Here is a 114,101-nt window from a genome sequence, read left to right as displayed (position 1 = left end):
TCCTGTTCCCGGAGCAGTTCTTTCGCCCTTTCCGGCGGATAGTTGTAGTCCACCCCCTCCGCTGTATTTGGTCCCTCCTGTGATTCCTCTACTTCCTGATCACCATTGCCATTCCACACAGCAATGAACACCACCGAAGCAGCAAAGACAGTAATAATGGCAACAATTACGATATTCGTTTTCTTCATGTCCATAACCCCTTCTGTCCAGACTTCGATATTATATGTAAAAGTCGTAGTGGGCCTAATAATAGGCAAGTACTCTAAATGCCTATTGATATACACGGCTATCCTTTATCGAAGACGCTTTAAACTTATTTGGTTGATATTTCACAATTAATTTTAAGGACTAAAATAACCTCTAACGGCGTAGACCGAAGAGGTTATTTTCCTTGCTGTATACTATTCCACCGTTACGGACTTCGCCAAATTGCGTGGCTTGTCGACATCGTTGCCGCGGTGCAGTGCAGCATAGTACGCGATGAACTGGTACACGACGACGGATACGAGTGGTGTGAGCATCTCGTGGACGCGCGGGATGACGTATGTGTCGCCTTCCTGGTCGAGCCCTTCCATGGACACCATGCATACTTTGGCGCCGCGTGCTTCGACTTCCTGGGCATTGCCGCGGATGTTCAGGTTCACCTTGTCCTGTGTAGCGAGTGTAAAGACCGGTGTATTCTCCTCGATCAGTGCAATCGTACCGTGCTTGAGCTCTCCGCCGGCGAATCCTTCTGCCTGGATATAGGAGATCTCCTTGAGCTTGAGCGCACCTTCAAGTCCGACGTAATAGTCCATCGTCCTTCCGATGAAGAAGGCGTTGCGTGTCGTCTCGAGGTACTCGTTGACAATCTGTTCGATCATTGGCGCGTCATCGATGATTGCCGTGATGGCTGTCGTGACTTTCGCAAGTTCCTGCATCAGATTGATCTCCGTACCTTTTCCAAGTTCCCTTGCCGCCACCTGGGCCAGGATGGAGAGGACGGCAATCTGTGCTGTATAGGCCTTGGTTGAAGCGACGGCAATCTCAGGCCCTGCATGCAGTGTGAGTGTCTGGTCGGCTTCCCTTGAAAGGGTTGACCCTGGCACGTTCGTTACTGTCAGTGACTTGTGTCCGAGCTTCTTGATTTCGACCAGTACGGCACGGCTGTCTGCAGTTTCGCCGGATTGTGAAATAAAGATGAAGAGCGGCTTCTCTGACAGCAGTGGCGTATTATAGACGAACTCTGAAGCGACATGGACTTCTGTAGGCACGCCCGCCCATTTCTCGAAGAACTCCTTGCCGATGAGGCCGGCATGGTAGCTCGTACCTGCAGCAATGACATAGAGGCGGTCTGAATCTTTCAGCTGATCGATGATTTCAGGATCGATCTTGAGATTCTCGTCCTCATCCTGATATTCCTGGATGATTTTCCTCATTGCAGCCGGCTGGTCGTTGATCTCCTTCAGCATGTAGTGATCGTATGTGCCTTTTTCAGTATCGCTTTCGTCAATTTCTGCGATATAGGAGTCCCTTTCGATTTCCTTGCCTGTCTTATCCTTGATGATGATTTCATCCTTTTTGAGCAGTACGACTTCGCCATCCATCAGTTCGACGAATTCATTTGTCTGCTGCAGCATTGCCATGGCGTCGGAAGTGATGACATTGAAGCCCTCGCCTTTACCGAGCAGCAGCGGGGATTTGTTCTTCGCTGCATAGATGACATCCGGATCTTCTTCATCCAATAGTCCGATCGCATATGAACCATGGAGGATCTCTAATGTCTTGGTGAAGGTCTCTTCAGTAGTCATGCCTTCATGTGCGAACTTGGAGATGAGCTCCACGATGATTTCAGTATCTGTGCTTGAAACGAGGTCGACATCAGGGATGTGTTCCTGCCTGACCTGTTCATAGTTTTCGATGACACCGTTATGGACCAGGGTGAAGCGCCCATCCGCACTCTGGTGCGGGTGCGCATTCTTGACGTTCGGCACACCGTGTGTCGCCCATCTTGTATGGCCGATGCCCACTGTCGCATCAAAGTCCATATCGACTTTCTCCCTCAGATCCTTGATTCTGCCTTTTTCCTTGAATACTTTCACTTCATTGTCATCTCTGACTCCTATGCCTGCAGAGTCGTAGCCACGGTACTCCATCTTCTCGAGTCCATACAGCAATATGTCTTTTACATCATTATTTCCAATATATCCTACTATTCCACACATTAAAAAACGCCCTTTCTCTCTCTGATTATCTTTTTTGGCCAGTGCTCTGTCCCATTGGTCGCCCAACAGTTTTAACAGCTGACCTCACGAATACTTCAGTATCCGGGACAGTATCCGCCGATGATCGATCACTGTCCTCCTCGTCAGCAAGCCGATGCTTGCCCAGGCGCTATTCCGATTTCTTCTTTATACCCTACCCTCCTTAATCCTCACCATCCATATTGTAATGGATATATGTCCATACTTCAACATAAGCATGCATTTCTCATGTAATTTGGAATAAAAAAACCTCCAAACCCGGGTTTGGAGGTGCCATGCTTTCATTAGTCGAGGCCCATCTCTTTTTGGACGACTTCTGCGATGTCATTACTGTATTGTCTTGCCAGTTCTTCCGTTTCCGCTTCCACCATGACACGGACGAGCGGTTCTGTGCCTGAAGCCCTTACGAGCACGCGCCCATTACCGTCCATCTCTTTTTCGACCGCTTCGATCTTTTCTGCAACAAGTTCATTGTTCACCACATTGTACTTATCAGAAACACGAATGTTCACAAGTTCCTGCGGGAATGTCTCCACCTGGTCTGCCAATTCACTCAGCGTCTTGCCTGAGGATTTGATGATTGATGCAAGGTGGACGCCAGTCAGGAGACCGTCACCTGTCGTATTATAGTCCATCATGATGATGTGTCCGGACTGTTCTCCTCCGAGGCTGTAGCCGCCTGACCTCATCTCTTCGACGACATAGCGGTCACCGACCTTCGTCTTGTCGCTCTTCAGTCCATGCGCCTCAAGTGCCTTGTAGAAGCCGAGGTTGCTCATGACAGTCGATACGACCATGTCATCCTTCAGCATGCCTTCAGACTTCATATGCTGGGCCAGTATGAACATGATCTTGTCGCCGTCCACTATGTTCCCTTTTTCATCCACTGCAATGATCCTGTCACCATCCCCATCAAAGGCAAATCCGAAATCACAGGATTCTTCCTTGACGAGTTCAACAATCTTGTCGGGGTTAGTGGAACCGACGCCTGCATTGATGTTTGTGCCATCCGGGTTGCAACCCACAGTGACGGTATCCGCTTCAAGATCCCCGAACAGGTATGGTGCGAGGGAATAGGTGGAGCCATGGGCACCATCGAGTGCAATCTTCATGCCTTCGAAATCTTCGTCGACTGTCGACTTGAGATAACTGACATATTTCTGGCCACCTTCATAGTAGTCCGATTTATTGCCCAGATCTGCACCTGTCGGTCTTGGGAGCGTATCTTCCTCCATATCCAGGAGCTTTTCAATTTCCGCCTCCTGATCATCTGTAAGCTTGAATCCGTCCGCACCGAAAAACTTGATGCCATTATCCCCTACCGGATTGTGGGAAGCAGAGATCATGACCCCGGCATCCGCTTCCATTTCCTTGGTCAGATATGCGACACCCGGAGTAGAAATGATACCGAGCCTCATGACTTCCGCTCCGATGGAAAGCAGTCCGGCTACGAGCGCAGACTCGAGCATCTCACCTGAAATGCGCGTATCGCGTCCAACAAGTACCGTCTTATTCTCGCTTTTTTGACCTGCCAGTACATAACCGCCGAATCTACCTAATTTGAATGCAAGTTCGGGAGTCAGTTCAGTGTTTGCTACACCTCTTACTCCATCAGTTCCAAAATATTTACCCATGACGTTCTCCTTTTTTATGCAATATATTATCCGTTATCCTGTTCAACTTCTATATCCGCCTGAAGGACCGCAGGTTCTGTCCTGTCAACATCTTCAGGCACATCAATCTCCACGTCCTGTGTAGTCGATTCCGTAAGACCCTCCACATCCACGTCGACGTTTATATCATCCAATTCCGCCAACACTTCTTCCGTACCATAAACTTCAATCGTGTCATAGTTGAGGGAAACATTTTCCAATGAATAGCCCTCTTCAACCTCGCCATTCACTTCAAAGTTTACCGACACTTCCTCGCTCCGTTCCTCGACGTTTATTTCCACCCGTACATGTGTCGGGTCGATACGGACGTCGAGCTTGTTGAACTGTGTATCAAACACACTGACTTCCGATTCTTCCACGCGATCTTCGGTGATTCTTGAATTATCGTTCAGCGTAGCCCGTACATACTGTATACGGTTCATTTCGCTTTCTCCACCCATCACCGTAACAGTTTCGGGTTCAATCTGTACAGATTCAAGATCATGATTTGGTCCGACACGGCTTTCACTGACTTCCGCCTGCACTTCAAATGTCCGTGTCACCAGTTCCTGGATATTCACATTGGCGGTTTCTGGTACAACTTCAGCGGTCACGTTCTCAGGCAAACCTTCAACTGTGAAATGTTCTTCATATTCACCGATACTCCGGTTTCTGAGATCGAGAAAGACATTGAAATCCCTTGTTGTCTGAAGCCGTCTCACATTCGATGTATTGCCATAGAGCTGTACATTGACCTGCTCGGGAGCACCGGAGATATAATGGTTCTCCTCATCATACAGGATTTCCACAGGCATGCCTTCAATCACTTCCGATTCCGGTGATTCCCCGTTGGAATACAAGAATTCATCGAAAACATCATTGACCGACAGGAACATGAACAGGGCGAGCAGCAGGGCAACAAATCTCAAACCCCATTTACTTTCTAGCAAACAGACCGCCTCCTTCCTTCAACGGTGGGAGAATGCTCCAGTGTGTCTTGAGCAGCTCATCAAGTTCTTCAAGAGAGATTTCCTTCGTCAGCTTGCTGGCATAGGTGACGGATATATTCCCTGTCTCCTCGGAGACAACGACCGTGAATGCATCCGTCACTTCGGACACACCAACAGCTGCGCGGTGCCGGGTGCCGAGGTTCTTGGCAATCTTGCTGCTGTCTGATAGAGGAAGATAGCTTGCAGCGGTGGCAATCTTATTTCCCTGTATGATCATCGCACCATCATGCAGCGGTGTATTCGGGATGAATATGTTGATCAGCAGCTCGGAAGTGATATTTCCATTGATCGGAATGCCAGTCTCTATATAGTCTTTCAGCCCTGTCTCCTTTTCAAACACGATAAGTGCCCCAATGCGGCGCTTGGCCATGTAACGTACCGACTTCACCATCGCCTCCCTCAGTTTGTCCTCCTCCGTTGTGGAACTTGTATTACCATTCGTACGGAACAGGCTTCCCCGTCCGAGCTGTTCGAGTGCGCGCCTCAGCTCCGGCTGGAAGATTACGATAATCGCAAGGAAACCCCATTCCAGGACAGTATCGAACATCTGTGTTGTTGTTGTCAAATCGAAAAAGTTACTGATTGACCGGCCGATGAGGATAAGGAATATCCCCTTTATCAGCTGGATGGCTTTTGTTCCCTTCATTACAGTAATCAAAAGATATATTACATACCATACAATCAGCAGATCGACAATGCTTGCAATTATGGTTGCCGTTGTGACATTTTCAAAAAAATTGTCTGTCTGCATAACGCGTCCCTCACTTAATCATTCATATAAATCCCAGTCTCTCTTCCAATTCTTCATGGATATTGGAAAGGACTTTATCCTGTCTGATCATCTCCGGATCGGAATCAAGATTTTTGAAACCCTCTTCTGCTGCTCTGATATTTCCGTTTCTGTATTTTGCATAGCTGTCCAGCAGCTGCATCAGTGGAAGTCTTGATTGTGACACCACCGATTCCAGCTCTTTGACCTTCCCGAGCATAGCGAGGTTCTTTCCTTCAAGTAGAGAAAGGTCGTCCCTTCTGTAGTCGATATTCAGCATTCTGGAATGCTTTTTGATGCGTGCAACGAAACGGGAAGATGTAAGATATTCCCCACATTCATGATAGCACTGTGCAATCTCAAACATGATTCTGATGACTCCAAGATCAAAATCGGAAAAACGGAGTATGGTGTACAGTGTATCTTCCATCAGGTCGAGTGATGCTTCATGCTCTTCCTCTTCGGCCAATAATCCGACTTTGAGAATGACCGCATCGATATACGCTTGGTTGATGGATACAGTCGCGAGCAATGCAAGCGCCCGATCAATATGTATCGTCAGCTTTCGCCTGTCCCCCGTATGCTTGAAATACTTGGCATAGAGAAGGTGGACACGCCCGCTGTCGGGTGCCGGGATCTGTTCTACCCCTTCGTACTCCTTCTCTATGAAATAATGGAGAGACGAGTAGTCCCCCTGTTCCATCTTCTGTTCATAATAGGCGATTTCCCTCAGGATCTCCACATCATTATACCGGAAATGGGATACTTCCTGCATAAAATCGTTGACCGAGCAGTTGAGCCTTTCGCTCAATTTTATCAATACATTGGTTGAAGGATGCACGCTTCCCTTTTCAATCAGGCTCAAATATGTCCTGGAAATGATGCCGTCTGCCAGTTCTTCCTGGGTCAGATTGTTATTATTGCGTATTTCCTTGATCCGCTGTCCAATCATAATGGTGCCCCTTTCACTGTCTTAGCAGTTCCATCATACCAAATTGGCAAATATGCAACAAATGTTACAAGTGTGACCAAGCAAACAAAATCAATGTTCATTTGATTGACATCGCTTTTATACTTAATCATACTATAAATATACATTATAAGGGGTGTTCTGCATGAAAAAATTACTGGTTATCGATAACCTGGCCCAACTGAAAAGCGTCAGTGACCCTTTTAGGATCCAGCTCCTGAACATGCTTGCCGAGAAACCGAAAACCGGCCAGATGCTTGCTGATGAGCTCGACATCCCCCGGGCCAAAATCCATTATCACCTGAACGAGCTTCTTAAGAATGGAATTATTCATGTAGTGAAGACCGAGGAGAAGAACAGCATCATCCAGAAGTTCTACGAACCTGTGGCCAAAAAGGTCGTTCCCAACATCGATCTCCTGAAATACAGCCCTGATGAAAAGAAGAAGGACAGCATGTCCTATAACTTGAGAATGAAGGAAGACGATCTCAAGCAGTTCAAAAAGGAACTGAAGAATTTTGTGAAGGACAACTCCGTGAAAAAAGGAACCAAAAATACAAAGGACTACAAGGTCCAGATCATGCCCATAGGAGAAGACTAGGCATTAAAGAACTGCATCCCATCAGAGATGCAGTTCTTTTTGTCTATAGCTGCTTTTTACCGAAGAGAAAGGCGGCAATTTCCACAGCTTTCTCAGCTGTTTTATTCCTATCATCCAGAAGAGGATTCACTTCGACCAGGTCCATTGACGTGATCTGGTTGGAATGGTTCAGTATGCTCATCGCCAGCTGGGTCTCGGACAGCGATAGACCGCCCTCGACCGGCGTTCCCGTTCCAGGGGTCTCCATCGGGTCCAGACCATCCACATCAAGTGAAAGGTGGATGCCATCACACTTTCCAGCAAGGTGGTCCAGTGCCTCCTTCATTACAGTGTCGATCCCCTTGGATCTGATATCCGTCATCGTGAAGGTCAGGATACCATTATCACGGATATATTCCTTTTCTCCCTCATCCAGGTCGCGCATGCCTACAAGTACAATATTTTCAGGCTTCACTTTCGGGCCTTCGTCATAGAGGTTGACCAGAGCAGCATCCCCGAGGCCGCATGATATGCCGAGCGGCATGCCATGAATGTTTCCGGATGGAGAGGTCCTGCTGTCATTCAAATCTCCATGGGCATCATACCAGATGACTCCCAAATTGTCGTAGTGCCTGCTGATGCCAGCAAGCGATCCGATGGACAGGGAATGGTCCCCGCCAAGTACCAGAGGGAAATGACCATTTGAAACGGAAGCATCCACTGATCCGGCAAGTACAGTATTGAAATCCTTTACTGCATCATAGTTCAACAGATTATCATCATTCTTGATGCTATGGCGGCCTGCTTCGACTTTGAAATTTCCTCTGATATTTCCCTTATCGGTCACAGAGAGGCCCAATTTCTTCAACGTCTGGATGAGTCCAGCATACCTCAGGGCATCCGGACCAAAATCCACTCCAAGTCTAGGCTGTCCAAAGGCAGTTGCAGCACCAATAATATGTACATTATGATTCATAAAGATCCCCATTTCCATTCAGTCTCATAAATACTATAGTATACAACCTTGGATTTTTATGCAAATATTTATGAATATACGAATAAAAGAGCTTTATGCATTAACAAAAAAAGCACCTTCCAAAAGGAAGATGCCTTATTAGTGAGCCATAGAGGATTCGAACCTCTGACCCTCTGATTAAAAGTCAGATGCTCTACCAACTGAGCTAATGGCTCATGGCTGGGCTAGCAGGATTCGAACCTGCGCATGACGGTACCAAAAACCGTTGCCTTACCGCTTGGCGATAGCCCAATACTTTTAAAAATGGAGGGGGGCAGATTCGAACTGCCGAACCCGAAGGAGCGGATTTACAGTCCGCCGCGTTTAGCCACTTCGCTACCCCTCCGTGGTGGAGAATGACGGGTTCGAACCGCCGACCCTCTGCTTGTAAGGCAGATGCTCTCCCAGCTGAGCTAATTCTCCAATAAATGACCCGTACGGGATTCGAACCCGTGTTACCGCCGTGAAAGGGCGGTGTCTTAACCACTTGACCAACGGGCCAGCATATATGTATTTAAACAAAAAAATGGCTCCACAGGTAGGATTCGAACCTACGACCGATCGGTTAACAGCCGATAGCTCTACCACTGAGCTACTGTGGAATAAAACAATGAATTGCCCGGCGGCGTCCTACTCTCACGGGACGTCAGTCCAACTACCATCGGCGCTGGAGAGCTTAACTGCTGTGTTCGGCATGGGAACAGGTGGGGCCTCTCCGCCAGTGCCACCGGACAATATTCAGGTTGAATGATATACATTCAAAACCGGATAGAAACAATGCGCTGCGCAGAAAACCAACACGGTTTTCATTAATTGAATAAGTCATCGATCGATTAGTATTCGTCCGCTGAATGTGTCGCCACACTTACACGCCGAACCTATCCACCTCATCATCTCTGAGGGATCTAATGGGGAAATCTCATCTCGAGGGGGGCTTCATGCTTAGATGCTTTCAGCACTTATCCCGGCCATACATAGCTACCCAGCGATGCCGTTGGCACGACAACTGGTCCACCAGTGGTATGTCCATCCCGGTCCTCTCGTACTAAGGACAGCGCCTCTCAAATTTCCTACGCCCACGACGGATAGGGACCGAACTGTCTCACGACGTTCTGAACCCAGCTCGCGTACCGCTTTAATGGGCGAACAGCCCAACCCTTGGGACCGACTACAGCCCCAGGATGCGATGAGCCGACATCGAGGTGCCAAACCTCCCCGTCGATGTGAACTCTTGGGGGAGATAAGCCTGTTATCCCCGGGGTAGCTTTTATCCGTTGAGCGATGGCCCTTCCATGCGGAACCACCGGATCACTAAGTCCGTCTTTCGACCCTGCTCGACCTGTATGTCTCGCAGTCAAGCTCCCTTATACCTTTACACTCTATGAATGATTTCCAACCATTCTGAGGGAACCTTTGAGCGCCTCCGTTACTCTTTGGGAGGCGACCGCCCCAGTCAAACTGTCCACCTGACACTGTCTCCCGCCCGGATCACGGGCGCGGGTTAGAATCTCAACATCACCAGGGTGGTATCCCACCAGTGCCTCCATGTAGACTGGCGTCCACACTTCATCGGCTCCCACCTATCCTGTACAGGTGAGGTCAAGATTCAATATCAGGCTACAGTAAAGCTCCACGGGGTCTTTCCGTCCTGTCGCGGGTAACCTGCATCTTCACAGGTACTATGATTTCACCGAGCCTCTCGTTGAGACAGTGCCCAAATCGTTACGCCTTTCGTGCGGGTCAGAACTTACCTGACAAGGAATTTCGCTACCTTAGGACCGTTATAGTTACGGCCGCCGTTTACTGGGGCTTCGATTCGCACCTTCGCTTACGCTGAGCGCTCCTCTTAACCTTCCAGCACCGGGCAGGCGTCAGCCCCTATACGTCACCTTTCGGTTTGGCAGAGACCTGTGTTTTTGATAAACAGTCGCTTGGGCCTATTCACTGCGGCTCATGTCTCCATGAGCACCCCTTCTCCCGAAGTTACGGGGTCATTTTGCCGAGTTCCTTAACGAGAGTTCGCTCGCTCACCTTAGAATTCTCTTCCCAACTACCTGTGTCGGTTTGCGGTACGGGCAGTGATATATTCGCCAGCAGCTTTTCTTGGCAGTGTGAATCCACAGCTTCGCCTACTAGATTTCGGCTCCCCGTCACACCTCGTCGTTGGCACAGGGCGGATTTGCCTACCCTGCCGACTCGATGCTTGGACGTGCTCTTCCTTCCGCACGCTCTGCTTCTCCTCCTGCGTCACCACTTCACTCAAACACATATCACCGGTACAGGAATTTCTGCCTGTTGTCCATCGCCTACGCGTTTCCGCCTCGGCTTAGGTCCCGACTAACCCAGAGCGGACGAGCCTTCCTCTGGAAACCTTAGTCATTCGGTGGACGGGATTCCCACCCGTCTTTCGCTACTCACACCGGCATTCTCACTTCCAATCGCTCCACATGTCCTCACGGTCATGCTTCCCTGCCATTGGAACGCTCTCCTACCATCAATATAATTGATCCACAGTTTCGGTAATATGTTTAGCCCCGGTACATTTTCGGCGCAGCGTCACTTGACTAGTGAGCTATTACGCACTCTTTAAATGATGGCTGCTTCTAAGCCAACATCCTAGTTGTCTGTGCAACGCCACATCCTTTTCCACTCAACATATATTTTGGGACCTTAACTGGTGGTCTGGGCTGTTTCCCTCTCGACAACGGACCTTATCACCCGCTGTCTGACTCCCGTGCATCACATCTGTGGCATTCGGAGTTTGTCTGAATTCGGTAACCCGGGATGGGCCCCTCGTCCAAACAGTGCTCTACCTCCACGATGCTAACACGAGGCTATACCTAAATATATTTCGGAGAGAACCAGCTATCTCCAGGTTCGATTGGAATTTCTCCGCTACCCACACCTCATCCGGTCACTTTTCAACGTAAGTCGGTTCGGCCCTCCATCCAGTGTTACCTGGACTTCAGCCTGGACATGGGTAGATCACCTGGTTTCGGGTCTGCAACCCCATACTAAACGCCCTGTTCAGACTCGCTTTCGCTGCGGCTCCGCATCCTCTGCTTAACCTTGCATGAAATCGCAACTCGCCGGTTCATTCTACAAAAGGCACGCCATCACCCATAAACGGGCTCTGACTACTTGTAAGCACACGGTTTCAGGTTCTATTTCACTCCCCTTCCGGGGTGCTTTTCACCTTTCCCTCACGGTACTGGTTCACTATCGGTCACCAAGGAGTATTTAGCCTTGGGAGATGGTCCTCCCGGATTCCGACGGAATTCCTCGTGTTCCGCCGTACTCAGGATCCACCGCAACCTTGCATCGCTACGCATACGGGACTGTTACCCCCTATGGCCGGCCTTTCCAGACCGTTCTGCTCGCGATGCGCAGTATCATCGGTGTCCTACAACCCCAGCCGAAGCTGGTTTGGGCTCTTCCCGTTTCGCTCGCCGCTACTCAGGGAATCGATTTTTCTTTCTCTTCCTCCGGGTACTAAGATGTTTCAGTTCCCCGGGTCTACCTCTGTCCGGCTATGTATTCACCGGACAGTCGCACTAATGTGCGGGGTTCCCCCATTCGGAAATCTCTGGTTCAACGCTTACTTACAGCTCCCCAGAGCATATCGGTGTTGGTTCCGTCCTTCATCGGCTCTTGGTGCCAAGGCATCCACCGTGCGCCCTTCATTACTTAATCGCAATGAAATTGTGAGTGTGCCAGCCGAAGCTGACACAACGCGTGTTTTTTTGAACTCTTTCGGTTCTCGGTTTTCTACGCTAGATTTTCGGTTAAAAATCATTTTTCGCATTGTTTCTATACGGTTTTCAATGTACATGGAGAATAGCCAAATAAGACCATTCAAAACTGAATACAATATGTCAACGGTTCCGCTACATCTGCCGGAGCAGATGTCTCCTGTAATATCCTTAGAAAGGAGGTGATCCAGCCGCACCTTCCGATACGGCTACCTTGTTACGACTTCACCCCAATCATCGGTCCCACCTTCGACGGCTGCCCCCCAAAGGGTTGGCCCACCGGCTTCAGGTGTTACCGACTTTCGTGGTGTGACGGGCGGTGTGTACAAGACCCGGGAACGTATTCACCGTGGCATTCTGATCCACGATTACTAGCGATTCCAGCTTCATGGAGTCGAGTTGCAGACTCCAATCCGAACTGAGAACAGTTTTATGGGATTCGCTCAACCTCGCGGTCTGGCTGCCCTTTGTAACCTGTCCATTGTAGCACGTGTGTAGCCCAAATCATAAGGGGCATGATGATTTGACGTCATCCCCACCTTCCTCCGGTTTGTCACCGGCAGTCTCACTAGAGTGCCCAACTGAATGCTGGCAACTAGTAATAAGGGTTGCGCTCGTTGCGGGACTTAACCCAACATCTCACGACACGAGCTGACGACAACCATGCACCACCTGTCACTCTGCCCCGAAGGGAAGCCCTGTCTCCAGGGTGGTCAGAGGATGTCAAGATTTGGTAAGGTTCTTCGCGTTGCTTCGAATTAAACCACATGCTCCACCGCTTGTGCGGGTCCCCGTCAATTCCTTTGAGTTTCAACCTTGCGGCCGTACTCCCCAGGCGGAGTGCTTAATGCGTTAGCTGCAGCACTAAGGGGCGGAAACCCCCTAACACTTAGCACTCATCGTTTACGGCGTGGACTACCAGGGTATCTAATCCTGTTTGATCCCCACGCTTTCGCACCTCAGCGTCAGTTGCAGACCAGAGAGCCGCCTTCGCCACTGGTGTTCCTCCATATCTCTGCGCATTTCACCGCTACACATGGAATTCCACTCTCCTCTTCTGCACTCAAGTCCGCCAGTTTCCAATGACCCTCCCCGGTTGAGCCGGGGGCTTTCACATCAGACTTAACGAACCGCCTACGCGCGCTTTACGCCCAATAATTCCGGATAACGCTTGCCACCTACGTATTACCGCGGCTGCTGGCACGTAGTTAGCCGTGGCTTTCTGGTCAGGTACCGTCACCCGACGGGCAGTTACTCCCGTCGGCGTTCTTCCCTGACAACAGAGTTTTACGAGCCGAAACCCTTCTTCACTCACGCGGCGTTGCTCCGTCAGACTTTCGTCCATTGCGGAAGATTCCCTACTGCTGCCTCCCGTAGGAGTCTGGGCCGTGTCTCAGTCCCAGTGTGGCCGATCACCCTCTCAGGTCGGCTACGCATCGTCGCCTTGGTGGGCCATTACCCCACCAACCAGCTAATGCGCCGCAGGCCCATCCACCAGTGACAGCCAAAAGACCGCCTTTCAACTTCCCCACCTGTGTGGAAAAGGATTATCCGGTATTAGCCACGGTTTCCCGTGGTTATCCCGGTCTGATGGGCAGGTTGCCTACGTGTTACTCACCCGTCCGCCACTCGCGTCACAGGAGCAAGCTCCTGATCCGCGCGTTCGACTTGCATGTATTAGGCACGCCGCCAGCGTTCATCCTGAGCCAGGATCAAACTCTCCATAATTGGAAGTTCTCTGACTCCGTTGCGGTTTTACTTGTCGCCCAAGTGAATGCCGGAGCATTCGTTTTTTTCGGAATTAACGTTGACATATTGTCATTCAGTTTTCAATGTTCTCTGTTTTGACTGCTTAATAATTGTAGCATTTGAGCAATTTGTTTGCAACCACTTTTTTCTTTCTTTTTGGTTGCCTCGTTCACTCTTTGTTGTTTCTTCGCCGTTTTCAGCGACTTCTCTATCATAACACGTTGACGTTTTGTTTGCAACCACTTTTTTAAATTCTTTTGAAGTGACTCGCTGTTCAACGCTCGTGTTTTGTCGTCTCTGTTTCAGCGACTTTCATATCATACCAAGTTTAACAGGCGAGTGTCAACGATTCCTCCGATTTTAAAATTGTAGTGTTACACCATAATAAAAAGGCAGTGCTTTGCACTGCCCTCAATCACTTGCCCTGACGGTCTTTTTGCCGTGTCTTGTTTTTATAATTCATTGTGTTTCTCTGCTTGCCCTGCGCCTTTTCCTTGTTCTTCTGTGCCGTTTGTTCCTGTTCCCTCTCGGTCCTCTTCTGTTCATTGATATCCGCTTTTGTCATTCTACCGCGTTCAACCTTCTCTTTTTCGGATGCTTCTATATATTTCGGAAGCATCAGCAGCTGGAATGCGTTGCAGACGATTAGGGTGAAGACCGATCTATAGATCCATGACGTGTCTTCTACAGTTATGAATGGAATGAGTGTAACGGATGTCATGAATATCATGTAGAAGAGAGCCGGGATGAAAAGCTGGGTCCCTGGCGACTCCCTGTCCTTCCATCTAGCCACGATGAATCCTGAAACGATGACAAGGATCGGTATCCATATATAGCTCCATACCTGCCCCGCTTCAGCACCTACCCTGTAGAACCTGACATAGAACAGGTCAAATGCAGCATACATGACAAGCAGCAACTGCACATAGGGCCACAGCTTCCTGAATATGCCCATGCCAAGGGGGTGGAGGAACAGATATATGAAGAAAGCGACCTGGCTGACCGTGGCAATCAGAAGGCCATAGCCCAGGAACCAGATCAATCCGGCAAAGAATTCACCAAACTGGCCCTCAAGCAAATAACGCGTTACATTCTGGTATTCTGTGACCAGACTGACGATGGCCGTGATCACCATGCCAAGGAGAAGCGTTCTAAAATAAAATCTGACTAGGTATTTCGATGTCATACTGTGATTCCTCCGCGCTATTCGCCCTCTTTGATTACATTGTCTGCGATGTTTCTGTATATTTCACCGATCTTATGCTCTTTTGTATATACGGAAGGCGCGAAATCTGTTTCATTCCATTCCGGCTGTCCGAGTGGCAGCTGTCCGAGCAGTGGGGCCTGCAGTTCCTGCGCGAGCTTCTCCCCGCCACCTTTACCGAAAACGTATTCCTTCTCCTGTGTCAGTTCACTCTCGAAGTAGCTCATGTTCTCGATTACCCCGATGATGTCGTGGTCCGTATGCTGTGCCATCGCACCTGCCCGTGCAGCTACAAATGCAGCTGTCGGATGTGGTGTCGTCACAATGATTTCCTTGCTGTGCGGCAGCAGCTGGTGGACATCCAATGCCACATCGCCTGTTCCTGGCGGGAGGTCAAGCAGCAGATAGTCCAGATCTCCCCATTCCACTTCATTGAAGAAGCTGCTGATCATCTTGCCGAGCATCGGGCCTCTCCAGATGACCGGCGTGTTCTCTTCGACGAAGAAAGCCATGGAAATGACTTTCACTCCGAAACGCTCTACCGGTATGATGGTCTGGTCTTCAATACCCGGCTTTTCAGTGATGCCCATCATGTCCGGGACACTGAAGCCATAGATATCCGCATCAATTATGCCGACCTTCTTACCTTTTTCAGCAAGTGCTACCGCCAGATTGACTGCGACAGTGGATTTTCCCACTCCGCCTTTGCCCGAAGCCACGGCGATAAATTGGGTATTGTTGTCCTTGAAACGATTTTCGACTTCACTGCCTGAAGTGCCACGATGCTTTTCTATCACTTCTTCATCCAGTTCATCAAACCTCAGCCCGACTGTTTCAGCACCCTCTTCTTTCAGCAGATTGACGACTTTCATCTGCAGGTCCAGCTGTTCCTGACCACCAAGTCGGCCGATTGCGACTTTGACACTCACATGGTTCTTTTCTTCCTTGATGCTGATTTCCCTAATGCCGCCTGTTTCCTTAATTGGCACATTAAGTATCGGATCATCTATATTACCAACTATTTCTTCCACTTGCTCTTTAGTGACCATTTAAATTCTCCTTTTATGCCTAGATTCAATATTATCATGATAACATATCCCGATATCTATAAAATAAAAAAGTTCCAAACACTTTGTGTATGCCCGACCGGATTTCAATTTAATTTTATTTGAGGAAAAAAACGGATGCTTTGTATGTTATAATTATTTATATTTTCAGACTAATACCATGAAGTTTTTTGGTTACATGTGTTCTAAAAGGGCTATATGTTGGGTACGAACTATAGAAAGGACTTTAATGATATGAATTTTACACTCATGCAATATTTCGAATGGCATCTGCCAGCCGATGGTGCCCACTGGGACCGTTTAAAAGAGAGGGCTCAGGAAGTGAAGGACATGGGAGTCGACGCAGTTTGGCTGCCACCGCCGACCAAGGCGGACCATCCCTCCAATCAAGGGTATGCCGTATATGATGTCTATGATCTGGGAGAATTCGACCAGAAGGGGGAAGTCCGGACGAAGTACGGTACACGCAAGCAGTTGGAGGCAGCCATCGCAGCGTGCAAGGAAGCAGACCTTCTCGTCTACATCGACCTCGTCATGAACCACAAAGCAGGAGGAGACGACACGGAAACATTCCAGGTGATAGAAGTGGATCCCAATGACCGGGAAAAGGAAATATCCGAACCCTTTGATATCGAAGGATACACGCAGTTCAAATTTCCCGGACGAAAAAAGAAATACAGCGATTTCGAATGGAACTTCACTCATTTCGTCGGTGTCGACTACGATGCAAAGGAAGACCGTACCGGCGTGTTCAAGATCGTAGGGGAAGATAAGGACTGGAGCGACAATGTAGATGATGAACACGGCAATTTCGACTATTTGATGTATTCGGATATAGATTATGACCATCCGGAAGTCAAAGAAGAAATGATCGAATGGGGCAAATGGATCACCGATACATTGGATGTGGATGGCTTCAGGCTTGATGCAGTGAAACATATCGACAGCAAGTTTGTCGCCGAGTTCATCGAAGCAGTAAAGGAACATGCTGAACGGGATATATATTTCTTCGGAGAATTCTGGAACCCGGAGATCGAAGCCAATGAAGGATTTCTGAAAGATGTGGAATTCGACATCGACCTTTTTGACGTCAAGCTGCACTATAATCTCTTCGAGGCGGCAAACGAGAAGGAAAACTATGATCTGACTCAGGTTTTCGAAGGAACACTTGTCGAAGAAAACCCTTGGAATACTGTGACGTTCGTCGATAACCATGACACCCAGCCTGGTGAGTCACTCGAATCTTTTGTGGCTGACTGGTTCAAACAATCGGCCTATGCGCTGATACTGCTCAGGCGGGACGGCTATCCATGTGTATTCTATGGAGACTACTACGGGATAGACGGAAATTATGACAAAGAAGGCATGGCCGCTGCGATAGACCCGCTGCTCCATGCGAGGCACAAGCGGGCTCTCGGGAAACAGGAGGATTATTTCGATCATCCCGATACCATCGGCTGGGTCCGCTTCGGCGAAGAGGCGGTCGAAGGTTCAGGTTGTGCTGTCATCATTTCCAACGGCTTGGAAGAAGGCTTCAAAAAGATGTATGTCGGCGAAGCACACAGTGGTGAAGAATGGGTGGACTTTACCGAAACCCGTTCGGATACGGTAACCATTGATGACGAAGGCTTTGGAGAATTCCATGTCGACAGCCAAAGTGTCAGTGTCTATGCGCTTCCTGATGAATAATTTTAAAATCCTGGTTTAGAGGAGAGATCATATGGAGACCATCACAGCAATATCTAGTTTTTTATGGGGCTATCCCATCATCATCCTGCTGTTCTTTACAAGTGTATATCTCACTTTCAGACTAAAGTTTTTCCAATTCGTCTATCCCCTGTACATCTTTAAGCAGACTATAGGAAGGGTGGGGAAAAAGACGAAGGGCAAGGGGACAATCACACCTTTCCAGACTTTGACCACCGCCCTGTCCTCCACAATCGGGGCGGCCAATATCGTCGGAGTGCCTGTAGCCATCATGCTCGGTGGCCCCGGCGCCGTCTTCTGGATGTGGGTCATCGCCGTATTCGGGATGGCTCTGAAATTCGGTGAAACTGCTCTGGGTGTACATTACAGGGAACAGAACGCGGCAGGAGATTATGTAGGAGGCCCTACATACTACATGAAGAACGGAATCAAATGGCCGATGGTTGGAAAAATCCTTGCCGCCTGGTACGCCACCTTCCTCCTTATAGAACTTGTTCCGAGCATCATGGTGCAAAGCAATTCAGTTGCCAGCACCATCCAGGAATCTTTTGATTTCAGTCCGCTGATCACCGGCATCATCATTGCAGTTGCCGTAGGCATCGTGGTATTCGGGGGAGTCAAGCGTATCGGGAAGGTTACATCCTTCCTTGTACCCTTTATGGCGGGCTTCTACATCATTGCAGGCCTGATCATCATCTTCATGAACATCACTGCAGTGCCTGATGCCTTTGCTCTCATCTTTACAGAGGCATTCAACCCGACTGCCGCACTTGGCGGCGGGGCCGGCGCGGTACTCGCAGAGACGATACGCTGGGGCTTCGCCCGCGGCATCTACAGCAATGAAGCCGGTCTGGGTACGTCTCCGATCGCCCATGCGGCAGCCAAGACCGACCACCCCATCCGCCAGGCTTTCTGGGCTGTCATCCAGATCATTGTAGATACCTTGATCATCTGTACGATTACAGCCCTCGTCGTCATCATGACAGGAGTTTGGCAGGATAGCGACGCGCATGAGGACAACGTCAGGGAAGCACTGACAGCCCGTGCATTCGGAGAAGCATTCGGCCCAATCGGCAACTCGGTCGTCTCCCTCGCACTTGTCATCTTCGTCTTCTCCACAATTACAGTGGTCGTCTTCTATGGTGCCAGACAGGCAGAGTATCTTTTCGGACTTTGGGCCGGCACGGTAATGAAGGCCGTCTATGTCGTATCCATCGTCATCGGTGCAATAGGTGGCGCCACAGTACTCTGGGCATTCCTGGACTTGACCCTGTTCTTTGTCATACTGCCAAATATAATAGCGGTCATACTGCTGTCGCCGAAAATCATTGAATTGAAACGCGAATTCTTCAAGTCCGATGATTATTATCAGAAAGATATAAGGGAAGAGAACTCCTGATGAAAAAACCTCTGACATCTGTCAGAGGTTTTTTGTTAATCCCGTGTGTGATTGTATCTCATGAGCTGGTTCAGCTGTTCTGCATCTGTTTTCTCTATGCCCAGCTTGCTCAGGGTGACGCCCTGCTTGAAATAATCCCGGTCAAGCAGCACACCTGTCAATGTGATTACAGCATCCATCACAGGCGTTTCCACTTCCACCATGTCCCCGATGCTGGCCCATAGAACCAGACCGTTGGAGACATCTTCAGTTACATAGCGGTTCTCCAGATTCGTCGGCCCGACGATATCCTGCAGCACTTTGGAGCTGTTGTACTGCTCCAGCAGGCTCATTCCGTCTTCGAAATAGCCGCTTCTTACACTTCTCTCGGATTTCGAAAGGGCTTCAAAGCCCAAGGCCCTGCATATCGCCTGCCGTTCCTCGTCGATGCGGTGGATGACATTCACTGTATGCTCCGTGATGCCTTCCTTATATAGATAGAATTCGTCTCCGGCATAGTCGATCCGGCCTGCGTTCAGTATGGAGGGACCTGGGTGGCTTTCCGGATTGCCGTTGTTGAGTGTTGTCTCAAGGATATTTTCAGCCGGTTTAAGGTGATCGTACATCCGGTTGAATACTTCGAGCATCTCTTCTGTATGGCGGGAAGGATATGCCGCAAACAGATTGTGCCTGTTGTAGGCGATGAGCTGTGCCTCATTCTTTTCAGGGAAATACCGCGAAGCATACGTAAGGGACATTGTTTCCCCTACTTTGACATCCACGTCCGCTTTCATATTGTGCAGTACACGCTTGAAACGGATGCTGCACATTGCACTTGCGCTGTTAATCATAATATACTGCCCGTCTTCGAGATATGGTGCAATATTTTCTGCAACGGGTTCGATGGCCGTGGATGGTATGGCAAGCATGAGTACATCCTGATCATGCACCGCTTCAGCGACTTCCCTCGTGAACTTGTGAATCCTTACTGGGGATCCATTGAAGTTGATTTCACCTGTTTCTTCAATCTTGCTCAAGTCCCTACTGGACTGCGGAGATTGGTACAGAGTGACCGTGTGCCCTCTTTCAGTCATATCTGCAGCGGCGGTGATGCCACCATGTCCTGCACCGAAAATGCTAATTTTCAAACCCATCAAACCCCTCCTTCTAATTATGTGAATCGTAGACGGTGGTGCCGTCGATGATTGTCTTTTCCACTTTTGCTTCGAGCAGTTCATCCGCTTCGACCGTCATGACATCCCTGTCAAAGATGGCGAAGTCAGCATAATATCCGGATGCAATGAGCCCTGCCCGGTCCTCCCTGTTGATGATTGCCGCAGCGTTATGTGTGTACATTCTGAATGCATCATGCCGGCTGATGCGTTCACCCTCATTATACACGCCCGTCTCCCCTTTGCGTGTGACCAGTGTATGGATGCCGAGCAGCGGATTGACCGCTTCTATCGGGGCATCCGATGATCCGCCGAGCAGGAGACCGTGCGCCTGCATCGTCCGGAAAGCATAGAGATATTCCATCCGTTCTGATCCAAGGTAGGATTCGACCCATGGCATGTCGGATGTCAGGAAGGTCGGCTGAACATCACAGATGACGGCCAGTCTCGACATCCTTTCGATCAGCGAGGCATCCAGCAGGCTGCAGTGGATCAGACGGTCATGCTTTCCTTCCGGGACCGGATACTTCTCGATCGCATCCACCACCAGTTCACATGCCCTGTCACCGATGACATGCACTGCAATAGCGTCTCCATTGGCCCTGGCTTTCCTGACCAGTGACTCGAGTGCTTCGACTGAATGGATCTGGATGCCATGGTCATCCGTCCCTTCATATGGTGCTTTGACCAGCGCCGTCTTGCCGCCGAAGGCACCATCCATGAACAGCTTCATCGCGTCTTTTTCGACCCATCCTTTGAGGAAGGAGGGGGCGTCCCGGACCATCTCATCATAGACGGCTTCATGCCTGAGCAGATTGACCCTGAATTTCTTCCTGTCCGGACCGAGCGTCTTCATATAGGCTTCAAGCGGCAGCTCGTAGGGCCCGTAATAGGACATGTCCTCCGTATGCACATTTGTGATGCCGTAAGTATACAGGTAATCCACTGCCACTTCGATATCCTCGCTCAGCGACTCTACATCATCATCGACCGTCGCCGCCCTGAGCGCTTCGAATGCCTTATCATAGGCCCAGCCCGTCAGATTTCCATCTTCATCACGTTCGTAATAGCCACCTTCAGGATCCTCTGTCGAACCATCCAGCCCCAGCAGTTCCAACCCCCGTGTATTGACCAGGCCGGCATGCTGGCACACCCGGGTGACCAGTGTCGGCCTGTCCGTCAGTGCATCCAGTTCATCATGGGACATCCGGTATTGATCCGGGAAGTTGTTTTCATCGTAGCCAAGTATCAGATTCCACTCGTGTGTCGATTCGAAATCATTGATCAGGTGCTTCATTTCATCTATATCCTGCACTTCATGAAGTGCGAGGGACTTCAGCTTCTTTCCCAGCATGATCAGATGCTGGTGGGTATCTGCGAGGCCGGGAAGCATCGTCTTCCCGCCGAGATCCACCAACTCATCAGCTATGCTGCCGAGTGCTGCTGTGCCTGTCCGAAGGATTATGCCGTCCTCCTCAAGTACCGCCTCCACAGTATCCCCAGGCGCTTTCATCGTATGGATTATGCCGTTATAATACAGTGTCTTCACTTTGCTCCTCCTCACAAAAAATGCTTCATATACAGTTTATATGAAGCATTCCCCATTCTACACATTTATGCTCTGATGCTATTCGTCATCCTGACTCAATTCTTCACTGCGGTTCGCTGCAGCATTCAATGTTGCAGTGAGTATCTCTTTGATGCCTTCTCCATCAAGGGCATTCAGTCCGGCTTCAGTTGTACCATGCTTTGAAGTGATGTTTTTTCTGAGCTGACTGAACGGCAATTCGGAGTCCTCCACCATTTTTCCAGCTCCAATCACAAGGTTGCGTGTCAGGAACAGCGCCTCTTCCTCATCAAACCCGAGCTCCATCAGACTTTCGGCATATTTTTCATATATATAGTACAGGAATGCCGAACCGGACCCGGTTGCTGCAGTAATATTGTGCATGACGTCCTCTTCCACCACTACGGTCGTCCCAAAACTTTCCATGAGTTCGACCAGTTCATCCTTGTCCGGGAAGTTTTCGGAGTAGCTGATTCCGCTGACCGAGTGCTGGACCATGGCGTTTGTGTTCGGCATGAGCCTCGCAATCGGATTTTCCGTTTTCAGCTCCCGCCGGATCGTCTTGATCTGTGTACCCGCCATGACAGATACGATTTTTGTCTTTTCCTCCAGATGCGGACGGATTCTTTTGGCAACATCCGGAAAGCTCTGCGGCTTGCTGGCCAGGATGACATAATCAGCACCATCCAGCAGTTCTGCATCGTCATATGAAACATTGACCCCAAGATTCTCCTTGAAGAACATGATCTTTTCCTGCTGGCTTCTGCTGGTCAGATAGATCTGATCCGGTTTCACGACGTTATTCTCTATCATGCCAATGAATATGGCACTCGCCATGTTACCCGCACCGTAAAAGACAATTTTCATCGAATCAACTCCAATTTTGATTTTAACAACAGTACCTATCATAACAAACTGAATAAAAAAATCAAAAGCGAATATCTATTCATCAGTGGATGTAGAATACTATGCCCACGTAGTGCAGGAAGCTCGCCACAATGATGAAGAAGTGCCATATCATATGAAAGTATTTCCGCATCTTCTGTGCATAGAACCATGCACCGACAGTGTAGCTCACTCCGCCAAGCACGAGCATGAGCAGGAACATCCAGTTGGTGTTATTGAAGATATGCGGGAAGAAGATGACCGCCATCCAGCCCATGACCAGGTAGAATCCAAGGCTCACCTTGCTGTTGACCTTCGGGCTGAGCACCTTGTACAGGATGCCGAAAACGGCCGCTGCCCATTGGATGATGAGCGTAACCATTCCCCAAGTGCCACCGATGACCGAGAGGGCGATGGGCGTATACGTCCCCGCAATTGCGACATAGATCAGGCTGTGATCCACGAGGCGCATGATGTACTTATGCTGGGTGTTATGTGCCATCGAATGGTAGAGCGTCGATGTCAGGAACATGAGCAGAATGCTGATGACGTAGATTGAACCGCCCACCGCATGCATGGTGCCTCCCTGCACATACATGTAGACCGAGGTGAATGGCAGCAGTCCTATGAATATGAGTGCTGCTACGCCATGGCTTACACTGTTTCCCACTTCTTCCCCAAAGGACAGGGGTACAATGTGTTTCAGGGAATCTCCGAGCTTCTCACCCATTCCCTGCTTCTTCCAGTATAGACTTTTGGGAGGTCCGTTCTGGCGGATGAACATCATATCAGTCCTTCATCCATAAGGTCCCTGTATGCAGTCTCGATACTGTCCTTGCCCACCTTGTTCTTAAGTGGGGAGAACTCTCCCTTGCGGTCCACCTGGAGTGTCATATGCGTCTTTGCATGTCTGAAGGCGTCAAAATAGAACTTCTCGAACTTGAGACCTTCCTCTTTGACGACCTGGAGGGTCCTGTTCATATGTTCCAGCTTCTTCAATGCCAGATGATAGGGCATCTTGACATCTGCCGCCTTCTCGAGGAAATCAGTGCTGAACACATGGATGCCGATATTTCCATTTTTGAAAGCATCCCCCTCGCCTTCAGGAAGTTCGGTATACTCCACCACGCTCTTCTCTCCGTTGACAAGACACAGCCGTCCCACACTCTCACCCGGTTTTGGTGCGATCGATTTCGAGGTCACTTCGTTGCCATTTTGAATATGAAGGCCCACAAGCAGCGGGTCTGCCACTTTCACTACGACATTATCGACATTGTTCATGAACACATGACTGATGCCTCTGGATTTCATATCTTCCAGCATGCCGCTATGCTTCAGTGCACCGAATATTCCGCCGTTGCCATTCGGCGTCAGCATGATGTTCTTGCTTTCGCTGATCAGCAGTTCCCCTTCTTTCGATAAGGCCGGGAAGTGCTCCTGCCTGAAGAAATGGATGTTTCCGGGCTCCAGTCCAAAGTGGCGGTGCTCCTCGAAAAATTCGAGTGTCTCCCCGTGGTTGACATCGCTCGTCATGATGTACCACTGCACCGGCGTCTTCGCCTTTTCTTCAAATGCCTTCAGCTGGGCAGCCTGGAGTTCGAAAAGAGAACGTCCTTCGAAGGAGAATGTCCCCTTCGGCCCCTGATGCTCGAGACGTGTGCCCTGGCCGCCTGCCATCAGAAGGACGGCTACCTGCCCTTCGGCCATGGCCTGGTATGCAACATCCTCCAGCATGTCACCCTCCAGTTCGTCAGGTGTCACGTAGGGCACCTCTTTGATGGACTCCATATCCACACTCTTCGGATTCAAGTATACATCTTCATAAACCGCTTTAATTTCATCGGTGTCAAGCGCCTGATATTGCGCGTCAAGCTTCTCCTGGTAGCTTTTCTCCATCAGTTCATATTGAGGTATCCAGTTTGTTATCATCTTTGGCCTCCACAAATCTTTTCCTCCATTATAATGCAAATCGGGAATACTGTAAAAATAAACGGAAGTGCATGGAAAAAGGCTCCCGAGGGAGCCTTTTCTATTCTGTAATGACCTGTTTGATCAATTCGATTTTATTTTCCTTGCTGCCGATCCTGTAGTTATCAAGGATTTTCAGTTCAACTTCCCCGATGTCTTCAGAGTTGCTGTGGATTACAGCAATCGTATCACCCTGCTCTACACGGTCGCCGACTTTCTTCTTCAGTACGATACCGACCGCAAGATCGATTTCATCTTCTTTCGTCTGACGTCCTGCGCCAAGCATGGCAGAAGCGATGCCAATTTCCTCGGCAGCAATCTCTTCCACGAAGCCACTGTCATCCGCCTTCACTTCGAACTGGTATTGGGCTTGCGGCAGTTTCGATACATCGTCGACGACAGAGGCGTCACCGCCCTGGTTTTTCAGGAATACTTTGAATTTCTCGAGTGCCTGGCCATTATCGATGACTGCACGCAGTTTGTCCTTTGCTTCATCGAGGGATTCTGCAGCGCCGCCGAGCACCGCCATCTGGGCCCCGAGTTCAAGGCAGAGCGCCGTGAGATCCTCCGGACCCTCCCCCTTGAGCGTGTCGATGGCCTCTTTTACTTCCAGAGCATTGCCAATGGCATAGCCAAGGGGCTCAGACATGCTTGAGATGATGGCCATTGTATTGCGTCCGACATTATTTCCAATGGAAACCATCGCACGTGCCAATTCGACTGCGTCCTCTTCATCCTTCATGAATGCACCATCACCCGTTTTGACATCGAGGACGATGGCGTCTGCACCTGCTGCAATCTTCTTGCTCATGATGGAACTCGCAATCAGCGGAATGGAGTTGACTGTCGCTGTAACATCCCTGAGTGCATAGAGTTTTTTGTCCGCCGGTGTCAGATTGCCGGATTGGCCGATGACCGCCACCTTGTCACGATTGACGATGTCTGTGAATTCCTGCTCGGTGATCTCGACATGGAAACCTTCGACCGCTTCCAGCTTGTCGATTGTTCCCCCCGTGTGGCCGAGCCCACGGCCGCTCATCTTCGCGACCGGTACATCGAGTGCCGCAACGAGTGGTGCGAGCACAAGCGTCGTCGTATCACCGACACCGCCCGTGGAGTGCTTGTCGACTTTCACACCTTCGATTGCTGAAAGATCGACCTCATCCCCCGACTTCACCATGGCCATCGTCAAGTTCGCACGCTCTTCCTGGGTCATATCATTGAAGAAGATCGACATGAGCAGACTGGATACTTGATAGTCTGGAATGTCTCCATCTGTATAGCCTTTAATGAAATGTTCGATTTCTTCCTTGGATAATTCTCCTCCGTCACGCTTTTTTGCGATAATATCTACCATGCGCATAACCATCTTCCTTTCCCTTACATATTTCTGCTACCGACAGAGTGTCTGTCCCTTGCTTCCATATAGAAGTCGATCAGGCGCTGGGATGTCTTATCCCATGCATAATCCAGTGCTTCGTTCCTGGCATTCCTTCTCATCGTCTCAAGCTTCTCTTCATCTTCAAGAACGGATACTGCTTCCATCATACTGTCCAGGTCTTCATTTTCATAAAGCATGCCGTTGACGCCATGATGTACCTGTTCATTCGTTGGTCCGCTCTTCGCACCGATCACCGGCAGGCCGGAAGCCATCGATTCGAGAATGACCAGTCCCAGCGTTTCCGAAACCGAAGGGAAGATGAAGGCATCTCCGGTGGCGAAGGCTTTGGATAACTCTTCACCGTGGACGAAGCCGGTAAACACTGTATTGGTTCCTTTGAACCGTTTCTCTATATCCGCCCGGGCAGGCCCATCACCGATGATCGCCAGGCTGATATCAGGACGCTTCTCCAATAGGGGCAGCAGCTTGTGGATTTCTTTTTCGACTGCTATCCTGCCGATGAACACAAGCAGTTTATTGGATGGGTTCCCCCCCGTCAGCCTTTCCCTCATCCCTTCATCCCTGTAGTCGGGGTGCCGATGGATGACGTCCACACCACGCGGAATGATGTCCAGCCGTTTGATGCCCTGTGCATCCAGTTCGTCGCGGATGGCTTTGGATGTCACCAGATTGAGGTCGGCATTCTTGTGATTGCGCTTGATGTACCACCAGAGGAGTGGTTTGGCCGGTTTGTAGATCTTGTAGTAGTCCAGATATTTCGGCAGATGCGTGTGATAGGAGGAGACCAGAGGCAGGTCCAATTTCTGAGCGGCTTTGACTGCGCTTGTTGCAAGGAGTATGGGATTTACTGCGTGCACAACGTCCGGCTGGAATTTCTTCAGTTCATGATACACTTTTCGGGAAGGGACTCCCCATTTACGATACCTGTAAAAAGGGAAAGTGATCGGCTTTACGCCGACCACTTTCGCACCCTTATAGTCATATACACCAAGATCTGGGGCAATGACCAGAACTTCGTGGCCCTCCCGTATAAAATAGTCTATCGCTTTTGTCAGTCTCGTCACGATGCCATCCGTCGATGGCAGGAATGTTTCTGTGACAATGGCTATCTTCATACGGCTCTACCTCTCCTTACTTCCAAGTCACTTTCGGAAGGACGTTGTCTACAATAATGCGGTCCTTGTGTTCGAGGGCTTCCTGGAGGATTTCCTTAAGTACGTCCTGCGTGAGCAGATATGGTTCAAGGCCCAGGTCGATCAGGTTTGTATTGACCGCATTATAGTAGTGGTCCTCGTTTTCAACACGCGGGTTTTCTATGTTCTTGATGGATGCTTCGATATCAAGATCTTTCGCAGCCTGCTGTGTCTTTTCGGCAAGCTCCTGTACGGAGAATGATTCCGTGAACTGGTTGAACACCCTGAACTCTCCCTGATCTGCAGGGTTTTCGGCAGCAATTTCAACACAGCGTACCGTGTCTCTGATGTTCAGGAATGCACGTGTCTGGCCGCCTGAGCCATACACTGTCATATCATGGCCGATTGCTGCCTGGATGAGGAAGCGGTTGAGCGCCGTTCCGAACACGCCATCATAGTCCAGACGGTTCGCAAGGATAGGATCCTTCTTCGTTTCCTCCGTATTCAGACCATAGACGACACCCTGGTTGAGGTCTGTTGCACGGATGCCCCAGATTTTGCATGCGAACATGATGTTATGTGTGTCATGCACTTTCGTAAGGTGATAGAAAGAACCCGGCTGTTTAGGGAATGGCAGGGTATCTTTCCTCCCTTTATGTTCGATTTCAATATAGCCTTCTTCAATATCGATGTTCGGCTGGCCATACTCTCCCATTGTACCGAGTTTGATCAGATGGCAGTCCGGTTCAAATTCCTTGATTGCATAAAGTACGTTGAGGTTGCCGAGCACGTTGTTCTGTTGCGTATATACCGCATGCTGGCGATCGATCATGGAGTATGGTGCTGAGCGCTGTTCAGCAAAATGAACAAATGCCTCTGGACGTTCATTTTTGAATACAAGGCTCAGGAAATCATAGTGATTAAGGTCACCTTCATAGACTTTGATCTCTTTGCCGGTGAGCTCTTTCCACTTATCCACACGCTCCTCGAGAGAGGCGATCGGTGTCACGGAATTGGAGTGCAATTCATTATCGATCTCACGTCTCACCAAGTTGTCCACGATGGTTACATCATGGCCCTTCTCGGAAAGATACAGGGCTGTCGGCCATCCACAGAAGCCGTCCCCTCCTGCTACTATAATTCTCATTTGAAAATCCTCCGCTTCAAGTGTTATTTTCAATATTCGCAGTATACCGCTAGTATACAATAACCATTATAAAGATATTTGCATCGGGGGACAAACTTTTATCATCAGATTGTGTAATTGCCCACAACAAAAAACAACCGGGGAATTCAGTTTTCCCGGTTGTTTCCATCAAGCCGCCTGTGCGGCACGCTTGTTTCTCCTTCTTTTATAGAGCTGGAAAAGGACCAGCAGTATGAACAGTCCAACGGCGATGCCGTCCGTAACGAAGTCGCTCTGGATGAACAGCAGGGCCGTGGCCGCCGCCGCCACCCTTTCGATGATGCTGTAACGGGTAAACATGTAATTCTGGATGAATGAAGCAAATGTCGCCATGCCGATTGCTGCAGTAATGACAGCCCATGCCATTTCAATGGCTGTGGCATCAGTGATCAGCAGTATGGTCGGGTTGATTGCGAACATGAAGGGTAGGAGCAGGGCAGCCGAGTCATATTTGAAGCCCTGGACCCCGGTCCGTATCGGGCCGGCATTTGCTATGCCCGCCGTGGCGTATGCCGGCAGATTGATCGGTGGCGTATCATCAGCCAGAACCCCGTAATAGAGTACGAACAGGTGGGCCACAATGACCGGCAGCCCAAGGTCGGTAAGGACCGGGGCGATGACTGCGGCCAGTACCACATAGGTCGCAGTCGTCGGTAGTCCCAGTCCGAGCAGCAGACATGCAAATACTGTAAGTACCAGTGCAATGTATACGTTGGTGTTGTCCGTAATCATGAAGTTCGGCAGCCAACCTTCGATCGTATCGGAAAATTCGATGACGATGCGCGTAAACTTCGTGGACAGGCCGCTGGTCGTTATGACACCGATCAGTATCCCTGCTGTCGCACAGGCGACGATGATGCTGAGAGCGTTCCGGGATGCAGTATCAAAACCTTCCAGCAACTCTTTGAAACCATACTCCGACTTCACTTTATCCTGTTTCATCGAACGCTGGAACAGACCGAATAGGAAGGCCACAAGAACACCGCCTAACACCATGGTGAAGATCGAATCCCTCCACCGGATTGTCTGGCTGTTGAAAACTCTTGTACCGAAAACATCATTCAATGCAACCAGACCCTGGTTGAGGTAACCAATCAGGTACTGCATGGCGAATGCCACGGCAAGCAGTATTGCCGCATAGAGTATCGTCCGTCCCAACCGCTCTTTGAAGCGGTATGTGAAAAGTGCAATGATGATCATCGCTATAATCGAATAGAAGGCAGACGCGTTGACTGATGCCCGTTCTATCACAAGGTAATAAAGCAGGATCAGTATCGGCACCAGCATATAGCCCTGGGTCATGATCAACTTCCGTGCAGAAGCCATTTCAGAGCGTTCCATACCGGCAATCCCATGCTTGCTCGCTTCGAAATGCACCATGAACAGTATGCCTACATATGCAAGAAGTGCAGGAATGAATGCACTTTTGATGATTTCATAGTAGGGAATGCCTGTAAATTCCACCATGATGAATGCCGCGGCACCCATGACCGGAGGCAGGAACTGTCCGCTGGAGGAGGCAGCAACTTCGATACCGCCGGCAACATGCGATGGAAAGCCCACCTTTTTCATCAGTGGGATTGTAAATGTTCCCGTCGTCACCGCATTTGCAGTTGAACTCCCGGAGATACTCCCCATCATGCCGCTGGCCACAACACTCGCTTTGGCAGGGCCACCTTTGAATTTGCCGAAGCCCCTGATGGCAAGATCGATGAACATCTTTCCGGCTCCGGTCGATTCAAGTATGGCTCCAAATAATATGAAAATGAAAACGAATTGGGCAGATGCATATATCGGCGTTCCGAATATCCCGTTGCTCCGATAGACGATTTCATAGACGAAGCGGGAAAAGTCGCCGCGGTTATGATAAAAATCTCCAGGCATGAATTCGCCGAGAAAGAAGTATCCCATGAATATTGCTGCAATGATGATCAACGGCAGGCCGACCACGCGCCGGGTGGCTTCGATGACGATCACGACGAACACTGCACCGATGATCAGGTCGACTGCAGTCGGTCTTGCGGACATAATTGCTTCTGCAGTCTGACGATTGATCAGATAGATTCCTATTGCCAAAGAAAGCACAGCAAGCAACAGGTCGTACCATGGAATCGTCTTCTGATTCATCCCCTTTTTGATCGGGTAGATGAGGAAAGCGAGTATGACCCCCAAAATGAGATGGACGACCAGGAAAGTCCGGGAACCGATGCCGGGCAGTCCGAATCCCGCCACATAAAGGTGGAAGAAGGCCAGACCGATGGCTACGATGCTGACCAGCATCCCCATCTTCTTTCCAAGATCCCTGTCGCTCCCCTCAAGCTCCCTGATCATTTTCTTCTGTTCATTTTCTTCCATTTGATTCACCTCTTAAAGAAGGTCCGGCTGATTTCGACCTCCAAGTTTCTACCCTTGTATGGGGGATCCGAAATGACGACATCGTCCTCTCCGATCATGATATGGTGCGGGAACACCGACGATGGACGGATCCTCAAAGCTCCTCCATGCACCGGCCTGTTGATGTCACTGATGATGAATTTTCCATTCTCCAGCTCCATTACTTCCCCTTCATATGGCATGCCTGCTCCAAATGACTCCGTATGGCTTTCCATAGTGAATATTTCAGTCCCACGCACCTCGAATACTTCCTTTACAGGTGAACGCTCGACTGAATGTATGTATGTAACAGAGAAGCGTTCGCCATCTTCAATCCGGGCTCCATATAACTCCTCATCAGTCTCCATATCGGAAATTGAAATGTAGAGCGGCCTTGTTACGTAAAGGAGGATTGCTGCAGCAACAATTGAAACTCCCATAAGGGATAAAAAGACATTGCGCCTTTGCAATGTCTTTTTACTATTATTCTTTCCCATTCAATTACTGCTCATCATAATATTGCTGAGCACCTGGGTGGAGATCGATTGACATGCCATCCTGTGCAGTGTCGAGTGTCACTTCTTCACCACGTACGTGTGCATTGCTCAGGTCGTCCAGGTTTTCGAACAGTGCCTTGGTCATTTCATACATCTGGTCATCCGGAATGTCATTGGATGCGATGACCATCGCCTGGACTGCTACGGTCGTGGCAGTGCTGTCGAAGTTCTCGTAGGCATCTGCAGGAATCTCATGCTGCGTATAGTATGAGTATTCTTCAGTCAGTGAATCGATCGCTTCCTGATCGAAGCTGATGAGTCTGACATCTGCACTCGCGCTCAGTTCCTGTATGGCACCTGTCGGTGTACCCGCTGTTACGAATGCTGCATCGACGTTGCCATCCTGAAGGTTTGTCGAAGCATCGGCGAAATCGAGGTATTGAGCATCGACATCGGCTTCGCTGAGACCATGTGCTTCAAGAATCTGTGTTGCATTCGCTTCTGTACCGGAACCGACGTCCCCGATTGCGACACGTCTGCCTTCAAGATCCGAAACGGATTCAATGCCGGAATCAGCCAGTGTGACAAGCTGGATCGTCTCCGGATAAAGTGTGAGCACACCGCTGTAGTTTTCGAGCGGCTCTTCGAACATGTTTATGCCTTCTGCACCATAATATGCGATATCATTCTGTACGAGTGCAAGCTGGGCTTCCCCGTTGTTGAGCTGTTCCGCATTGGAAACGGACGCACCGGATGAAACGCCGGTAGCTGAAACATCCTCAAGCTGGGAGTCGATGATGTCCGCCATTGAGACGCCGATCGGGAAGTACACCCCTGCTTCCCCACCAGTCAGTACAGTGATGTTTTCAACCCAATTTTCACCGGAAGCACTGTCTCCGGAAGACTCGCCTCCCTCAGTCGTTTCGTCTTCGGTCGTTTCCTCTCCGCCATTTCCTCCACCGCATGCTGCAAGAACGAATGACAACGTAAGCATCAGTACCAGTAACCATGAGAATTTTTTCATACCCTACTCCCCTTTGTAAATTTCTTCTTTACTTACTGATTATTGTAACACAAAATACCTTTCAATAAATACAATATTCAGATTTCTATGATTTTTTGCATAAAAAAATCACCCCGTGGTTCCGGGGTGCCATATCATTTGGAAGTCGTCGTCCATTCCTTGCTGTTCCGATACCTTTTTGTATGGGCGTATATGTTGTCCCCTGCATAGTCCTCATTCGTGTAGACGGTGATATCGAAATATTTCCCCCGTTCGGAGAAAGGTTCCTCCAGATAGACATCCTTCAGGTGGCTGAACAAGTTCTTCATCCCATCCATCTTCAAGCTTGGATATTCCCTGAGTACACGCTTCTGCAGCTGGCCATTGTACTCAGTCACCTCCTGGACGACGATGACAAAAGTTTCATCCTCCCTTATCACATCATCGAAAATGTTGGTCTGGCCATAATCCCGCATACTGTCACCCCTTCTATAGTTCTGATCTCAGTTCCCAGAGTTCCTTGAAGAAATAATCATCGATTACACGCTTCAGGTAGTTTACACCGGAACTGCCTCCTGTACCCTTTTTGAATCCGATGATGCGCTCGACCGTCTTCATGTGCCTGAACCGCCACTGGCTGTACAGGTCTTCCACATCCACGAGCTTCTCCAGCATCTCGTAGAGCTCGAAATGTTCATCGGTATTCAGGTATATCTGTTTGAACGCCTCCTTTACCGAAGCATTCGGTACATAGGATTCCGTCACATCACGCCCAAGCACTTCCTCATCTATCTCAAATCCGGCCCTCGCAACAGCCCGGATGGCTTCATCATAGATGCTCGGCTTGTTGAGCTGCGCCTTCAGCATATCATGGACGATGGAATCCTTCTCATATATCTTCAGGGCGTGTGTCGTCTTATAGCCGAGGCTGAACTCCATCATGCGGTTCTGATAGGACTGGAATCCCGAAGCATTGCCGAGGCTGTCACGGAATTTCAGGTAATCACTTGGCGTCATGGTGGAAAGCACATCCCATGCTGATATGATCTGCCTCTGGATGTTCGTCACCCGGGCGAGCTTCTTGAACGCCATCCTGAAATCATCGACCTTTATGTCTTCCATCGCCGAATTGATTTCATGGATGATCAGTTTCATCCATAGTTCCGACACCTGGTGGATGATGATGAACAGCGTTTCATCATGCTGGTCCGTCATCGTATTCTGCGAAAATAGAATGCGGTCGAGGCTCAGATACTCACTGTATGTCATGTCCTTCAGGAAATCAGTCTTTACGTCTTCCCCGTTCAGCGTATGGTCCTGATAGTCACTCATTGTCAAATCCCCCTTTGTGTCGCAATGCTGCACGTACGGGGGACCCATCGGCACCCCGGAGCTTCAATGGCAGTGCCACAAAGTCATAGTAGCCTGGCTCTATATCATCCAATACTGCATTTTCCAGAATCATGATATCCCTTTCGTACAGCAGGTGATGGATATCGAGCGTCTTCGAATCGATATCATCGACAGAGGTGACATCGACGCCGAAGAGCCTGATGCCGTGCGAAGCAATATGCTCGACCGCCCGCTTCTCAAGCACGGGGATGGATTCAGGGAATACTGTGCGTTCCGTCCTGTCCTTCGTCCTGATCAGCAGAGTGGTCCCTTCAATCCTGTAGGGTTCGATGTCTTCCAATGTAATGGTCTTCCCTCCATCCACTGCAATCACCGTAGCCTCGCCGATATACCGGTTGATATCGAGTGCGTCCACCGTTGCGCCTGCATCGTCAAAATGGAACGGCGCATCGATATGGGTGCCGATATGGGTACTCGTCTCTATCTTTCCGATGTTGACAGAGCCACTCTCCGCTTTTGTCACTGTGCGCGCGTAGCTGAACGGTGTATCCTCGGGCCAATGTGCAATGTCGTCATCGAGCAGCTGTGTAATGTCCTTCCACATCATGCAATCACTCCCCGCTTGTTATCAAACTCTTCGTAGAGCCGGTCATCCATGATTTCCTTCAGGATCATCACGGTATGGTGGACATCTTCGAATGAATTGTATAATGCAACCGGCGCAATCCTGACATAGCTTGGCGCCCTGAAATCAGGAATCACGCCCTTCGACTTCAATGCGGCATTGATGCCGGCAGCTTTCGGGTGGCCGATCAGTATATGTCCGCCACGGGCGTCATGGTCCTTTGGCGTGATGATGTCGATGTCATGGTCCCGGAGGGCGTCTTCGATCATCTCCATCATGAAGTCCGTCAGTTCGAGCGACTTGCGCCGTATATTTCCGATGCCGGCTTCCGTGAACATTTCCAGTGCCCCCAGAAGCGGGGCCATGGAAAATATATGCGGCGTGCCCACCTGGTACTGGCTGATGTCCGCTGCCTGATCGAACGTATGCGCCATGTCGAATTGGGTTTCCTTGTTGTTGCCGAACCACCCCTTCAGGCTCACAGGGTGGTGGTGGTGCTTCTCATTCACATACAGGCCGGCCACGGAGCCCGGCCCTCCATTAAGGTGCTTATATGTACACCATACAGCGAAATCCACACCCCACTCCTTCAGCTGATGCGGGACGGAACCGATGGAATGGCAAAGGTCGAATCCGATGATGATTCCTTTTTCATGCGCTTTTTCCGTAATCTTTTCCATCTCCAGCACCTGTCCGCTGCGGTACAGCACCGACGGCAGCAATATCAGTGCTATGCTCTCGTCCATCATATCAATGATCCGCTCGGTGGACAGCAGATGGCCGTCTTCAGAAGGCACCTTGACCATGCCGTCCCCATACCCGTAATCTTCAAGTATGGACTGCACCGCGTAGATGTCCGACGGAAAGTTCAGGTCATCGACCAGTATCCTGTGGCGTTCATCCGTCGGTCGGTAGAGCGTCCGGATGGTCTGATGGATATTCATCGTTGTGGAGCTGGTCGCCAGCACCTCGTGGCTGTCCGCCCCTACAAGTCCTGCCATCATCTCTCCGACCCTCTCACTCATGTAGAACCATGGGCGCTCCCCTCTGGTCCATCCGTCGATGCCATGATTTTTCCAATCTTCCATCACATCGAGCATGCTCTGTTCCGACCGCCTGCTCATCAGTCCGAGTGAATTTCCATCCATATAGTATACAGCGTCCCCCAGATAGAATTCCTCCTTGTACTTTGCAAGTGCGTCCCGCTCATCCCTATGACGTGCCTGATCCAACCATTGCTTCATATAATGCCTCCTAGTATCCTTGTCATGTAAGCCTTTTCTTTCATTATACAGTGATTTTACCACATGAAAAGCCTCATCAGTGCCCCTGCCGCATGTCTTTGCTACAATGGAAGTATAATGCTGATTATAAGGAGAGTCGAATAATGCAGGAAATCAAAGGAAAATATGCTGTAATCACTGGAGGAACACGGGGCATTGGCCTTGCCACGGCCCATGCACTTGCTGAGGAAGGCGTCAATGTTGCAGTGATCGGACGCAACCCGGATACATTGAAAGACGCTGTCGGGGAGCTTCAGAACTACGGGGTCCAGGTTGTTGCCCTAAACGGGGATGTTTCAAACAAGGAAGATGTCGACCGCATGCTGGGCGAAGTCAACGATGCATTCGAACGCATCGACATTCTGATCAACAATGCGGGCATCATGAACCATACATCTTTCCTGGAAAGCTCTGAAGAGGATCTGCGCAAAATGATGGACGTCAATGTATTCGGCATCTATCATATGATGCATGGCATCCTTCCGATGATGAAACAGCAGGGCCAGGGGGATGTCATCAACATATCCTCCATGTCCGGACTTAAGGGAACAAAAGGCAGCTCACTCTATTCCGCGACAAAATTCGCTGTCATCGGCATGACCGAAGGTGTGATGCAGGAGATGCGCCAGCACAACATCAGGGTCTCCTATCTGACTCCGTCCGCCGTACTCACCGATCTAATCGGAGAGACGGGACTGAAGGAAGAGACGATGACCCATGCAGAAGACATGGCGGACATCATCGTCAGCCAGCTCAAACTGAATCCGAGAACCTTCATCAAGACAAGCCAGATGTGGGCAACCAATCCCACACCGAAGGATCAATAGAAAACAATCGGTAAGGAAGTGATTTTATGGCAGGACCGGCACTCAGACAGCTGCACGCACATAGAGCAATCCATGACGCAAGCCTGGGAGGTGCAGAAGACCACGTCGCTGATATGAAGACTTTACTGAACAAACTGGAACACAAGGAACTAGCCGAAGAAATGCAGTCGTTCATCGAATATGTGGAACAGCGCATCCTGACGCATGCAGACAGTGAAGAGGAAGATAATGGACTATATGAGGAAGCGGTCAATAAGAATCCCGACCTCCATGATAAAGTCCAGCACCTGACACGTGACCATGACCTGATGCGTATCATGATCGAACGCATGAAGGAAGAACTGGCGAGGGATGAAGTCGATTTCCAGAAACTCATCGACTATTCCGTTTCCATCATCATCGTGGATGAAATCCATTCAAGGGATGAGGAAAGCTTCCTGCTTGCAGAATAGAAACAAGCCTGATCCAAAGAGGATCAGGCTTGTTTTATTGTGTATTCTTTTCTACTTCTGTTTGCTCACATGCCAAATCTCTGTAGCATACTCCTCCAACGTCCTGTCGGAAGAGAACTTGCCTGCATTGGCCATGTTGATGAAGCCTTTTCCATAGAAGGCCTTCTGGTCTTTGAAATCACTGGCAATCTGGTCCTGTGCCTCCCGGTAGCTTTCAAAGTCCTCCAGTATGAAGTACTGGTCTTCCCCGGTCAGGCTGTTGTACAGGTCCTGGAACATGCCTGTATTATTATCGTGGAAAGTGCCATCGACAAGCGCATTCACCACCTGTTCCAGCCCTTCGGTCCGCTTCATCGCTGCCACAGGATCATAATTCCCCCGCTTTTCCACGACCTCTTCCACGTCCATGCCGAAGATGTAGTTGTTCTCTTTTCCCGCCTCTTCGACAATTTCAACGTTGGCACCATCCATCGTACCTACTGTAACGGCGCCATTCAGCATGAACTTCATATTGCCTGTACCCGAAGCCTCTTTTCCTGCAAGGGAGATCTGCTCAGATACATCCGCTGCCGGAAACAGCCTTTCAGCATAGGATACACCATAGTTTTCAACGAAAACGACCTTGATGATTCCGTTCACATCCGGATCGGTGTTCACCCGGCCTGCAAGCTCGTTGATATACTTGATGATCGCTTTGGCCATATAGTACCCGGGTGCCGCTTTCGCACCGAAGATGAATGTGCGCTTCGTCCATTCTCCATCCGGGTCCGCTTTGATGCGGTTATACAGGTCGGCGATGTAGAATGCCATCATCAGCTGGCGCTTATACTCATGAAGCCTCTTGATCTGGATGTCGAAGATGGAATCGGGATCGATGTCGACTTCCTCGTGGAACTGGATATACTCGGAAAGTTCCTGTTTCTTTTCGCGTTTGATATCGATGAATCGCTCCAGCACAGCTTCGTCATCCTTCATGGCTTCGAGTCCCTTCAGCTGCTCGAGTGAAGTCACCCACTCCTTCGATCCAAGAAGGTCCGTGATCATCCCGCTCAGTTGCGGATTGGACTGGAGCAGCCATCTTCTTTGCGTGATACCGTTGGTTTTATTGAGGATGCGGTCCGGGAACATGTTGTGCCATGATTTCAGGACATCCGTTTTGAGCAACTCGGTATGGATGGCAGCCACACCGTTGACTGCACGTGTCGCATAGATCGACATGAATGCCATGTGGATGGAATTCCCCTGTATGATCATGAAGTTGTGCCACTCATCCTTGTCGACCTGCCATTCCTTCAATTCCCTCACAAGGCGGGCATTGATTTCCTCGATATATGGATAGAGATTCGGAAGTGCCGATGTGAACAGCCCCTTATCCCATACTTCCAATGCTTCTGCGAGCAGCGTATGATTTGTATACGCCATCGTTTTCTGGGTGATGTCGAATGCTTTTTCGAAATCGACACCTTCTTTTTCAAGCAGGCGGATCAGTTCCGGAATGGCGAGTGCCGGATGGGTGTCATTCAGCTGGATGGAATGCAGTTTTGAAAAATCATCGAAACTTTTATGGCCTTCCGCCTTATAATTTTCCATCAGATCCTGCAGGGAGGCCGAAGTAAAGAAATACTGCTGTCTGAGCCTCAGCTTCTTGCCTTCATTTGTAGAATCGTTCGGATACAGGATGCGTGAAATCGTCTCCGCTTCATTCTGGGCTTTGACGGAGTCGATATATTTCCCTTGATCAAATGCCTGGAAGTCGAACTTGTGGATGGCCTCTGCCTTCCACAGGCGCAGTGTATTGATCGTGTCTCCCCCGTATCCTACAATCGGCATGTCGTATGGTACAGCCTCCACCTTGTCGTTGTCGCTGAATTCGACGATCACTGCATCGTTGCTGTTCTTTATCAGCCATGGATTATCATGCTCGAGCCACGGATCTGCCTCCTCCACCTGGAATCCATTCACAAAGTTCTGTTTGAATATTCCATACTGGTAAAGTATGCCATAGCCGGAAAGCGGGTAGTCGAGTGTGGCACCGGAATCGAGGAAACACGCCGCCAGACGGCCAAGGCCCCCGTTCCCGAGTCCTGCATCGTCTTCTGCATCTTCCAGTGCATTATAGTCGACTCCCATTTCTTCCAGAGTCTGTTTGACTTCACCTTCTATGCCCAGGTTTACGAGGTTGTTGCTCAGCGCCCGTCCCATCAGGAATTCTGCAGACAGGTAGTAGGCCTGCTTCTTTTTTCTGAATTTGCTCTTCGATTCTATCCATTCAGGTACAAGATACTCCATGACAGCATTGCCAACGACATTGAATTGTTCTTTTTCATTCAGTTCATAAAATGAATCCCCGTGACTTTCATAAGCTTTGCCTTCGATCCTATCCTTGAGTTGTAGTGATGTCATAGTGACCTCCCGTATCGTTCATTAAGATTTTTTAGATGCTTCCTGTGTCTCTTCTGTAAGTCATCCTGCGTCAGGCGCCATTCCCAGTTGCCGCCGATGGTCGAGGGTACGTTGAAACGTGCTGAATCATCGAGTCCCAGCAGATCCTGGACAGGAATGATCGCCAGATTGGACGAGGAGGCGAAGACGCCTCTGATCAGACCGTCCACATAGCCTTCCTCTTCAGTCAGGTTCAGATAGGCACGGGCTGCTTCGACAGCTTCTTCATCCGCGCTCTCAAGCCATCCCCGCATCGTCTGGGTGTCATGATTGCCGGTATAGGCGATTGTATGCCTTGTGTAGTTATGGGGAAGATATCCCTCTTCACCGCCGAAGCCGAACTGGAGCACCTTCATGCCCGGATAGCCGGTCTCTTCAATCAGGTCGTGCACTTCCTGGGTAAGGAAACCGAGGTCTTCAGCAAGAATTTCCTTTTCACCCAACTGCTCCCTGATCGCTTTGAAAAGGGACATGCCGGGCCCTTTCACCCACTCGCCATTTTCAGCTGTCTCGTCTTCAGCCGGCACTTCCCAATAGGCTTCGAATCCCCGGAAGTGGTCGATGCGGACGGCATCATAGAGCCGGAAGCTCTCTTCCACCCGGCGGACCCACCAGTGGTAGCCTTCTTTCTCCATCCGTTCCCAATCATAGATCGGGTTGCCCCAAAGCTGTCCCGTATCACTCATCATATCAGGCGGTACTCCGGCGACCACACTCGGCTCCAGATTCTCCTTCAGTTTGTATAGGTCAGGCCGCGACCATACATCCGCACTGTCTGCAGCAACATAGATCGGGATGTCCCCAATGATCCTTATGCCTTTCTGATTGGCATAGTGCTTCAGGTCTCCCCAATGTTCGAAGAAAAGATATTGGGTGAAGACCCAGAAGTGTATGTCCTTTCTGTGCTTTCCATGGAATTCATCCAGCACCTTCTCATCCCGAAGGCGGTAGGGTGCAGGCCATTCTGTCCATGCTACGTTGCCATGCGCCTTTTTGATGGCCATGAAACAGGCAAAGTCGGGCAGCCAGTCTTCATGTTCAGCCGTGAAGCGGTCCAGCTCCCCTTCAACTTCCGGATAAGCCCGCTGGAATGCCTTGTCGAGCAATGCCATCTTTCCTTCATATAATTTTGCATAATCCACGCATTCTTCATCTTCCCCAAGGTCTGTGCGGATGATTTCCGATTGTTTCAACCAACCCGCTTCCACCAACCGGTCGAAATCGATGAAATACGGATTGCCGGCAAAAGCGGAGAAGCTCTGGTAGGGCGAATCCCCAAAGCTCGTAATGCCCAGCGGCAGTATCTGCCAATACTTCGTTCCTGTTGCGGACAGGAAATCCACGAATTGATAGGCATTCTCTCCAAAATCGCCTATGCCATATTTCCCGGGTAATGCCGACACATGCAACAGCAATCCACTCGAACGGTTTTCCATAAAGGTCCCTCCTCTGTTGTGCAAACGTTTGCATTTAATTATTCCATTATAGCATATATACTTATGATTAAATAATCTTATGATGGGGTGAGACAGCCATCCCCTACAGGAGGAATGACAGTTGGACCAATATCACACATTGCTTTTTGACCTGGACGATACGCTGCTCGATTTTGGCAGAGCCGAGCAGACTGCACTTGAAAAGGTGCTGGCCCATTTCGAAATGGAGGCCGCCCCAGAGTTTTTTCAACTATACAGGGAAATCAACAAGGCACATTGGGAAATGCTTGAACGCAACGAGCTTACCAAAGATGAAGTGCTCTCCTATAGACATGAGCGATTTTTCGAGGCACTCGGAAAAAAGGTTGATGGCAGCAAGGTGGATCAGCTCTACAGGAACACCATCGCAGAGCATGGACATCATCTTTTTGATGGAACGCTTGATGTCATTGAAGAACTTTCCCGGACACACCGCCTCTTCATCATCACGAATGGCGTCAAAGCGACACAGCAGAAACGTCTGCATCGCTCCGGGCTGCTGCCCTACTTTTCGGGTGTCTTCATCAGCGAAGACACTGGATACCAGAAGCCGATGAGAGCGTTTTTCGACTACGTAGCTGCGCGCATCGAGCAATTCGACAGGAAGAGCGCATTGATCATCGGTGATTCCCTCACTTCGGATATAAAAGGAGGGCATGACAGCAATATTGATACATGCTGGTACAATCCGCTCGGTAAATCCAACCCCTTTTCTTTTTCCCCTCACTACGAAATTAAACAATTAAATGAAATATACTCGATTTTGACGAGTCGGAATTCCTAGTCCGGCTTCTTTTAGGTTTGACTAAATAAATAGTTTAGGATAACCTAAATAAAAATGGGCAGGAGGTATACCATGAAGAAAATCCATTCGCTCTTCATTCTGGCTGTATCTTTAATGCTGATCATGGGATGCAGTGATACGGAAAGCAGCGGAGATGGCCGGCCTGATGTAGTGGTAACGACCACCTTCATATACGATATGGTCCAGGTCATCAGCGAAGACGTCAATGCATTTGATGTGTCACTGGTCATCCCTGCAGGAGAAGACCCCCATATCTACCAGCCGAAAGCCAGTGATCTGAAGCTTATTTTGGAAGCGGACACGCTGATCTACCAGGGGCTGAATTTCGAAGGCCGCATGGTAGATGTCCTGGAGGATGGCGTATCCGTCACTGAAAACTTCAGTAACGACAATCTGATGTTCGAGGATGAAGGGGAGGCGGACCCCCATTTCTGGTTCGATATCGACCTCTATAAATCAGCCACGAATACCGTCTATGAAACATTGGCGGCAGCATATCCCGAGCACGCGGACACTTTTCTGCTGAACAGGGACGCCTACTTCGAAGAACTGGATGCACTCGATGCCTATGTAAAGGAGCGTATCGAGGAAATCCCGCCGTCATCCCGGCTGATTATCACACCACATGACGCTTTCGGATATCTTGCATCCAACTATGATATCGAGGTCCACGCACCCCAGGGCATCTCCACCGACTCCGAAGTCTCCAACAGTACCATAGAAGAAACGGCCGATCTCATCATGTCCCGGGGCATCAAAGCCATATTCGTGGAAACCACTACAAATCCGGATCAGATGAGACGGCTTCAGGAAATCGTCCACTCCGGAGGGGGAATGGTGGAAGTCGTCGGCAGCGATGGAGAAGCTCTGCTGTCCGACTCTCTGGCCCAGCAAGGGGACAGCGGTGATACGTACATCAGCATGTTCAGGCATAATATCGATACGATCACGGAACACCTGAAATAGAGGAGGAAAACATATGACACCACTCATCACAGTAAAAGATCTGAATGTCGCCTATCAGGAGAAGCCTGCACTATGGCACGTCAACATGTCGATACAGGAAAACAGCAGAACCGCCATAGTCGGCCCCAATGGTGCAGGCAAATCGACGCTCATCAAATCGATCATGAAGCTGATCCGTCCTGTGTCCGGGAAGATTGAAATCGATGGCAGGGATGCCAGACATGCTCTGAAGCGGGTGGCATATGTTCCCCAGAAAGGGGAAGTGAACTGGGATTTCCCAGCCACTGTACTGGATGTCGTCCTGATGGGCCGCTACGTCCATAAAGGATGGATCAAGCGTCCGAACCACAAGGATGAAAGCATTGCCCTCTCCGCACTGGAAACGATGAAGATGGAGGCTTTCAGGAACCGTCAGATATCAGAGCTTTCAGGCGGACAGAAACAGCGGGTCTTCATTGCACGCGCCATCGCGCAGGACGCAGATATATATATCATGGATGAACCGCTGCAGGGGATCGACATCACGACTGAAAAGCTGATCATCGACATAATGAAACAGCTGCAGCAGGAAGGCAAGACATTCATTGTCGTCCACCATCACCTGGATACGGTCGAAGAATACTTCGATCACGTCGTCATTTTGAACAAGACCGTCATCGCCGAAGGCACTATCGGCTCAGTATGGGGGGAAGAAAATATCAACAGAGCCTACTATGAGATGAGTGGTTCGCATGATTGATATATTATCCGGCTACACCTTTCTGATTGTCGCGTTCGGTACAGTGATACTGGCTTTTGCCTCCGGAGTCATCGGTACTGTCAGTGTCATCAAGGGACAGAGTCTGATCGGGGATGCCGTGGGGCATGCCACGTTCCCCGGCATAGTGATTGCCTTCATGCTCGTCGGCATCCGCGATACATTCGCTCTGGCACTCGGAGCACTGATGCTTGGCATCATCGCATTCTTCATCATCCAGCTCATTACAGAGCAGTCCAAAATCACACTGGACAGTGCACTTGCGCTTGTCCTCTCCTCGTTCTTCGGCCTGGGTATGGCATTGATGAGTTTCGTCCAGGGGAATCCCGATTTCGACGGGACCCAGGGCCTGTCGGATTATATATTCGGCCAGGCAGCCTACATGCTGAGAAGTGACGTGTATCTCATAATCGCAGCATCCATATCCAGTCTTCTTATATTTTCACTCTTCTACCAGCAGATCAAAATATATATATTTGATCCGATATACAGCCGAAGCATCGGAATCAGCAACCCCCTCATGAATTTCATGATATTGGCCATCACAATCACATTGATTGCAGTCGGACTTAAAGCTGTGGGGGCCATCCTCATCGTCAACCTGCTGATCGCCCCGGCAGTGATCGGCCAGTTGTGGTCGAACCGTTTTTTCCATGTCCTGCTCATTGCAGGAACGACGGGGGCAGCCGCCGCTTTCATCGGCACCTACATCAGTACCGCAGGGGATGACATTGCCACCGGTCCTGCAATCATACTGGTGTTGTCCGCCTTCGTCATCCTCTCCCTGATCTTTTCAAGGAAAGGGCTCCTCAGTCGCAGCATCCAGAAAAGGAAGGCGGGTGAACGCACATGATGATTGAAGTTCTTTTTGTGCTCATTGTGACAGCGATGGCGACCAGCCTGCTTGGCGTATTCCTTGTACTCCGGGGCATGGCCATGGTCACGGACGCAATCAGCCACACCATACTGCTTGGCATCGTACTTGCCTTCTTCATCACGAACGACATCCGTTCGCCTTGGCTCATCATTGCAGCAAGCCTGGTCGGTGTGCTCACCGTCTACATCATAGAACTGGTCTCACAGACCCGGCTGATCCGGCAGGATGCGGCCATCGGCTTCGTTTTTACCGCCCTGTTTGCCATCGCCATCATACTCGTCTCAAAATATGCCGGTGATGTCCACCTGGACCTCGATGTCGTACTCATGGGCGAAGTCATCTTTGCACCGTTCAACCGCATCGAGATTTTCGGCCTCAGCATTCCAAACGCACTGTGGCAGCTATCCATCATACTGCTCATCAACATCACCTTTGTACTGCTGTTCTACAAGGAGCTGAAGATTACGAGCTTTGATCCGAAGTTTGCATATATCGCCGGCTTCTCCGTTGCATTCATCCACTACGCTCTGATGACGCTCGTATCCGTCACGGCAGTGGCAGCCTTCGATGCAGTAGGCTCGATACTCGTCATCAATTTCTTTGTCGCCCCGGCACTTACCGCCTATCTTCTTGTCAAGCGCATGGGGACGATGATTATGCTCGCTCTATTTTTTGGGGTTCTGAACAGTGTCGCCGGCTACTACACCAGCTTCTACTTCGATTTGTCCGTAGCAGGTACGACCGCCTTCATTGCTCTGATCACCTTCATGATCGTCTTTCTGTTCAACCCCAATGGATGGGTCAGCAACCGTGTCCAGAAGGCGCGTCAGAAAAAGCAGTTCAACCGTGCAATGATACTGATGCTGTTGAATGAGCAGTCCCATGAATCTTTGACACAGGAAGAGATCATGACCCATTTCAACCTTACGCCGAAACGGTTCAACCGTCATATCGACCACCTGCTGGTGAACGAATATATTGAAAAGCATAATGAAAAATACAGGCTGACCCGACGCGGCGTGGAATTCACCCACTATACACGCATCAAATATGAGCTGCCTGCCTGAAATGATATAACCATTAATGAGGAATGGAGGGCTGGATTTGAGTCCTACTAAAGAAGACTACCTGAAAATACTGTTCGAACTCGGGGGGAGGACCGAACAGGTGCCCAATAAGGAAATCGCCAACCGTTTGAATATTTCCCCGCCAACCGTGACGGAAATGATGAACAGTCTCGTCAAGTCCGGCTGGGTCGCATATACACCATATAAAGGCAGCAAACTGACCAGAGAAGGCACAGAATACGCAAAGAAGCTGATTCGGAAGCACCGATTATGGGAAGTGTTTCTTGTGAAACACCTCGGCTTCTCCATCAATGAAGTCCATACGGAAGCCGAACTGCTGGAACATGCAACGAGTACGGCATTGGCAGACAAGCTCGAGCACTACCTTGATTATCCAGCATACTGCCCCCATGGCGGTGCCATATCCGTCGATCACATGGAGGCTCAGGAAGTGAGGACGGTACATCTGACCGAAGCGGAAATCGGCGCACCGGTCCGCATCTCCCGAATCGTTGATGATGAAAAGCTCCTCCGTTATGTTAAAAATCATGACTTGAAAATCGGCGATCCCGTCACGGTTACCGACAGGGACAGTGCACTCGACCTCCTTACACTGCACCATGGAACAGCCGACAAGGAAATCCAGATCAGCCAGACTGTTGCGCAATATCTTTTTGTAGAGCATATGTAGCACAAAAAAGCATTCTTTCAATTAAGAAAGAATGCTTTTTCATATTCATCATCCAGCTATTTCTTATCTTCAAATGGTGGCGTGTTATGCATATAGCCTGGTGCCGGCTTCAGCATAGGAATGTCTCCATATGCCTTCGGTGTACTTTCATACTGGAACTCTGCCGCACCGTCCGGTGTCACGCCATCCATCCAGGCGAGCTGTGAGCTTTCTTCTCCTTCCGAGAAGTTGATGAGGCGGTGGGAGAACTCTGTGGCTTCCATGTCATTGGTGACCGTGGATGGTGTCACTACGCCTTCTTTCTCTTCCAGATCCTTAATCGCTGCAATCCATTGATTCTGGTGCATCGTATCCCTTGCGAGAAGGAAGGAGAGCAGCTTCTTGACGCCTGGGTCTCCCGTCATTTCGTACAGACGGGCTACTTGCAGGCGACCTTGGGACTCTGCATTCACATTGGCCCTCATATCAGCCAGCAAGTTGCCGCTCGCTACGATGTAGCCTGCGTTCCATGGCACCCCGGCGCTATTCTCCGGTGCTGCACCCAGTCCTGTAACAATTGCATGGTGCGGGTTCATGCCGCTCATTATTGCACCGATTGCAGGGTCCTTCATCGCTTTCTCCTGCTCGTCGATCGGGGCGCCATCGAGTAGTCGCGCGACCATAGTGGCCAGCATTTCTATATGTCCGAGTTCTTCTGTACCCGTATCCATTATGAGGTCCTTGTACTTTTCGTTACCGCGTGTGTTCCAGCCCTGGAATAAGTATTGCATCGCTACTGACATTTCACCATACTGTCCACCAATGACTTCCTGCAGCATCTTCGCATACATCGGATTCGGTTTTTCCGGCTTCGCTTCAAACTGCAATTCTTTTCTGTGGTAGAACATGATATCCCATCCTTTTATTATATGTTTTACACAATATTAAAGTTACCCCCTCAAACGCATTCTGAAACATTTACTGTAAATTTATTGAAATAAAAAAAGCAACCGGGAGCCTGTTTTCCCGGTTGCTTCTACTTCTTTGAATTTTCTACTGTCCTTGTCCATCCTTGATCCATTTGGCGGTTTCGACTGTGCGTTTTGCCTGGTGCTTCACCGCTTCTTCAATATCTTCCACGATGCCCTCTTCTCCTGCTGTTGCAGACACACCATAAGGATTGCCGCCGGATGCAAACTGTACGGGATCCGTATAGCCTGGAGGAACGATAATTGCGCCCCAGTGTGCCATTGTCTTATAAATGGATAATACTGTAGCTTCCTGTCCACCATGGGAGTTCTGTGCAGAAGACATTGCACTGACCACTTTATTGACCAGCTTGCCCTGTCCCCACAGGCCGCCGGTTGTGTCGATGAACGCACGGAATTGGGAAGCTTCCACACCAAAACGCGTCGGCGCACTGAAGATGATGGCGTCTGCCCAATCCAGATCTTCAGTCGTCGCCTCTTCCACATCCTGTGTCTTCTCATAATGCTCTTTCCATGCAGGATTCTGTTCAATCGCTTCCATTGGCGCCGTCTCCGGCACTCTGCGCAACCTTACATTCGCTCCAACACTCTTACCTGCTTCCTCGGCCCATTGGGCCATCTGATGATTGGTACCAGTCGAACTATAGTATATTACTGCCAAATTCAGTTCTGCCATGATATCTCTCCTTTGTAAGAATGATGTTACGGATAAGATACGCTATATCGAAACATTCTTCCCCAGCTTCTTGAGCAGATCGATCAATTGTGTCTTCTCTTCCGGATCGAGGCCATCCGCCACCTGTTCCAGGCGCTCGGCATGTTCTGGGAATATCTTATCCATCAACGCTTGTCCTCTACCCGTGAGTGAAACATATGAAACACGGCGGTCCGCTTCATACTGCTCCTTTTTGACATAGTCCTCCTTCTCGAGGTTATTGACGACATACGTAATGGAACTGGAGGAGATCAGCACTTTTTCTCCGATGTGCTGCACCTGCTGGGGCCCTTTGCTGTACAGCAGCTCCAGTACAGCGAAGGCCGTCGGATTGAGACCATGTGTGCGCATATCCTTGAATGCCTCCGTCTGGAAAGCATTAAACGCATGGTGTAGGACAACATAGAGTTTCAAGGACAGTTCCCTGTTATTCGAGGCTTTCATTTCTTCACTTCTCCATTCATCTATAATTCCATCCAAATTGAATGGATCAACCTTTATATTATTGTACTATACCTCAATTCCCGTCCAGTGTATAAATTTCATGTTTTATTATGTTAGCATGGTGTATATGTCTATTGTACATGTTAAGTGAATGTAAAAAAATCAAATACGTTAGGAGAATACTTATGTCGAACGAACCAAAACGAAGAGAGTTGAAGACGATTGACTGGAAGATTTTCCTACCGTCTGTACTCTTCATCCTGGCACTCAGTATTCCGTTCTCCCTTTATGAATCGGAATCACTGGAGCTGCTCAATGGAATTTTTGATCAGATTGTTTCCTCCTTCGGGTGGGGGTACATCTGGTATGCCACCATTCTGCTCGCTGCAGGTCTTTACCTGTCTTTTTCAAAGTATGGTCAGGTCGTACTTGGAGAGCCGGATGAGCAACCCCGTTTTTCATTATTTTCATACGCATCCATCCTGATCGCCATGGGGCTTGGCTCCACCATCATGAGAACCGGTATGGTGCAGTGGGCTGAAGTGGCAAACAATCCGCCATTCGGCATTGAACCGGGATCAGGAGAGTCGTTCCTCTGGGGCAATGCATATGCGATGTACATGTGGAGTTTCCAGATCTTTTCCATATTCGTCATGACCGCTCCGGCCATAGCATACATCATCCACGTAAAAAAACGTCCGATGATGCGCATATCCGAAGCCACACGAGTGATTTTCGGTGACAGATTCACCGATGGTATCGGAGGGATTTTCATTGATATCCTTTTCCTCGTCAGTATCCTCTCGGGTGCCGCAGTAACACTTGGGCTCGGAACACCAATCATTACATCCAACCTCGCTGCGCTGCTCGATACCGAGGTGACATTCACCATGACGATGATTGTTACCTTCATCTGGGTTGCGTTGTTTTCACTCAGTGCCTATCTCGGTATTGAAAAAGGAATACGGCGCCTCAGTCTATTGAATATGTACCTGGCTGCCTTTCTGGCAATTTTCGTTCTTATTGTCGGCCCAGGAATCTTCATCATGGACTTCTTCACTGATACAATCGGTCATCTGTTGAACAATTATATGACATACTCCTTCTTCACAGATTCCGTCGCAGTGGAACAGACGGCACACATGAGAAGCCATATGATCTTCTGGATCGCCTACAGTGCCACGTGGGCTATGCTGCACAGTGTATTTGCAGCCAAAATTTCCCGTGGTCGGACGATAAAGGAAATGATTCTGACCTACCTTCTGGCACCGACGGCACTTTCCTGGGTCGCTACAGGTGTCCTTGGAGGCATCGGGGTGCACAGGCAGAAGAATGGTGAGCTCGATATCCTTGCACTCGCCCAGGAAGAGGAAGCCGTGCAGATGATTCCGGACATTCTCCAGACACTCCCATGGTCCGGTCTCGTCATGGTACTCTATATCATCATGGCAATGATCTTCCTGACGACGACACTCGACTCCACAACATTCACCATTGCCGCCTATACCAGCAGGGACGATATGAGTGAACAGGATCCATCGAAGTTCCTGAGGATATTCGTTGCTTTCGTCATCACAGGACTGGCACTCGTGCTCATGCAGGTTGGTGGACTTGCACCGCTTGAAGTCATCTCGGGCATGATGGGGCTGCCGATCATCATCCTGCAGTTCCTGACGATCTATGCCGTCAAGAAGATGATTGATGAAGACGAAGCGTGGAAATACAATATCAGAAAACCAAGCAGCGACAACGTTGACATGTATGGCTATAAGAAGTAATACAAAAAGAATCCGGCCCACAACTGATTGTGGGCCGGATTCTTTTCTGTTGAGCCAGTTATTGGCTGACTTCTTTTCCGAGGAAGGATTTGAGCATCCAGTTATTCTTCTCTATATCCGTAATCATGCCGATGAAGATGTCTGCCGTACGGTCATCGCCGGCAGCTTCTGCAATCTTGATGCCCTCATCCAATTCCTTGATTACAGTATCATAATCCTGTGCCAGCTGCTTCACCATTTCATTCGCGTCAATATCGTATTCCGCTTCCTTGACACTTGCTTTCTCAATGGCATCGGATTGCTTCCCGATCGGCTCCCCACCAATCGCCAGCAACCTTTCTGCGAGTTCGTCCACATAAGTGGAGGCGGTGTCATAGAGTTCTTCGAATTTGTCATGCAGGGAGAAGAAGTTGTGCCCTTTTACGTACCAGTGATAGTTGTGAAGCTTCGTCCATAGTACTGTAAAATTGGCGACCTGTAGATTGAGTGCTTCTCTTACTTCCTGCTTCTTGTCTGAATTAGCCATCCATTATCACCTTTCCTTTAATGTAATCATGATAACTATACCCTCGGCACCGGAATTCAAACGCCCGCCCGATGCCTTCATACATTCGTTACAGTATCGAATAGTCGAGCACCTGGTAGGTCCTGTTGTCGATCTTGCCGATTACTCCATCAGCTTCGAGCTTTCTGAAAATACGGGTCAAAGTTTCCGGCTGCATGCTCAGGTAGGAGGCGAGATCCTTTTTCGTCATTCCGAGCTTCAGGAAATCCTCATCATCGACATGCGTCCGTATATACTCGATCAGACGCTCTTCACTGTTCAGCAGGGCGATATTCGTCGCCTGCTGTTCCACTTCGTTCAAACGTCTGGAGAACCGTTCGATGATCTTGATGCCGATGTCCGGGTATTCCTTGAGCAGAACATACAGATCGGACTTCCTGATTTCACACACTCTTGAATCCTGCACAACCTCTGCATAGGAGTCATGTTGATTCTCTCCTCCAAAAAGCGCCAGTTCACCAGTGAAGTCACCCGGCATCAGCACCCGGATCAGCTGTTCCTTCCCTTCCTCATTCAGCCGATAGATCCTGATTTTCCCCCTGTGGAGGACAAACAGTGAATCTTTCGGATCCCCTGCCATATACAGATGATCCTGCCTCGGGTAGGATTTCGATTCCACTTTCCTGAATACTTCATTCATTTCCTCTTCAGTCAGATGATTGAATATCGGTACATTCCTGACACACATCTTATGGTTGCCATGACTTCCTGCCAAATTATCTCCTCCCAGCTCATCAATTTTGTCCTTTCCCGCTTCTTTATAGCTCATTTTATTCTTCCGACGCCCTGTTCACTTATCATTATAGCTTAAGATGGCATCTTAAAAATTGATGGCTGTCAATATTTCGGGAAAATAAAAAAGAACCGCAAATATTTGCAGTCCTCTACTGATATATGATTGCTATTTGAGCAGTCCAGCCATCTGGAGGCCATGCAGGATGCCGTCTTCATCAACATCTTTGGTAACATACTTCGCATGCGACTTTACCCTGTCCGCCGCATTGCCCATGGCAAAGCTATGATGCACCGTGCTCAGCATTTCCAGGTCGTTCGGGCCGTCACCGAATGCATATTGCCTATCGGCAGGCAATCCGAGTCTTTCGATCACCTTTTCAATGCCATTCGCCTTCGAGCCGCCCTTCGGCAGGACGTCTACCGATACGGGGTGCCATCTGATGAAGTCGAAGGCGTCATAGGCCGCCTCGTACTGTTGCTCCTCCCCTTCCGGGCAGAACAGCAGTGTCTGATACAGTTCCTTTACTTCATGATAGCTTGGATCATGTCCAGGCATCATATCAAGTTTCAAAGTGGAGATGCCTTCTGTAATGTACTCATGCTCGGGAACATTCGACATCATGTCATCCTCATTCAGATAGACGACCGGATGATCGTTCCCGAGCGCTTCCTCAGTCATCTTATCCAACGCCTTTGCATCCAGGGGATTCTTGTAGATGACCTCCCCTTCCAGCACCACATACTGGCCGTTGAAACTGACGTATGTTTCGATTCCGAGCGACTCCCTGAGTTCCTTGAACATAAATGGGGCCCGCCCCGTCGCAATTGCTACAATATGTCCGGCATCCTTCAACTCACCTACTGCACGCCTTGTAGATTCTGGCAGTTTCTTTTCCCGGTTCAGCAATGTGCCATCAATATCAAAGAAAATTATGCTTCTGTCCTTCATCCACCGCACCTCATCCTGATTTTTAATATTTTGAAATCCCTCTTATCATACATTATGAAAAGCCTTCCATGTCAAAGGATCTCTCTATTCCGTCTGTGTCTTAAGGGTTTCATGCCATTCCTTTGTTGTAGATTCTTCCCGGTCATTGATATAGGTGTGTATATTGCCGGTTACGATGACGAGCATGTCACTGGTACGATCCTCAATGTTCATATCATATAATGCCTCTTCACCCTCTATGAAACCGTGAAGCTGCAGGTGGGTGCCGAAGAGATTATGGTCGAATGGAATCTCGGGTGCTCCAGAGGCCATTTCCACACGATCGATGTCATCAAAGGGAATTGGCGGTTCATCGTTTATTGCAATAGCATCTGTTTCGAACTCGACATCCACATCATTGACACTCTGGTTCCAAAAAACCACCAGACCGCCAATGATGATGATCATCCATAAACCTGCCATGAACAGGTGACTCTTCGAATATGTAACTGTATAGAGCTTCAAATCAACAATAACATTCAAAAGCAGCAGCATGCCGACCACCGATGCAATTGCCCATATCGACAGAACTGGGTCGAAGAACAGATGAATGGATAATGCCATTATGGATAACACGAGCATAATATTGAGAAAAATGCGTTCTATCTTTCCGATTCCGAGATCCTGCACCTTAAGATAATCATCATCTGTAAAGCGGCGATCATCGAAGCTGAAGTAGTTTCTTTTTTCGGAAAAGAAATGCGTGTAGAAGTTCTGGATCAGAATACCGGCCAATAGAATATAAGTTAAAGTGAATATCATCGTCATACCTCCTTAGGGAATTATGCCATACCGGGGGAGGAATGACAAAAAGAGCATGGCTCAGCCATGCTCTTTTCAACCTTATTCTTCAGTCCCCTATTTCATCAGGTCAACGCCACTTGCCCAACGGCTGCTCATGAAATCTTCCGAGTCTCCTGTGTTCGCATTAATGTAATGTATTTCCTTGCCAGATTGTCCCTGCATCTCGATTTTCCATAGCGGCAGGTGGACAAGTCTCGGCTCGGATTGTTCATGTCCGGGCTTTTTGAGTACATAAGAACGGTCGATCTGGTTGTTCTGCACATCCTTGATGTATTGTTCGACTGCCTGTGCGTCGATGATGTGACTGATGATTTTATCCTTTTCCACTGCTGTTTCAGATATGTAGGGGACGGTGGAAAGCAGTCCCCGGTATCCGGATACGGCATCGACGAATATGATATTGGGTATACGTTTCGGTTTGAAAGGCCGCCGCGTGGCAACAACTGTATTCTGTACAATCCACATGGGATGGTAGATCACTTCTGCAATATGGATGTTATCCTTAATTGCACTTTCACTCACACCTGGATTGAACTTTCCTTTTATACCGAGGGATTTCTTGATGAAGCCGGGGAGTTCATGTGCTTCCACGGTCTGCTCCCCGAGCTGTTCTATATATCTTTCCTGCCTACCGATCAGTGTCATATCCATATCCCTCAGGCTGCGTGACAGCAGCTTTTGCTTTTGCTTCCGCTTCAATGTGCGTATGGTAGCGGTCGACCTGATCCTGTATCTCCCTGGATGGTGGTGCAGTCATCAGGCTGACACCGACAGTCAGTATCAGTGACACCGGTGCTGCAATGATCGGTTCGGCGTTCGTCGGCAGAAGCTGCAATGATACGAGTATGAGGAATACGACTGCCCCCCCAAGCATGCCGGCAAATGCGCCCTGTTTGTTGGCACGCTTCCACCAGATTCCGAGTACGAACGGAATGCCGAACGAGGATAACAGGAATCCGCCGACCCAACCGACCATGATCGCAATAAGCTGCGGCGGGTTGATGGCGACGAGTATGCCTGCCACACTGGCCACCAGCATGACAATCAGGCTGAGCAAGGTAATCAGGCGCTCACTCGCATCCTTGTTGATGTTCTTCTTGTAGATATCATATGCAACGCCTGCAGATACGGCGAGCAGCATCGCATCGGCTGATGACATGATGGAGGCAAGAAGCCCCGCCAGCATGATTCCGCCTACAATTGGTGGCAGATAGTGTTCGATGACAGACACGAAGATCATATCGGCATTCTCCAGCTGATCTGCGATGCCGAGACTGGCACCGGCCATTGCCACGACCATGCCGCTCAGAAAGAGCAGCAGATAGATGAGCGTGCCCCACATGGATGAACGTCGTGCCGTTTTCGCATCCCTCGAGGCAAAGTTACGCATGACGACAGATGGGGAGATGATGCCGAACCATAGGAACGCAATGAATAGACCGAAGTATGCCATCCATGGCTGCGTGACATCACCGAAATTCGGATCGACTGCAAGCGCGTCGTTCAGCAGGGTGAATATTCCGCTGTGATCGAACAGTATGAACATGGCGAGCACCATGACACCAAGCAGCATGATCGCCCCCTGGAACAGGTCGGTATAGGTGATTGCCCACATGCCTCCCAGTGCCGCATAGATCGTAAACCCGAGGCCAAGAATGATGACGGCCCAAATATAATCAATACCAAGAACATAAGATCCGATCAGTCCTGAAGCCGTCAGTTGGGGCACCATATAGAATGTCATTGCCAGCACGACGATGATGGCTGAGAGAATCTGTACGGAGCGCCCGAACCTCTGGTCGAAGAAGTCCGGCATCGTCTTGACGCCCGCCCTTCTCACCTGACCAGAAATGAGGAACATCGCAAAGGGCAGGATGCCGATCGCCCCGAATGCATACGCAAAGAAATACGGCAGGCCGAGTGTCACCCCGGAACCGACTGCCCCCATCAATGAACTTGAGCTGGCAACGGCAGCTGCGATGGCAAACGCACCGACAAATGTATTGATGTTGGAACCGGCGGTATAATAGTCAGATGAGGATGAACGTGCCCTTCTATAGAAGTATAGTCCTATCCCGATCATGAAAAGAAGATACAGCAGTACGATGATCGCTTCAGTTATTCTCATGCATATCTCTCCTCTCTGTCTCTTCCTTCACCGATTTTTCAACATGTTCAATCCAGAAAACATAGACAACTGCGAGTATGAACCATAGAATGATGCCGGCCAGCATGAGCCAGGCAGTCAGTGCCACCCCTGCAACATATGTTTCGTGTGGCCACCATATCCATACGAAAGCCGAATATAGAAGAACGACAATCGCAAGTATGAACCCCGGATCCTTGAATTTTGACCGTTGTGTCATTTCCATCCCCTCCAAAATGATATTTTCATTTCTTCCCCCTGTTAATTCCTTTGTCGCTTCTGCACCCTCCTTTTTTCAATTTTCAAATACTTGTGCTTCATTTAAAATTATCACAAGCCTTTTCTGTGCGCAAGGCGCATAAAAATAGACACTTCCTTATGGAAATGTCTATTTGACGATCATAACCGGTATTCTGGAGTGTTTTGCCACTCTGTGACTGACACTGCCAAGCACCATCTCCTGGAATATATTCAGTCCTCTGCTGCCGATGACGAGCACTTCATAGTCGCCGGAATTGGCTTCCTCAACGATTTCCCTCGAGGGGAGCCCCCGCCTGGCCAGATATTTATGCTCAATGTCCGCTTCGTCAAAATAGCGGATGATGGCGGAAAGCATGTCTTTCTTCTGTTTGTCCAACTGCCTCTCTGTACTCGACCGTACGACATCCCTCTGTGTATCATCCGGATCGAGCACATGAAGGACCGTGACATTAGCATTTCCACTCACCAGCCTAGCGGTTTCGTATGCGGCCCTTCTGCTGTTTTCCGAGCCGTCTATCGCTAGAAGTATTTTTTTATAATACATCCGTTCATCCTCTCATTCATCCCGTTCAATCTCCTGTATTTCCATATGGACGGTTCAGGTCATATTCTTCATCAGAATACCCTGCCGTTCTGCGCGAATCCCTTTTCACAAAAAAAGCGTGGATCAGTTTCAGAATCGGCCGCCCGAGAAGCTGCAGGCTGCCGAGCAGGAATAGCAGTGTGCCGAATGTCTGTGTCGCACTCCAGAAGAACATGATGCTGCCAACTGTAAACCAAAGGCCAAGCGACAGATCGTTTATGATCGAGAGCAGTCTGTAGCGCTTCCTGAAAAAAATTTCGAAACGCCCCACATCCAGTTCATATACATCCTTTTCATCTCTGATCTTCGGCATTCCAGTCATCTCCTGTCAAAGTCTGATAAAGCAACTTAATTCTAACAATACCCCCTCAGGCACGAAACTAACCGTCGCGTGCTTCTGGAAGAGTCTCCGCCATTTCACCGAAAGGTAAAAACGGCGGACATGAAACGCCGCTCCATGTCCGCTGTACAACCCTCACTATTCATCCAATGTAAATGCGATTTTCCCCATCATATCTGCGCTCTCCAGATAGTCGAAGGCATCTTTGTATCCGGATAACGGATGTGCCTGGTCGATGATCGGTCTGATCTGATGGCGCTCTGAAAATTCGAGCATCTGATGGAGTTCCTCGGTACTCGCCATCGTGGAGCCAAGAAGGTTGAACTGGCCATAGAAGAATTTCCTCAGGTTCAATTCCACAGTATCTCCCGTAGAAGCACCGAATGCAACGAGTGTGCCGCCGCGTCTGAGTTGGTCGAGCGCCTTGTTGAATGTGGCCGCACCGACACTTTCGATGACCACATCGACCTTTTTGCCATCCATGGCATCATCCCAGTCCGTCTCGCTGTCGAGGGCGAAATCTGCACCGAGGTCCAGTGCCTTTTTGCGTTTTTCTTCGGAACGTGAAGTGATGTAGACCGTCGCCCCTTTTGCTTTTGCAAACTGGATGAGATATATGCCTGCACCGCCTGTTCCGCCGGGAATCAGTACACTCATCCCTTCTTTCAGCCCGGCACGGCTGAATAGTGCACGGTAGGCGGTCATGGCGGATAGCGCAAATGCGCCCGCTTCTTCCCATGTCAGATATTCAGGCTTTGGAACTGCATTCTCTTCGGGGACGACAATATATTCTGCGAAGGTGCCATGGCCCGGCAGGCCGACAATATCGAACCCTTCAGGGGGTACATCACTGTTCTTCTGCCACCCCAAGGACGGATTGACGATGACTGCATCTCCGGTTTCAACCTTGCCGACACCTTCGCCTACAGCATCGACGATGCCCGCGCCATCCGATCCCAGTATGAGGGCCGGGTCTTCCGGCTTATGCCGGCCGGGCACAAACAGGTCCCTATGGTTCAGACCTGCAGACTTCAGTTTGATCCTCACTTCCCCTTGACCGGGTTCCGGCACATCCATATCTCCATAGTGCAGACCTTTAAGCCCCTGCTCTTTTTCATGAAACACTGCTTTCATTTCTTTTCCTCCTCATTCGTTTTCCTCCCATTCATCATAAGTCTCCTTACTCCCTGCCCGCAAACGAATTGCCTGTCTTTTTATAAAATTGTGAGTTTTCATATCCCGTGTATAATGGAAATAAAAGGAGGGGGATCACATGACAGTTACATTAGAAAAAATCAGGGAGGCACAGTCGAGGATCGGATCCCATATCGTAGAAACGCCGCTCCACAGGGCGCACACTCTGGAGCGATTCCTGGGGTGTGAGGTCTACCTCAAACTCGAAAACATGCAGGTGACCGGCGCCTTCAAATACCGCGGTGCAATCAGCAAGACCCTCAAACTGTCCAGGGCAGAAAGAGAGAGGGGCATCATTACTGCCTCATCCGGAAACCATGGCAAAGCCCTCGCCCATGGAGCAAAAGAGCTCGGCATCAGGGCGACAGTCGTCATCCCGGATACTGCGCCGCCATTCAAAGTTTCGGCCATCGAACAGCTGGGTGCCCAAATTGTACAGTCCAATGTCACAGAACGCTTTGCCGTCAGTGAAAGGCTGGCCAAAGAGAATGGGCATACGCTTTTTCACCCCTATGATGATGATGACATCATGGCAGGACAGGGCACTGTGGGACTCGATCTGATGGCACAGCATCCATCCCTCGATACCGTCATTGTACCCACGAGCGGTGGCGGACTGCTCGGAGGCATCCTGACCGCCATCAAGGAAAGCGCGTCCGGCATCAGCGTCCTCGGTGCAGAACCTGCAACGCTGCCCCGGTACAGCGAAAGCCTGGAGCACGGTGAAAGGGTGAAGATCGAAAGCCGCAGGACAATCGCCGATGCGCTGGTTTCGGTGCAGCCGGGAGCACGCAATTTTCCGATTGTACAGAAATATGCTGATGGCATGCTCAAGGCAGAGGATGCATCGATTCTGAAAGCGATGAAGATGCTGCTGATGGAAGGCAAGATCCTTGCAGAGCCTTCGGCAGCAGTTGGACTCGCGGCAGTTCTTGAAGGGCGGTATGTCCCACAGAAGGGTGAGAAGGTCTGCTTTGTCATCTCGGGAGGCAACGTCGGCTTTGACCAGCTGGGAATGCTTGAAAATATCAGATACGACACATAGAAAAATGAAGCCACCCGACATGGGCGGCTTCATTTTTTATGCAGTGTTTCTGCAATGTATCGATAGGAATCTCTTTTGTCCTCCGGTGAGAAGGTGATGGTGATGATCATGAATTCGTCCACGTCCGTCTCTTTCTGTATGCGATCGAGAGCAGCCACCACTTCCTCCGGATTTCCGATGATCATCTTACTCTGCATTGCTTTCAGTTGCTCCTCGTCCTCCCCAGACAATTCCCAGGCTTTCGCCTCTTCAATTGAAGGGATGCCTTCTGCCCCGCCATGAGACTGCTGCACCTGCCAGATGAGCCAGCTACGGGCGATATCGTATGCCGCCTCCGCCGTTTCAGCACAGATGACAGAGACCCCCATGATAGTCTGAGGCCCCTGTCCTTTTTTGCGGGGTATGAAGTTTTCACGGTAATGCTCAAGAATTTCTTTGCCATCTTCCTTACTCATGAACTGGCCGAAACAGTAGGAAAGCCCTTTCTCCGCTGCGAACGCCGCACTTTTTCTGCTCGTACCGAGCATCCAGAGTGCCGGTTCAACTGGCGGTTCCGGGTTTGCAGCCAACTCGTCATTCTTATCAACATATCCGATCAGTTCATCGACCAGGTCGGGCATCCTGAACACCTGTTGCAGAAACCCGTCGGATAGTGCCTCGGAAGCTTCTGCCGGGCCGCCCGGTGCCCTGCCGATACCGATGTCCACCCGGTCCTTAAAAAGCGTTGCCAGCATATTGAAGCTCTCGGCCACTTTGTAGGGTTTGTAGTACGGCAGCAGGACGGCGCCGGAACCGATTCTGATCCTTTCCGTGTGGGCACCAATGTAGCCGAGCATCACTTCCGGTGCACTTGAGGCAAGATTCGGCAATGCATGGTGCTCAGCCACCCAGAAGCGGGTGTAGCCATACTTATCCCCCACTTCGGCCAGCTGTCTGGAGGCCTCAAGGGCTGCTCCCGGCGTCTGACCTTTGGAGATCGGTGCCTGATCCAAAATACTCAGTTTCATATTTTCTGCTCCTTACACTTCCTGTAATGTCACCCTGAATTCCCCCGTCTGATTCTCTTCATACAAATTGTCCAGGGAAGTGGAATAATTGATGATCGTTCCTCTGAAATCCAAGCCTTCTTCCGGCACTCTGATATCGAATGTCCCCTTATAAAGCAGGACTGTAATGTCATGATATTCCTTGCTTGTCACGTCAAAGATGATGGATATGACCTGGTGCCCCTCTTCCGTCTTCCTGTCATAGTGCTTCACTTCGATTTCAGTGTCGTCAAGAACTATTGAATGAACCATGCTCTCATCCTTTTTCCCCAAGCGTAACACAGTGCGGGGTCTCTGGTGCATGCAGGTGCTCAACATAAATGAACCCCGCCTCCAGAGTATCCGGTGCGGGGGTCGAAGCTATTCGCTCTTCTTTCTCTTTTCCAGCTGGAACCCCAGGAATACCACAATGAGGATAACAACCAGATTCTTGAATACCAGCGGTATCGGGGAAATATTGACGAGCGCACCCACTATCAGGGCAAGCAGCCCGTAGACGGGGCGCTTCAGTGAGAATTGTGCCAGAACCGCTCCGAATATTGCAGGGAGGACATACGGAAAGACTTCCTGGATACTTGGGGGAATGACGGTGAGCAGCCATAGGCCGAGCAGGATGATCGGCACCAGAATGAGCTTGTTCACAAGGGAAGCGGCACTGATTCCAAGTGTTCCGACGACCTCTCCACGTTCCGTTCCAGGTTCGACCTTCAGTGCCTCCTGGCTTGCTGCAGCAGAAGGCAGGCACATGTTTGATATATTGCCTGTAAAGAAGGCGATGTAGGTTCCCGAAACGCCCAGGATTGCAAAGTACATCAATGGTTCAAGCACCCATACAAATGCGATGACGGCCGCATATGCCAAAAAGCTCTGAAAAATCAGATCGAAGCCGGGATGGTACCCCATGGCATAGGACAGATAGAGCGGCAGTGCATACGATATCAGAATTCCAAGCCCCAACGTCACACGCCCCCATAGGTGGGCGGACGTATGGAACTCGGCCATGGTATTGCTATTATTCATGCGGGACCTCCTAGATGATGAAATAGGTGACTGTCAGAGCGATGATGATGGAAAGCCCCAAAGCCCACTCTTTCAGCCAGATGATTTTTTTCTTTTCAGCGATGAGGTTCATCAATAGCGATGAGAGGATGGCTGCAACGGCTGTCAGTGCCGGCACCAGTCCTTTGATCATCTCTGCGCTTGTCAGGGAACCGAATATTGCGATCATCGCAATAAGTGCAATGACGGAAAGATACTTTTTGCCGTTCGGTGTGGCGGAGATCTTCTCCTGGACCGACCCCAGGGATTTATTGAAGAAAAGCGTAAACAGCATCCATCCTGAGCCACCGATACATAGTGTCCACACGATCAGTGTGAATACTTCCGGTGTAAAGGTGACACCCGTCAAGTCTGCGCCTGCCGACTCTGACGCCAGCGAGGCACCGAGAGATTCAATCGGTGCGGAACCGATGACACCGATACGCATCATCGTCAATGGGTTTCCCAACAGGGATATCAATGAAATGGCGACGATGACGATACCGAATGACGGGCCGATTGCGGTGATTGCTCCCGTCTTTATCGCTTTGTTCATTTCCTGGTTGGACAGACCGATTCCGGCGCCCGCCTTTCTGGCGAGCTGGAGAAACTTTATGCCCTGAAAGACTACGACTCCGATGATCAGGGAGGCGAAGACCCATACCGGCCAGCTGTTTGCAATCTGCATCGTGTTGTTCATTCAATCTCTCCTTTACCGGCCACTTTGCTGCAGTCGCCCGAGGACGACTTCGCCCAATGTTTTTGCAGAAATCAGGAGCGCACCTTCATTGGCTTCGAATTTGGGATGGTGGTTCATATATGGTTCCTCCACACCTTCCGGTTTAGCGCCGATATAGTAGAAGGCACCAGGGGTCTTTTCAAGGTAATAGGCGAAATCCTCGGAACCTGACAGCGGCTTTCCAAACTCTACACCTTTCAGGTATCCTCCCACATTCGATTTCAGGATATCCTCTATTTCACGGGCAAGCTCCGGTGTATTGTAGAGCACAGGGTAGTCGTACTTGTAGTCAAGGTCCACTGTGACGCCGAATGCACTTTCAAGAGACTCAGCAATACCTTTGATCGCCTCATATGCCGGGACCTTGTTGTCCTTGCTCATATACCTTACCGTCCCTCTCAGTGTCACGGAATCCTGGATGACATTGTAGCCTCCCGGTGCATCGAAGGAAGCTACGGTGACCACGACAAGGTCCGCCGGATCCATCCTTCTTGAGACGACGGTCTGCACCTGTGTGACGAAATGTGCGCCGGCCACCAGGGCATCCTTTGCTGTGCTCGGCATCGCTGCATGTCCACCTTTCCCTTGGATGGTGAGGTCGAAGTTCGAGCGTCCTGCCATCGATTCCCTCTCTGCCAGAACAACTTCTCCAACTTCAAAATTCGGGAAGATATGTATACCATACACTTCATCCAGATCATCCAGTATCCCCGATTCGACGATTCCCTTCGCACCGCCTGGCGGCACCTCCTCGGCATGCTGGTGGATTACTTTTATTGTTCCGTTCCATTCGTCCTTAAGTTCATAAAGGGATTCAGCCAGAACCAGCGTATAGGCTGTATGCATGTCATGTCCGCATGCGTGCATGACGCCCTCCTTTTCAGACTTGAACGGCACATCCGCTTCCTCCTGGATCGGCAGTGCATCAAAATCGGCACGGATGCCGATCACCCTGCCGGGAGAAGCACCTTCAATTTCCACAATTACTCCATGACCGCCTCCGGCACCTGTTGTCACTTTGACATCCTTGTCATTATAGAAATCAGCGATGTACTTCGCCGTATTTTCCTCTTCAAAAGACAATTCAGGATGTGCATGGAGATGACGTCTGATCTCGATCATCCTTCCTTCCTTCTCTTCAAGCTTCTGCAACAATCTTTCTTTGACAGACACAAAATCCCTCCATTTGATAAATATCTAAAAATTACTTCTTTTCAGTTATTATAGCACTATCCATTTTATGTATGAATGCCAATCAAGAGCATAATTACACAACGCGAAACATTTATATGGATATTTCAGCATTTGGACACAAAATGAAAGCACACCCAATATACTGGTGCAGATATGGGAAAATATCATTTTTATTTTATTATCCCCGTTTATGGGTAAGTGGATTATAACTTGAGTTGACAGGAGAGGATATAATGGCAAGAAAACAGGAGCACCGTCACGTCAGCCCATCCCGGAATATGTGGTCCGGTGTTCTGTTCGGCATCGGACTGATGGCACTGATTGACGAAATCATCTTCCACCAGCTGTTGCAGTGGCACCATTTCTATGACCTTTCCACGCCGTTCATCGGCATACTGTCGGATGGACTATTGAATGCATTCGCATTATTTGCAGTGGTGGCAGGTCTGTTCATGTTTGCAGACCTCCACCGCAGGCATATTGCACATATGCGGACATGGACTGCATCGTTCTTCCTCGGTCTCGGGGGGTTTCAGGTGTTCGATGGCATCGTAAACCATAAGCTGCTGCAGGTTCACCAGGTGCGGTATGGTGTGGAAATACTGCCCTATGACCTCGCCTGGAATATTTCCGGACTCATTCTGTTCCTCATCGGCACCATTCTGTTCATCCATGCGAGGAAACGCATGACTCGAGGGGAGGCGGGATGATATGGCGCATGCAAACTTCCTTCTCATCGAAACTACTGCCGTCTTCATTGCCCTCGCTGCGCTGATCCTGTACCCGGTCGCAATGCACATTTCGAATGGAAAACACAGGAAGTGGCCGTTCCACCGCTATATTTTCTGGTTTGCAGGCGTCATCCTGGCTGCGTTGACTCTGACCGGCCCACTCGCCCAACTGTCACATACAGACTTCACTGCACACATGATGGGACACCTTCTGCTCGGCATGCTGGCACCGCTCATCCTCGTCTTCAGCAAACCGATGACATTGCTCATGCGCACATTGAAAGTCCCTGCAGCCAGAAAACTGAGCCGGTTGCTCAACAGCAGATACGCAAGGCTCGTCACCAACCCAATAGTTGCAGCCATCCTGAATATCGGTGGGCTATTTCTCATCTACTTGACTGGCCTGTTCACGCTGATGCATACATCTGCATGGCTGTATGCACTGGTCCACCTGCATGTCTTTCTCGCAGGATATCTATTCACCATCTCCCTCATCTATATCGATATCACGACGCATAGATACAATTTCATGTACCGTGCCATCGTCCTGATCCTTGTGCTCGGCTTCCATAAAGTATTATCCAAGCTCATCTATGCTGCACCACCGGATGGGATATCGAAGGGGGCTGGAGAAAGCGGCGCCCTGTTGATGTACTATGGGGGAGATGTCGTCGACCTTGGATTGATCGTCATTTTGTGCTGGCAATGTTATCAGGCGCATACCCCCAAAACGCAAAAGACAGCGGGGCCGGTGTAGCGGCTCCGCTGTCTTTTATGCTTTTACCCTCTCAGTTTCTTAGGGTGCCTTCCACATTGCCTTCCCAGGCGCTTCGATTCCGAATATACGGCGGTATCTCATTGAAATGAAAATTGCCAGTCCCATCGCAGTGAGCGCAATCAATATTTCAAAAATGAAAATATATGAAGCATCCAGGTGCCTGTTCATCAGACCGGTCAAATAAGGCATCACGATGAAAGCGATGCTCGATGACAAGGTGACGTATGCAGTGCTTGCCCCTTTCTTCTCAGGGAAGAATTCGGACATCAATGTCACCGCCAGCTGGAATAGGCCCGATGTCGACAGCCCAAGCAGGAATGCAATGCCGATCAGCAAGTAATAGTTCGACACAAACAACAGTGACAGCAGAGCAATACTCGCAATGAAAGGATAGAGAATCAGCACGGTGATCGGCCGGAAGACTCTTCCCAAAATCACAGAAAGCAGAATCACTGTAACGAACCCTCCGAAACTATAGTAGCTCAGCAGGTTGATGGCTGTTGATTCACCAAGTCCGATGATATCCTCGGCATAGGTCGCCAGCCATGTCTGGATGATCAGCAGCAGGGAGACGGATATGAAGCCGATGAAAATGACCGTGATCCCTTCTTTCCAGAATTTCGGCCGCTCCCTGAATGTCACTGTGGGAATACTTCCCACTTCACCCTCCGGATTCGGTTCGACGATGACCATATTGGCTTTTGGAAACCTTACAGTCATCAGGTGGATCGCATTGATCAGAAAGATGAATGCCATGATGAAGAAGGTGTACCCATAGAACATGTCACGCGCGATGAAGAACGTGATGACCAGAGGCAGGATCGTCGCCCCGATGGACATGAATGCCTTGACCAGCACCGTTACAGAACTCGAGCGGCTCGGAAACCCTTCAATCAGTGCAGGATATGTGCTCGTATCCAATATCGAATTCCCCATTCCGGCAAGGAGTGCAAAAGCAAAAGCCACCGCATACGTAGGTGACAAAGGAATGGCAATCAGGAACACCACATATAATATGCATGCCGTAATGACCATCGGCTTCCTTCCCAACGAATCCGACAGACGGCCCGCAAAGGACAGTGCGAACAGTTTTCCAAAGCCAATGGCAGAGATCAGGCCGCTGATCGACGCTGCATCTGCGTCAAATTGGACAGTCAGAAAACTCATATGCAATGCAATGATGAGGTTGATCATCCCGAGAAGGATGTAATTGATATACAGGCTAGTAGCCATGCGGATATTATCTTTCATTTTGACTGCCTCTTCTATGTATTTCCCCTATGTTTAGTTAATAATTAAAACACTACTCCCCAGATATCTCAAGTAAATATTCAAAATCATTTCATTTATATGTAAAAAAGACCCCAGTGCCTGGAGCCTTCATTATCCTATCCTTCATTCGGATTGGAGACGTACTTCGCATACTGGGAGTCCAGCATGTTTGCAAGCAGCCGTGTTTCAAAACCGAAAGCCTTCATCACGAGCAGATGCACCTTGGCCTGTGTGAGTGTATAGACGAACCATGGAAGCGTCGGCTCGTACTCATGGATTGCGATCAGAACTTCATCAGTATCCAGTACACGCCGGAACTCGAGGCGTGCCCGCCCATCTTCCCTTGTCTGCGAGAACTTTCCCCCTTTGATATAGTAGAGTATGCGGTCTTCGTATGAACGCTCTTCCGACTTCTCCAAAACCAGAATCGGTGATTTGAAGAACGGCAGGGCAATCGATGTCTCCTTGTCCTTTACTCGCGTATTGATGAATTTGCCGCCAATCCGTGAAAGCCAGTTGACATAGTAGTCTGCGGTATCATCGACCGACCACTGCTTCGGAATACGGATCCGCTGCACGGATTTCACGTCATTCTTCTCTATATCTTTTTTCTGTATGATTTCAACACCCGTTTTTGAACTCGAATCTATCTTATCTTCCAATGCGATGCGCACACTCTCCTTGAAAGTCGTCGGTGCATTGGAGATGCCTTCCACATAATTCTCCTCTTTCATTACCATATTATGCGTCAGACTCTCAAGCAGCGGATAGACCATCTCCTTCGGCTTCTGTGCAATGAGCCTGACCCACAGCTTGGACAATGCAATCGGAATGATCGGCACATCGATCATCGGCAGTTTCTTATCCATCACTTCGGCCGTCTCTTCAAAAAGTTGTCTGTATGACTTCTCTTCAGGGCCGCCGATATCGATGGATTCATTCTTATCCGGTTCTCTTTTGACCACCTTCGTCAATCCTGTTATGACATCCTTCAGCGCAACCGGATGTGTGCGGTTATACGCCCACGCCGGCAGCAGCAAGCCAGGCAGCCGCTTCACCAGATGGTGGAGGATGGGAAATGAGGATCCCTTCGGCCCGACGATCAGGCCGGCACGCAGCGTCGATACGGGAATGCCGTAGGATCCCAGTATCTTTTCACATTCCAGCCGGCTTTCCAGGTGTTCAGAAAGCGTATCATCGTCCGGGATGATCCCGCTCAGATAGATGATCCGCTTCACGCCCTTCTGTTTCGCCGCCCATGCGAAATTATCCGCAAGTATCGCATCCATATCTTCAAACTTGGCCTGCGACAGTTTTGACGAGGGTTGCATGGAATGGACGAGGTAGACTGCGATGTCTATATCCTCCATTACATTTTCTATATCTATCTGGGAATAGAGATCCGCTTCCTTCCATGTCACATTCTCTTCATCTTCCTTGTTATCCGTATGTCTCGAAATGGCGACGATTTCGTAATCCTCTTTAAGGTTTTCCATCAGGTTGCCTCCAATATATCCAGAAGCACCGGTCAGCAGTATCTTCATCAGTACACCCTCTTCTCATTTTCGGTATGTACTTATACCCTGAAACGAGATTTATAGTCTTTCGGTGGCATTCTATATATATAAAGAGTACTCCTTTGTCATGTTCACGGAGCACTCTTTCGGCAATTTCAAGTTATTATCTATAATGATATCTAAACAAAATAATTTGAATTTGATTTCCTGCCACTTCATTCAATAGTACCTTTTCACATTCACTTTTCTCCAAGTCTTGTACAACTATAGTAGTCATCCGGCTCAAAATGTTTCATTACGACCGTCAATTTGGAATATTCGTCAGATTGGGAGGTTGTAAGGGGAGCGATTCCAATCGACTGCTGGATTTACATGAACAATAGTAACAGGGTATAGCCCAGCATACCGGAGAAAAAGGCCGGGAAACTGCTTTCCCGCTCCTCGGGCAGTTCTTCCTTCATTACATTGAGTATCACGCCGCCCGCTATGAAGGCCGTCAGTACTGAAATGACAAGTATATTGATTTCAGTAAACACGCCGATCATCCAACCCACTGTGATGGATGACGCAAGCAGCCAACGGCCGTAGCTGTCATAGTCATCCTTGTGTATCGCACGCAGTGCCTTGTCGTTTGTGATGAAGTGGATGCCCATTGCGATGAAGTAGAGCAGCATACCCCATTCCGACTGATATTCCCCTCTGAGAAGCAGGTAGCCGATAATGGCATTGTACAGCGCGAAGGATGAGATATGAATCCAGAATACATTGGCGGAAGCCTTATATGTACCTTTCTCCGCACCCCGTCTCTTCGAATGCTTTGCGAGCTGTTCCAGACCATAGAAAATGGCAAGACCGAACAGGGCGATGATATAGATATGGCTTTCAAGAAATTCAACACTCTCAAGCGCCCCTTCGAACGCTTCCTGGTATTCACCCAGCTCAGGCAGAAGATGCATGAATACATATGCTACGGATATTCCACCTGCAGCGGATAGAAATCTACTCCGGGGTTCGACTTTGAGGAACTCCATCTGTTTCGATGTCAGATGGATGAGCACAAAACCAACTGTAAATAACAGGCTGAACCAGATTCCCATATCACTGCCCCCTTCTCTACTCATGATGCATTGTTATTCCCAATGTCTTTGCTTCCAAACCAAAGAGGCCCCAGGGATGAATATCACCGAGTCCCTCTACTGCACTTTGTTCAGTGCTTCACTCAACCGCACCTGTCTTTCATTGATGTATTTGTAGTCGATGCCATGGAGGACGTTCTCATCGAATCCGTCATATACATATCGGCTGAATGCATCAATTTCACGTTTTACATCATCTGTACTGTTGACGGCAATGTTTTCCAGAGACTCGATCAGAGTTTTCAGAATGGTTACATCCTGCCGGCCATAGAAACTGATCTGTGACAGCACCTTATACAGCTTGTCCTCTACACTGCTCCTTTTGGCTACAAGCCGTCCGATATGCATCTCATCATTGTAGATGACATGCGTGCCAGTGTATTTGAAGTTCTTTATCAGCGCCTCGGATAGGTAATGGATGCACTGGACAGCAGTGTTCGGATCATTGATTCCGGGAGAAAGCGCCCTGATGGCAACATCCACGATTTTCTGAAGACCATAGTCCACATCCTGATAGACGATCCGCTCCCTGCCCAGTTCTATATTACCGACCAGGCTGTCCGGTACTTCAACACCGTCGTCATGATGGATGGTCAAAAGGATAGTGGATGTCGTTACGAATTCACCAATCAGCTGATTGATATGGACCACCGCGCCATTCTCATCCGCCCATTCGAACAGTCTGTCATGGTTCATGAACTGGATGAACCCGAAACTCTCGGACTTGAGTGATGTGACTGCATCATATTCAGCCACCATCTCCGGTTCGAGGCTGCTGACCGCCACATGGTCTTGGCTGAGTCGCTTCTCTTCCCTGTCTATCTCATCCTTCACATCTTCCACGAGCGAGTTGATCAGGTTGCTGACCTGTATGCTCGAAGCGACAAAATGGATGAAGTAGGCAAAGAAGAACAGGCAGAGTACGGCCAGCATAACCGCTACAATTGCTGAAATGACCTCGCCTTCGAAAGTCGCCTGCTGCATAAATGCCAAGGACAGTATTGAATACAGGAAACCACCCATGAATACACCCAGCACACGCATCGTCCTCCGGTCATTGACAAAGTTCGTCAGTACTCTCGGTGAGAACTGGGAAGAATATGTAGTCAGCACCACCATGATTGTGGAGAATGTGATTGTCGTCATCGTCAGGAGTGCCCCTGAAATGGAACCGAGTATCTCTTTGGCGAGATCGACTTTAGTAGCGAGGAAGAAGGCCAGTTCAAAGTTGAGCCTCGGCAGCACCTTCATATCCACATAGACGACAATCAATGCCAAGGCGACTGCCATTGAGCAATAGAGGACCGGGATGACCCATATGCTGTTTCTTATCTTCTTCAGGAATTTCATTGGCTCGCCCCCATCCTTTGCAAATATTAAGTCAATCATACCCGGGATGGGAGGAATACTCAACAGAAGGGCAGGAAGAAGATTTTTACCAGAAAAGTAAAGATGACTCCATTGAAAAACCTGAGCTCAAATAAATGGACTCAGGTTTTTGATGTACTTGGGATTATTCAGTCACTTCATGTTTGCGTACCGGAAATTTGAATCGGCGGGATGCACCGTCTTTATTTTGACGATACAAGAAGCGGTCCACTCCGAGACTGCCTGCCTTATGTCCTGCAACCAGGATGACGAAACCGATAAGAATATATAATGGGTTCACTGAAACTGTACCGGCAAACAGGAAAGCGAAGTTCATCACCAGTCCGAAGAATACTGCGTAAGTCGTCAGTCCTCCGAGAAGCAACCCGAGGCCGATGAACAGTTCTCCCCAGGGAACCATGACATTGACAAGCGGACTCATCGGCAAAAAGATATTTTCCACCAGGAATGTATACCATGGATAGACCGCATTGCCGTCTGGCCCCACTACAGGGTTCTGTACTGCATTCTGCAGATATCCTGAGGCATCAAAGCCATTCATGACTTTTCCCAGCCCACTCGTAAACCATCCAAATCCCAAATAGACCCTCAAAATAAGTAATACATATTCACTCGCCTTATGTTCCTGCAACCATCTCATCATCTTTGTTTCCCCTCTCTCATTATCCGTTCTTTTCTATAGGTTCATTATATGTGAATTTAATCACAAAAGCAATACTTTATTGTTAATTATTTCACATTATTTTGTATGATGACTACTGATGATAAAAGAGATGTCACACCAATGGAAATTGGGTAATTGATGCAGTAAAAAAGGATGGGCAGCTCCCCATCCTTCTCCTGTTGATGTATTTAATGCTTTCCCGTCGTCTATGCAGTGTCTCTTTGCCCGGATTCACTCTGTTTCCTTCCAACCATATAGGCGACCCATAGCGTCACTGCAGTCATTATGATAAATCCGGCATAAACCAGCCAGATGCTGCTCAGCAAACCTGCCTGCATCATCGCCGATGTACCATTCGTCAGAGCATGGAGCAGGATGGCCACCGGGAAGAGCCACCACTTCCCTTTTTTCATCACCGACACCCATACGATGACGGAGAAGCCAATATGGACACTGATGGCGAAGGCCCGTTCAACAATCGACAGGATATACATATGATTCGCAGTCCCTGTCACGGATTCCAGGGTTTCCGGCGGCAATCCATCCAATATACTGCTGCCGCTGTTGATGAGTACGCTGAATACAATTGCATTCACCATGCCAAGGCCAAGGATGATCATCGCTTCCGCTCCTCCATGGCCGATACCATAGGAGATGGCGGTATCCAGCTTCCCATACCTCCTCTTCATCAGCAGGAAGGCGACAAGCCTGCCCGTCTCCTCAAAAATTCCGGCAGCAAGCACCCCGTACAGTACATATAGCCAGGGAGATGTTTCAAGCAGGGGAATCGTCCCGTCCACTCCAGGACGCAGGATGAAGAAATGCGAGATCTGCTCAAGAACCATTGCAAAGACGATGAAGGTCACCGCACCAATGATGATGGGGATCCACTGGATCTGAAACCAGCGTCTCAATACCAATATGAAGAGGAAGGGCAATAGAAATGCAGCGAGCCCTACGATGGACATGATGATGATTGTGCCTGTCGATACCATTGATCCCACCTGCCGAATCCATTAGTCTATTGCCTCCATCATATCAATGAATCCGCTATATGGGAATAGCACCTGATGACCGCTATTCCGCCGGTTTACCGAATGATCCGGGAAGCCGTTTTATCCAGGAAATGTATGAGCTGCTCGTTGACAAAATCCGGCTGTTCCTGATGGACCCAATGCGTCGCTTCACTGACCCAGATCACCGAATCGCTGTCTATGAACTTCAGGCTCTCCTCAGCCAGCTTACTGGACAGGAACTGGTCACCTTCTCCCCATATGATTTTTGCAGGCACTTCGATATTGCCGCTCTTTCCAATACGCCTCATGCTGAAGGGCATGGCACGGTACCAGTTCAGCATGCTCGTCAAAGCCTTGGGTCTGGCCCAGGAGATCTTATATGCACCAAGTTCATCCTCGGTGAACGTCCCTTTTTTGCTGGTCGTCTTCAGAGCCTGTTCCATATATCGATAGTCGTTGCTGCTCATGATTTTCTCCGGCACTTTCGGCGCCTGGAAGAACAGCATGTATGAGCTTCTCAGCCACTGCAGGGGCGTCGTCAGCATGACTTTGGGGAATACTGCCAGGTGCGGCATGTTGATTGCCACAAAGCCCCGGACCAGTTCCGGACGTGTACCTGCCAGATGCCATCCTACCGCGCCACCCCAGTCATGGCCGATGATGGCCGCATCCTTGTGTCCGAAGTGCCGGATGAGCCCGATGATATCATCTCTGAGCGTGTCGATGTCGTAAGCCCGCACACCATCAGGCTTGTCACTTTTATTATATCCACGCTGATCGGGGGCGACGACCCTGTATCCCGCTTCGGCCAACTCACGGATCTGCCTTCTCCAGCTGAACCAGAACTCGGGAAAACCATGGAGAAGGATCACCAGGTCACCCTCCTCGGGGCCGGATACCGCAACATGGAGTTCCACTCCATTAGTCTCGATATGCTTGAAATCGATGTTCATCTTGATAACCTCCATTCCGTAGTATGAAGCTGTTTGCCAATCAGTTATTCATTCCCGGCTTCAGGCATCTTTATGCACACTTTGGCTATCTGGAGGCAAGCAGGCTATCCGAACCCATCATTTCGATAATGCGATTTTTATATGTTCCAGGTGGTGTTCTTCATGCCACGCCAGCTTCGCTACTTTTGTCGCTACAGTAATCTTACCGTTCGTCTCATGGATGAAATATCGATCCAATTGTGCGTCCGTCAGGTTGCGTGCCACTTCTGTGATACGTGCGTTCATCCCTTCGAGCATTCTGATGGACGCTTCCACCGGAAGCTCAGTGTCCGGCTGTATCGCCCATTCGTCCTGGACAAAGCCCGGTACCTTAGGCGCATCGGCCGTCAAGGCCAGCTTCAGGCGCTGGTACATGTTCAGCTGGGAGTCCGCAATATGGTGGACAAGCTGCCTTACTGTCCAGCTGCCCTCACGATAAGTTCTTGTAAGATCCTCTTCACTCAATCCATCTACTGTTTCCCTCAGCCGCTCAGTATAGGATTCAATCTGATCCGCCCATTCCTGTACATTGTTGAGATTCGGCTTTTCTGGAACATCCAGTTCGCCGATTGGAAATTTAACATCCATTAAAATTCTCCTCTCCTCGTCGTGTCTTCCGTTTCAATATACTATACTTCCAACTTTCCGTTTTATTAAAAGCTCAAGGTCCAATGGCTATGCTCTCATCTCAATAGGATAAACCCTTCTCACCCTTTTTCCCCTGTACTCCCGAGCTTTTGCCGGAATATCTTGAGAAATGCCGCCTTGTCCTCTCTGGAGAAGGGCTTCGGACCTTTCGTCCTGCCGCCGCCTTTGCGGATCATGCTTCCCATATAGCGTGTCTCAAGCAGATGGTCGATATTCCTGTCATCATATTCAAATCCCTTATGATGCAGTACCGTGCACCCTTTCGGCAGAAGCAGGGAAGCAAGGCCATAGTCCTGGGTCACCACGATATCATCCTTTGCTGCGAGCTGTACCACCTTAAAGTCCGCAGCATCCGGACCTGCTTCTACATACACAGCCCGAACATGATCAGGCAGGTCCTGTGTTGAATAGTGCGACAGGCTCGATACCAGTACAACCGGCACCTGCCTGTTCCGCGTTTCCTTCATGATGGTATCCTTCACCGGACAAGCATCCGCATCAACAATCACTTTCATCAAATCACCTTTCCTTCATGACGCCGTGCAGATAAAAGTAACAGAGAAAAGAACATCATCTCATCCGTACTTCTTCTGATGCGCCTTCTTCAGCTTGAGGTAATCTTCGTCCTCCCGAACCGTCTTCCATTTTTCTTCAAAGATCGCAGCCGACTCCGCTTTTTCCTCATCAATATCCCGTTCATTCACTTCACCATTCTTGTCGTACTTTCTTCCACCTTTATAATTGGCATATCGGCGCGATCGTGTATATCCCATCTGGAGGAATGTCCTCGCCATGTCCATCCCCACAAAATCGTCCTTTTTCTTATAGTCCAGATACATCTGATATATTTTATCCGAAGATTCCCGGGCAATCTCAGGTGTCTTGAAGCGCCAGTGCGGGAGTATTTCGCTTTTGTAGGGTTCCACCATCAGCACACCCTGTTCGCCTCTCCCCACCCTGTAGAACTCAGTTTGTTCACGGGAATCGATGTTGTCAAAGTCCAGATTATAGTCGAAAGGCATTCATATCCTTCCAGCATATTTTATATTAGAAATGCTCTATTTCGATATACCCTCTATGTTATCTTATTGGCTCTTTTGGGATAAATGACGCCATCATATCGGTATACACTCATAAATGAACCCCCCATCAAAATGGGAGTTTGTAATAATAAATATCTACTAACTTTCAAGAAATATACTAATAGCCTCTGATAGTGCCTAACCTCTAGAGTAGGAAAGGACAATAAAATACGGTTTTTCTACTTAATACTTGTATCATTTCTGAACTTCCTTCACTTTGGTTCTACTAAACGCCAAATTGTTTCAAATGATGATCAAGGTGCTTATAAATTCCTTTTCCCCATTGCTCAGGTGTGAGCTTCCCAAAAAAAGGATGTGGTCGCTCCATACACTTTTGAGCACCATTATTTTGAAGGGCTATGATTTGTTGTTTCAATTTTTCCTTTTCTGCTTCAAATTCTTTTTCGTCTACAATTTTAATGGTAGGGATTGTTGACATGTTTTTGGCTAATGGTTTGTCATTATAAAAAATGGGTTTGACAAACCTTCCAATTAGTATTCCTGACCAACTTCTCTGTGGTGAAGCATTTCCCATTGCAATATCCTGAAAGGCTGAACAATGTGCCAGCATTTTCGCAACATCCATTTCACCCCATTGTGGCTTTGAATTTGGACTTAAATGATCAATCCGCTCTAAAACTTCCTTGGCATGAGACTGATTAAAAATATTCTTCATATTTATACCCCTTTTAGTCCAGGATGATGAGGGAACACGTATTCTTGGTATAATGGCTTTCATACGAATTACATCTTTTTACTTTTATACCCTTACTGAGAAAGCATAAAGCCAGTGGAAACTATCTGCCCGTAACAACATCCGAACCATAGAATAATCATCTGAAATTAAGGCCAGGGAAAAAGAACCAGTAAGATACAGATGTTTCAAACCTGTATCAACTTACAAAAAAAGCACTCCCAAAAGATTGGGAGTGCTTTCCAATATATAAATATATTAACGTTTTGAGAACTGTGGAGAACGACGGGCTTTCTTGAGTCCGTATTTCTTACGTTCTTTCATACGTGGGTCACGTGTAAGGAGTCCAGCTCTCTTAAGCACGCCACGGTTTTCCGGATCTGCTTCCAGAAGTGCTCTTGCGATACCATGACGGATTGCCTGAGCCTGTCCTGTGAAGCCGCCACCTCTGACGTTTACCAGTACATCGTAGTTACCTTGTGTTTCTGTAACTGCGAATGGCTGATTCAAGTCAAGAATGAGACTTTCGAATGGAAGGTATTCCCTCATGTCACGTCCGTTGACTGTAACATTGCCTTCACCTGGTACGAGACGTACACGCGCTACTGCATTTTTACGACGACCTGTTCCTGTATATTCTACTTTAGCCAATGAATTAACCTCCTATCCTTAACCGCGAAGTTCGTAGTTTTCTGGTTTTTGTGCTTCATGCTTATGCTCGCTTCCAGCATATACATGAAGTTTCTTGCCTTGTGCGCGACCGAGTCTGTTCTTTGGAAGCATGCCTTTGATGGAGTTTTCCAACAGACGGACAGGGTTCTTCCTTTTCAGTTCACCGGCTGAGATGGATTTGATTCCACCTGGGTGGCCAGTGTGTCTGTAGTACATTTTGTCCTGTTCTTTGTTACCAGTCATTTCGATCTTTTCAGCGTTGATGATGATTACATTATCACCTGTATCAACATGTGGTGTGTATGTCGGTTTGTTCTTGCCGCGCAGTATGGATGCAACTTCAGAAGAAAGACGACCAAGTGTCTGTCCTTCTGCGTCGACAACATACCATTTACGTTCAATATTGGCTTCGTTGGCCATAAATGTTTGACGCATTTCCAGTCCTCCTAAATATATGAGTGGTGCTCTCATTCATGCTCTCTAAAATAAAAAAGCTTCGTTTGCTTTATATCGTTGTGCACAATAAGTTTCCGGGGCTTATCGTGGGGTGATATAAAATTATACCGTTGTCTATGATAACCCCAAAAGGGTATTTTGTCAATGTCTTAAGGGGTTATTTTATATTTTTCCAATGCCTGATTCCGTGATGCCTCATCAAGAAACACACGTTCCAGGTAGAGTCCTTCCGGCGGTGCCGTCTTGGGCACGAGCGTCCTGTCCTTCGCCTCTATGATATGGGGGGTCCGTGAAGCCTTCCACCGTCCCTGGCCGACCTCGAGCACGTATGCGACAAGGATTCTGACCATATTGTAGAGAAAACCGGAGCCGATGATGAGGAAGTCATAGCCATTCTCCGTCTTTATCAGATCGAAACGGTAGATGTGGCGGACCTTGTTTTCAATCGGCGACTTGGCACTGGAGAAGCTTGTAAAATCATGGGTGCCGATGAAATGCTGCATCGCCTCCCGCATCCTCCCCTCATCAAGTTCATATGGATAGTAGACCTTCAATCCCTTTTCGAAGGGGTCACGCATGTCCCCCTGGTAGATGCGGTATCGATAGGCCTTGCCTTGAGAATGGTGGCGTATATGATAGTCCGGACTGATCTGTCTGACTTCATGGATTGCTATATCGTCCGGCATTGCACTGTTCAATGCATGCTGCCATCTGGATTCGGGGATGTTCAGGCCGGAGTCGAAGTGGAAGTACTGTTCCCGTGCATGGACGCCGCTGTCGGTACGTCCGGCGGGATGGATTCTGACGGACGTCTTATGCATCCTCTGAAGTATCTTCTCTATTTCCCCCTGCACCGTGCGTCCCTCCATCTGATATTGGAAGCCATTGAAGCCGGCACCATTATAGCTTGTTTTTACTAGATAACGCATTTCTCTACTCCTTACTGTCTGATCATCCACAGGATGATGCCGAATATGATCATCAGGATCAGGGCGGAAGTGTCCTTCCACTGCCAGTTGAGCACACGGTAGTGGGTCCGCCCCTCTTCGCCCTGGTAGCCTCTGACTTCCATGGCGATGGCCATCTCTTCCGCCCGTTTGAAGGATGAAATGAAAAGCGGAATGAAGATTGGAGTCAGCGCCTGGAGTCTGGACATCAGGCTTCCGGTCATGAATGTCGATCCTCTGGCACTCTGTGCCTTGATGATCTTCTCCGTTTCATCCATCAGCGTCGGAATGAAGCGGAGGCTGATGGACATCATCAGAGCGATTTCATGCACGGGCACCCTGAAGACCTTCAGCGGCTTCGCGATGCGTTCGATGGCGTCTGTCAGCTGGAGGGGGCTCGTCGTCAAGGTAAGTATCGTCGTGATCAATACTAGCATTGCGAGACGGATGGTAATATAGACACCCCGCACGACCCCTTCGGATTCTATTGTGAAGAAGCCGCCGTCGACGAGCACTGTGCCACCCTTCGTAAAGAAGAGATGCATGAAGAAAGTGAACAGCAGCAGTATGAGTATCAGTTTCAGTCCATTGAAGAGGAAACGGATGGACAAGCCTGCAGTTTTTGTCAATACGGTGATGAAGACGATCAGCAGCATATAGCCGGTCCAGTGGTTGGCAAAGAATACAATGGCCATGAACAGGACGACTGCCAGTATCTTTGCACGTGGGTCAAGCTGATGGACCAGACTGGATCCCGGGATATATCTGCCAAGCAGCATTTTACTAAGCATTGCCCGCCCTCCACTTCTCATAGAGTTCGGTGAAATGTCCCACATTCCTCGGTATTTCGTCGAGCACGATTCCTTTGTCCTCCAGGTCATGGGCCAGTTTTACAATATCCGGTGCTTCGAGCGCAAACCGTCCAAGCATTTTTTCGTCTGTAAGCAGGTCGATGGTCCTGCCTTCCCTCACCAGCCGGCCCCCGCTCAGAATCTTTACATAGTCGGTATATTCAAAGACGTCGTTCATATCGTGTGTGACAAGGATGACGGTGATGCCCATCTCCTGATGGATTCTCTGGAAAAGCTCCATCGTCTCAATATGACTTTTCGGATCCAGGCCTGCTGTCGGTTCATCCAGGATGAGCACTTCCGGCTCCATGGCGAGTATGCCCGCGATGGCAACCTTGCGCATCTGGCCGCCTGACAGATCGAAAGGGGAAGACTGGAAGAGGGATTCATCAATGCTCAACAGGTTCAGATAGTATTCTGATTTTTCCTGGGCCACAACTTCATCCATTCCCATGTTCTTCGGGCCGAACATGACATCCTTGAGTACAGTTTCCTCGAACAGCTGGTGCTCCGGGAACTGGAATACCATGCCCACGTGCTTTTTTACCTGATGGATATCCTTCTGCTTCGACTTCTTCTTCAGCAGGATGTCACCGGCATGCACTTCTCCCCTGCTCGGCAGCAGAAGCCCATTCAGCGTCTGGATCATCGTCGATTTGCCACTGCCTGTGTGGCCGATGATGCCATAGTATACGCCCTCTTCGAAGGTTGTGTTGATATCATTCAGTGCAAGATGTTCAAAAGGCGTATTCTGATGATAGATGCTCGTCAGGTTTCTGAAGGTGATCCTCATAGGCGTTCCACCAACTCGTCATATGACATGAAAGAACCATCAAGCAGCCGTTTGGATATCTTCATATGGAAAGGCAGCACCAGGCGGCTGGCCAGCAATGCATCTGTATCCTGATATATTTCCTCCACCGTACCTTCACTGATGACACGGCCGTCCTTCATGATGACTGCGTGGTCACTGTCTTCAATCTCGGACAGATCATGTGTGATGAAGACAAGTGTCGCTGTTCCCTGACGGTGGATGGTTCTCAGTATGTCGAGTACTTCCCGCCTGCCTTCCGGATCAATCATCGAGGTCGCTTCGTCAAGGATGAGTACATCAGGCGCCATTGCCAGCGCGCTCGCGATGGCTACACGCTGCTTTTGTCCCCCTGACAGCCTGGAAGGCTCATGATTACGGAATTCAAGCATGTTGACCGCCTTAAGTGCCTCTTCGGTCCGTCTCACCATTTCGTCCCTCGGGACCCCATTGTTCTCGAGACCGAATGCCACATCATCTTCCACCGTTGCACCGACAAACTGGTTGTCCGGATTCTGGAAGACGATTGCAAACTTCTTCCTCATTTCAATACGATTTTCTTCATCCAGCACTTCGCCATCGACTGTGACTGAACCTTCGTAATCATTCAATATGCCCATCAGAATTTTGACGAGCGTACTTTTGCCCGAGCCATTATGCCCGATGATGGAGACCCATTCCCCACGATGAAAGGTCAGGGAGATATGATCCAGGGCTTTATATTCACCTGTCCGATAGCTGTAGGTTATATCTTCAAGTCCAATCATATCTCCACCACCATTTTTATGTAATAAAAAAGCGCGTACCCTGCACATGGGAGTCGCGCGATGATTCTGTATTGCCTGCAGGGTACGTTGAGCTAGACAATATGGCCATACGGCCACATTATCGTAACACTCAGTCTGCTTTTATAGGATTACGCTTCTTCAGTCGCTGCAGCGCCTTGTACGAATTCGATGATTACGAGTTCAGCACCGTCACCACGACGTTCACCAAGTTTCTTGATGCTAGTGTAGCCACCCTGACGGTCTTCGAAACGTGGTGCGATATCATCAAAAAGCTTTTGAAGTGCGTACTGCGTAGTACCATCTTCATTTGCGATTTCGACATTGCGCACTGTCTGACCTGCACGACGTTTAGACGCCAGGTCTCCACGCTTGCCAAGTGTAACCAGTTTGTCTACCACTCTGCGAAGTTCCTTCGCTCTCTGTTCAGTTGTTGTAATGCGTTCGCTCACGATAAGGGATGTTGCCAAATCACGGAGCATCGCTTTTCTTTGGTCGGACGTGCGTCCTAGTTTTCTGTAGCCCATTGCAATTTACCTCCTTTATCAGTCTTCTTTACGGAGCCCCAGACCGAGGTCCTCAAGTTTAAACTTAACTTCTTCAAGAGACTTGCGTCCCAGATTTCTTACCTTCATCATATCTGCTTCACTCTTATCAGTCAGTTCCTGTACAGAATTGATGCCTGCACGTTTCAGACAGTTATATGAACGTACTGACAGGTCGAGTTCTTCGATGGACATTTCAAGCACTTTCTCTTTCTGGTCCTCTTCCTTCTCGATCATGATTTCTGCATTCTGAGCTTCATCAGTCAGACCGACAAAGATATTCAGGTGTTCCGTCATGATTTTGGCAGCAAGGGATATGCCTTCCTGCGGGGAGATCGAACCGTCTGTCCATACATCGAGAGTCAGTTTGTCGAAGTTCGTCTTCTGGCCAACACGCGTGTTTTCAACTGTGTAGTTGACACGTTCGATTGGTGTGTAGATTGAATCTACTGGAATCACACCGATTGACATTTCGCTCTTGTTATTGCCCTCTGCGAGCGTATAACCTCTACCGCGATTTGCGATCATGCGGATTTTCAACTGCCCACCATTGGATACTGTTGCAATCTTCAGGTCGCGGTTCAAAATCTCGACATCGCTGTCATGGGTGATGTCCCCAGCTGTGACGCTGCCTTCTCCACTGAAATCAATTTCCAGAACTTTTTCTTCCTCGGAATAGATCTTGAGTGCAAGCTTTTTGATGTTGGTGATGATTGTTGTAACATCTTCCACAACGTTTTCAATTGTAGAAAATTCATGCAGTACATTTTCTATTTCTATCGTTTTGACTGCCGCACCAGGTAATGATGATAAAAGAATGCGACGCAAGGAGTTTCCAAGTGTTGTTCCATATCCTCTCTCCAGAGGTTCAACAACAAACTTACCAAACTTAGAATCTTCCGATACTTCGACTGTTTCAATTCTAGGTTTTTCGATTTCTATCATTTGTCTACTTATCCTCCCTCTAAACGCCGGAAATATTATGCAGCCATGTGTTTTACATTACACTCGGAATTGTCCTGTGACCAGTAATTATACACGGCGACGTTTAGGTGGACGGCAGCCATTGTGTGGTACAGGAGTGACATCTTTGATTGCTGTAATTTCAAGACCTGCAGATTGGAGTGCGCGGATTGCTGATTCACGACCTGCCCCTGGACCTTTCACTGTAACTTCGACAGTTTTGAGTCCGTGTTCCATTGCAGCTTTGGAAGCTGTTTCTGAAGCCATCTGTGCAGCGAATGGTGTAGATTTCTTAGAACCCCTGAAACCAAGTGCACCTGCTGATGACCATGACAGTGCATTACCAAAATCGTCAGTGATAGTTACAATTGTGTTGTTGAATGTTGAACGGATATGCGCGATTCCGGAGTCAATATTCTTTTTCACTTTACGTTTACGTGTTTGTTGTCTACGAGCCATTTTTTCTCCTCCTTTTCCCTAATTATTTCTTCTTGTTCGCAACTGTTTTAACTGGACCTTTACGTGTACGGGCATTGTTTTTGGTATGCTGTCCACGAACTGGAAGTCCACGACGGTGACGGATTCCTCTATAGGAAGCGATCTCCATCAGACGTTTTACGTTGAGGTTCTGTTCACGACGAAGGTCACCTTCAATCTTATACGTATCAACGACTTCACGAATCGAGTTGAGTTCGTCTTCAGTAAGATCTCTTACACGTGTACTTTCAGATACACCTGCTTTTTCAAGGATTTCCTGCGCTCTTGTGCTCCCGATACCGTAAATATAAGTGAGAGAGATTACGACACGCTTTTCACGTGGTACGTCTACTCCTGCAATACGAGCCATATGTTACACCTCCGATATTATAATTTTAGCCTTGCTTCTGTTTATGCTTAGGGTTTTCACAAATTACCATTACTTTGCCTTTTCTGCGGATGACTTTGCATTTTTCACAGATAGGCTTGACTGATGGTCTTACTTTCATGTGTTTTACCTCCTTAGAATGTGGAGTCCATTATTTAAAACGATAAGTGATTCTGCCACGTGTTAGATCATATGGTGACATTTCGACTGTTACTTTATCGCCAGGAAGAATACGTATATAGTTCATACGGATTTTCCCTGAAACATGAGCGAGAATCTCATGCCCATTTTCAAGTTCCACTTTGAACATGGCATTTGGCAATGTATCCAGCACAGTGCCTTCCAGTTCGATAACATCTTGTTTACTCATTTCAAATTCCCCCTTTACAGCATTCTAATCTCTATTAGAAATTCACTTCAGGTGAAGATAGAACTACACTTAACGCCAAATATGAACTTGGATATTTTTCGTTATGATACAAGCAACATTCACTCAGAAGTGTCTGAAGAGGTGAATATCCTTATATATTTTGCAGAATCTCATCAACATCGTTGAACACTTCGTCAATGTCCCGGGAGCCATCCACTTTGACAAGCACACCCTGATCTTCATAGAAATCAAGCATCGGTGCTGTCTGCTGGAGGTTTACTTCCAGACGATTTGCAACTGTTTCAGGGTTGTCATCTTCCCTCTGATACAACTTGCCACCATCAAGATCACAAACACCTTCCTGTTTAGGCGGGTTGAACACAAGATGATAGGTGGTGCCGCAAACTTCACAGATGCGACGGCCAGTCAGACGGTTCATCAGTTCTTCTTCAGCAACTTCAACATAGATCGTTCTGTCAATCTTCGTTCCAAGTTCCTTCATGATGCCATTCAGCGCTTCCGCCTGTTCTACGGTGCGTGGGAAACCATCCAATAGGAAGCCGTCCTTTGCATCACTCTGACTCAAGCGCTCTTTGACGATGCCGATTGTTACTTCATCTGGGACAAGTTCACCTTTATCCATGTAGGACTTGGCTTCTTTACCGAGCTCTGTACCATTTTTGATTGCAAGACGGAACATATCACCAGTTGAAATATGAGGGATCGGGTATTTCTTTATAATCTTGGAAGCCTGGGTGCCTTTACCTGCCCCAGGTAATCCCATCAATATAATATTCATACGCTTTTCCTCCTACCTGCGCTTTCTGAAACCGCGGTATTCTCTTTGGTTTGCTTGTGCTTCCAACTGTTTCATGGTTTCAAGTGCAACACCGATGACAATCAGAAGACTCGTACCTCCAATTTGAATCGCTTGCGGCAGATCCATGAACTTCGTAATAAGAAGTGGCAGGATGGAAATCCCGGCCAGGAAGAGCGAACCTACAAATACGAGTCTGTAGAGTACAGATGTAATGTAGTCCTGTGTGTTCCTGCCCGGACGGATGCCAGGCACGTAACTTCCCTGCTTCTTAAGGTTGTCTGCCATCTTTTCAGGATTGACCTGTACAAATGAATAGAAGTACGTAAATGCAATGATCAGGGCAACATAAAAGATCATTCCTATCCAGTCGGACGGATCAGCGAATCTTGCGACTGTCTGAGCCCAATTGGCATCAGGGAAGAACAACGTCAGCGTCTGCGGCAGCATGAAAAATGCCATCGCAAAGATGACTGGAATTACCCCTGCCGGATTGACTTTGAGCGGCAGGAATGTCGATTGTGGTGCCAATTGCGATGATGTTCTCTGACGCTTGGCATATTGTACTGGAATTTTACGGACAGCCTGCAGTATGAATACAGCAAATGCTGTAATCAATATAAGCATGATGAAAAGGCCGACCATCTGCAGCACTGCCATCGTCGTATCATCCGCACCGACAAATTTCTGCTGGTAGAGTTGAATGATTGCACTGGGCAGCACGCTGAGTATACCTGCAAAGATGATGATTGAGATACCATTGCCGACACCATATGTCGTAATCTGTTCTCCCAGCCACATCAGGAAAGCTGTGCCTGTTGTGAGTACAAGTGCAATAAGCAGATATGAGCCAATATTGCTATTGTCCAAAAGCATACCTTCGAACATCCGGTTGAAAGCAAAAGACATCCCCAACGATTGTATGAACGCAAGTACGATGGTGAAATAGCGTGTGAACTGACTGAGCTTGCGTCTTCCTACTTCCCCCTGCTTTGCCCATTCAGCAAACTTGGGTACGACATCCATCTGTAGGAGCTGAACCACGATTGATGCTGTAATGTAGGGCATGATGCCCATGGCAAGAATGGAGAAGTTCATCAGTGCGCCACCACCGAAGGTGTTCATAAGATCCAGCACGCCCTGTTGGCCTGCTCCCATATCGAACACACTCGGATCCACACCTGGAACCGGTATATATGTGCCGATTTTGAAAATCACGAGCATTGCCAAAGTAAAAAGAATTTTACTTCGGATTTCTTTAATTCTAAAGAAATTGGATAACGTGCCGAGCATTAGATCACCTCGTAGCTTCCGCCCTGTTCCTCAATTGCTTTAGCAGCTGAACCAGAAAACTTATGAGCTTTGATTGTTAATTTCTTCTCAAGAGTACCATTGCCCAGTACTTTGATGCCAGATTTTGTGTTCTTAACAATACCATTTTCTTTCAGCATTTCAGGTGTAACTTCAGTACCATCTTCGAAGCGATTCAAATCGCTCAGGTTAAGCACTGCATATTCTTTACGGTTAATGTTCGTAAATCCACGTTTTGGAATACGACGGAACAGTGGAAGTTGTCCACCTTCGAAAGTCGGTCCCACTCCACCACCGGAACGTGAATTTTGACCATTATGACCACGTGCAGATGTCTTACCATTACCAGAAGACATACCACGACCTACACGATTGCGATTTTTACGCGCACCTTCTACTGGTTTCATCTCATGTAATTTCATCTTTGCACCTCCTATATCATAATATCATTATTTTTCTTCTACTGAAACTAAGTGGCTGACTTTCTCAACCTGACCTCTGAGCTGAGGTGTATCTTCAAGCTCGACTGACTGCTGGAGCTTTCTGAGTCCGAGGGAAGCAACTGTTCTTCTCTGCGTCTCAGATCTCCCGATCAAACTTTTTTTGAGGGTGATTTTAACTTTAGCCATGTCTGTAAATCCCTCCTTAATTTTGTAGCTCTTCAACTGATTTGCCGCGCAATTTAGCAACTTCTTCTGCGCTTTTTAGTTCAGTAAGGCCTGTCATTGTTGCACGAACAACATTGATAGGAGTGTTTGCACCAAGAGACTTGCTCAGGATGTCGGAAACTCCTGCAAGTTCCAATACGGCACGGACCGGTCCACCAGCGATAACTCCTGTACCAGGGGCTGCTGGTTTCATGAATACTCTGCCGGAGCTGAAACGTCCAATGATTTCGTGTGGAATAGTACCGTCTACGAGTGGTACTTCAATAAGGTCTTTCTTAGCAGCTTCGATTGCTTTTTTGATTGCTTCAGGTACCTCTTGGGCTTTACCTGTACCAAAGCCTACACGTCCTTTTTTGTCTCCTACTACAACAAGTGCAGAGAAACGGAAACGACGTCCACCTTTTACAACTTTAGCGATACGGTTGATTGTAACAACGCGCTCTTCGAATTCCTGTACTTTCTCTTCTCTACGAGCCATAAATGTTATTCCCTCCTTCGATTAGAATTGCAGACCGTTTTCGCGTGCAGCTTCTGCGAGTGCTTTCACACGTCCGTGGTATAGATAGCCACCGCGGTCGAATACTACGCTTTCAATACCTTTATCTTTAGCACGTTCAGCTATCAGTGTGCCTACTTCAGCAGCTGCCTCTACATTGGATCCGACTTCGTTTTTGAAATCAGCATCTTGTGTAGAAGCACTTGCCAATGTCGTCTGTTGGATGTCATCAATCACTTGAGCATAGATATGCTTGTTAGAGCGATAGACGTTTAGACGTGGTCTTTCTGATGTGCCAGAAAGTCTGCTGCGCACGCGCTGATGTCTTTTCTGACGCACTTTGTTTTTATCAATCTTAGCGATCATTGAGTTCACTCCTCACTTTAATTAATTATTTACCAGTTTTTCCTTCTTTACGGCGTACTTGTTCGCCTTTGTAACGGATACCTTTTCCTTTGTAAGGTTCAGGTGGACGTACGGCACGGATTTTGGAAGCAAGCGCTCCAACACTTTCCTTGTTAATGCCTTCAACTTTTACGTTCGTGTTGCCATCCACTGAGATGGAAAGGTCCTCTGAAGGTTCGAATTCAACCGGGTGAGAAAGCCCAACATTGAGTACCAATTTTTTACCTTGCATCTGCGCACGATAACCGACACCAACAAGCTCAAGGTCTCTGGAGAACCCTTGGGATACTCCGACAACCATGTTGTTGATCAATGCACGTGTTGTACCATGGTTTGTGCGATGATTTTTGGAATCACTTGGCCTTACAACCTGAAGCGTATTGTCTTCCAATTCATAAGTCATTTCTTCGTTAAACGTGTTTACCAGTTCACCTTTAGGTCCTTTGACTGTAACTGTGGATCCATTAATATCAACTGTAACATCACTTGGTATTTCAATAATACGTTTACCTACACGGCTCATTTGTTTGCACCTCCTGTTAATTCATTACCAAACGTATGCGAGAACTTCCCCGCCGATATTTCTTTTGCGTGCTTCTCTGTCAGTAAGCACACCTTCAGATGTAGAGATCAGTGCAATACCTAGACCATTAAGGACCTTCGGCAGCTCTTCTCTTCGTGCGTATACTCTAAGACCAGGCTTGGAGATACGTTTCAATCCAGTGATGACTCTTTCGTTCTTGCTACCATATTTAAGGAATACACGGATGACGCCTTGCTTGTCGTCTTCGATATATTCTACATTTTTAACAAAACCTTCTGATTTGAGAATCTCTGCAATTTCCTTTTTGATATTGGATGCAGGAATCTCCAGTGTTTCATGCCTCACGATATTCGCATTTCTGATACGCGTCAGCATATCTGCAATTGGATCTGAGATTGTCATTACTAATTGCCTCCTTTCAATTTATGGCGATTACCAGCTTGCTTTTTTGACGCCAGGGATCTGACCTTTGTAAGCAAGTTCACGGAAACATATACGGCAGAGCTTGAATTTGCGAATGACTGAATGTGGTCTTCCGCAACGTTCGCAGCGTGTATATTCTCTAACTTTGAATTTTTGTTTCTTTTGCTGTTTAGCAATCATTGATTTTTTAGCCACAATTTCGCCTCCTTATAGCTTACTTTTGAAATGGCATTCCGAACTGAGTGAGTAGCTCACGAGCTTCTTCGTCCGTGTTCGCTGTTGTTACAACAACAATATCCATACCTCTTACCTTGGATACTTTGTCATAGTCGATTTCAGGGAAGATGAGCTGCTCTTTTACACCGAGTGTGTAGTTGCCGCGTCCATCAAACGCCTTCTTGGAAATACCTCTGAAGTCTCTTACGCGTGGGAGGGATACTGAAACCAGTTTGTCCAGGAAATCGTACATTCTTTCCCCACGAAGAGTAACTTTGGCTCCAATCGGCATACCTTCACGAAGTCTGAATGTCGCGATAGATTTCTTAGCTTTTGTAATTACCGGCTTCTGACCTGTAATTGCTTCTAATTCTTCTACTGCAGTATCAAGAACTTTAGCGTTTTGAACTGCATCACCAACACCCATGTTTACTACGATCTTTTCGATCCTAGGCACTTCCATGACGGAAGAGTAGTTGAATTTTTTAACAAGTTCATTTTTGATTTCTTCATTGTATCTTTCTTTTAAACGTGCCACTGTATGGACCTCCTTCCATTGCTAATTAATTTTTTTCGTATTTTACAGTCGGGATTTCTTTTCCTGATTTTACAGCAACTCTCACTTTAGTTCCGTCTTCTTTAACTTCATGACGGATACGAGTGCGTTCTCCTGATTCAGGGTCAACGTGCATTACGTTGGATACGTGGATAGCCGCCTCTGTTTCGAGGATGCCGCCTTCAGGGTTCATCTGTGAAGGTTTGAGATGTTTCTTCATCATGTTGACACCTTCAACGACTACGCGGTCTTTGGCAGGGATTGCTTTGAGCACAGTACCCTCTTTACCTTTATCTTTACCGCTGATTACAACGACTTTGTCTCCAGATCTTACGTGCATGGGAATCGCACCTCCTTGTTTAAATGTGGATTAAAGTACTTCTGGTGCAAGTGAAACGATCTTCATGAAGTTGCCTTCACGGAGTTCACGTGCTACTGGACCAAAGATACGAGTACCTCTTGGGCCTTTATCATCACGGATGATTACGCATGCGTTCTCATCAAATCTGATGTATGAACCATCTTCACGGCGTACACCGGATTTAGTTCTAACTATAACAGCTCTTACTACTTCACCTTTTTTAACAACGCCACCAGGTGTTGCATTTTTTACGGTTGCAACAATGACATCGCCAATATTTGCTGTCTTGCGGCCTGTTCCACCCAAGACTTTGATAGTCAGCACTTCACGTGCACCTGAGTTATCTGCCACTTTTAAGCGGGATTCCTGTTGGATCATGCGAATAGACCTCCTTTATCTTCAATTGTTTAGATGATAACTGATTCTTCAACAATTTCCACGAGGCGGAAACGTTTGGTTGCAGACAATGGACGTGTTTCTTCGATTCTTACAACGTCGCCCATCTTTGCAGTATTGTTTTCATCATGCGCTTTGTATTTTTTAGAGTATTTGACACGTTTGCCAATGATCGGGTGTCTCTTCTGTGTTTCGACAACCACTGTAATCGTCTTATCCATCTTGTCGGATACTACGCGACCCTGGTAAACTTTACGTTCGTTTTTACCTTCCACTATGTGAGCCTCCCTCTGATATTATTGGTTTGCTTTTGCTTCGCTGAGCTCTCTCTCGCGGATAGTTGTTTTCATTCTTGCGATAGTTTTTCTAACCTCTTTGATACGAGCAGTGTTCTCTAGCTGACCAGTAGCTAGCTGAAAGCGTAGATTGAAGAGTTCTTCCTTCAGTTCTTTGACGTTGTTTTCAATTTCAGATGTTGTCAGATCACGGATTTCATTAGCTTTCATTCGTATCACCACCTAATTCTTCACGTTTAACGATTTTAGTCTTTACTGGAAGTTTGTGGCTCGCAAGACGAAGCGCTTCTCTAGCAACCTCTTCTGAGACACCTGAAACTTCAAACATTACACGGCCAGGTTTTACTACAGCCATCCAGCCTTCTACAGCACCTTTACCTGAACCCATACGTACTTCCAATGGTTTTTTAGTATATGGTGTGTGCGGGAAAATGTTGATCCAAACTTTACCGCCACGTTTCATATAACGTGTCATGGCGATACGCGCTGCTTCAATCTGTCTGGATGTAACCCAAGCAGTTGTTGTCGCCTGCAGGCCATATTCACCAAAACTTACTTCAGTTCCGCCTTTAGCGCGTCCCTTGGTATCCGGACGGTGTTGACGACGGTATTTTACTCTTTTAGGTAATAGCATTGTTAATTTCCTCCTTTACTTTTTGTCATTCTTGACAGGAAGAACTTCTCCACGGTAGATCCATACTTTAACACCGAGTTTACCGTATGTTGTATCTGCTTCTTCATGTGCATAGTCTATGTCTGCACGAAGAGTATGCAGTGGAACTGTTCCTTCGCTGTATCCTTCAGAACGTGCGATATCTGCGCCACCGAGACGGCCTGAAACTTGAGTTTTAATACCTTTGGCTCCAGCTCTCATCGCTCTTTGAAGTACTTGTTTTTGTGCTCTACGGAAAGATACACGGTTTTCAAGTTGACGTGCGATATTTTCAGCAACGAGCTTAGCATCCATGTCGACTTTTTTGACTTCTACGACATTGATGTGGATTTTTTTACCTGTCAGGTTTGTCAGGGCAGTACGGAGCTTGTCGATTTCGCTACCGCCTTTACCAATTACCATACCTGGTTTGCCAGTGTGAAGCGCAATGTTCACACGGTTGGCCGCGCGCTCTATTTCCACTTTTGAAACAGCTGCGTCTTTAAGATTATTTTCGATATATTCACGAACTTTAAGGTCTTCGTGCAGCAGGTCTGCAAAGTCTTTCTCTGCGTACCATTTCGCCTCCCAATCACGGATGATGCCTGTACGAAGCCCAATAGGATTTATCTTCTGACCCAAATTAATTCCCTCCTTGTGGTTTTATGCGTTCTCTTCTACTTTTGTTTCTTCAGTTTCCTGAACCTCTTCTTCTGCTGGTTCTGAAACTACAATAGTAATATGGCTTGTACGTTTGTTGATCTTTGTCGCACGGCCTTGTGCACGTGGACGGAAACGTTTCAATGTCGGGCCTTCGTTAGCATACGCTTCAGAGATATATAGGCTGTCGATATCCATGTCATAGTTATGTTCAGCATTGGCTACAGCTGATTTGATCAACTTTTCAACTACTGGCGAAGTTCTTTTATTCGTAAGTTTAAGAATTGCGATCGCTTCTCCGACTTCTTTACCGCGAATGAGGTCAAGAACCATTCTCGCTTTACGAGGAGCAATTCTAACTGTTTTTGCGACTGCTTTCGCTTGCATCTTTCGTTCCTCCTTTATTCCGTCTTATCCCTTATCTTCTTGTTTTCTTGTCGTCGTTTCCGTGGCCTTTGAACGTTCTTGTTGGAGCAAATTCTCCAAGTTTATGACCGACCATATCTTCTGTAACATAGACCGGTACATGCTTGCGTCCATCATATACAGCGATTGTATGACCGATGAAATTAGGGAAGATTGTGGAACGACGTGACCAGGTTTTGATTACACTTTTTTTGTTATCTTCGTTGAGTTTTTCTACCTTCTTCATGAGGTGATCGTCAACAAAAGGTCCTTTTTTAAGACTGCGAGCCATTTTGGCGCCTCCTTCCAATAATGCGTGCGGATATACTATCCGCACACTTTGGTTTCATTTATTTCTTCTTCTTGCGTCCTCTTACGATGAGTTTATCAGAACGGTTCTTACCTCTACGTGTCTTCTTGCCGAGGGTTGGTTTGCCCCAAGGAGACATTGGTGATGGACGTCCGATTGGCGCACGGCCTTCACCACCACCGTGTGGGTGATCGTTAGGGTTCATGACAGAACCACGAACTGTAGGGCGCTGCCTCTTCCATCTGGAACGGCCTGCTTTACCGATATTGATGAGTTCGTGCTGTTCGTTGCCAACTGCTCCGATAGTTGCACGGCAAGTTGCAAGGATCATGCGCACTTCGCCAGAACGCAGTCTGACAAGTACATATTTGCCTTCCTTACCGAGTACCTGCGCACGCGCACCTGCTGATCTTACCAGCTGGCCGCCTCTGCCTGGTTTCAATTCGATATTATGGATTGTTGTACCTACAGGGATATCAGTAAGTGCCATAGCGTTACCCACTTTGATATCCGCCTCTGGACCACTCATGATTTCATGTCCTACTGTTACACCTTTAGGTGCAAGGATGTAGCTTTTCACTCCGTCTTCATAAACAACAAGAGCGATGTTTGCTGAACGGTTTGGATCATATTCAATCTGCGTCACGCGAGCAGGCACACCATCTTTGATGCGCTTGAAGTCGATGACCCTGTATTGACGCTTATGTCCGCCACCTTTATGACGAACAGTTATCCTGCCCTGGTTGTTACGTCCCGCTTTTTTCGGAAGCGGCTGTAATAATGACCGTTCTGGTGTCGTTGATGTGATTTCTGAGAAGTCGGAACCAGTCATATTACGACGAGCGTTTGTGGTCGGCTTATATTTTTTAATCGCCATCTCGTTTTACCTCCTTATTGGTAAGTGCTCATTAGAATATTTCGATAGAGCCTTCTTTAAGTGTTACGATTGCTTTTCTTCTTTTTCTAGTATAGCCGCTGTAACGTCCCATACGTTTTTTCTTCGGCTTATAATTCATTATGTTCACTTTGTCGACTTTTACGTCAAAGATCTCTTCAACTGCATATTTAACTTGTGTTTTACTTGCTTTTACATCCACATCAAAAGTGTATTTATCAATGGACATCAAGTCAGCAGAACGCTCAGTGATTACCGGGCGTTTAATGATATCGCGTGCATCCATTACAGAAGCACCTCCTCTGCTTTATTGATTGCGCCTTCAGTGAAAATAACACGGTTTGCAGAAAGGATATCAAGTACGTTGAGCTCTGCCAGCGTCAGCACTGTGACACCTTGCAGGTTACGGGATGAAAGTTCAACGTTTACATCTTCGTTCTCGAGTACGAGAAGTACCTTTTTGTCCGCATTCAGATTTTCAAGGATTGCCAGGAAATCTTTTGTCTTCGGAGTGTCGAGCGCCAGGTTGTCCACGACCGTCAACGCTTCTTCGTTGACTTTTGCGGAGAGCGCTGAGCGAAGAGCCAGACGGCGCATTTTTCTAGGCATTTTGTAGGAGTAGCTTCTTGGCGTAGGGCCGAATACCACTCCACCTCCACGATAGTGAGGTGCACGGATTGTACCTTGACGTGCATTACCTGTCCCTTTTTGTCTGAATGGTTTCTTACCACCACCGCTGACTGCGGAACGGTTCTTGACTGAGTGGGTGCCACGGCGCAGTGACGCGCGTTGCAGGTTCACAGCTTCAAACAGCACATGCTGGTTTGGCTCGATGCCAAATATATCCTGGTTAAGTTCTATAGAATTAACTTTGCTTCCTTCTTTAGTTAATACATCTACGCTTGCCATGTGTTAAATCCTCCCTTCCTAAATTGCTATTATTTAACACTTTTTTTAATTGCTGATGCGATTTTTACATATCCTTTGCGTGGGCCAGGCACGTTTCCTTTTACAAGGATGACGTTGCGTTCTGCATCCACTTTTACGATCTCAAGATTCTGCAATGTGACAGTTTCTCCGCCCATGCGTCCTGGCAATGCTTTGCCTTTGAATACGCGGGATGGGTCGGCACCCTGCCCCATTGAACCAGGTCTTCTGTGGTAACGGGAACCGTGGGACATAGGTCCGCGGCTCTGGTTGTGACGCTTGATCGCACCCTGGAAACCTTTACCTTTGGATGTTGCCGTCACGTCTACCAAGTCTCCTGACTCAAATGTATCTACAGTGACTTCTTGACCGACTTCGAATTCATCTGCTGCGAGATTTTTGAATTCGCGTACGAAGCGCTTAGGAGCTTTGCCGGATGCCTTGGCATGGCCGGTTTCAGCCTTGTTTGCATATTTGTTTGTTCTTGCACCTTCAAAGAACTCACGCTTGTCGTCGAAACCGATTTGTACTGCACTGTATCCATCAGTTTCTTCCGTCTTCTTCTGCAGCACTACGTTGCCCGCTGCTTCTACTACTGTTACAGGGATAAGCTCGCCGTTTTCTCCGAAAACTTGAGTCATTCCCACTTTTTTACCTAAGATTCCTTTGGTCATCGAAAGTCGCACCTCCTACTATAATTTATAATTTGATTTCGATGTCCACACCAGATGGCAGGTTGAGTCCCATGAGGGCATCTACCGTTTTCGGTGTAGGGTTTACAATGTCGATAAGACGTTTGTGCGTACGCTGTTCAAATTGCTCACGGGAATCCTTGTACTTGTGTACCGCGCGGATTATCGTGTAAACAGTCTTCTCAGTTGGAAGTGGGATCGGGCCGGAAACATCCGCACCAGAACGCTTTGCTGTTTCAACAATCTTCTCTGCTGATTGATCCAATACTCTGTGATCGTACGCTTTCAAACGAATACGAATTTTTTGTTTTGCCATTATTTAACCTCCTTTTGGTCGTCATCATTGATTGATAGACTTCTCCACGAAAATTCTCTTGCACGCTGCCATGGCAAAGCGGCCGGGCGTGTCAGTAACCTCTCGCTTCATCGATTCAAAAACGTGCACCCCTGTATGTAAGGCGGTGTGTTTTTTTAACATGGACGGCAGACCATCCATTTCAGTCCAACGTTAGATATATTACACGAAAAAAGTGAAAAAATCAATAGATTACCCAAGATTTTTTCACTTTTTCCGCAGGACTTGCAATACGCTGTCCTATTATACAGTTTTCAGTTACAATTTACAAGATGTTTTTTATTCCGTCATGAAGATGAAATACAATATGAAGATTACAAAGAGTGCGTACATTATTGGATGGATCTCTTTTCTTCTGCCTGCCATGATCATTGTAATCGGATAGAATACGAAGCCGATTGCAATTCCTGTCGCAATACTGTAGGTCAGCGGCATCATGAACATGGTCAGGAAGGCGGGAACCGCCACTTCGAACTGGTCCCACCTCACTTTGGACAGATTGGATACCATCAGGGCCCCGACAATGATCAGTGCGGGAGCCGTCACCTCGGAGGTGAAGGTCACGATGAGCGGTGACAGGAAGATGGCCGAGAGGAACAGCACACCTGTTACGACACTTGCAAATCCTGTCCTGGCACCTGCTGCGACACCGGCAGTGGATTCCACGTACGAGGTGGTGGTCGAAGTACCAAAAATCGCTCCTGCTATGGTCGCAATGGAATCGGAAAGCAGTGCCCGTCCACCTCTTGGCAATTTATTGTCCTTGATCAGATTCGCCTGGCTGGCGACGCCCACAAGTGTCCCGGCTGTATCGAAGAAGTCGACGAACAGGAATGTCAATACAACGATCAGGAACTGTATATTGAATATTTCGGCTGGATCCGAGAAGGCCTCGAAGGCTGCCCCGAATGTCGGCTCCATGCTCGGCACCGATCCGAAGAAACTTTCCGGCCGTGGCACCAGGCCAAACAGCAGACCGAGGATTGCAGTAATGATCATCCCGAAGAAAATCGCACCCGGGACTTTTCTTGCCATCAGTATGGCTGTGATGAAAAGTCCTCCTACAGCGAGCAGCACCTTCGGATCATGAAGGACACCCAGGCCGACAAGGGTCGCATCATTTGTGACGATGATACCGGCGCCCTGAAGCCCGACGAAAGTGATGAAGAAGCCGATGCCTGCACTGACTGCCATCTTCATTTCCATCGGTATGGAATTGATGACGTATTCCCTCAGGCCGCTGATGGTCAAAAGGGCGAATATCACTCCCGAGAACAGCACTCCGGTCAGCGCCGTCTGCCATGGAATGCCCATTGTCAAGACAACTGTGAATGCAAAGAATGCATTCAGCCCCATCCCGGGGGCGAGGGCGATGGGATATCTGGCATATATCCCCATGATCAGACAGCCAATAAAAGCTGCGAGGGCAGTCGCAACAAATATGGCATTCATATCCATCCGCATTGATTCAGGTATGCCTTCGATACCCTGGAGTGATAGAACAGAAGGATTGACAGCGAGTATGTATGCCATGGACAGGAAAGTCGTCAATCCTCCAATTATTTCGCGTCGATAATTGGTACCGTGTTCCTCAAAGCCAAAAAACTTTTTCATAACCTACTCCATTCCTTGATTGAATTATTCAAAGCTATATAATCTTGAGCTATATAATCTTGATGATTTCCTTATCTTCACCGCCCAGAAAGCCGACAAGCATCCGGCGGGTGAGTGGAAGCCACATTTCAATGAGTTTGCCCAATCCGACAATGATGATTGCGGTCCCGATGAACACCGGGCCACCCAATAGATAACCGACAACAGCGGCACCAAGCTCCATGATATTCCTTGCCATGGAAATTTTCAATCCGAACTTTTCGACAAGCAGCAGCATCAGGGTATCCCGTGGACCGGCTCCAAGATTCGGCGTTATGTAGAACGCTACCCCGAATGCCATGACAAACAAACCGACCGTAAAGATGATGATATGCTGCGTCCACCCTTCAAACTCAGGGATGAGCCAGTTGAAGATATCAATAAAAACTCCGACCGCCACCATGTTGATGTAGACGCCCAGTTTTGGCAGACGCCGTGTAATGACAGCAGTGAATAGAACGATCGTGGCTCCGGCAATGATTGCCCAGCTTCCTATTGTCAGACCGAAAGTCTGCCACAGTCCATAATGCAGCACGTCCCATGAACCCAGTCCGAGAAGCCGCCCTTTTATTGTCAATGATATCCCAAGAGCCAGAATCACCAGCCCCACGATATAAAACAGCCAACGCTTTGCCAGATTTGTTATCACATGGCACCCCCCCTCACCTCTTATTATTTAAACCAGTTTACGCTTCTGTGAAGAAAAACGCAATATTGTTTGCCAATACACCTTCAACGTTTGAAATGATACATGGAAGGGAAAGTTTGAAGTAATCGATTTGAAAATAGGAGGATTCGGAATGGAGAACAGATACAAGCTCGCAAGCGCCCTGCTGTCTGCATCACTCGTAATGGCTGCGTGCGGCGGTGCCGATGAAAACCCTGATTCAGCAGATGTGGACGAAGTGGTGGAGGAGAACGAAGAGTTTACATCAACCGAGGAGTCTGCTGAAGAGTCAACAGAAGAATCTACTGAAGAATCCACCGAGGAGTCCAGTGAACAATCTTCAGGCGGCACCGGTGATACAATTGCACCCGAAGACATCAATCACGATGCCGAAGAAGCTGTAAATGCTGCCTCAGAAAACTTCGATGGAGAGCTTGTGGAGGTCGAACTCGATGATGAGGATGGCCAATGGATATACAAGGTCGACATGGAAAGTGAATCTGAAGAATACGAAGCGAAATTGTCGGTGGACGACCTGTCCATAGTAGATGAACAGACGGAAAGTGACGATGATTTCGACACGGACGAACACTTCAGCTATGGCGATGCAGTGCCTGCAGAAGAAGCAGTGCAGACTGCCATGGACGAGACCAATGGTGAACTGGAAGGCTGGACCCTGGCCAGGGATGACGATCAGCTGGAATATGAAGTGGACATGAAAAATGGTGATAATGGAGATGCAGATGTGACCATCAATGCCGAAAACGGCGAGATAGTGGAAACGGACGACTGATGGGAAAAGGCGTAACCAATAATAATATGGTTACGCCTTTTCTTATGCTTCCACCAGCTGGATGAACTGGTCCATTTTTTCCTGATTGACGTGATCCTTGATCCGATACCCCTCATAAAAGTATTCCAGGTATTCCCCGCCCAATACCCTCTCAATATCAAGTGTCATGGCAGCGAGGTCAAAATACCGGTCCCTTATTCCAATTCCTATCATATCCACACTGCCTGTAATGTAATTTTCGTTCACTATCACATTGGAGAGTTTAAAATCGCCGTGGCTGAAAACCAGGTCCGTATGGACATCATCTTCAGAATAGACGAACGGACATTCCTTGATCTCCTGCTTATGCAGGTAGCTCAAATATCTTCCAATCTGTTTCAGCGTGGAAACGATGAATTCTGGCACCTGTGCCTGCAGGAAATTCTCAGCATCCATGCCTGGAAGGGCCAGATAGAACATATAGGCGCCGGCTTCTTCATATAATGTCACCGGCTTCGGCACGCCATTGATCTTATTCAACTCCATCCACAGCAGCCGTTTGTATTCCCGCCGCGTCCGCCTTACATCATCAATGTAGGATTTTGCAATCAGCGGCTCCTGCGGCTGATACATATTGGGCGGATCCTCTCCTCCGTATGTAAGCAAATGCACCCGGGCCTCCGAATCCCCTTCAAGCGGTGCCCAATCGTAGTACTCTTCGTATATTTCAAAAGTATGCATCCAATGTCCCTCCATTCCCTTCCATTCTACTTCAATCATCCTTAAAATGTCATTAGTGATTCCCCTAATATCGATTGCATTATGATATGATACTACTATAATTCAAGGTGGTGAAAGTAATGGATCTGGAATACAGACTTAAGGAACTCAAAAATGAGTATGTACGCATTCAGGGTGATCTTGAAAAACTCGAATCCACTGGTAACCGCACATCAAAAATGGAAGATCGCCTTACTCAGATAGAAACAGAAATTGCACAGACAAAAAAGGAAATCAGGAATCAGAAATAACCAATAGGAAGTGCCCGCAATGAAAAAAATGATCTTATTCATTATGATCATACAATTTCTCATATATTTCGGCTTCAGCATGATCATACCGGTCATACCGGAACTTGTAACCGAGCTCGGCGTGTCCACCCTGCACATGGGAGGATTGCTTGCCGTATATTCCGTTGCCAGTTTTGCTGCCGCCCCCTATTTCGGCAGGTTGAGCGACCGCCATGGCCGTCGCCCGATCCTGCTGTACGGATTGCTCGCTTTCAGCTTCAGCTTCCTCCTGTTCGGCCTGTTCATCGATGTACTATGGGTGCTCTACCTGACCCGCATTGTCGGAGGGGCTGCCTCAGGGGCGCTCTACACAGCAACGACAAGCATGGTGGCGGACCTGACGACACGCGAGGAACGGACACGGTTCATGGGACTGATTGGCATGTCCATTGGACTCGGGTTCATTTTCGGGCCGGGTGTGGGCGGGCTGCTCGCCCAGATCAGCCTGAGCTTCGCCTACTACATGACGACCATCGTCATTGCAGGTGCACTGATATTCAGCATGTTCAAGATTGAGGAAACATACCGCCCAGGGATGAGCGCAGGAAAAGATATCACTTTGCCGAGCGAGTACTTCCTAAAACCTGTCGGCATCCTTCTGGTATGCACATTCTTCGTCATGCTGACAATGAGTGGCATGGAGAGCACTTTCCAGCTGCTCGGCATCGAGAGGATCGACATCACTCCTGCACAGATGGGTGTCCTCTTTGTAATCGGTGGAATTTTCAATGCTGCGGTGCAGGGCGGCTTCATCGGCCGTCTCAAGGATGGGCAGGAATACCCGGTGATGATTGCCGGGCAGATCATGACACTGGTCGCCTTCGTCCTCCTGCCCTTCATGTCCAGCCTGTTATTTGCCGGAGTGTGTATCGTCCTGCTTATGACGGGAAATGCCCTCGTCAAGACGCTGCTCACTTCCCAGATCACTAAAGAAGCGCATCAGGACGAGATGGGACGCATGACCGCTGCTACATATTCCCTGGATAGCCTTGGAAGAATATTCGGTCCAATCGTCTTCAACATGCTATTCATCCTTACTGCGGGACTGCCATTCTGGTTCGGTGCGGTAACGACTGTATTATCCACATACTTCATTTTCCAATACTTCAGGAAAAGGAGGACTCTCGCATGATTCTGACCGTCCTTATGCTGCTCATATATCTCGTCATCAGTGCAATCACCATATTGCTGCTTAGAAACAGGATTCTCGATATACTGCGTGTCATCGCGGGCATCGCGTTCATGCTTATGATGACCCTGATCTCCCTTGATGCGCCCAACCCCGATGGTCTGCTGATTTTTTCACTTGCGATATGCCTGTTCATATCAGTTGAAATTACCGGCTACAAGGAAGCCAAAGGGGATCACGCACGTCTGTTCATGATACATGTATTTACCCTCATGATTTCTGCCGTGCTCATCATCATGCTGCTGACACTGTAATAGGAAGAGAGGTGGACCCATGAGACGGGTCATACTTATTCTGCTCATACTGATGCAAATCATGTTTTTTATAAACTATATAATTAATGATGGGATCATCTTCTTCAACATTTATGTATGGGCACTGCTTAATCTCATCTCCCTCCTGGCAGGGTGGAAGGCGGCCAAATCGGAGCCTAACCTGTATGAAAACCGCAATATCCACTTTGCCCTGTCTGTGACACTGCTGATCATGTCGGTCATGTCCTTGATTTTCATACTGTTGATCGTTCTGACCCGGCCCTATTTCCTATAGACAGGCGCACAAATAAAGCCAGCTTCCATGTGGAAGCTGGCTTTATTGTATGGACGCATCATTCTGCCGTCTCTTCTTCATATATGTTCATGCCATACCATTTTTCGGATATTTCAGCCAGTGTACCATCGCTCCTCAAATCAGCAAGTACTTCATTGATATCTGAGATCAACTCCTGATTCTCCGGCGTATCCTTGAATGGCAGGGCGACAGGCTGGACCCCGAAAGGTTCCCCTGCTATTTCGAGCGCTATATCACGGTCATTGATCATTGCCAGCAACTGTTCCCGTCCATAAAGATATGCATCAATCTTCCCGGCAATCACATCATTATAGACCACCTCGTTATTCTCATAGTCGATGATCTCGCCCCCATGGTCCGGGTATTCTTCATTCAGTACATTCTGGAAGTTGGTACCCAGTATCGTACCGACTTCGGCCCCTTCCAGATCATCGATGGACTGGATGGTTTCATTACCCTGCGCCACTGCCACCGCCGCCTTCGAATTATAATAGGGGTCAGAGAAGGTATACTTTTCAGCCCTTTCAGGAGTCATGGCAAAATTGCTGGCCGTATCCACATTTCCTGTATCAAGATTGGCGAGCACGCCTGTCCAGTCCGTCATCACCCATTCTATCTCATAGCCGAGCGCATCGAATATGGCGTTGTAGATATCTGCGTTGAAGCCCTTCACTTCTCCGTCCTCCTGAAAGGAAAGCGGATATCCATCAGGTGATGAACCGATTTTGATGATGTCGCCCCCTTCCGTCTCTTCCACACTTCCACTTTCTGCTTCATTTCCACATCCTGCAATCAGAAGCAGGACAAATGCCAGCGGCAAAATCCATTTCTTCATAAAAATCCCCCTGTATGTAAGTTGTCATATAGTCATCGACCTATAAAACATAGTTTATTACTATGGATTAATGGATATAAGTCTATCATGGCGGGGCCTCTTTAACAAGATGCTCGCATATAGGAAAGTCAGAGGCTATACATAGAATTTTTCTATAAGAAAAGCGCCGTATCATTTAACGGCGCTCTTTCAAGGCTTTGAGTGTCTGGTTCAGTTTCACTTTCCCCTTCTGGAACATCGGCACACCAACTTCGGCAAGTGTATAGAACGGACGATGGATGACATAGTCGAACTCTCCGACTTTCTCACTCACTTGCGTACCCCATACTTTCTTGAACTGCCATAGGCCAAAATGCGGGGAATCTTCGGGTGGAGAGACGCTGACACCACCAAAGTCGTATGTTCTGGCTCCGTTATCCCGTGCATACTTCATCATTTCATACTGCATATGATGATTCGGCAAGTATTCACGGTACTGGTCTGAAGAGGCTCCGTAGAGATAGTATGCCTTATGTCCGGCCTGGGCAAGCAGGGCACCCGAAAGGATGACGCCTTCAGGATGTCTTTTACTGATTTCTTCAATCTCCTGCTGCTGTTTCCCGAGTTTTTCTTTCCGGTTGCTGAGATCTTTGATCTGGTTTTCCTTCTTGCTGCCATCTTTCTTCTTCATGGCTTTTTCCAGATCCCTCTCCACCTTCTCCATATCCACTTCCAGCGAAGCCGCGACTTCTGTGGGCATCAGTTTCACCAGAAACAGTTCCATATGTCCATTATCGTGCAGATTGTCATAAAGGGATTCGAAATAGGTGATATCACGGGTAAGGAAGCCATCCCGCTGCCCGGTCTCCTTCATGAGTGTGACGAATGTCTTCAGGTCCTCACGTTCCGCCCTGTAGACCCTCGTGCCCCGACGGATGGCATTGCGCACCTTTGTCCGGTTGTTCCTTTCAAAGCTCTGCAGCAGGGCCTTGTCGTCCTTGTCGATTGAGGCGACCATCGTCTGTCTGGGCTGTATATTATCCTTGCTCATGCCGTCTTTTAGGCCACGATGTCTGAAACCGATCGATTCAAGGAATTCTATCGTATCCCGATGCGTTTCAAGCGGGAGGTCCGGGTCTATCTTTATCGCATAGGCCTTTTCGTCCCTGGCTATGTTCAACGCCTCCTTCAGCATAAATTCCACCAGAAGCGGATCATGGTAGTCGCAGACAAAGCCTCTTGATATATAGCACAGCGTATGATTGAGTTTCGGCACCTTCTTGAACAGCAGAAGGGCGACACCGAGCGTTTCCCCCGCTTCATTGCCCACAGCAAAGCGCCTGGAGTACCATCCGGTCAGATGCTTCGACTGTGCCCAGTCAGTCAACTGCAGCAGGTCTCCATGAGGATGGCTTTCTACAAACTGATCATGTTCGTCTTCTGTCAGGTTCAACAATTTAAGCATAACGGTCTCCATTCAAATAAAATCTGATATAATATTCCATGAAAGGTGGTCCTATCATGAGACAAGCTATTCTAATCTTTCTTCTGATCATCAATATCATCAGCATGTTCCAACTGGGTCAATATGATAGTGGGGACCTCATCGCACTGATGAGCGTCAGAATCATCCTTGGCGTGATCACTATCATGCTGAGCATTGCGTATATACTTGTAAGAGGCACAAAATCAATTGCCATCCTCAGCATCATCACAGCCCTTTCAGCGCTTCTGCACCTTGGGCTCATCGTCTATATAAACTTATAGACGGCACCTTTGTAGATCGCCGATTCCCCATCCATCCCCACTTCCAGGGTGATGGATGGTTTTTCGTTTTCTGCGATGGTGATTGTAGTATGCGCATCGACCTCGCCTTTCCAGACACCGATGACGTCAAAGAAGGCATCCCATACCTTCTCATTTTTTACTTTGTGATGAATATTTATTTCCGGGGAAATAAAATCCCCCCTCAAGTTTCTGATCCGGTCCGAACGTGCCGCTTCCGCTTCCTCCCATTGGATGAAGAAGGGCAGGGTCTCCTCATCATCCAGGATATAAAGCAGTTTCCAACGTATGGTCTCTCCATTGGTCGTGCGTTCCATATCCATCGGTCCGACAGTCCTGAAGCCTTTTGCCCTGTACCGGTCGGCGAGTTGATGTATCTCTTCAGTGGCAAGCGCGCAACGGATGAACCCTTCTTCGTACTGCACCTGGTCAATCGTCTTGGCAAATGAATCCTCCGCCTCTTCCAGATGGCGCCTGAATCTTTCTTCATCATCGATGGCCAGGTACTCCACATATCTCTGGTCGAAATAGGACAACAGGTTCGCAGTGCCCAGATGTTCATGCTTTCCACCGGAATGGATCGGAAGCACACCTTCCGCCTCGACTGAATCCAGCCGGTTGACAAAATGTATGATGTGATCGAATTTCACCATGCTGTTCACCTCTTTTCAACTATATCATATTACCATTAAATCATACCAAATACTAAAAAATACAGCCTGTCCATATGGACAGGCTGAAGCTCTATGCCTTGATGACACCGGATGTATCATGCTGTTCCAGGCGTTCTTTCTCCTTCTTGCGCTCTTCTTTTGTGACGATGCGCTTGTGCGTTTCGTTATCGAAGAAGTGGCCCTTGTTCATATCGAATGCGAACTTCACGATATCCCCCGGCTCGAGCTCATTGCGTGCGTCAACACGGGAGATGAATTCCTGCCCTTCGAGGTCGGAGTACAGCATGATCTCAGAACCGAGGAGCTCACTTACTTTGACTTCCGCATTGAAAGCAGAGGCGAGTTCGGATTCGACAAAGACCGCTTCCTCCCTGACATCCTCCGGCCGAATGCCGAACTTGATCGGCTTGTTGTCATAGCCTTCATTTACAAGCATACGCCGCTTGAATTCGGGAATTCTGATCGTGGATTCCCCGATCACAAGCTCTCCATTTCTGATTTCTGCATCAAATACATTCATGGCCGGCGAGCCGATGAACTGGGCGACGAATACATTCTCCGGAAAATCATAGACTTCCTTCGGAGAACCGACCTGCATGATGTCCCCCTTGTCGAGTATCACGATGCGTGAGGCCATCGTCAGTGCTTCCGTCTGGTCGTGTGTTACATATACCGTTGTCGTTTTCAGACGCTTGTGCAGCTTGGTGATTTCAGCCCGCATCTGCACCCTCAGCTTCGCATCCAGGTTGGATAGCGGCTCATCCATCAGAAAGACGCTCGCCTCCCTTACAATCGCGCGGCCCAATGCCACACGTTGCCTCTGGCCACCGGACAGTGCCTTCGGCTTGCGGTCCAGATAGTCTGTCAGACCAAGAATATCCGCTGCATGTTCCACACGCTGCTTGATTTCGGATTTCGGCGTCTTTCTCAGCTTGAGGCCGAATGCCATGTTGTCGTACACGCTCATATGCGGATACAGAGCATAGTTCTGGAAGACCATCGCAATATCCCTGTTCTTCGGTTCCACATCGTTCATCTTCTTATCATTGATATACAGTTCGCCATCAGTGATTTCCTCCAGGCCGGCAATCATCCGCAAAGTCGTCGATTTCCCACACCCGGAAGGGCCGACCAGCACGATGAATTCGCCGTCATGGATTTCAAGATTAAAATCATCCACGACCGTGGGACCTTTTTCATATGTCTTTTTTATATTCTTCAGCTTTAACTCAGCCATGAAACCACTCCTTTAAGCCCACCACATATCAGTCGGCGTTTCTCTTATTATAACACCCTGCAAGTTTCTGACGGCAGTCTGGAAGCCTTCCTCGATCGACATCAGACCATCTTCGTGTTCGATGGATACGACATAGTCATAGTCGTAGGTTCTCAGTGCACTCATCATGTTCGCCCATTCGTCCACGCTGTGGCCCAATCCGACACTTCTGAATGTCCAGCTCCGCTCCCTGATGTTGCCGTATGGATTCATATCAAGGTAGCCGTGCATATTCAGATTGTCCTGGTCGATGTATGTGTCCTTCGCGTGGAAGTGATGGAGCGCGTCTTCACGCCCCAATATCTTGATTGCTGCGACAGGGTCGATGCCCTGCCACCACATATGGCTCGGATCCAGATTCGCGCCGATATATTCATTCGTCGACTTCCTCAGTTCAAGCATCGTATGCGGGGAATGGACGAGAAAGCCGCCATGGAGTTCCAGTCCGACCTTCACATCATATTCTTCAGCAAGTTCTGCAATCTCCCGCCAATATGGAATCAGCCTATGCTCCCATTGCCACTCCTTTATTTCCGAATACTCCTCCGGCCACGGGGTCACCGGCCAGTTGACTGACGTATCCGTCTCATTTCCTGCAGGTGTGCCACTGAATGTGTTGACTACAGGAACGTCCATCATGTTTGCCAATTTGATCGACTTGCGCAGTATCTCATCCGATTCCCTGCGGAACACTTCATCCGGAGAGATTGGATTCCCATGGCAGCTGAAGGCACTGATGATCAGGCCCCGTGATGTGAATTTCTCCAAGTATGCCTCTCTTGCCGCCTCGGATCCAAGCAATTCGTCGACATTGCAATGCTTGTCTCCAGGGTAGCCGCCGGTACCGATTTCCACCGCATCCAGTCCGGATGCTTTGATATAATCGAGCATTTCTTCAAGTTCCATGTTCTGGAACAGCGGATTGAATACTCCCAGTTTCATCTGTTTGCCTCCTAAAGTCTGATGCTCCTCTGTTCTTTCGAACTCAGATATATTGCTTCGATAATTTTGGATACTTCTTTCGCCTCTACTGACTTCACCGTCAGCGGGGTATTGTATTTGATTGCTGAAATGAAATTTTCCGCCTGAAGCCTGCTGTAGGGCTCATCCACTTTTATATAGTCGATGCGCATCGTCGTCATCAGGTCCTCATCGGCCTGGTTCACCTTCATATCGAATACATCGAGGCCCGCCTTGGCACCTGAAATGCTGATATGGTTCTCATCTTCAGGAATGTTCGCAGCCCAGCTCGTTTCAAAGAGCATCGATGCACCATTGTTGAAGCGGATGAAGGCACTGACATGGTCTTCCACTTCAAAGGCATCCCTGTTGAAGTGGCCCCATTCGTTGACCGTATTCGTACGGCTCAGCTGATTATAGGTCGCGCTGGATACTTCCACCGGTTTGACATCACCCATGAGGTACATCGCCAGATCGAGGAGATGGCATCCATAGTCGATCAGTGCGCCGCCGCCCTGGAGCTCCTGGTTGGTGAAGACGCCCCAACCCGGCACCTTCCTGCGCCTGAGCCCCTTCACACGGACCACCAGCGGGTTCCCGATGGTACCGCGTTCGATAATTTTCTTGGCTGCAATGGCCTCCTTCATGAAGCGGTAATGATAGGCGATATGCAGCTTTACACCATTGCGCTCCTCCGCTTCAATCATCGCATTGCACTCCTCTGTCGTCATGGCCATCGGCTTTTCGCAAAGGACATGCTTGCCATTGTTCATGGCATCGATGCTGATCGACGCATGATATTTATTCGGCGTAGAGACGACAACCGCATCCACATATGGATACATGTCCTCAACTGTGGAGCACACTTCGGGGATGTTGAGTTCATTCGCCACTTTCATCGCCCGTTCCTGATTGACATCCTGGACTGCTGTAATCTCCACCTCGTCGAATGTTCTGAATGTAGGAATATGACGTCCGGTCGCTATTCCTCCAACACCAATGAAACCCAGTCTGATTTTAGACATTTGCAACACCTATTCTCCAGTAATGATTTTCTTCGTATGATCGGACTCAAAAGCATCCAGAATGATTTCAACGGATTTTTTCGCATCCTCTGCCGTGACGGGCACACGCTCTTCATTCACGAGGGCATTGATGAAGGCATCCATGACCAGCGACTTCTTCTTCTGGCCCGCTTCATCATTCGTCTGTATGCCGCCGTAGTTCTCTTTGACGACTTCGCCATCCCTGCCTGTGAAAATGAAAGAATGCTCGGAATCTGCAAGCAGGCTGAGTACGCCTTTCTCTCCATAGATGATGGTCGAATTGTCCTCTTCTCCATAGAATGACCAGCTGGCCTGCAATGTGCCGATGATGTTCGATTCGGTGCGCAGAATGCACACTGCATTATCATCTACATTGGAAAAATCCTTCGCTTCCTTGGATATGAAGCCGCCTACGTCCACGACCTCTTCACCGAGGATATAGCGCATAAGGTCCGCCTTGTGCACTCCGAGGTCCCCCATCGCGCCCATCGCCGCTTCCTCTTCCTTGAAGAACCAGCTCTCCTTGCCATCCACACTCCAGTCTTCCGGCCCAGGATGGCCGAACGCCGTACGGAATGAATAGATTTTGCCGAGTCTGCCTTCTGCAATATACTCCCGTGCCACCTGATGCTCTTTGATGAGACGCTGGTTATGGCCGACCATCAGCTGTCCGTCCGATTTGTTTTCCGCTGCAATCATACGATCCATCTCATCCATCGCAATGCCCATCGGCTTCTCGCACAATACATGCTTGCCTGCTTCAAGCGCCGCAATTGAAATTTCTGCGTGCATGTAGTTCGGCGTACAGACACTGACGGCTTCGACATTATCATCTGCAAGCAGGTCCCTGTAATCCTCGTAGGCTTCTCCGCCGTATATTTTCCGCTGTGCCTCCGCCCGATCGATGACCGGGTCGCAGAACGCAACCAGTTTCACGTTTTCATTCTCATTATATTCGGCAATGTGCCGCTTCACTCCGATGCTGCCGCATCCTATAATACCAACCTTGATCATGATTATTTCTCCTTTATCTCTTCCAATGGTTCGTGATTTCCATAGTAGTGCTTTTTGCCGTGTACACTGCCTGCCCAGTTCACACCATTATTGACGACCTTCTGCACATTCTCATCATAGTAGGTCGGATGTGTTTCGTGTCCCGGGCGGAAATAGAATATTTTGCCGTTCCCTCTCTTGAAGGTGCATGCACTCCTGAACACTTCGCCACCTTCGAACCAGCTGAGCATGATGAGCTCATCCGGCACAGGAATGTCGAAATGCTCCCCGTACATCTCTTCCTCGGGCAGCTCGAAGTATTCTCCGAGACCGTCGGCAATCGGGTGCGTCGGGTCCACCACCCATAGCCGCTCCTTCTCGTTTGCTTCACGCCACTTGAGATCGCAGGATGTGCCCGTCAGTAGTTTGAAGGGCTTGGAAAAATGGGCTGAATGCAATACTACCAGCCCCATGCCGTCCCATACACGCTGCCGCACCTTTTCTGCAATTTCATCAGACACTTCATCGTGTGCCTTATGCCCCCACCATACAAGTACATCCGTATTATTCAGCACTTCGTCAGTCAGCCCATGCTCCGCTTCATCCAGCGTGGCAGTCGTCACCTCATGCCCCTCGAGGAAACTCGCGATCTGTCCGTGGATCCCTTCAGGATAGACCTTACCTACCACTTCGGATTCCTTCTCATGCCTATATTCGTTCCAGACTGTCACTTTCATCTGCCTTCCTCCTTCTGTGTTGATCGGCGCTCAATGATACGCGTAGGCACCGTAATATTCCTTTTCAATTTCTCTTCGTCCTTTATCAGGGTGATGATTTCATTGCCGGCTTCCTTCCCGAGTTCCTCCGGGAAGATATCGACAACAGTCTGCGGCGGCGCTGCAAATTTTGTCAGCAGGGAATCACTGAAGGTCGCCGTCGCCACATCCTTGGGGATGCGGATCTTCATCTGATAGAGGTGCGAAATGACGCGGGCGTTCAGCACACCATCCAGTGTCAGCAGTACCTCCGGCCCATCACCCCCGAATAAAGAATCCAGCATACGGCCGAGGGAACCATCCTCGTCCCCGCATTTGACTACCCTGCAGGAGCCGGAAAGCCCGGCTTCCTGCATCGCTGCTTCAAATCCCCTGATCCTGTCCGTGGCAACTGCAAAGACGTCATTATCCACTATCATCGTGATTTTACTATACCCTTTTCGAATCAATAATTCAGTGATTGACACCGCCGCCTGTACATTGTCATTATCCACATATATGGCTTCCTGGTCGTTGTGTATATCCTTCCCTATCACTACGAAAGGAAACTCTGATGAAGAGAGGAATTCCGCTATCGGGTCCCCCTCTTTGGAATAGAGGAGTATGAACCCGTCGACCTGCCTGGAGCTGATCAGCTCCTTGACTTCTGCCAGGAGGCTGGCATCATCCGTCGCAGAAGTGGTGAGAGTGGAGAAGCCCTTCTGCCTGCATGTCTCGGAAACACCGAGGTTCACTTCGGAATAGAAGGGGTTCAGGTTCACTTCGTGCATCCCGCTCTTGATGACCAGACCAATGGTGTTCGACTGATTCGTCACCAGGTTCCGCGCCGCAATATTGGGCGCGTACCCGATCTCTTCCATTATTTTTCGCACTTTCTTCTTTGTAGAGCCACTGATGCCCTCATGATCCTTTATTACCCTGGATACGGTAGAGGGCGAGACTCCAGCTATCCTTGCTACATCTTTTATCGTCACCATTTCATAATAATCCTCCTACTTACTTCACAGCACCGTCCGATACCCCTTTGATGATGTGCCTTTGAGCAATGAAGTAGCCGATTATGACCGGTATGATGGAAATTGTCAGGCCGGCCAACGCCAAAGTCCACTGTTTCGTATACTGTCCGAAGAACAGGAACAGCTTAAGCGGAATCGTTTCATCCCCCTGGCCAAGCACCAGGCTTGGGAGCAGGAAGTCGTTCCAGATCCAGATGACATTCAGGATTGCCACCGTCACACCAATCGGTCTCAGAAGCGGGAATATGACATGCCAGAAGGTCTGCCACTTCGTTGCTCCATCAATTTTTGCCGCCTCATCCAGGGAGAGCGGGATATTCTTCAGCGCTCCGTGGTAGAGGAACAGTGAGAGACCGGAACCGAAGCCGATGTACATGAATATCAGCCCCCATTTGTTGAGGCTCTGAAGCTCACTGAATATCTTGACCAGCGGAATCATCACAGACTGGAACGGTATGAGCATGGAAGCGACGAACAGGAAGAATATCAGCCCGCTGACCTTGCTCTTGTTCCTTGATAGTGCGTACGCAGCCATTGCCGAAAAGAACACTATGCACACAATGCTCAGCGACGTAATCAGGAAGGAGTTGAAGAATGTCCTGAGAAAGTCGAGTTCCTGGAAAGCCTGTACAAAGTTTGCAAAGATGGGTTCCTGGGGAGGCGCAAGTGTATTTTCAAACATTTCCCGCTTCGTCTTGAATGCATTGACCAGCATGATATAGAAGGGGGAGAGCCATAGAAGCGCAAGCAGAATGCCGACGATTTCCAGAACAATGCGGCCGGTCGTCTTTTTCTTCTTCATTACAGCTCCACCTCTTTTTTCTTATTATAGTAGACTTGCGTCAAACTTAAAATCGCGACGATGATGAAGAAGATGACTGCCTTGGCCTGCGCGAGCCCCATCGTATTCATGGCAAAAGCCGTATCAACGATATCCATGGCAATCATTTTCGTAGTGCCGCCGGGTCCGCCGCCTGTGAGGGAGAGATTCTGATCATAGATTTTGAATGCACCGGACAAGGTCAGGAACATGCTTACCGTGAATGCCGGTGCGACAAGCGGCATCACTACATTCTTCAATTTCTGGAAGTAGCTTGCCCCATCCATGTCAGCCGCCTCGAGCAGTTCGTCCGGGATGCTTTGCAGATATGCAATGTAGATGATCATGATGTAGCCTGCCATCTGCCATACATGGAGGATGACCAGTCCCCAGAAACCTGTTGCCGGGGTCGCCAGCCAGCCCTGAAGCATTTCGACACCCATGAGCTCGCCCAATGCATTGAAGATGTTCGTGAAGATGAACTGCCATATGAACCCGAGGATCAGCCCACCGATCAGGTTCGGCATGAAGAATATCGTCCTGAGGAGGTTCTTTGATTTTATGTAGCTCGTTACAATCAGTGCCAGTGAGAAGCCGACGACATTTATGATGATCACCGTCACGATTGCATATTTGAAAGTGAACCAGAGCGCACTCAGGAATGTTGGATCGGACATCAGACTCTTGTAGTTATCAAACCCTGTGAACACCGGCGTCTGTGCCATGTCCCCCGACCATTCTGTAAGGGAATAGTAGATTCCCCAGATGAAAGGAACGACCACGACGATCAGAAGTGCCGCCAGAACCGGGGCAATGAACACCCAGTACATGATATTTTTGGTTTTCATATTAACACCTCTTTGTAAGAAATAATGGAGCAATATGATTGCTCCATTATGATTTCATTTATCTATTCTCTTCCCAGTATGCTTGCGAGTTCTCTACAACTTCTTCCCATGTGATATCACCGGAGATGTACTGCTGTACATTATCACCGAATGTCTCTTCAGAGAAGCCGGTAGGATATCCAAGGAATACCCATCCACTTGTATTGCCTGCTTCGGAGTATTCATAGATCTCCTGGGACAATGGATCTGAAATCTGGCTTGTGTCGTAGTCCTCATATGCGGGAATGAAGTTGAAGTCGTTCAGTACAGCCTCCTTGCCTGCGTCAGATGTATACATCCAGTCCAGGAAATCGACAGACGCCTGCTGAACATTATCTTCGGCACCGGAGTTCACCACCCAATACTGTGGCACGCCTACAGGCATTTCAGCCTCGCCGGCTACAGGAATAGGGATGATTCCGGAATTCTCAGCCACTTCAGGCGCAATCTGTTCAATGGAGGGATACGCCCAGTTGCCTTGCTGGATCATCGCCACTTTCTCCATGGAATAGAGTGCTTCAACCTGCTGTGAGTAGTCGAGGCTCAGTACAGGCTGCTCGGAATAGTTCACCTGCATGTCGATGTAGTTTTTGAGTTCTTCAGAGAGTTCGAATTCCACTGTGTCGGACTCGAATGCTTCGATGACACTGTCATTGAATTCAGGTGCGAGGAATGAACTGCTGCTGTGGTTTCCATAAACCCATCTCTCTTTGCCCGGGAAGGCGAAGACAGCATCCAGGCCGAGCTCCTCTTTCATACCGTCAAGTGTATCCACAGCAGCCTGCAGATCTTCCATTGTCGTCAGGTCATCAGGGTTGATGCCCGCCTCTTCAAAGATCCCCTTGTTGTAGATCAGGCCGTACCCTTCGAGGTTGTAAGGGACACCATAAACCTGGTCATCCACTGTAACTGCATCAAGCGTGCCTTCCAGTGCTGCATCTACAGCTGCGGAATCTTCGATTGGTGCGATACGATCCTTGTGGTCCTCATAGTCCTGCGGTCCGCCAATATTGAAGATGTCCGGTTCATTGCCCGATGCAATCTTCGATTTCAGTGTCGCACCGTAGTCATTTCCGCCACCGACCGTTTCAACATTGATTGTCACATTCGGATTCTCTTCTTCATATTGCGCTACGAGGGATTCAAACTGCTCCTTGAATTCCACTTTGAACTGATAGAGGTCAATCGTTACCGATTCACCGTCGCCGCTGCCCTCTTCGCCGTCTCCTGAAACTGAACCGCCAGCATCTCCACTGTTTCCACACGCTCCCAGCATGAGAAGCAGGGCGAGAAGAAAAGCATAACTCCACTTCGATCTCTTCATTTTTCATCCTCCTTGTATGTAAGCGTTATCAATCGCTTGTATTTTGATTTTATATTCAGAATTCTTTGAAGTCAACATTTTTTTGCAAACGATTGCACAAATTATTTCTTTACTGCGAAAGACTTTTGAAAAAGTGGGATACACTTCTTGTGCAAACGATTGTCCCAGACAAAAAAACAGCACTCCGACAATCGCCGGAGTGCTGGGGGGTTACCGGTGATATTTGACGACTTCGCGGGCAAAGTCATTCATATCACCGACGTATTCGAATGTTCCCTTCAGTACGGGATAGATGTTTTTTACACTGATTTCACCCAGGGAGGATACAATGAACGTCACCACATTCAGCTTCCGCATCTTGAAGACTGCGCTGAAGAGCGTCGCCAGGTGATTGATGTAATCCGCCGGCTTCTTCGTATCCTTTTCTGTATCTTTGACGCGGTTGATATAATCAGCGGCCCTCGGAATTTCCTGGCCGATTTCCAGCCCATCCTCGGCCGTTACGTGATAGTGCGATTCCGTCATCTCTTCTATGGATCTGTAAGCACGGCTGAGAATGATGTCCTTGAAGCCAGGAGACAGCAGTTTGGTTGCCAGCCCATTCATTTTCCGGGACAGGAACTTCTCCAGATACTGTGCACTCTGAACCCTCTGATCGAACAGTGCATCCTTTTCCCCAAATATGTCATCCAGCTTTCCTTTCAGTACCGCGATGCCTGCATCATCCTTTACACTGGCAAAATGGTAGTACAGCGGCTGGTCGAGCTGTTTCTTGAAAGTCACGTGGAGTTCCGTATCCTTGTCGTTCATCAGCGTCTTCTGCGCCCGCTCCCCGGAGACATCAACCAGTGTATCGCTTTTGTTATATACGAAAGTGATATGGACACCCTTTTTGGCAAGGTACCGGATAACCGCTTCATCCGCATCCCGTATCTTTGAGGAGAATACATATAATACATGCCTGATACCCGTTTTTGCTATCAGCTTCCTGTACTGTTTCGGAGAATATTCTGTTGTTCCGACACCCGGAAAGTCGAGAATCCTTCCCCGGCTGCCGTAGGGATGCTCCGTAATGGTGCGTGTCGCGTCAGTCTGTGTGGAGATAAAAGAATCAGCATCCGCCAAGCGGTTCACCAGGGCACTTTTGCCCGCGTCCACCTGTCCAAGCACAGCAACACGATAATCGATCGTCGATTCTATATATTCATGGTAGGCCATAATCAATGGATGGCTCTGTTCCATATCCTCACCTCGATTCAGATTGTACCTTCATTGTCAGCACCCATGTACCAGCTGATTGCAAAGCCCAGGATGGCAGCCAGTGCTGTCACCATCCAGGAGAGGGCTGTATCCGGAAGGCCCGGATAGATTGCAAAGACGGAGCCGATGACGAGTCCCAATATCAGTGCGTAGGTCAGATACGTGAAGTTTCTGAGCATATACTGGATGATGCGGCTGGCCACAAGCAGCCCCAAGATGATGCCGGTGCCGACCGCGATCAGAATCGGCAGGATTCCAAGATTGAAGCTCGTCAGCTCACTCACTGCATAGATGACGATGGAATAGGAACCCAGGAGCAGAAGCACCAGAGAGCCTGAGATTCCCGGAAGCAGCATCGTTGTTGAAGCGAGTATGCCACTGATGAACATTTTGACGAGAAGCGGGAAGGTAATCGCAATATCATTGATTACCTCCTCCTCCCCCCTGCTTATACCCATCACGAAGAGCAGGGCCACAGCCATGAATAAAATGATGTAGTGGCCCGCCCTGAATTCCACTTTGTAGTTCGAAATCCTGAGCATCATCGGGACGACCCCCAGCACCAGCCCGATGAAGAACCAGTGTGTCGGCACCGTGTGGTTCCGCAGCAGATAGTCTATCAGGTTCGATAATGTAAGTATTGCAATTCCCATTCCGATGACCAGCGGCAGCAGGAACAGAATCGCCTTCCTGTAGTGCTTTGACACGATTTTGCTGATGGCTCCGAGGAACTGGTCATAGATTCCAAGCAGCAGCGCCATCGTTCCGCTGCTGACTCCTGGAATCAGCTCGCATATCCCCATCAGAAAGCCTTTAAATATATTTACCCATTTAACCATTTATTTTATCCCTCAATTTTTAATTTTTACCATCTGATTGTAGCATATCTTTGCATGATAGTTGGCAAAGAGCATGTATATTGATTTGATAAACCGCTTTTATACTGATATAACTGTCTTAACACCATTTGGTTAGGAGCTGTCACAGTGAGAGATCTAGGAATTTATTTCGGTACCTTCGCCCCCTGTCATGTAGGACACTTTGAACAGATCATCCGCGCAAAACGGGAGAACAGGCATGCTTTCGTAATCGTCAGTGGGTACCAGGGCGACCGTGGGGACAACTATGGCATGACACTCGACAATCGGGTCAAATCCATGCGGCGGCTGCTCGGTCCTGATGACAACGTCACCATACTCAAGCTGGATGAAACGCATATACCCAGATACCCGCATGGCTGGGAACCCTGGCTCAAAATGCTCGCAGAAACCATCCTCAAGGAAAAGGATTTCCTCCCTTTTCCCGTGGAGAGGATGACCTGTTACGTCGGTGAGGAGGAATACATCGAACCACTCCAGAACTTCTTTTGTGATGAATGGCCCCATATCGATACATCCATTACGATGGTCGACCGCAAAATACTCGGAATCAGCGGCACAAGCATCAGGGAAGAGCCCATACTGAACTGGGACTATGTCATGCGCCCATTCAGAAA

The 114,101-nt window shown here is 48.7% G+C and carries 129 protein-coding genes, 6 tRNA genes and 3 rRNA genes (2 of these 138 running past the window's edge); 22 read left to right on the top strand and 116 right to left on the bottom strand.

All coding sequences use genetic code 11. From position 1 onward, the window contains the following. The 6 genes from RQP18_RS01505 to RQP18_RS01480 all read right to left on the bottom strand — a co-directional run. Positions 1-188, bottom strand: partial view of an aryl-sulfate sulfotransferase gene (locus tag RQP18_RS01505; protein ID WP_342388404.1) — the 5' portion only. The gene continues 1,495 nt to the left of window position 1, outside the view; 188 of the gene's 1,683 nt are visible here — the first part of the coding sequence; the start codon lies at positions 186-188; its stop codon lies beyond the left edge, outside the window. A 213-nt stretch (positions 189-401) separates the two neighbouring features. Next, the gene (gene glmS, locus RQP18_RS01500) at positions 402-2,204 is read right to left on the bottom strand and encodes a glutamine--fructose-6-phosphate transaminase (isomerizing) (protein WP_342388403.1); all 1,803 of its coding nucleotides are present in this window, start codon (positions 2,202-2,204) and stop codon (positions 402-404) included. 323 nt (positions 2,205-2,527) lie between these two features. After that, a complete protein-coding gene (gene glmM / locus RQP18_RS01495; protein WP_342388402.1) occupies positions 2,528-3,877 on the bottom strand; it encodes a phosphoglucosamine mutase in 1,350 nt (449 codons plus the stop codon). Positions 3,878-3,903: 26 nt separating this feature from the next. After that, on the bottom strand, positions 3,904-4,845 hold the full coding sequence (locus RQP18_RS01490; protein WP_342388401.1) for a CdaR family protein: 942 nt from the start codon (positions 4,843-4,845) through the stop codon (positions 3,904-3,906). Next, entirely contained in the window at positions 4,832-5,656 is an 825-nt protein-coding gene (cdaA, locus tag RQP18_RS01485; RefSeq protein WP_342388400.1) for a diadenylate cyclase CdaA, read from the bottom strand. The genes RQP18_RS01490 and cdaA overlap by 14 nt, the downstream gene beginning before the upstream one ends. Positions 5,657-5,678: 22 nt before the next feature. Continuing rightward, positions 5,679-6,626 (bottom strand): helix-turn-helix domain-containing protein, encoded by a 948-nt coding sequence (locus RQP18_RS01480; protein WP_342388399.1) that lies wholly within the window; start codon positions 6,624-6,626, stop codon positions 5,679-5,681. Between the two features lie 163 nt (positions 6,627-6,789). Here RQP18_RS01480 and RQP18_RS01475 point away from each other — a divergent pair, with 163 nt between their 5' ends. Further along, positions 6,790-7,245, top strand: a complete 456-nt coding sequence (locus tag RQP18_RS01475) for an ArsR/SmtB family transcription factor (RefSeq protein WP_342388398.1) — start codon at positions 6,790-6,792, stop codon at positions 7,243-7,245. Positions 7,246-7,288: 43 nt separating this feature from the next. Here the strand turns inward: RQP18_RS01475 and rocF are convergent, their stop codons facing one another. The 12 genes from rocF to RQP18_RS01415 form a co-directional block, all read right to left on the bottom strand. Then, positions 7,289-8,200, bottom strand: a complete 912-nt coding sequence (gene rocF / locus RQP18_RS01470) for an arginase (protein ID WP_342388397.1) — start codon at positions 8,198-8,200, stop codon at positions 7,289-7,291. A gap of 142 nt (positions 8,201-8,342) precedes the next feature. Continuing rightward, positions 8,343-8,415, bottom strand: a tRNA-Lys gene (locus RQP18_RS01465). Between the two features lies 1 nt (position 8,416). Next, a tRNA-Gln gene (locus tag RQP18_RS01460) sits at positions 8,417-8,491 on the bottom strand. Between the two features lie 13 nt (positions 8,492-8,504). Beyond that, positions 8,505-8,585, bottom strand: a tRNA-Tyr gene (locus RQP18_RS01455). Between the two features lies 1 nt (position 8,586). After that, positions 8,587-8,662, bottom strand: a tRNA-Val gene (locus RQP18_RS01450). Positions 8,663-8,668: 6 nt separating this feature from the next. After that, positions 8,669-8,740 (bottom strand) — tRNA-Glu (locus tag RQP18_RS01445). A gap of 26 nt (positions 8,741-8,766) precedes the next feature. Next, positions 8,767-8,841 (bottom strand) — tRNA-Asn (locus RQP18_RS01440). Between the two features lie 15 nt (positions 8,842-8,856). Then, positions 8,857-8,971: ribosomal RNA gene (gene rrf, locus RQP18_RS01435) — 5S ribosomal RNA — on the bottom strand. An 81-nt stretch (positions 8,972-9,052) separates the two neighbouring features. Next, positions 9,053-11,932 (bottom strand): 23S ribosomal RNA (locus tag RQP18_RS01430). 234 nt (positions 11,933-12,166) lie between these two features. Then, a 16S ribosomal RNA gene (locus RQP18_RS01425) occupies positions 12,167-13,719 on the bottom strand. The 16S, 23S and 5S rRNA genes sit together here with 6 tRNA genes alongside, the layout of an rRNA operon. A gap of 436 nt (positions 13,720-14,155) precedes the next feature. Further along, complete coding sequence (locus RQP18_RS01420; RefSeq protein ID WP_342388396.1) at positions 14,156-14,926, bottom strand: KinB-signaling pathway activation protein; 771 nt, start codon at positions 14,924-14,926, stop codon at positions 14,156-14,158. Positions 14,927-14,943: 17 nt separating this feature from the next. Beyond that, entirely contained in the window at positions 14,944-15,993 is a 1,050-nt protein-coding gene (locus tag RQP18_RS01415; protein WP_342388395.1) for an Mrp/NBP35 family ATP-binding protein, read from the bottom strand. A gap of 267 nt (positions 15,994-16,260) precedes the next feature. Between RQP18_RS01415 and RQP18_RS01410 the strand changes: the two genes are divergently transcribed. Together RQP18_RS01410 and RQP18_RS01405 are read left to right on the top strand one after the other, a co-directional pair. Beyond that, the gene (locus RQP18_RS01410; RefSeq protein WP_373446102.1) at positions 16,261-17,700 is read left to right on the top strand and encodes an alpha-amylase; all 1,440 of its coding nucleotides are present in this window, start codon (positions 16,261-16,263) and stop codon (positions 17,698-17,700) included. A 31-nt stretch (positions 17,701-17,731) separates the two neighbouring features. Continuing rightward, complete coding sequence (locus RQP18_RS01405; protein ID WP_342388393.1) at positions 17,732-19,117, top strand: alanine/glycine:cation symporter family protein; 1,386 nt, start codon at positions 17,732-17,734, stop codon at positions 19,115-19,117. A gap of 35 nt (positions 19,118-19,152) precedes the next feature. On the opposite strand, the gene RQP18_RS01400 is transcribed toward RQP18_RS01405, so the two are convergent. The 15 genes from RQP18_RS01400 to kynU form a co-directional block, all read right to left on the bottom strand. Continuing rightward, entirely contained in the window at positions 19,153-20,250 is a 1,098-nt protein-coding gene (locus RQP18_RS01400; RefSeq protein ID WP_342388392.1) for an NAD/NADP octopine/nopaline dehydrogenase family protein, read from the bottom strand. Positions 20,251-20,263: 13 nt separating this feature from the next. Then, the gene (locus RQP18_RS01395; RefSeq protein ID WP_342388391.1) at positions 20,264-21,817 is read right to left on the bottom strand and encodes an amidohydrolase; all 1,554 of its coding nucleotides are present in this window, start codon (positions 21,815-21,817) and stop codon (positions 20,264-20,266) included. Positions 21,818-21,895: 78 nt separating this feature from the next. After that, the gene (gene proC / locus RQP18_RS01390; RefSeq protein ID WP_342388390.1) at positions 21,896-22,702 is read right to left on the bottom strand and encodes a pyrroline-5-carboxylate reductase; all 807 of its coding nucleotides are present in this window, start codon (positions 22,700-22,702) and stop codon (positions 21,896-21,898) included. A gap of 82 nt (positions 22,703-22,784) precedes the next feature. Continuing rightward, complete coding sequence (gene trhA, locus RQP18_RS01385; protein ID WP_373446155.1) at positions 22,785-23,450, bottom strand: PAQR family membrane homeostasis protein TrhA; 666 nt, start codon at positions 23,448-23,450, stop codon at positions 22,785-22,787. Positions 23,451-23,503: 53 nt separating this feature from the next. Further along, on the bottom strand, positions 23,504-24,649 hold the full coding sequence (locus RQP18_RS01380; protein WP_342388389.1) for a UTP--glucose-1-phosphate uridylyltransferase: 1,146 nt from the start codon (positions 24,647-24,649) through the stop codon (positions 23,504-23,506). A 100-nt stretch (positions 24,650-24,749) separates the two neighbouring features. Then, positions 24,750-26,051, bottom strand: a complete 1,302-nt coding sequence (locus RQP18_RS01375; protein WP_342388388.1) for a pyrimidine-nucleoside phosphorylase — start codon at positions 26,049-26,051, stop codon at positions 24,750-24,752. A gap of 17 nt (positions 26,052-26,068) precedes the next feature. Further along, positions 26,069-27,205 (bottom strand): glycosyltransferase family 4 protein, encoded by a 1,137-nt coding sequence (locus RQP18_RS01370; protein WP_342388387.1) that lies wholly within the window; start codon positions 27,203-27,205, stop codon positions 26,069-26,071. A 16-nt stretch (positions 27,206-27,221) separates the two neighbouring features. Beyond that, complete coding sequence (locus tag RQP18_RS01365) at positions 27,222-28,370, bottom strand: NAD-dependent epimerase/dehydratase family protein (RefSeq protein WP_342388386.1); 1,149 nt, start codon at positions 28,368-28,370, stop codon at positions 27,222-27,224. Between the two features lie 168 nt (positions 28,371-28,538). Beyond that, positions 28,539-30,764, bottom strand: a complete 2,226-nt coding sequence (locus tag RQP18_RS01360; protein WP_342388385.1) for a TRAP transporter permease — start codon at positions 30,762-30,764, stop codon at positions 28,539-28,541. Between the two features lie 5 nt (positions 30,765-30,769). Continuing rightward, positions 30,770-31,222: a DUF1850 domain-containing protein gene (locus RQP18_RS01355; protein ID WP_373446101.1), complete on the bottom strand. Its 453-nt coding sequence runs from the start codon at positions 31,220-31,222 to the stop codon at positions 30,770-30,772. A 61-nt stretch (positions 31,223-31,283) separates the two neighbouring features. Then, complete coding sequence (locus tag RQP18_RS01350; protein ID WP_342388383.1) at positions 31,284-32,303, bottom strand: TAXI family TRAP transporter solute-binding subunit; 1,020 nt, start codon at positions 32,301-32,303, stop codon at positions 31,284-31,286. 134 nt (positions 32,304-32,437) lie between these two features. Beyond that, positions 32,438-32,758 (bottom strand): hypothetical protein, encoded by a 321-nt coding sequence (locus RQP18_RS01345; RefSeq protein ID WP_342388382.1) that lies wholly within the window; start codon positions 32,756-32,758, stop codon positions 32,438-32,440. A gap of 13 nt (positions 32,759-32,771) precedes the next feature. Next, a complete protein-coding gene (locus RQP18_RS01340; RefSeq protein WP_342388381.1) occupies positions 32,772-33,614 on the bottom strand; it encodes a tryptophan 2,3-dioxygenase in 843 nt (280 codons plus the stop codon). Next, entirely contained in the window at positions 33,607-34,242 is a 636-nt protein-coding gene (locus RQP18_RS01335) for a cyclase family protein (RefSeq protein WP_342388380.1), read from the bottom strand. The genes RQP18_RS01340 and RQP18_RS01335 overlap by 8 nt, the downstream gene beginning before the upstream one ends. Further along, on the bottom strand, positions 34,239-35,504 hold the full coding sequence (gene kynU / locus RQP18_RS01330; protein ID WP_342388379.1) for a kynureninase: 1,266 nt from the start codon (positions 35,502-35,504) through the stop codon (positions 34,239-34,241). Before kynU ends, RQP18_RS01335 begins: the two co-directional genes overlap by 4 nt. 143 nt (positions 35,505-35,647) lie before the next feature. Here kynU and RQP18_RS01325 point away from each other — a divergent pair, with 143 nt between their 5' ends. Both RQP18_RS01325 and RQP18_RS01320 read left to right on the top strand, forming a co-directional pair. After that, a complete protein-coding gene (locus RQP18_RS01325; RefSeq protein ID WP_342388378.1) occupies positions 35,648-36,370 on the top strand; it encodes an SDR family NAD(P)-dependent oxidoreductase in 723 nt (240 codons plus the stop codon). A gap of 26 nt (positions 36,371-36,396) precedes the next feature. Further along, positions 36,397-36,822 carry a hypothetical protein gene (locus RQP18_RS01320; RefSeq protein ID WP_342388377.1) on the top strand — a complete coding sequence of 142 codons (426 nt, stop codon included), beginning with the start codon at positions 36,397-36,399 and terminating at the stop codon, positions 36,820-36,822. Between the two features lie 51 nt (positions 36,823-36,873). On the opposite strand, the gene RQP18_RS01315 is transcribed toward RQP18_RS01320, so the two are convergent. Further along, complete coding sequence (locus RQP18_RS01315) at positions 36,874-39,225, bottom strand: glycogen/starch/alpha-glucan phosphorylase (protein WP_342388376.1); 2,352 nt, start codon at positions 39,223-39,225, stop codon at positions 36,874-36,876. Continuing rightward, on the bottom strand, positions 39,222-40,739 hold the full coding sequence (malQ, locus tag RQP18_RS01310; RefSeq protein ID WP_373446154.1) for a 4-alpha-glucanotransferase: 1,518 nt from the start codon (positions 40,737-40,739) through the stop codon (positions 39,222-39,224). The genes RQP18_RS01315 and malQ overlap by 4 nt, the downstream gene beginning before the upstream one ends. An 82-nt stretch (positions 40,740-40,821) precedes the next feature. Here malQ and RQP18_RS01305 point away from each other — a divergent pair, with 82 nt between their 5' ends. The 6 genes from RQP18_RS01305 (at position 40,822) to RQP18_RS01280 (ending at position 45,902) form a co-directional block, all read left to right on the top strand. Beyond that, positions 40,822-41,523 carry a YjjG family noncanonical pyrimidine nucleotidase gene (locus RQP18_RS01305; RefSeq protein WP_342388374.1) on the top strand — a complete coding sequence of 234 codons (702 nt, stop codon included), beginning with the start codon at positions 40,822-40,824 and terminating at the stop codon, positions 41,521-41,523. Positions 41,524-41,595: 72 nt separating this feature from the next. After that, positions 41,596-42,510 (top strand): metal ABC transporter solute-binding protein, Zn/Mn family, encoded by a 915-nt coding sequence (locus RQP18_RS01300; protein WP_342388373.1) that lies wholly within the window; start codon positions 41,596-41,598, stop codon positions 42,508-42,510. Between the two features lie 13 nt (positions 42,511-42,523). Then, positions 42,524-43,249 (top strand): metal ABC transporter ATP-binding protein, encoded by a 726-nt coding sequence (locus tag RQP18_RS01295; RefSeq protein WP_342388372.1) that lies wholly within the window; start codon positions 42,524-42,526, stop codon positions 43,247-43,249. Beyond that, the gene (locus tag RQP18_RS01290; protein ID WP_342388371.1) at positions 43,242-44,120 is read left to right on the top strand and encodes a metal ABC transporter permease; all 879 of its coding nucleotides are present in this window, start codon (positions 43,242-43,244) and stop codon (positions 44,118-44,120) included. Before RQP18_RS01295 ends, RQP18_RS01290 begins: the two co-directional genes overlap by 8 nt. Then, entirely contained in the window at positions 44,117-45,211 is a 1,095-nt protein-coding gene (locus RQP18_RS01285; protein ID WP_342388370.1) for a metal ABC transporter permease, read from the top strand. The genes RQP18_RS01290 and RQP18_RS01285 overlap by 4 nt, the downstream gene beginning before the upstream one ends. 37 nt (positions 45,212-45,248) lie before the next feature. After that, positions 45,249-45,902: a metal-dependent transcriptional regulator gene (locus RQP18_RS01280; RefSeq protein ID WP_342388369.1), complete on the top strand. Its 654-nt coding sequence runs from the start codon at positions 45,249-45,251 to the stop codon at positions 45,900-45,902. A 56-nt stretch (positions 45,903-45,958) separates the two neighbouring features. Here RQP18_RS01280 and RQP18_RS01275 read toward each other — a convergent pair whose 3' ends face one another. From RQP18_RS01275 to RQP18_RS01265, 3 genes are all read right to left on the bottom strand, one after another. After that, positions 45,959-46,789, bottom strand: coding sequence for a manganese catalase family protein (locus RQP18_RS01275; RefSeq protein ID WP_342388368.1), 831 nt, complete (start codon positions 46,787-46,789; stop codon positions 45,959-45,961). Between the two features lie 145 nt (positions 46,790-46,934). Beyond that, positions 46,935-47,546 carry an NAD(P)H:quinone oxidoreductase gene (wrbA, locus tag RQP18_RS01270; RefSeq protein ID WP_031547601.1) on the bottom strand — a complete coding sequence of 204 codons (612 nt, stop codon included), beginning with the start codon at positions 47,544-47,546 and terminating at the stop codon, positions 46,935-46,937. A gap of 42 nt (positions 47,547-47,588) precedes the next feature. After that, complete coding sequence (locus RQP18_RS01265; RefSeq protein WP_342388367.1) at positions 47,589-48,029, bottom strand: MarR family winged helix-turn-helix transcriptional regulator; 441 nt, start codon at positions 48,027-48,029, stop codon at positions 47,589-47,591. A 185-nt stretch (positions 48,030-48,214) separates the two neighbouring features. Between RQP18_RS01265 and RQP18_RS01260 the strand changes: the two genes are divergently transcribed. Continuing rightward, positions 48,215-49,807, top strand: coding sequence for a BCCT family transporter (locus RQP18_RS01260; RefSeq protein WP_342388366.1), 1,593 nt, complete (start codon positions 48,215-48,217; stop codon positions 49,805-49,807). A 58-nt stretch (positions 49,808-49,865) separates the two neighbouring features. Here RQP18_RS01260 and RQP18_RS01255 read toward each other — a convergent pair whose 3' ends face one another. The 10 genes from RQP18_RS01255 to RQP18_RS01210 form a co-directional block, all read right to left on the bottom strand. After that, positions 49,866-50,333, bottom strand: a complete 468-nt coding sequence (locus RQP18_RS01255) for a Dps family protein (RefSeq protein WP_342388365.1) — start codon at positions 50,331-50,333, stop codon at positions 49,866-49,868. Between the two features lie 88 nt (positions 50,334-50,421). Next, the gene (locus RQP18_RS01250) at positions 50,422-51,087 is read right to left on the bottom strand and encodes a Crp/Fnr family transcriptional regulator (RefSeq protein ID WP_342388364.1); all 666 of its coding nucleotides are present in this window, start codon (positions 51,085-51,087) and stop codon (positions 50,422-50,424) included. 186 nt (positions 51,088-51,273) lie between these two features. After that, on the bottom strand, positions 51,274-52,056 hold the full coding sequence (locus RQP18_RS01245) for a Cof-type HAD-IIB family hydrolase (RefSeq protein WP_342388363.1): 783 nt from the start codon (positions 52,054-52,056) through the stop codon (positions 51,274-51,276). An 84-nt stretch (positions 52,057-52,140) separates the two neighbouring features. Further along, entirely contained in the window at positions 52,141-52,857 is a 717-nt protein-coding gene (locus RQP18_RS01240) for a hypothetical protein (protein WP_342388362.1), read from the bottom strand. Positions 52,858-52,953: 96 nt separating this feature from the next. After that, positions 52,954-53,544, bottom strand: a complete 591-nt coding sequence (locus RQP18_RS01235) for a hypothetical protein (protein ID WP_342388361.1) — start codon at positions 53,542-53,544, stop codon at positions 52,954-52,956. After that, positions 53,528-55,027 (bottom strand): sodium:solute symporter family protein, encoded by a 1,500-nt coding sequence (locus tag RQP18_RS01230; RefSeq protein ID WP_342388360.1) that lies wholly within the window; start codon positions 55,025-55,027, stop codon positions 53,528-53,530. Before RQP18_RS01230 ends, RQP18_RS01235 begins: the two co-directional genes overlap by 17 nt. Further along, entirely contained in the window at positions 55,014-55,265 is a 252-nt protein-coding gene (locus tag RQP18_RS01225) for a hypothetical protein (RefSeq protein WP_342388359.1), read from the bottom strand. Before RQP18_RS01225 ends, RQP18_RS01230 begins: the two co-directional genes overlap by 14 nt. A 168-nt stretch (positions 55,266-55,433) precedes the next feature. Then, the gene (locus tag RQP18_RS01220; RefSeq protein ID WP_342388358.1) at positions 55,434-55,850 is read right to left on the bottom strand and encodes a universal stress protein; all 417 of its coding nucleotides are present in this window, start codon (positions 55,848-55,850) and stop codon (positions 55,434-55,436) included. A gap of 25 nt (positions 55,851-55,875) precedes the next feature. Further along, complete coding sequence (locus tag RQP18_RS01215) at positions 55,876-56,202, bottom strand: YrhK family protein (protein ID WP_342388357.1); 327 nt, start codon at positions 56,200-56,202, stop codon at positions 55,876-55,878. 165 nt (positions 56,203-56,367) lie between these two features. Further along, positions 56,368-57,363: a zinc-binding dehydrogenase gene (locus tag RQP18_RS01210; RefSeq protein ID WP_342388356.1), complete on the bottom strand. Its 996-nt coding sequence runs from the start codon at positions 57,361-57,363 to the stop codon at positions 56,368-56,370. Positions 57,364-57,502: 139 nt separating this feature from the next. On the opposite strand from RQP18_RS01210, the gene RQP18_RS01205 reads away from it, so the two are divergent. After that, the gene (locus tag RQP18_RS01205) at positions 57,503-58,468 is read left to right on the top strand and encodes a threonine ammonia-lyase (protein WP_342388355.1); all 966 of its coding nucleotides are present in this window, start codon (positions 57,503-57,505) and stop codon (positions 58,466-58,468) included. Between the two features lie 29 nt (positions 58,469-58,497). On the opposite strand, the gene RQP18_RS01200 is transcribed toward RQP18_RS01205, so the two are convergent. From RQP18_RS01200 to RQP18_RS01180, 5 genes are all read right to left on the bottom strand, one after another. Continuing rightward, positions 58,498-59,475 carry an LLM class flavin-dependent oxidoreductase gene (locus tag RQP18_RS01200; protein ID WP_342388354.1) on the bottom strand — a complete coding sequence of 326 codons (978 nt, stop codon included), beginning with the start codon at positions 59,473-59,475 and terminating at the stop codon, positions 58,498-58,500. Between the two features lie 12 nt (positions 59,476-59,487). Further along, entirely contained in the window at positions 59,488-59,766 is a 279-nt protein-coding gene (locus tag RQP18_RS01195) for a DUF3219 family protein (RefSeq protein ID WP_342388353.1), read from the bottom strand. A gap of 108 nt (positions 59,767-59,874) precedes the next feature. Beyond that, complete coding sequence (locus RQP18_RS01190) at positions 59,875-60,534, bottom strand: small-conductance mechanosensitive channel (RefSeq protein WP_342388352.1); 660 nt, start codon at positions 60,532-60,534, stop codon at positions 59,875-59,877. Positions 60,535-60,544: 10 nt separating this feature from the next. Beyond that, complete coding sequence (locus RQP18_RS01185; protein ID WP_342388351.1) at positions 60,545-61,252, bottom strand: DUF5058 family protein; 708 nt, start codon at positions 61,250-61,252, stop codon at positions 60,545-60,547. Between the two features lie 12 nt (positions 61,253-61,264). Then, positions 61,265-62,464, bottom strand: a complete 1,200-nt coding sequence (locus tag RQP18_RS01180) for an amidohydrolase (protein ID WP_342388350.1) — start codon at positions 62,462-62,464, stop codon at positions 61,265-61,267. Positions 62,465-62,718: 254 nt separating this feature from the next. Here RQP18_RS01180 and RQP18_RS01175 point away from each other — a divergent pair, with 254 nt between their 5' ends. Both RQP18_RS01175 and RQP18_RS01170 read left to right on the top strand, forming a co-directional pair. Beyond that, entirely contained in the window at positions 62,719-63,195 is a 477-nt protein-coding gene (locus RQP18_RS01175; RefSeq protein ID WP_342388349.1) for a DUF2243 domain-containing protein, read from the top strand. A gap of 1 nt (position 63,196) precedes the next feature. Beyond that, positions 63,197-63,973 (top strand): cytochrome c oxidase assembly protein, encoded by a 777-nt coding sequence (locus RQP18_RS01170; protein ID WP_342388348.1) that lies wholly within the window; start codon positions 63,197-63,199, stop codon positions 63,971-63,973. 39 nt (positions 63,974-64,012) lie between these two features. Here the strand turns inward: RQP18_RS01170 and RQP18_RS01165 are convergent, their stop codons facing one another. From RQP18_RS01165 to RQP18_RS00930, 48 genes are all read right to left on the bottom strand, one after another. Further along, positions 64,013-65,245 carry an MFS transporter gene (locus RQP18_RS01165; protein WP_342388347.1) on the bottom strand — a complete coding sequence of 411 codons (1,233 nt, stop codon included), beginning with the start codon at positions 65,243-65,245 and terminating at the stop codon, positions 64,013-64,015. A gap of 137 nt (positions 65,246-65,382) precedes the next feature. Beyond that, positions 65,383-66,813: an NAD(P)H-binding protein gene (locus RQP18_RS01160; protein ID WP_373446153.1), complete on the bottom strand. Its 1,431-nt coding sequence runs from the start codon at positions 66,811-66,813 to the stop codon at positions 65,383-65,385. Positions 66,814-67,151: 338 nt separating this feature from the next. Continuing rightward, positions 67,152-67,880: a hypothetical protein gene (locus RQP18_RS01155; RefSeq protein ID WP_342388345.1), complete on the bottom strand. Its 729-nt coding sequence runs from the start codon at positions 67,878-67,880 to the stop codon at positions 67,152-67,154. Between the two features lie 96 nt (positions 67,881-67,976). Then, the gene (locus RQP18_RS01150; protein WP_342388344.1) at positions 67,977-69,269 is read right to left on the bottom strand and encodes a DUF2254 domain-containing protein; all 1,293 of its coding nucleotides are present in this window, start codon (positions 69,267-69,269) and stop codon (positions 67,977-67,979) included. 163 nt (positions 69,270-69,432) lie between these two features. After that, a complete protein-coding gene (locus RQP18_RS01145; protein ID WP_342388343.1) occupies positions 69,433-69,951 on the bottom strand; it encodes a DoxX family membrane protein in 519 nt (172 codons plus the stop codon). Positions 69,952-70,178: 227 nt separating this feature from the next. Then, positions 70,179-70,967: a YhfC family intramembrane metalloprotease gene (locus tag RQP18_RS01140; RefSeq protein WP_342388342.1), complete on the bottom strand. Its 789-nt coding sequence runs from the start codon at positions 70,965-70,967 to the stop codon at positions 70,179-70,181. A 95-nt stretch (positions 70,968-71,062) separates the two neighbouring features. Then, positions 71,063-71,941, bottom strand: coding sequence for an alpha/beta fold hydrolase (locus tag RQP18_RS01135; RefSeq protein WP_342388341.1), 879 nt, complete (start codon positions 71,939-71,941; stop codon positions 71,063-71,065). A 117-nt stretch (positions 71,942-72,058) separates the two neighbouring features. Next, a complete protein-coding gene (locus RQP18_RS01130; RefSeq protein WP_342388340.1) occupies positions 72,059-72,568 on the bottom strand; it encodes a YfiT family bacillithiol transferase in 510 nt (169 codons plus the stop codon). Between the two features lie 119 nt (positions 72,569-72,687). After that, positions 72,688-73,143 (bottom strand): YaiI/YqxD family protein, encoded by a 456-nt coding sequence (locus tag RQP18_RS01125; protein ID WP_342388339.1) that lies wholly within the window; start codon positions 73,141-73,143, stop codon positions 72,688-72,690. A 60-nt stretch (positions 73,144-73,203) separates the two neighbouring features. Continuing rightward, positions 73,204-73,650: a DUF4385 domain-containing protein gene (locus RQP18_RS01120; RefSeq protein ID WP_342388338.1), complete on the bottom strand. Its 447-nt coding sequence runs from the start codon at positions 73,648-73,650 to the stop codon at positions 73,204-73,206. Between the two features lie 286 nt (positions 73,651-73,936). Beyond that, positions 73,937-74,386, bottom strand: coding sequence for a DUF1569 domain-containing protein (locus RQP18_RS01115; RefSeq protein WP_342388337.1), 450 nt, complete (start codon positions 74,384-74,386; stop codon positions 73,937-73,939). Positions 74,387-74,662: 276 nt separating this feature from the next. Next, a complete protein-coding gene (gene rpsI / locus RQP18_RS01110) occupies positions 74,663-75,055 on the bottom strand; it encodes a 30S ribosomal protein S9 (RefSeq protein WP_342388336.1) in 393 nt (130 codons plus the stop codon). A gap of 18 nt (positions 75,056-75,073) precedes the next feature. Next, positions 75,074-75,511, bottom strand: a complete 438-nt coding sequence (gene rplM, locus RQP18_RS01105) for a 50S ribosomal protein L13 (RefSeq protein WP_175288159.1) — start codon at positions 75,509-75,511, stop codon at positions 75,074-75,076. Between the two features lie 170 nt (positions 75,512-75,681). After that, entirely contained in the window at positions 75,682-76,461 is a 780-nt protein-coding gene (gene truA / locus RQP18_RS01100; RefSeq protein WP_342388335.1) for a tRNA pseudouridine(38-40) synthase TruA, read from the bottom strand. An 11-nt stretch (positions 76,462-76,472) separates the two neighbouring features. Continuing rightward, a complete protein-coding gene (locus RQP18_RS01095) occupies positions 76,473-77,270 on the bottom strand; it encodes an energy-coupling factor transporter transmembrane component T family protein (RefSeq protein WP_342388334.1) in 798 nt (265 codons plus the stop codon). Then, complete coding sequence (locus RQP18_RS01090) at positions 77,263-78,123, bottom strand: energy-coupling factor transporter ATPase (RefSeq protein WP_342388333.1); 861 nt, start codon at positions 78,121-78,123, stop codon at positions 77,263-77,265. The genes RQP18_RS01095 and RQP18_RS01090 overlap by 8 nt, the downstream gene beginning before the upstream one ends. Then, the gene (locus RQP18_RS01085; RefSeq protein WP_342388332.1) at positions 78,120-78,908 is read right to left on the bottom strand and encodes an energy-coupling factor transporter ATPase; all 789 of its coding nucleotides are present in this window, start codon (positions 78,906-78,908) and stop codon (positions 78,120-78,122) included. The genes RQP18_RS01090 and RQP18_RS01085 overlap by 4 nt, the downstream gene beginning before the upstream one ends. Positions 78,909-79,057: 149 nt before the next feature. Next, positions 79,058-79,453, bottom strand: coding sequence for a 50S ribosomal protein L17 (gene rplQ, locus RQP18_RS01080; protein ID WP_031547077.1), 396 nt, complete (start codon positions 79,451-79,453; stop codon positions 79,058-79,060). Between the two features lie 18 nt (positions 79,454-79,471). Beyond that, positions 79,472-80,416, bottom strand: coding sequence for a DNA-directed RNA polymerase subunit alpha (locus RQP18_RS01075; protein ID WP_031547076.1), 945 nt, complete (start codon positions 80,414-80,416; stop codon positions 79,472-79,474). An 87-nt stretch (positions 80,417-80,503) separates the two neighbouring features. Next, entirely contained in the window at positions 80,504-80,893 is a 390-nt protein-coding gene (gene rpsK, locus RQP18_RS01070) for a 30S ribosomal protein S11 (RefSeq protein ID WP_031547075.1), read from the bottom strand. A 22-nt stretch (positions 80,894-80,915) separates the two neighbouring features. Beyond that, a complete protein-coding gene (gene rpsM, locus RQP18_RS01065; RefSeq protein WP_342388331.1) occupies positions 80,916-81,281 on the bottom strand; it encodes a 30S ribosomal protein S13 in 366 nt (121 codons plus the stop codon). 25 nt (positions 81,282-81,306) lie between these two features. Next, entirely contained in the window at positions 81,307-81,420 is a 114-nt protein-coding gene (rpmJ, locus tag RQP18_RS01060; RefSeq protein ID WP_003156543.1) for a 50S ribosomal protein L36, read from the bottom strand. 30 nt (positions 81,421-81,450) lie between these two features. Continuing rightward, positions 81,451-81,669: a translation initiation factor IF-1 gene (gene infA, locus RQP18_RS01055; protein WP_017547668.1), complete on the bottom strand. Its 219-nt coding sequence runs from the start codon at positions 81,667-81,669 to the stop codon at positions 81,451-81,453. 151 nt (positions 81,670-81,820) lie between these two features. Continuing rightward, positions 81,821-82,468, bottom strand: a complete 648-nt coding sequence (locus tag RQP18_RS01050; protein ID WP_342388330.1) for an adenylate kinase — start codon at positions 82,466-82,468, stop codon at positions 81,821-81,823. 12 nt (positions 82,469-82,480) lie between these two features. Next, positions 82,481-83,779 carry a preprotein translocase subunit SecY gene (secY, locus tag RQP18_RS01045; protein ID WP_342388329.1) on the bottom strand — a complete coding sequence of 433 codons (1,299 nt, stop codon included), beginning with the start codon at positions 83,777-83,779 and terminating at the stop codon, positions 82,481-82,483. Further along, the gene (gene rplO, locus RQP18_RS01040) at positions 83,779-84,219 is read right to left on the bottom strand and encodes a 50S ribosomal protein L15 (protein ID WP_342388328.1); all 441 of its coding nucleotides are present in this window, start codon (positions 84,217-84,219) and stop codon (positions 83,779-83,781) included. Before rplO ends, secY begins: the two co-directional genes overlap by 1 nt. 27 nt (positions 84,220-84,246) lie before the next feature. Further along, the gene (rpmD, locus tag RQP18_RS01035) at positions 84,247-84,426 is read right to left on the bottom strand and encodes a 50S ribosomal protein L30 (RefSeq protein WP_031547068.1); all 180 of its coding nucleotides are present in this window, start codon (positions 84,424-84,426) and stop codon (positions 84,247-84,249) included. A gap of 16 nt (positions 84,427-84,442) precedes the next feature. Continuing rightward, on the bottom strand, positions 84,443-84,943 hold the full coding sequence (rpsE, locus tag RQP18_RS01030; RefSeq protein ID WP_031547067.1) for a 30S ribosomal protein S5: 501 nt from the start codon (positions 84,941-84,943) through the stop codon (positions 84,443-84,445). 21 nt (positions 84,944-84,964) lie between these two features. Beyond that, on the bottom strand, positions 84,965-85,327 hold the full coding sequence (gene rplR, locus RQP18_RS01025) for a 50S ribosomal protein L18 (RefSeq protein WP_342388327.1): 363 nt from the start codon (positions 85,325-85,327) through the stop codon (positions 84,965-84,967). Positions 85,328-85,352: 25 nt separating this feature from the next. Beyond that, a complete protein-coding gene (gene rplF, locus RQP18_RS01020) occupies positions 85,353-85,889 on the bottom strand; it encodes a 50S ribosomal protein L6 (protein WP_342388326.1) in 537 nt (178 codons plus the stop codon). Between the two features lie 24 nt (positions 85,890-85,913). Then, positions 85,914-86,312, bottom strand: coding sequence for a 30S ribosomal protein S8 (rpsH, locus tag RQP18_RS01015; RefSeq protein ID WP_031547063.1), 399 nt, complete (start codon positions 86,310-86,312; stop codon positions 85,914-85,916). A gap of 30 nt (positions 86,313-86,342) precedes the next feature. After that, a complete protein-coding gene (locus RQP18_RS01010; RefSeq protein WP_084184968.1) occupies positions 86,343-86,528 on the bottom strand; it encodes a type Z 30S ribosomal protein S14 in 186 nt (61 codons plus the stop codon). Between the two features lie 19 nt (positions 86,529-86,547). Further along, positions 86,548-87,087, bottom strand: coding sequence for a 50S ribosomal protein L5 (gene rplE, locus RQP18_RS01005; protein ID WP_342388325.1), 540 nt, complete (start codon positions 87,085-87,087; stop codon positions 86,548-86,550). A gap of 25 nt (positions 87,088-87,112) precedes the next feature. Continuing rightward, positions 87,113-87,445, bottom strand: a complete 333-nt coding sequence (rplX, locus tag RQP18_RS01000) for a 50S ribosomal protein L24 (RefSeq protein WP_342388324.1) — start codon at positions 87,443-87,445, stop codon at positions 87,113-87,115. 30 nt (positions 87,446-87,475) lie between these two features. Then, entirely contained in the window at positions 87,476-87,844 is a 369-nt protein-coding gene (rplN, locus tag RQP18_RS00995; RefSeq protein WP_031547056.1) for a 50S ribosomal protein L14, read from the bottom strand. Positions 87,845-87,873: 29 nt separating this feature from the next. Then, positions 87,874-88,137, bottom strand: coding sequence for a 30S ribosomal protein S17 (rpsQ, locus tag RQP18_RS00990; protein ID WP_342388323.1), 264 nt, complete (start codon positions 88,135-88,137; stop codon positions 87,874-87,876). 21 nt (positions 88,138-88,158) lie between these two features. Then, positions 88,159-88,368 carry a 50S ribosomal protein L29 gene (gene rpmC, locus RQP18_RS00985; RefSeq protein ID WP_031547052.1) on the bottom strand — a complete coding sequence of 70 codons (210 nt, stop codon included), beginning with the start codon at positions 88,366-88,368 and terminating at the stop codon, positions 88,159-88,161. After that, a complete protein-coding gene (rplP, locus tag RQP18_RS00980) occupies positions 88,358-88,792 on the bottom strand; it encodes a 50S ribosomal protein L16 (RefSeq protein ID WP_342388322.1) in 435 nt (144 codons plus the stop codon). The genes rpmC and rplP overlap by 11 nt, the downstream gene beginning before the upstream one ends. A 15-nt stretch (positions 88,793-88,807) precedes the next feature. Beyond that, complete coding sequence (gene rpsC / locus RQP18_RS00975; protein WP_031547049.1) at positions 88,808-89,452, bottom strand: 30S ribosomal protein S3; 645 nt, start codon at positions 89,450-89,452, stop codon at positions 88,808-88,810. Positions 89,453-89,473: 21 nt separating this feature from the next. After that, positions 89,474-89,857, bottom strand: coding sequence for a 50S ribosomal protein L22 (gene rplV, locus RQP18_RS00970; RefSeq protein WP_031547048.1), 384 nt, complete (start codon positions 89,855-89,857; stop codon positions 89,474-89,476). Between the two features lie 31 nt (positions 89,858-89,888). After that, complete coding sequence (rpsS, locus tag RQP18_RS00965; RefSeq protein ID WP_031547047.1) at positions 89,889-90,167, bottom strand: 30S ribosomal protein S19; 279 nt, start codon at positions 90,165-90,167, stop codon at positions 89,889-89,891. 58 nt (positions 90,168-90,225) lie between these two features. After that, complete coding sequence (gene rplB, locus RQP18_RS00960; RefSeq protein ID WP_342388321.1) at positions 90,226-91,062, bottom strand: 50S ribosomal protein L2; 837 nt, start codon at positions 91,060-91,062, stop codon at positions 90,226-90,228. 31 nt (positions 91,063-91,093) lie between these two features. Further along, complete coding sequence (gene rplW / locus RQP18_RS00955; protein WP_342388320.1) at positions 91,094-91,366, bottom strand: 50S ribosomal protein L23; 273 nt, start codon at positions 91,364-91,366, stop codon at positions 91,094-91,096. Further along, on the bottom strand, positions 91,366-91,989 hold the full coding sequence (rplD, locus tag RQP18_RS00950; RefSeq protein ID WP_342388319.1) for a 50S ribosomal protein L4: 624 nt from the start codon (positions 91,987-91,989) through the stop codon (positions 91,366-91,368). Before rplD ends, rplW begins: the two co-directional genes overlap by 1 nt. A 29-nt stretch (positions 91,990-92,018) precedes the next feature. Beyond that, positions 92,019-92,681 (bottom strand): 50S ribosomal protein L3, encoded by a 663-nt coding sequence (rplC, locus tag RQP18_RS00945; protein WP_342388318.1) that lies wholly within the window; start codon positions 92,679-92,681, stop codon positions 92,019-92,021. Between the two features lie 25 nt (positions 92,682-92,706). After that, positions 92,707-93,015 (bottom strand): 30S ribosomal protein S10, encoded by a 309-nt coding sequence (gene rpsJ / locus RQP18_RS00940; protein ID WP_031547042.1) that lies wholly within the window; start codon positions 93,013-93,015, stop codon positions 92,707-92,709. A gap of 318 nt (positions 93,016-93,333) precedes the next feature. Then, the gene (locus RQP18_RS00935) at positions 93,334-94,668 is read right to left on the bottom strand and encodes an NCS2 family permease (RefSeq protein ID WP_342388317.1); all 1,335 of its coding nucleotides are present in this window, start codon (positions 94,666-94,668) and stop codon (positions 93,334-93,336) included. 49 nt (positions 94,669-94,717) lie between these two features. Further along, positions 94,718-95,356 carry a YczE/YyaS/YitT family protein gene (locus RQP18_RS00930; protein ID WP_342388316.1) on the bottom strand — a complete coding sequence of 213 codons (639 nt, stop codon included), beginning with the start codon at positions 95,354-95,356 and terminating at the stop codon, positions 94,718-94,720. A gap of 151 nt (positions 95,357-95,507) precedes the next feature. Between RQP18_RS00930 and RQP18_RS00925 the strand changes: the two genes are divergently transcribed. Beyond that, on the top strand, positions 95,508-96,167 hold the full coding sequence (locus RQP18_RS00925; protein ID WP_342388315.1) for a PepSY domain-containing protein: 660 nt from the start codon (positions 95,508-95,510) through the stop codon (positions 96,165-96,167). A 42-nt stretch (positions 96,168-96,209) separates the two neighbouring features. Here the strand turns inward: RQP18_RS00925 and RQP18_RS00920 are convergent, their stop codons facing one another. Next, complete coding sequence (locus tag RQP18_RS00920) at positions 96,210-96,887, bottom strand: phosphotransferase (RefSeq protein ID WP_342388314.1); 678 nt, start codon at positions 96,885-96,887, stop codon at positions 96,210-96,212. Between the two features lie 119 nt (positions 96,888-97,006). Here RQP18_RS00920 and RQP18_RS00915 point away from each other — a divergent pair, with 119 nt between their 5' ends. The 4 genes from RQP18_RS00915 to RQP18_RS00900 are packed head-to-tail and all read left to right on the top strand — an operon-like array spanning position 97,007 to position 98,954. Next, complete coding sequence (locus tag RQP18_RS00915; protein WP_169738741.1) at positions 97,007-97,177, top strand: SE1832 family protein; 171 nt, start codon at positions 97,007-97,009, stop codon at positions 97,175-97,177. A gap of 19 nt (positions 97,178-97,196) precedes the next feature. Further along, the gene (locus tag RQP18_RS00910; protein WP_342388313.1) at positions 97,197-98,348 is read left to right on the top strand and encodes an MFS transporter; all 1,152 of its coding nucleotides are present in this window, start codon (positions 97,197-97,199) and stop codon (positions 98,346-98,348) included. After that, positions 98,345-98,659: a membrane stabilizing protein MspA gene (gene mspA, locus RQP18_RS00905; protein WP_342388312.1), complete on the top strand. Its 315-nt coding sequence runs from the start codon at positions 98,345-98,347 to the stop codon at positions 98,657-98,659. The genes RQP18_RS00910 and mspA overlap by 4 nt, the downstream gene beginning before the upstream one ends. 19 nt (positions 98,660-98,678) lie before the next feature. Then, complete coding sequence (locus RQP18_RS00900; protein ID WP_342388311.1) at positions 98,679-98,954, top strand: hypothetical protein; 276 nt, start codon at positions 98,679-98,681, stop codon at positions 98,952-98,954. 58 nt (positions 98,955-99,012) lie between these two features. Here the strand turns inward: RQP18_RS00900 and RQP18_RS00895 are convergent, their stop codons facing one another. Together RQP18_RS00895 and RQP18_RS00890 are read right to left on the bottom strand one after the other, a co-directional pair. Continuing rightward, entirely contained in the window at positions 99,013-99,810 is a 798-nt protein-coding gene (locus tag RQP18_RS00895) for a transporter substrate-binding domain-containing protein (RefSeq protein ID WP_342388310.1), read from the bottom strand. Between the two features lie 175 nt (positions 99,811-99,985). After that, complete coding sequence (locus tag RQP18_RS00890; protein WP_342388309.1) at positions 99,986-101,254, bottom strand: lipid II:glycine glycyltransferase FemX; 1,269 nt, start codon at positions 101,252-101,254, stop codon at positions 99,986-99,988. 56 nt (positions 101,255-101,310) lie between these two features. On the opposite strand from RQP18_RS00890, the gene RQP18_RS00885 reads away from it, so the two are divergent. Beyond that, a complete protein-coding gene (locus RQP18_RS00885; protein ID WP_342388308.1) occupies positions 101,311-101,556 on the top strand; it encodes a hypothetical protein in 246 nt (81 codons plus the stop codon). Here RQP18_RS00885 and RQP18_RS00880 read toward each other — a convergent pair. From RQP18_RS00880 to RQP18_RS00825, 12 genes are all read right to left on the bottom strand, one after another. Further along, complete coding sequence (locus tag RQP18_RS00880; RefSeq protein WP_342388307.1) at positions 101,541-102,227, bottom strand: VOC family protein; 687 nt, start codon at positions 102,225-102,227, stop codon at positions 101,541-101,543. The genes RQP18_RS00885 and RQP18_RS00880 overlap by 16 nt on opposite strands. 91 nt (positions 102,228-102,318) lie before the next feature. Next, positions 102,319-103,485, bottom strand: a complete 1,167-nt coding sequence (locus tag RQP18_RS00875; protein ID WP_342388306.1) for an ABC transporter ATP-binding protein — start codon at positions 103,483-103,485, stop codon at positions 102,319-102,321. A 12-nt stretch (positions 103,486-103,497) separates the two neighbouring features. Next, on the bottom strand, positions 103,498-104,466 hold the full coding sequence (locus RQP18_RS00870; protein WP_342388305.1) for a sugar phosphate isomerase/epimerase family protein: 969 nt from the start codon (positions 104,464-104,466) through the stop codon (positions 103,498-103,500). A gap of 11 nt (positions 104,467-104,477) precedes the next feature. After that, positions 104,478-105,509, bottom strand: coding sequence for a Gfo/Idh/MocA family protein (locus RQP18_RS00865; RefSeq protein WP_342388304.1), 1,032 nt, complete (start codon positions 105,507-105,509; stop codon positions 104,478-104,480). A 9-nt stretch (positions 105,510-105,518) separates the two neighbouring features. Further along, entirely contained in the window at positions 105,519-106,550 is a 1,032-nt protein-coding gene (locus RQP18_RS00860) for a Gfo/Idh/MocA family protein (RefSeq protein WP_342389356.1), read from the bottom strand. Beyond that, complete coding sequence (locus RQP18_RS00855) at positions 106,547-107,260, bottom strand: ThuA domain-containing protein (RefSeq protein ID WP_342388303.1); 714 nt, start codon at positions 107,258-107,260, stop codon at positions 106,547-106,549. Before RQP18_RS00855 ends, RQP18_RS00860 begins: the two co-directional genes overlap by 4 nt. Next, positions 107,257-108,276, bottom strand: coding sequence for a LacI family DNA-binding transcriptional regulator (locus tag RQP18_RS00850; RefSeq protein WP_342388302.1), 1,020 nt, complete (start codon positions 108,274-108,276; stop codon positions 107,257-107,259). The genes RQP18_RS00855 and RQP18_RS00850 overlap by 4 nt, the downstream gene beginning before the upstream one ends. Positions 108,277-108,295: 19 nt before the next feature. After that, the gene (locus RQP18_RS00845; protein WP_342388301.1) at positions 108,296-109,117 is read right to left on the bottom strand and encodes a carbohydrate ABC transporter permease; all 822 of its coding nucleotides are present in this window, start codon (positions 109,115-109,117) and stop codon (positions 108,296-108,298) included. Beyond that, positions 109,117-109,983: a carbohydrate ABC transporter permease gene (locus RQP18_RS00840; RefSeq protein ID WP_342388300.1), complete on the bottom strand. Its 867-nt coding sequence runs from the start codon at positions 109,981-109,983 to the stop codon at positions 109,117-109,119. The genes RQP18_RS00845 and RQP18_RS00840 overlap by 1 nt, the downstream gene beginning before the upstream one ends. 58 nt (positions 109,984-110,041) lie before the next feature. Then, the gene (locus RQP18_RS00835) at positions 110,042-111,346 is read right to left on the bottom strand and encodes an ABC transporter substrate-binding protein (protein WP_342388299.1); all 1,305 of its coding nucleotides are present in this window, start codon (positions 111,344-111,346) and stop codon (positions 110,042-110,044) included. A gap of 210 nt (positions 111,347-111,556) precedes the next feature. Beyond that, the gene (locus RQP18_RS00830; protein WP_342388298.1) at positions 111,557-112,588 is read right to left on the bottom strand and encodes a GTPase domain-containing protein; all 1,032 of its coding nucleotides are present in this window, start codon (positions 112,586-112,588) and stop codon (positions 111,557-111,559) included. Positions 112,589-112,602: 14 nt separating this feature from the next. Further along, a complete protein-coding gene (locus RQP18_RS00825) occupies positions 112,603-113,445 on the bottom strand; it encodes a DUF368 domain-containing protein (protein ID WP_342388297.1) in 843 nt (280 codons plus the stop codon). Between the two features lie 147 nt (positions 113,446-113,592). On the opposite strand from RQP18_RS00825, the gene RQP18_RS00820 reads away from it, so the two are divergent. Beyond that, positions 113,593-114,101, top strand: the beginning of a protein-coding gene (locus RQP18_RS00820) for an AAA family ATPase (protein WP_342388296.1). 568 nt of this gene lie beyond the right edge of the window; 509 of the gene's 1,077 nt are visible here — the first part of the coding sequence; the start codon lies at positions 113,593-113,595; its stop codon lies beyond the right edge, outside the window.

Origin of the sequence: Salinicoccus sp. Bachu38 (assembly GCF_038561955.2) — a bacterium.
Lineage (GTDB): Bacteria > Bacillota > Bacilli > Staphylococcales > Salinicoccaceae > Salinicoccus > Salinicoccus bachuensis.
Note: the sequence above shows the minus strand (reverse complement) of the source record. Positions and strands in the feature narration are given on the sequence as shown.

Bases quoted from the DNA above. Each gene is read 5' to 3' on its own strand.
- glmS (WP_342388403.1), bottom strand. From the start codon at position 2,204: ATGTGTGGAATAGTAGGATATATTGGAAATAATGATGTAAAAGACATA.
- glmM (WP_342388402.1), bottom strand. From the start codon at position 3,877: ATGGGTAAATATTTTGGAACTGATGGAGTAAGAGGTGTAGCAAACACT.
- cdaA (WP_342388400.1), bottom strand. From the start codon at position 5,656: ATGCAGACAGACAATTTTTTTGAAAATGTCACAACGGCAACCATAATT.
- RQP18_RS01480 (WP_342388399.1), bottom strand. From the start codon at position 6,626: ATGATTGGACAGCGGATCAAGGAAATACGCAATAATAACAATCTGACC.
- RQP18_RS01475 (WP_342388398.1), top strand. From the start codon at position 6,790: ATGAAAAAATTACTGGTTATCGATAACCTGGCCCAACTGAAAAGCGTC.
- rocF (WP_342388397.1), bottom strand. From the start codon at position 8,200: ATGAATCATAATGTACATATTATTGGTGCTGCAACTGCCTTTGGACAG.
- RQP18_RS01420 (WP_342388396.1), bottom strand. From the start codon at position 14,926: ATGACATCGAAATACCTAGTCAGATTTTATTTTAGAACGCTTCTCCTT.
- RQP18_RS01415 (WP_342388395.1), bottom strand. From the start codon at position 15,993: ATGGTCACTAAAGAGCAAGTGGAAGAAATAGTTGGTAATATAGATGAT.
- RQP18_RS01410 (WP_373446102.1), top strand. From the start codon at position 16,261: ATGCAATATTTCGAATGGCATCTGCCAGCCGATGGTGCCCACTGGGAC.
- RQP18_RS01405 (WP_342388393.1), top strand. From the start codon at position 17,732: ATGGAGACCATCACAGCAATATCTAGTTTTTTATGGGGCTATCCCATC.
- RQP18_RS01400 (WP_342388392.1), bottom strand. From the start codon at position 20,250: ATGGGTTTGAAAATTAGCATTTTCGGTGCAGGACATGGTGGCATCACC.
- proC (WP_342388390.1), bottom strand. From the start codon at position 22,702: ATGAAAATTGTCTTTTACGGTGCGGGTAACATGGCGAGTGCCATATTC.
- trhA (WP_373446155.1), bottom strand. From the start codon at position 23,450: ATGGGTGAGAAGCTCGGAGATTCCCTGAAACACATTGTACCCCTGTCC.
- RQP18_RS01380 (WP_342388389.1), bottom strand. From the start codon at position 24,649: ATGATAACAAACTGGATACCTCAATATGAACTGATGGAGAAAAGCTAC.
- RQP18_RS01375 (WP_342388388.1), bottom strand. From the start codon at position 26,051: ATGCGCATGGTAGATATTATCGCAAAAAAGCGTGACGGAGGAGAATTA.
- RQP18_RS01370 (WP_342388387.1), bottom strand. From the start codon at position 27,205: ATGAAGATAGCCATTGTCACAGAAACATTCCTGCCATCGACGGATGGC.
- RQP18_RS01365 (WP_342388386.1), bottom strand. From the start codon at position 28,370: ATGAGAATTATAGTAGCAGGAGGGGACGGCTTCTGTGGATGGCCGACA.
- RQP18_RS01360 (WP_342388385.1), bottom strand. From the start codon at position 30,764: ATGGAAGAAAATGAACAGAAGAAAATGATCAGGGAGCTTGAGGGGAGC.
- RQP18_RS01355 (WP_373446101.1), bottom strand. From the start codon at position 31,222: ATGGGAGTTTCAATTGTTGCTGCAGCAATCCTCCTTTACGTAACAAGG.
- RQP18_RS01350 (WP_342388383.1), bottom strand. From the start codon at position 32,303: ATGAAAAAATTCTCATGGTTACTGGTACTGATGCTTACGTTGTCATTC.
- RQP18_RS01345 (WP_342388382.1), bottom strand. From the start codon at position 32,758: ATGCGGGATTATGGCCAGACCAACATTTTCGATGATGTGATAAGGGAG.
- RQP18_RS01340 (WP_342388381.1), bottom strand. From the start codon at position 33,614: ATGAGTGACTATCAGGACCATACGCTGAACGGGGAAGACGTAAAGACT.
- RQP18_RS01335 (WP_342388380.1), bottom strand. From the start codon at position 34,242: ATGATGTGGAAGGACATTACACAGCTGCTCGATGACGACATTGCACAT.
- kynU (WP_342388379.1), bottom strand. From the start codon at position 35,504: ATGAAGCAATGGTTGGATCAGGCACGTCATAGGGATGAGCGGGACGCA.
- RQP18_RS01325 (WP_342388378.1), top strand. From the start codon at position 35,648: ATGCAGGAAATCAAAGGAAAATATGCTGTAATCACTGGAGGAACACGG.
- RQP18_RS01320 (WP_342388377.1), top strand. From the start codon at position 36,397: ATGGCAGGACCGGCACTCAGACAGCTGCACGCACATAGAGCAATCCAT.
- RQP18_RS01315 (WP_342388376.1), bottom strand. From the start codon at position 39,225: ATGACATCACTACAACTCAAGGATAGGATCGAAGGCAAAGCTTATGAA.
- RQP18_RS01300 (WP_342388373.1), top strand. From the start codon at position 41,596: ATGAAGAAAATCCATTCGCTCTTCATTCTGGCTGTATCTTTAATGCTG.
- RQP18_RS01295 (WP_342388372.1), top strand. From the start codon at position 42,524: ATGACACCACTCATCACAGTAAAAGATCTGAATGTCGCCTATCAGGAG.
- RQP18_RS01290 (WP_342388371.1), top strand. From the start codon at position 43,242: ATGATTGATATATTATCCGGCTACACCTTTCTGATTGTCGCGTTCGGT.
- RQP18_RS01285 (WP_342388370.1), top strand. From the start codon at position 44,117: ATGATGATTGAAGTTCTTTTTGTGCTCATTGTGACAGCGATGGCGACC.
- RQP18_RS01275 (WP_342388368.1), bottom strand. From the start codon at position 46,789: ATGTTCTACCACAGAAAAGAATTGCAGTTTGAAGCGAAGCCGGAAAAA.
- wrbA (WP_031547601.1), bottom strand. From the start codon at position 47,546: ATGGCAGAACTGAATTTGGCAGTAATATACTATAGTTCGACTGGTACC.
- RQP18_RS01265 (WP_342388367.1), bottom strand. From the start codon at position 48,029: ATGAAAGCCTCGAATAACAGGGAACTGTCCTTGAAACTCTATGTTGTC.
- RQP18_RS01260 (WP_342388366.1), top strand. From the start codon at position 48,215: ATGTCGAACGAACCAAAACGAAGAGAGTTGAAGACGATTGACTGGAAG.
- RQP18_RS01255 (WP_342388365.1), bottom strand. From the start codon at position 50,333: ATGGCTAATTCAGACAAGAAGCAGGAAGTAAGAGAAGCACTCAATCTA.
- RQP18_RS01245 (WP_342388363.1), bottom strand. From the start codon at position 52,056: ATGAAGGACAGAAGCATAATTTTCTTTGATATTGATGGCACATTGCTG.
- RQP18_RS01240 (WP_342388362.1), bottom strand. From the start codon at position 52,857: ATGATATTCACTTTAACTTATATTCTATTGGCCGGTATTCTGATCCAG.
- RQP18_RS01235 (WP_342388361.1), bottom strand. From the start codon at position 53,544: ATGACACTGATCGGTAGGCAGGAAAGATATATAGAACAGCTCGGGGAG.
- RQP18_RS01230 (WP_342388360.1), bottom strand. From the start codon at position 55,027: ATGAGAATAACTGAAGCGATCATCGTACTGCTGTATCTTCTTTTCATG.
- RQP18_RS01225 (WP_342388359.1), bottom strand. From the start codon at position 55,265: ATGACACAACGGTCAAAATTCAAGGATCCGGGGTTCATACTTGCGATT.
- RQP18_RS01220 (WP_342388358.1), bottom strand. From the start codon at position 55,850: ATGTATTATAAAAAAATACTTCTAGCGATAGACGGCTCGGAAAACAGC.
- RQP18_RS01215 (WP_342388357.1), bottom strand. From the start codon at position 56,202: ATGCCGAAGATCAGAGATGAAAAGGATGTATATGAACTGGATGTGGGG.
- RQP18_RS01210 (WP_342388356.1), bottom strand. From the start codon at position 57,363: ATGAAAGCAGTGTTTCATGAAAAAGAGCAGGGGCTTAAAGGTCTGCAC.
- RQP18_RS01205 (WP_342388355.1), top strand. From the start codon at position 57,503: ATGACAGTTACATTAGAAAAAATCAGGGAGGCACAGTCGAGGATCGGA.
- RQP18_RS01200 (WP_342388354.1), bottom strand. From the start codon at position 59,475: ATGAAACTGAGTATTTTGGATCAGGCACCGATCTCCAAAGGTCAGACG.
- RQP18_RS01195 (WP_342388353.1), bottom strand. From the start codon at position 59,766: ATGGTTCATTCAATAGTTCTTGACGACACTGAAATCGAAGTGAAGCAC.
- RQP18_RS01190 (WP_342388352.1), bottom strand. From the start codon at position 60,534: ATGAATAATAGCAATACCATGGCCGAGTTCCATACGTCCGCCCACCTA.
- RQP18_RS01185 (WP_342388351.1), bottom strand. From the start codon at position 61,252: ATGAACAACACGATGCAGATTGCAAACAGCTGGCCGGTATGGGTCTTC.
- RQP18_RS01175 (WP_342388349.1), top strand. From the start codon at position 62,719: ATGGCAAGAAAACAGGAGCACCGTCACGTCAGCCCATCCCGGAATATG.
- RQP18_RS01170 (WP_342388348.1), top strand. From the start codon at position 63,197: ATGGCGCATGCAAACTTCCTTCTCATCGAAACTACTGCCGTCTTCATT.
- RQP18_RS01165 (WP_342388347.1), bottom strand. From the start codon at position 65,245: ATGAAAGATAATATCCGCATGGCTACTAGCCTGTATATCAATTACATC.
- RQP18_RS01155 (WP_342388345.1), bottom strand. From the start codon at position 67,880: ATGGGAATCTGGTTCAGCCTGTTATTTACAGTTGGTTTTGTGCTCATC.
- RQP18_RS01150 (WP_342388344.1), bottom strand. From the start codon at position 69,269: ATGAAATTCCTGAAGAAGATAAGAAACAGCATATGGGTCATCCCGGTC.
- RQP18_RS01145 (WP_342388343.1), bottom strand. From the start codon at position 69,951: ATGATGAGATGGTTGCAGGAACATAAGGCGAGTGAATATGTATTACTT.
- RQP18_RS01140 (WP_342388342.1), bottom strand. From the start codon at position 70,967: ATGGTATCGACAGGCACAATCATCATCATGTCCATCGTAGGGCTCGCT.
- RQP18_RS01135 (WP_342388341.1), bottom strand. From the start codon at position 71,941: ATGAACATCGATTTCAAGCATATCGAGACTAATGGAGTGGAACTCCAT.
- RQP18_RS01130 (WP_342388340.1), bottom strand. From the start codon at position 72,568: ATGGATGTTAAATTTCCAATCGGCGAACTGGATGTTCCAGAAAAGCCG.
- RQP18_RS01125 (WP_342388339.1), bottom strand. From the start codon at position 73,143: ATGAAAGTGATTGTTGATGCGGATGCTTGTCCGGTGAAGGATACCATC.
- RQP18_RS01120 (WP_342388338.1), bottom strand. From the start codon at position 73,650: ATGCCTTTCGACTATAATCTGGACTTTGACAACATCGATTCCCGTGAA.
- RQP18_RS01115 (WP_342388337.1), bottom strand. From the start codon at position 74,386: ATGAAGAATATTTTTAATCAGTCTCATGCCAAGGAAGTTTTAGAGCGG.
- rplM (WP_175288159.1), bottom strand. From the start codon at position 75,511: ATGCGTCAAACATTTATGGCCAACGAAGCCAATATTGAACGTAAATGG.
- truA (WP_342388335.1), bottom strand. From the start codon at position 76,461: ATGCGTTATCTAGTAAAAACAAGCTATAATGGTGCCGGCTTCAATGGC.
- RQP18_RS01095 (WP_342388334.1), bottom strand. From the start codon at position 77,270: ATGCTTAGTAAAATGCTGCTTGGCAGATATATCCCGGGATCCAGTCTG.
- RQP18_RS01090 (WP_342388333.1), bottom strand. From the start codon at position 78,123: ATGAGGATCACCTTCAGAAACCTGACGAGCATCTATCATCAGAATACG.
- RQP18_RS01085 (WP_342388332.1), bottom strand. From the start codon at position 78,908: ATGATTGGACTTGAAGATATAACCTACAGCTATCGGACAGGTGAATAT.
- rplQ (WP_031547077.1), bottom strand. From the start codon at position 79,453: ATGGGCTACAGAAAACTAGGACGCACGTCCGACCAAAGAAAAGCGATG.
- RQP18_RS01075 (WP_031547076.1), bottom strand. From the start codon at position 80,416: ATGATAGAAATCGAAAAACCTAGAATTGAAACAGTCGAAGTATCGGAA.
- rpsK (WP_031547075.1), bottom strand. From the start codon at position 80,893: ATGGCTCGTAGACAACAAACACGTAAACGTAAAGTGAAAAAGAATATT.
- rpsM (WP_342388331.1), bottom strand. From the start codon at position 81,281: ATGGCTCGTATTGCAGGAGTAGACGTACCACGTGAAAAGCGTGTCGTA.
- rpmJ (WP_003156543.1), bottom strand. From the start codon at position 81,420: ATGAAAGTAAGACCATCAGTCAAGCCTATCTGTGAAAAATGCAAAGTC.
- infA (WP_017547668.1), bottom strand. From the start codon at position 81,669: ATGAGTAAACAAGATGTTATCGAACTGGAAGGCACTGTGCTGGATACA.
- RQP18_RS01050 (WP_342388330.1), bottom strand. From the start codon at position 82,468: ATGAATATTATATTGATGGGATTACCTGGGGCAGGTAAAGGCACCCAG.
- secY (WP_342388329.1), bottom strand. From the start codon at position 83,779: ATGCTCGGCACGTTATCCAATTTCTTTAGAATTAAAGAAATCCGAAGT.
- rplO (WP_342388328.1), bottom strand. From the start codon at position 84,219: ATGAAATTACATGAGATGAAACCAGTAGAAGGTGCGCGTAAAAATCGC.
- rpmD (WP_031547068.1), bottom strand. From the start codon at position 84,426: ATGGCTAAAGTTAAAATCACCCTCAAAAAAAGTTTGATCGGGAGATCT.
- rpsE (WP_031547067.1), bottom strand. From the start codon at position 84,943: ATGGCTCGTAGAGAAGAGAAAGTACAGGAATTCGAAGAGCGCGTTGTT.
- rplR (WP_342388327.1), bottom strand. From the start codon at position 85,327: ATGATCGCTAAGATTGATAAAAACAAAGTGCGTCAGAAAAGACATCAG.
- rplF (WP_342388326.1), bottom strand. From the start codon at position 85,889: ATGAGCCGTGTAGGTAAACGTATTATTGAAATACCAAGTGATGTTACA.
- rpsH (WP_031547063.1), bottom strand. From the start codon at position 86,312: ATGACAATCTCAGATCCAATTGCAGATATGCTGACGCGTATCAGAAAT.
- rplX (WP_342388324.1), bottom strand. From the start codon at position 87,445: ATGCACGTAAGATCTGGAGACAAAGTCGTTGTAATCAGCGGTAAAGAT.
- rplN (WP_031547056.1), bottom strand. From the start codon at position 87,844: ATGATCCAACAGGAATCCCGCTTAAAAGTGGCAGATAACTCAGGTGCA.
- rpmC (WP_031547052.1), bottom strand. From the start codon at position 88,368: ATGAAAGCTAATGAAATCCGTGATCTGACAACATCTGAAATTGAAAAC.
- rplP (WP_342388322.1), bottom strand. From the start codon at position 88,792: ATGCTATTACCTAAAAGAGTAAAATACCGTCGTCAACACCGTCCGGAT.
- rplV (WP_031547048.1), bottom strand. From the start codon at position 89,857: ATGCAAGCGAAAGCAGTCGCAAAAACAGTTAGAATTGCTCCTCGTAAA.
- rpsS (WP_031547047.1), bottom strand. From the start codon at position 90,167: ATGGCTCGCAGTCTTAAAAAAGGACCTTTTGTTGACGATCACCTCATG.
- rplB (WP_342388321.1), bottom strand. From the start codon at position 91,062: ATGGCGATTAAAAAATATAAGCCGACCACAAACGCTCGTCGTAATATG.
- rplW (WP_342388320.1), bottom strand. From the start codon at position 91,366: ATGGATGCACGCGATATCATTAAACGCCCGGTAATCACTGAGCGTTCT.
- rplD (WP_342388319.1), bottom strand. From the start codon at position 91,989: ATGGCAAGCGTAGATGTATTAACTAAAGAAGGAAGCAAAGTTAATTCT.
- rplC (WP_342388318.1), bottom strand. From the start codon at position 92,681: ATGACCAAAGGAATCTTAGGTAAAAAAGTGGGAATGACTCAAGTTTTC.
- rpsJ (WP_031547042.1), bottom strand. From the start codon at position 93,015: ATGGCAAAACAAAAAATTCGTATTCGTTTGAAAGCGTACGATCACAGA.
- RQP18_RS00935 (WP_342388317.1), bottom strand. From the start codon at position 94,668: ATGAAAAAGTTTTTTGGCTTTGAGGAACACGGTACCAATTATCGACGC.
- RQP18_RS00925 (WP_342388315.1), top strand. From the start codon at position 95,508: ATGGAGAACAGATACAAGCTCGCAAGCGCCCTGCTGTCTGCATCACTC.
- RQP18_RS00920 (WP_342388314.1), bottom strand. From the start codon at position 96,887: ATGCATACTTTTGAAATATACGAAGAGTACTACGATTGGGCACCGCTT.
- RQP18_RS00915 (WP_169738741.1), top strand. From the start codon at position 97,007: ATGGATCTGGAATACAGACTTAAGGAACTCAAAAATGAGTATGTACGC.
- RQP18_RS00910 (WP_342388313.1), top strand. From the start codon at position 97,197: ATGAAAAAAATGATCTTATTCATTATGATCATACAATTTCTCATATAT.
- mspA (WP_342388312.1), top strand. From the start codon at position 98,345: ATGATTCTGACCGTCCTTATGCTGCTCATATATCTCGTCATCAGTGCA.
- RQP18_RS00900 (WP_342388311.1), top strand. From the start codon at position 98,679: ATGAGACGGGTCATACTTATTCTGCTCATACTGATGCAAATCATGTTT.
- RQP18_RS00895 (WP_342388310.1), bottom strand. From the start codon at position 99,810: ATGAAGAAATGGATTTTGCCGCTGGCATTTGTCCTGCTTCTGATTGCA.
- RQP18_RS00890 (WP_342388309.1), bottom strand. From the start codon at position 101,254: ATGCTTAAATTGTTGAACCTGACAGAAGACGAACATGATCAGTTTGTA.
- RQP18_RS00885 (WP_342388308.1), top strand. From the start codon at position 101,311: ATGAGACAAGCTATTCTAATCTTTCTTCTGATCATCAATATCATCAGC.
- RQP18_RS00880 (WP_342388307.1), bottom strand. From the start codon at position 102,227: ATGGTGAAATTCGATCACATCATACATTTTGTCAACCGGCTGGATTCA.
- RQP18_RS00875 (WP_342388306.1), bottom strand. From the start codon at position 103,485: ATGGCTGAGTTAAAGCTGAAGAATATAAAAAAGACATATGAAAAAGGT.
- RQP18_RS00870 (WP_342388305.1), bottom strand. From the start codon at position 104,466: ATGAAACTGGGAGTATTCAATCCGCTGTTCCAGAACATGGAACTTGAA.
- RQP18_RS00865 (WP_342388304.1), bottom strand. From the start codon at position 105,509: ATGTCTAAAATCAGACTGGGTTTCATTGGTGTTGGAGGAATAGCGACC.
- RQP18_RS00855 (WP_342388303.1), bottom strand. From the start codon at position 107,260: ATGAAAGTGACAGTCTGGAACGAATATAGGCATGAGAAGGAATCCGAA.
- RQP18_RS00850 (WP_342388302.1), bottom strand. From the start codon at position 108,276: ATGGTGACGATAAAAGATGTAGCAAGGATAGCTGGAGTCTCGCCCTCT.
- RQP18_RS00845 (WP_342388301.1), bottom strand. From the start codon at position 109,117: ATGAAGAAGAAAAAGACGACCGGCCGCATTGTTCTGGAAATCGTCGGC.
- RQP18_RS00840 (WP_342388300.1), bottom strand. From the start codon at position 109,983: ATGAAAACCAAAAATATCATGTACTGGGTGTTCATTGCCCCGGTTCTG.
- RQP18_RS00835 (WP_342388299.1), bottom strand. From the start codon at position 111,346: ATGAAGAGATCGAAGTGGAGTTATGCTTTTCTTCTCGCCCTGCTTCTC.
- RQP18_RS00830 (WP_342388298.1), bottom strand. From the start codon at position 112,588: ATGGAACAGAGCCATCCATTGATTATGGCCTACCATGAATATATAGAA.
- RQP18_RS00825 (WP_342388297.1), bottom strand. From the start codon at position 113,445: ATGGTTAAATGGGTAAATATATTTAAAGGCTTTCTGATGGGGATATGC.